Origin of the sequence: Rhizobium sp. YJ-22 (assembly GCF_029601685.1) — a bacterium.
In the GTDB taxonomy this organism is placed as follows: Bacteria; Pseudomonadota; Alphaproteobacteria; order Rhizobiales; family Rhizobiaceae; genus Metarhizobium.
In genome coordinates, this window is the sequence record NZ_JARRIR010000003.1 from 382,114 (window position 1) to 495,676 (window position 113,563).

At 64.3% G+C, this 113,563-nt stretch carries 108 protein-coding genes, 1 tRNA gene and 1 pseudogene (2 of these 110 running past the window's edge); 70 read left to right on the plus strand and 40 right to left on the minus strand.

Annotated elements, in window-relative coordinates; genetic code table 11:
- From P7F60_RS09800 to P7F60_RS09835, 8 genes are all read right to left on the minus strand, one after another.
- On the minus strand, positions 1–516 hold the 5' portion of the coding sequence (locus tag P7F60_RS09800) for an amidohydrolase family protein (RefSeq protein ID WP_277917550.1). It extends 309 nt beyond the left edge of the window; 516 of the gene's 825 nt are visible here — the first part of the coding sequence; it begins with the start codon at positions 514–516; its stop codon lies off the left edge, out of view.
- Positions 517–534: 18 nt separating this feature from the next.
- Entirely contained in the window at positions 535–957 is a 423-nt protein-coding gene (locus P7F60_RS09805) for an RbsD/FucU domain-containing protein (RefSeq protein ID WP_277917551.1), read from the minus strand.
- A gap of 27 nt (positions 958–984) precedes the next feature.
- A complete protein-coding gene (locus tag P7F60_RS09810; protein ID WP_277917552.1) occupies positions 985–2,016 on the minus strand; it encodes an aldo/keto reductase in 1,032 nt (343 codons plus the stop codon).
- Between the two features lie 10 nt (positions 2,017–2,026).
- Positions 2,027–3,031, minus strand: coding sequence for an ABC transporter permease (locus P7F60_RS09815; RefSeq protein WP_277917553.1), 1,005 nt, complete (start codon positions 3,029–3,031; stop codon positions 2,027–2,029).
- Entirely contained in the window at positions 3,028–3,999 is a 972-nt protein-coding gene (locus tag P7F60_RS09820; protein ID WP_277917554.1) for an ABC transporter permease, read from the minus strand. The genes P7F60_RS09815 and P7F60_RS09820 overlap by 4 nt, the downstream gene beginning before the upstream one ends.
- Positions 3,996–5,516: a sugar ABC transporter ATP-binding protein gene (locus P7F60_RS09825; protein WP_277917555.1), complete on the minus strand. Its 1,521-nt coding sequence runs from the start codon at positions 5,514–5,516 to the stop codon at positions 3,996–3,998. The genes P7F60_RS09820 and P7F60_RS09825 overlap by 4 nt, the downstream gene beginning before the upstream one ends.
- 174 nt (positions 5,517–5,690) lie before the next feature.
- Positions 5,691–6,734 carry a sugar ABC transporter substrate-binding protein gene (locus P7F60_RS09830; RefSeq protein WP_277917556.1) on the minus strand — a complete coding sequence of 348 codons (1,044 nt, stop codon included), beginning with the start codon at positions 6,732–6,734 and terminating at the stop codon, positions 5,691–5,693.
- 92 nt (positions 6,735–6,826) lie between these two features.
- Positions 6,827–7,939, minus strand: a complete 1,113-nt coding sequence (locus P7F60_RS09835; protein WP_277917557.1) for an iron-containing alcohol dehydrogenase — start codon at positions 7,937–7,939, stop codon at positions 6,827–6,829.
- A gap of 203 nt (positions 7,940–8,142) precedes the next feature.
- On the opposite strand from P7F60_RS09835, the gene P7F60_RS09840 reads away from it, so the two are divergent.
- The 5 genes from P7F60_RS09840 (at position 8,143) to P7F60_RS09860 (ending at position 14,084) form a co-directional block, all read left to right on the plus strand.
- Entirely contained in the window at positions 8,143–8,820 is a 678-nt protein-coding gene (locus P7F60_RS09840) for a GntR family transcriptional regulator (RefSeq protein ID WP_277917558.1), read from the plus strand.
- Positions 8,820–10,361, plus strand: a complete 1,542-nt coding sequence (locus P7F60_RS09845) for an altronate dehydratase family protein (RefSeq protein ID WP_277917559.1) — start codon at positions 8,820–8,822, stop codon at positions 10,359–10,361. Before P7F60_RS09840 ends, P7F60_RS09845 begins: the two co-directional genes overlap by 1 nt.
- Before the next feature lie 83 nt (positions 10,362–10,444).
- Positions 10,445–11,983: a GMC family oxidoreductase gene (locus P7F60_RS09850; protein ID WP_277917560.1), complete on the plus strand. Its 1,539-nt coding sequence runs from the start codon at positions 10,445–10,447 to the stop codon at positions 11,981–11,983.
- Between the two features lie 28 nt (positions 11,984–12,011).
- Positions 12,012–12,800 carry an SDR family oxidoreductase gene (locus P7F60_RS09855; RefSeq protein ID WP_277917561.1) on the plus strand — a complete coding sequence of 263 codons (789 nt, stop codon included), beginning with the start codon at positions 12,012–12,014 and terminating at the stop codon, positions 12,798–12,800.
- Positions 12,801–12,977: 177 nt separating this feature from the next.
- Complete coding sequence (locus P7F60_RS09860) at positions 12,978–14,084, plus strand: glycerol dehydrogenase (RefSeq protein ID WP_277917562.1); 1,107 nt, start codon at positions 12,978–12,980, stop codon at positions 14,082–14,084.
- A gap of 61 nt (positions 14,085–14,145) precedes the next feature.
- Here P7F60_RS09860 and P7F60_RS09865 read toward each other — a convergent pair whose 3' ends face one another.
- Entirely contained in the window at positions 14,146–14,490 is a 345-nt protein-coding gene (locus tag P7F60_RS09865; protein ID WP_277917563.1) for a hypothetical protein, read from the minus strand.
- Between the two features lie 205 nt (positions 14,491–14,695).
- Between P7F60_RS09865 and P7F60_RS09870 the strand changes: the two genes are divergently transcribed.
- On the plus strand, positions 14,696–15,304 hold the full coding sequence (locus P7F60_RS09870; RefSeq protein ID WP_277917564.1) for a hypothetical protein: 609 nt from the start codon (positions 14,696–14,698) through the stop codon (positions 15,302–15,304).
- 115 nt (positions 15,305–15,419) lie between these two features.
- Here the strand turns inward: P7F60_RS09870 and polA are convergent, their stop codons facing one another.
- Positions 15,420–18,422: a DNA polymerase I gene (gene polA, locus P7F60_RS09875; RefSeq protein WP_277917565.1), complete on the minus strand. Its 3,003-nt coding sequence runs from the start codon at positions 18,420–18,422 to the stop codon at positions 15,420–15,422.
- Between the two features lie 394 nt (positions 18,423–18,816).
- On the opposite strand from polA, the gene P7F60_RS09880 reads away from it, so the two are divergent.
- Positions 18,817–19,233 (plus strand): MarR family transcriptional regulator, encoded by a 417-nt coding sequence (locus tag P7F60_RS09880; protein ID WP_277917566.1) that lies wholly within the window; start codon positions 18,817–18,819, stop codon positions 19,231–19,233.
- A 141-nt stretch (positions 19,234–19,374) separates the two neighbouring features.
- The gene (locus tag P7F60_RS09885; protein ID WP_277917567.1) at positions 19,375–20,757 is read left to right on the plus strand and encodes a M20/M25/M40 family metallo-hydrolase; all 1,383 of its coding nucleotides are present in this window, start codon (positions 19,375–19,377) and stop codon (positions 20,755–20,757) included.
- Positions 20,758–21,126: 369 nt separating this feature from the next.
- On the opposite strand, the gene phoB is transcribed toward P7F60_RS09885, so the two are convergent.
- The 7 genes from phoB to phoR form a co-directional block, all read right to left on the minus strand.
- Positions 21,127–21,810, minus strand: a complete 684-nt coding sequence (phoB, locus tag P7F60_RS09890) for a phosphate regulon transcriptional regulator PhoB (protein ID WP_277917568.1) — start codon at positions 21,808–21,810, stop codon at positions 21,127–21,129.
- An 81-nt stretch (positions 21,811–21,891) separates the two neighbouring features.
- A complete protein-coding gene (phoU, locus tag P7F60_RS09895) occupies positions 21,892–22,605 on the minus strand; it encodes a phosphate signaling complex protein PhoU (protein WP_277917569.1) in 714 nt (237 codons plus the stop codon).
- Positions 22,606–22,637: 32 nt separating this feature from the next.
- Positions 22,638–23,453, minus strand: a complete 816-nt coding sequence (gene pstB / locus P7F60_RS09900; protein ID WP_277917570.1) for a phosphate ABC transporter ATP-binding protein PstB — start codon at positions 23,451–23,453, stop codon at positions 22,638–22,640.
- A gap of 12 nt (positions 23,454–23,465) precedes the next feature.
- The gene (pstA, locus tag P7F60_RS09905) at positions 23,466–24,788 is read right to left on the minus strand and encodes a phosphate ABC transporter permease PstA (RefSeq protein WP_277917571.1); all 1,323 of its coding nucleotides are present in this window, start codon (positions 24,786–24,788) and stop codon (positions 23,466–23,468) included.
- Positions 24,785–26,266 (minus strand): phosphate ABC transporter permease subunit PstC, encoded by a 1,482-nt coding sequence (gene pstC, locus P7F60_RS09910; RefSeq protein WP_277917572.1) that lies wholly within the window; start codon positions 26,264–26,266, stop codon positions 24,785–24,787. Before pstC ends, pstA begins: the two co-directional genes overlap by 4 nt.
- A 160-nt stretch (positions 26,267–26,426) precedes the next feature.
- Positions 26,427–27,461 carry a substrate-binding domain-containing protein gene (locus P7F60_RS09915; protein WP_277917573.1) on the minus strand — a complete coding sequence of 345 codons (1,035 nt, stop codon included), beginning with the start codon at positions 27,459–27,461 and terminating at the stop codon, positions 26,427–26,429.
- Positions 27,462–27,681: 220 nt separating this feature from the next.
- Complete coding sequence (phoR, locus tag P7F60_RS09920) at positions 27,682–28,908, minus strand: phosphate regulon sensor histidine kinase PhoR (protein WP_277917695.1); 1,227 nt, start codon at positions 28,906–28,908, stop codon at positions 27,682–27,684.
- Positions 28,909–29,112: 204 nt separating this feature from the next.
- Between phoR and ppk2 the strand changes: the two genes are divergently transcribed.
- Complete coding sequence (ppk2, locus tag P7F60_RS09925; RefSeq protein ID WP_277917574.1) at positions 29,113–29,994, plus strand: polyphosphate kinase 2; 882 nt, start codon at positions 29,113–29,115, stop codon at positions 29,992–29,994.
- A 49-nt stretch (positions 29,995–30,043) separates the two neighbouring features.
- Here ppk2 and P7F60_RS09930 read toward each other — a convergent pair whose 3' ends face one another.
- Both P7F60_RS09930 and P7F60_RS09935 read right to left on the minus strand, forming a co-directional pair.
- Positions 30,044–31,183 (minus strand): hypothetical protein, encoded by a 1,140-nt coding sequence (locus tag P7F60_RS09930; RefSeq protein ID WP_277917575.1) that lies wholly within the window; start codon positions 31,181–31,183, stop codon positions 30,044–30,046.
- A gap of 29 nt (positions 31,184–31,212) precedes the next feature.
- Positions 31,213–31,530, minus strand: coding sequence for a hypothetical protein (locus tag P7F60_RS09935; protein ID WP_277917576.1), 318 nt, complete (start codon positions 31,528–31,530; stop codon positions 31,213–31,215).
- A 177-nt stretch (positions 31,531–31,707) separates the two neighbouring features.
- Between P7F60_RS09935 and P7F60_RS09940 the strand changes: the two genes are divergently transcribed.
- A tRNA-Thr gene (locus P7F60_RS09940) sits at positions 31,708–31,783 on the plus strand.
- A gap of 222 nt (positions 31,784–32,005) precedes the next feature.
- On the opposite strand, the gene P7F60_RS09945 is transcribed toward P7F60_RS09940, so the two are convergent.
- A complete protein-coding gene (locus P7F60_RS09945; protein WP_277917701.1) occupies positions 32,006–32,506 on the minus strand; it encodes a hypothetical protein in 501 nt (166 codons plus the stop codon).
- Here P7F60_RS09945 and P7F60_RS09950 point away from each other — a divergent pair.
- From P7F60_RS09950 to P7F60_RS09965, 4 genes are all read left to right on the plus strand, one after another.
- Positions 32,390–33,430 carry a 2-oxoglutarate and iron-dependent oxygenase domain-containing protein gene (locus P7F60_RS09950; RefSeq protein ID WP_277917577.1) on the plus strand — a complete coding sequence of 347 codons (1,041 nt, stop codon included), beginning with the start codon at positions 32,390–32,392 and terminating at the stop codon, positions 33,428–33,430. The two genes, P7F60_RS09945 and P7F60_RS09950, sit on opposite strands and share 117 nt — an antisense overlap.
- Before the next feature lie 55 nt (positions 33,431–33,485).
- Positions 33,486–34,334 (plus strand): serine O-acetyltransferase, encoded by an 849-nt coding sequence (gene cysE, locus P7F60_RS09955; RefSeq protein WP_277917578.1) that lies wholly within the window; start codon positions 33,486–33,488, stop codon positions 34,332–34,334.
- Positions 34,331–35,656, plus strand: coding sequence for an LLM class flavin-dependent oxidoreductase (locus P7F60_RS09960; RefSeq protein WP_277917579.1), 1,326 nt, complete (start codon positions 34,331–34,333; stop codon positions 35,654–35,656). The genes cysE and P7F60_RS09960 overlap by 4 nt, the downstream gene beginning before the upstream one ends.
- A gap of 224 nt (positions 35,657–35,880) precedes the next feature.
- Entirely contained in the window at positions 35,881–37,176 is a 1,296-nt protein-coding gene (locus tag P7F60_RS09965) for a PLP-dependent transferase (RefSeq protein WP_277917696.1), read from the plus strand.
- 96 nt (positions 37,177–37,272) lie between these two features.
- On the opposite strand, the gene P7F60_RS09970 is transcribed toward P7F60_RS09965, so the two are convergent.
- From P7F60_RS09970 to P7F60_RS09990, 5 genes are all read right to left on the minus strand, one after another.
- A complete protein-coding gene (locus tag P7F60_RS09970; RefSeq protein ID WP_277917580.1) occupies positions 37,273–38,526 on the minus strand; it encodes a hypothetical protein in 1,254 nt (417 codons plus the stop codon).
- A 68-nt stretch (positions 38,527–38,594) separates the two neighbouring features.
- Positions 38,595–39,641, minus strand: coding sequence for a substrate-binding domain-containing protein (locus P7F60_RS09975; protein WP_277917581.1), 1,047 nt, complete (start codon positions 39,639–39,641; stop codon positions 38,595–38,597).
- Between the two features lie 56 nt (positions 39,642–39,697).
- A complete protein-coding gene (locus tag P7F60_RS09980) occupies positions 39,698–40,726 on the minus strand; it encodes an ABC transporter permease (RefSeq protein WP_277917582.1) in 1,029 nt (342 codons plus the stop codon).
- The gene (locus P7F60_RS09985; protein WP_277917583.1) at positions 40,726–42,198 is read right to left on the minus strand and encodes a sugar ABC transporter ATP-binding protein; all 1,473 of its coding nucleotides are present in this window, start codon (positions 42,196–42,198) and stop codon (positions 40,726–40,728) included. The genes P7F60_RS09980 and P7F60_RS09985 overlap by 1 nt, the downstream gene beginning before the upstream one ends.
- Before the next feature lie 124 nt (positions 42,199–42,322).
- Positions 42,323–42,883, minus strand: a complete 561-nt coding sequence (locus P7F60_RS09990; protein ID WP_277917584.1) for a cysteine hydrolase family protein — start codon at positions 42,881–42,883, stop codon at positions 42,323–42,325.
- 107 nt (positions 42,884–42,990) lie between these two features.
- On the opposite strand from P7F60_RS09990, the gene P7F60_RS09995 reads away from it, so the two are divergent.
- Together P7F60_RS09995 and P7F60_RS10000 are read left to right on the plus strand one after the other, a co-directional pair.
- Complete coding sequence (locus P7F60_RS09995; protein ID WP_277917585.1) at positions 42,991–43,434, plus strand: Lrp/AsnC family transcriptional regulator; 444 nt, start codon at positions 42,991–42,993, stop codon at positions 43,432–43,434.
- A 162-nt stretch (positions 43,435–43,596) separates the two neighbouring features.
- Positions 43,597–44,643, plus strand: a complete 1,047-nt coding sequence (locus P7F60_RS10000; protein ID WP_277917586.1) for a substrate-binding domain-containing protein — start codon at positions 43,597–43,599, stop codon at positions 44,641–44,643.
- A 212-nt stretch (positions 44,644–44,855) separates the two neighbouring features.
- On the opposite strand, the gene P7F60_RS10005 is transcribed toward P7F60_RS10000, so the two are convergent.
- From P7F60_RS10005 to P7F60_RS10050, 10 genes are all read right to left on the minus strand, one after another.
- On the minus strand, positions 44,856–45,911 hold the full coding sequence (locus P7F60_RS10005; RefSeq protein ID WP_277917587.1) for an amino acid ABC transporter permease: 1,056 nt from the start codon (positions 45,909–45,911) through the stop codon (positions 44,856–44,858).
- Entirely contained in the window at positions 45,908–47,107 is a 1,200-nt protein-coding gene (locus P7F60_RS10010) for an ABC transporter permease subunit (protein WP_277917588.1), read from the minus strand. The genes P7F60_RS10005 and P7F60_RS10010 overlap by 4 nt, the downstream gene beginning before the upstream one ends.
- A complete protein-coding gene (locus P7F60_RS10015; RefSeq protein WP_277917589.1) occupies positions 47,107–48,132 on the minus strand; it encodes an amino acid ABC transporter substrate-binding protein in 1,026 nt (341 codons plus the stop codon). Before P7F60_RS10015 ends, P7F60_RS10010 begins: the two co-directional genes overlap by 1 nt.
- 332 nt (positions 48,133–48,464) lie before the next feature.
- Positions 48,465–49,730 (minus strand): NtaA/DmoA family FMN-dependent monooxygenase, encoded by a 1,266-nt coding sequence (locus P7F60_RS10020; protein ID WP_277917590.1) that lies wholly within the window; start codon positions 49,728–49,730, stop codon positions 48,465–48,467.
- Between the two features lie 45 nt (positions 49,731–49,775).
- Positions 49,776–50,699 carry an LLM class flavin-dependent oxidoreductase gene (locus P7F60_RS10025; protein ID WP_277917591.1) on the minus strand — a complete coding sequence of 308 codons (924 nt, stop codon included), beginning with the start codon at positions 50,697–50,699 and terminating at the stop codon, positions 49,776–49,778.
- 10 nt (positions 50,700–50,709) lie between these two features.
- On the minus strand, positions 50,710–51,045 hold the full coding sequence (locus P7F60_RS10030) for a hypothetical protein (protein ID WP_277917592.1): 336 nt from the start codon (positions 51,043–51,045) through the stop codon (positions 50,710–50,712).
- Positions 50,981–51,958, minus strand: coding sequence for an acyl-CoA dehydrogenase family protein (locus tag P7F60_RS10035; RefSeq protein ID WP_277917593.1), 978 nt, complete (start codon positions 51,956–51,958; stop codon positions 50,981–50,983). The genes P7F60_RS10030 and P7F60_RS10035 overlap by 65 nt, the downstream gene beginning before the upstream one ends.
- Positions 51,959–51,992: 34 nt before the next feature.
- Positions 51,993–52,991, minus strand: coding sequence for an ABC transporter permease (locus P7F60_RS10040; protein WP_277917594.1), 999 nt, complete (start codon positions 52,989–52,991; stop codon positions 51,993–51,995).
- Positions 52,992–52,994: 3 nt separating this feature from the next.
- Positions 52,995–53,927 carry an ABC transporter permease gene (locus tag P7F60_RS10045; RefSeq protein WP_277917595.1) on the minus strand — a complete coding sequence of 311 codons (933 nt, stop codon included), beginning with the start codon at positions 53,925–53,927 and terminating at the stop codon, positions 52,995–52,997.
- On the minus strand, positions 53,917–54,762 hold the full coding sequence (locus P7F60_RS10050; protein WP_277917596.1) for an ATP-binding cassette domain-containing protein: 846 nt from the start codon (positions 54,760–54,762) through the stop codon (positions 53,917–53,919). The genes P7F60_RS10045 and P7F60_RS10050 overlap by 11 nt, the downstream gene beginning before the upstream one ends.
- A gap of 43 nt (positions 54,763–54,805) precedes the next feature.
- On the opposite strand from P7F60_RS10050, the gene P7F60_RS10055 reads away from it, so the two are divergent.
- The 17 genes and pseudogenes from P7F60_RS10055 to P7F60_RS10135 all read left to right on the plus strand — a co-directional run bounded on the left by P7F60_RS10055 (position 54,806) and on the right by P7F60_RS10135 (position 70,766).
- Positions 54,806–55,540 (plus strand): sterol carrier protein domain-containing protein, encoded by a 735-nt coding sequence (locus P7F60_RS10055; protein WP_277917597.1) that lies wholly within the window; start codon positions 54,806–54,808, stop codon positions 55,538–55,540.
- A gap of 288 nt (positions 55,541–55,828) precedes the next feature.
- Positions 55,829–56,152 carry an FCD domain-containing protein gene (locus tag P7F60_RS10060; protein WP_347276860.1) on the plus strand — a complete coding sequence of 108 codons (324 nt, stop codon included), beginning with the start codon at positions 55,829–55,831 and terminating at the stop codon, positions 56,150–56,152.
- A 105-nt stretch (positions 56,153–56,257) separates the two neighbouring features.
- Positions 56,258–57,055: an IclR family transcriptional regulator gene (locus P7F60_RS10065; RefSeq protein WP_277917598.1), complete on the plus strand. Its 798-nt coding sequence runs from the start codon at positions 56,258–56,260 to the stop codon at positions 57,053–57,055.
- Positions 57,056–57,213: 158 nt separating this feature from the next.
- Entirely contained in the window at positions 57,214–57,987 is a 774-nt protein-coding gene (locus P7F60_RS10070) for an enoyl-CoA hydratase/isomerase family protein (protein ID WP_277917599.1), read from the plus strand.
- A 33-nt stretch (positions 57,988–58,020) separates the two neighbouring features.
- Complete coding sequence (locus tag P7F60_RS10075; protein WP_277917600.1) at positions 58,021–59,580, plus strand: AMP-binding protein; 1,560 nt, start codon at positions 58,021–58,023, stop codon at positions 59,578–59,580.
- Entirely contained in the window at positions 59,577–60,680 is a 1,104-nt protein-coding gene (locus P7F60_RS10080; RefSeq protein WP_277917601.1) for a zinc-binding dehydrogenase, read from the plus strand. Before P7F60_RS10075 ends, P7F60_RS10080 begins: the two co-directional genes overlap by 4 nt.
- A 26-nt stretch (positions 60,681–60,706) precedes the next feature.
- Positions 60,707–62,140 (plus strand): annotated as a pseudogene (locus P7F60_RS10085) (NAD-dependent succinate-semialdehyde dehydrogenase).
- An 84-nt stretch (positions 62,141–62,224) separates the two neighbouring features.
- The gene (locus P7F60_RS10090; protein ID WP_277917602.1) at positions 62,225–62,920 is read left to right on the plus strand and encodes an acetoacetate decarboxylase family protein; all 696 of its coding nucleotides are present in this window, start codon (positions 62,225–62,227) and stop codon (positions 62,918–62,920) included.
- A gap of 25 nt (positions 62,921–62,945) precedes the next feature.
- On the plus strand, positions 62,946–63,734 hold the full coding sequence (locus P7F60_RS10095) for an SDR family NAD(P)-dependent oxidoreductase (RefSeq protein ID WP_277917603.1): 789 nt from the start codon (positions 62,946–62,948) through the stop codon (positions 63,732–63,734).
- 138 nt (positions 63,735–63,872) lie between these two features.
- Positions 63,873–64,991, plus strand: coding sequence for a branched-chain amino acid ABC transporter substrate-binding protein (locus tag P7F60_RS10100; protein WP_277917604.1), 1,119 nt, complete (start codon positions 63,873–63,875; stop codon positions 64,989–64,991).
- 126 nt (positions 64,992–65,117) lie between these two features.
- The gene (locus P7F60_RS10105; RefSeq protein WP_277917605.1) at positions 65,118–66,068 is read left to right on the plus strand and encodes a branched-chain amino acid ABC transporter permease; all 951 of its coding nucleotides are present in this window, start codon (positions 65,118–65,120) and stop codon (positions 66,066–66,068) included.
- Positions 66,069–66,071: 3 nt separating this feature from the next.
- On the plus strand, positions 66,072–67,067 hold the full coding sequence (locus tag P7F60_RS10110) for a branched-chain amino acid ABC transporter permease (RefSeq protein WP_277917606.1): 996 nt from the start codon (positions 66,072–66,074) through the stop codon (positions 67,065–67,067).
- Positions 67,043–67,867, plus strand: a complete 825-nt coding sequence (locus P7F60_RS10115; protein WP_277917607.1) for an ABC transporter ATP-binding protein — start codon at positions 67,043–67,045, stop codon at positions 67,865–67,867. The genes P7F60_RS10110 and P7F60_RS10115 overlap by 25 nt, the downstream gene beginning before the upstream one ends.
- Complete coding sequence (locus tag P7F60_RS10120; protein WP_277917608.1) at positions 67,806–68,507, plus strand: ABC transporter ATP-binding protein; 702 nt, start codon at positions 67,806–67,808, stop codon at positions 68,505–68,507. The genes P7F60_RS10115 and P7F60_RS10120 overlap by 62 nt, the downstream gene beginning before the upstream one ends.
- A 10-nt stretch (positions 68,508–68,517) precedes the next feature.
- Complete coding sequence (locus tag P7F60_RS10125) at positions 68,518–69,285, plus strand: SDR family oxidoreductase (protein WP_277917609.1); 768 nt, start codon at positions 68,518–68,520, stop codon at positions 69,283–69,285.
- Between the two features lie 108 nt (positions 69,286–69,393).
- A complete protein-coding gene (locus tag P7F60_RS10130) occupies positions 69,394–69,978 on the plus strand; it encodes an XRE family transcriptional regulator (RefSeq protein ID WP_277917610.1) in 585 nt (194 codons plus the stop codon).
- Between the two features lie 23 nt (positions 69,979–70,001).
- A complete protein-coding gene (locus tag P7F60_RS10135; RefSeq protein ID WP_277917611.1) occupies positions 70,002–70,766 on the plus strand; it encodes an SDR family NAD(P)-dependent oxidoreductase in 765 nt (254 codons plus the stop codon).
- A gap of 55 nt (positions 70,767–70,821) precedes the next feature.
- On the opposite strand, the gene P7F60_RS10140 is transcribed toward P7F60_RS10135, so the two are convergent.
- Positions 70,822–71,544 (minus strand): hypothetical protein, encoded by a 723-nt coding sequence (locus P7F60_RS10140; RefSeq protein ID WP_277917612.1) that lies wholly within the window; start codon positions 71,542–71,544, stop codon positions 70,822–70,824.
- A 481-nt stretch (positions 71,545–72,025) separates the two neighbouring features.
- Here P7F60_RS10140 and P7F60_RS10145 point away from each other — a divergent pair, with 481 nt between their 5' ends.
- From P7F60_RS10145 to P7F60_RS10230, 18 genes are all read left to right on the plus strand, one after another.
- Entirely contained in the window at positions 72,026–73,564 is a 1,539-nt protein-coding gene (locus P7F60_RS10145) for an ABC transporter substrate-binding protein (RefSeq protein ID WP_277917613.1), read from the plus strand.
- A 91-nt stretch (positions 73,565–73,655) separates the two neighbouring features.
- On the plus strand, positions 73,656–74,582 hold the full coding sequence (locus tag P7F60_RS10150) for an ABC transporter permease (RefSeq protein WP_277917614.1): 927 nt from the start codon (positions 73,656–73,658) through the stop codon (positions 74,580–74,582).
- On the plus strand, positions 74,579–75,298 hold the full coding sequence (locus tag P7F60_RS10155; RefSeq protein WP_277917615.1) for a PIG-L deacetylase family protein: 720 nt from the start codon (positions 74,579–74,581) through the stop codon (positions 75,296–75,298). Before P7F60_RS10150 ends, P7F60_RS10155 begins: the two co-directional genes overlap by 4 nt.
- Positions 75,299–75,300: 2 nt before the next feature.
- Positions 75,301–76,182: an ABC transporter permease gene (locus P7F60_RS10160; RefSeq protein WP_277917616.1), complete on the plus strand. Its 882-nt coding sequence runs from the start codon at positions 75,301–75,303 to the stop codon at positions 76,180–76,182.
- Positions 76,179–77,183 (plus strand): ABC transporter ATP-binding protein, encoded by a 1,005-nt coding sequence (locus P7F60_RS10165; protein ID WP_277917617.1) that lies wholly within the window; start codon positions 76,179–76,181, stop codon positions 77,181–77,183. The genes P7F60_RS10160 and P7F60_RS10165 overlap by 4 nt, the downstream gene beginning before the upstream one ends.
- Complete coding sequence (locus P7F60_RS10170; protein WP_277917618.1) at positions 77,180–77,995, plus strand: ATP-binding cassette domain-containing protein; 816 nt, start codon at positions 77,180–77,182, stop codon at positions 77,993–77,995. Before P7F60_RS10165 ends, P7F60_RS10170 begins: the two co-directional genes overlap by 4 nt.
- Positions 77,992–78,780: an SDR family oxidoreductase gene (locus tag P7F60_RS10175; protein WP_277917619.1), complete on the plus strand. Its 789-nt coding sequence runs from the start codon at positions 77,992–77,994 to the stop codon at positions 78,778–78,780. The genes P7F60_RS10170 and P7F60_RS10175 overlap by 4 nt, the downstream gene beginning before the upstream one ends.
- A gap of 36 nt (positions 78,781–78,816) precedes the next feature.
- The gene (locus P7F60_RS10180) at positions 78,817–79,968 is read left to right on the plus strand and encodes a mandelate racemase/muconate lactonizing enzyme family protein (protein ID WP_277917620.1); all 1,152 of its coding nucleotides are present in this window, start codon (positions 78,817–78,819) and stop codon (positions 79,966–79,968) included.
- Positions 79,965–80,867: an aldose 1-epimerase gene (locus P7F60_RS10185; RefSeq protein WP_277917621.1), complete on the plus strand. Its 903-nt coding sequence runs from the start codon at positions 79,965–79,967 to the stop codon at positions 80,865–80,867. The genes P7F60_RS10180 and P7F60_RS10185 overlap by 4 nt, the downstream gene beginning before the upstream one ends.
- The gene (locus tag P7F60_RS10190; RefSeq protein WP_277917622.1) at positions 80,864–82,039 is read left to right on the plus strand and encodes an enolase C-terminal domain-like protein; all 1,176 of its coding nucleotides are present in this window, start codon (positions 80,864–80,866) and stop codon (positions 82,037–82,039) included. Before P7F60_RS10185 ends, P7F60_RS10190 begins: the two co-directional genes overlap by 4 nt.
- Positions 82,040–82,056: 17 nt before the next feature.
- Entirely contained in the window at positions 82,057–82,800 is a 744-nt protein-coding gene (locus P7F60_RS10195) for an SDR family NAD(P)-dependent oxidoreductase (protein WP_277917623.1), read from the plus strand.
- Between the two features lie 23 nt (positions 82,801–82,823).
- Complete coding sequence (locus P7F60_RS10200; protein ID WP_277917624.1) at positions 82,824–83,717, plus strand: SMP-30/gluconolactonase/LRE family protein; 894 nt, start codon at positions 82,824–82,826, stop codon at positions 83,715–83,717.
- Between the two features lie 124 nt (positions 83,718–83,841).
- Positions 83,842–84,657 carry a fumarylacetoacetate hydrolase family protein gene (locus P7F60_RS10205; RefSeq protein WP_347276861.1) on the plus strand — a complete coding sequence of 272 codons (816 nt, stop codon included), beginning with the start codon at positions 83,842–83,844 and terminating at the stop codon, positions 84,655–84,657.
- Positions 84,654–85,403: an SDR family oxidoreductase gene (locus tag P7F60_RS10210; protein ID WP_347276862.1), complete on the plus strand. Its 750-nt coding sequence runs from the start codon at positions 84,654–84,656 to the stop codon at positions 85,401–85,403. Before P7F60_RS10205 ends, P7F60_RS10210 begins: the two co-directional genes overlap by 4 nt.
- A gap of 242 nt (positions 85,404–85,645) precedes the next feature.
- Positions 85,646–86,533 (plus strand): transporter substrate-binding domain-containing protein, encoded by an 888-nt coding sequence (locus tag P7F60_RS10215; RefSeq protein ID WP_277917626.1) that lies wholly within the window; start codon positions 85,646–85,648, stop codon positions 86,531–86,533.
- A gap of 65 nt (positions 86,534–86,598) precedes the next feature.
- A complete protein-coding gene (locus tag P7F60_RS10220; protein WP_277917627.1) occupies positions 86,599–87,294 on the plus strand; it encodes an amino acid ABC transporter permease in 696 nt (231 codons plus the stop codon).
- The gene (locus P7F60_RS10225) at positions 87,291–88,052 is read left to right on the plus strand and encodes an amino acid ABC transporter ATP-binding protein (protein ID WP_277917628.1); all 762 of its coding nucleotides are present in this window, start codon (positions 87,291–87,293) and stop codon (positions 88,050–88,052) included. The genes P7F60_RS10220 and P7F60_RS10225 overlap by 4 nt, the downstream gene beginning before the upstream one ends.
- 98 nt (positions 88,053–88,150) lie before the next feature.
- The gene (locus tag P7F60_RS10230; protein ID WP_277917629.1) at positions 88,151–88,900 is read left to right on the plus strand and encodes a GntR family transcriptional regulator; all 750 of its coding nucleotides are present in this window, start codon (positions 88,151–88,153) and stop codon (positions 88,898–88,900) included.
- A gap of 115 nt (positions 88,901–89,015) precedes the next feature.
- Here the strand turns inward: P7F60_RS10230 and P7F60_RS10235 are convergent, their stop codons facing one another.
- Positions 89,016–90,536 (minus strand): ABC-F family ATP-binding cassette domain-containing protein, encoded by a 1,521-nt coding sequence (locus P7F60_RS10235; RefSeq protein WP_277917630.1) that lies wholly within the window; start codon positions 90,534–90,536, stop codon positions 89,016–89,018.
- 367 nt (positions 90,537–90,903) lie between these two features.
- Between P7F60_RS10235 and P7F60_RS10240 the strand changes: the two genes are divergently transcribed.
- Both P7F60_RS10240 and P7F60_RS10245 read left to right on the plus strand, forming a co-directional pair.
- The gene (locus P7F60_RS10240) at positions 90,904–92,058 is read left to right on the plus strand and encodes an MFS transporter (RefSeq protein ID WP_277917631.1); all 1,155 of its coding nucleotides are present in this window, start codon (positions 90,904–90,906) and stop codon (positions 92,056–92,058) included.
- A 74-nt stretch (positions 92,059–92,132) separates the two neighbouring features.
- Positions 92,133–92,444: a hypothetical protein gene (locus P7F60_RS10245; protein ID WP_277917632.1), complete on the plus strand. Its 312-nt coding sequence runs from the start codon at positions 92,133–92,135 to the stop codon at positions 92,442–92,444.
- A gap of 20 nt (positions 92,445–92,464) precedes the next feature.
- Here P7F60_RS10245 and P7F60_RS10250 read toward each other — a convergent pair whose 3' ends face one another.
- Positions 92,465–93,430, minus strand: coding sequence for a helix-turn-helix domain-containing protein (locus tag P7F60_RS10250; protein WP_277917633.1), 966 nt, complete (start codon positions 93,428–93,430; stop codon positions 92,465–92,467).
- A 241-nt stretch (positions 93,431–93,671) separates the two neighbouring features.
- Here P7F60_RS10250 and P7F60_RS10255 point away from each other — a divergent pair, with 241 nt between their 5' ends.
- Both P7F60_RS10255 and P7F60_RS10260 read left to right on the plus strand, forming a co-directional pair.
- Positions 93,672–95,432, plus strand: a complete 1,761-nt coding sequence (locus P7F60_RS10255; protein WP_277917634.1) for a hydantoinase B/oxoprolinase family protein — start codon at positions 93,672–93,674, stop codon at positions 95,430–95,432.
- Positions 95,433–95,507: 75 nt separating this feature from the next.
- Positions 95,508–97,586 carry a hydantoinase/oxoprolinase family protein gene (locus P7F60_RS10260; RefSeq protein ID WP_277917635.1) on the plus strand — a complete coding sequence of 693 codons (2,079 nt, stop codon included), beginning with the start codon at positions 95,508–95,510 and terminating at the stop codon, positions 97,584–97,586.
- Positions 97,587–97,603: 17 nt separating this feature from the next.
- Here the strand turns inward: P7F60_RS10260 and P7F60_RS10265 are convergent, their stop codons facing one another.
- A complete protein-coding gene (locus tag P7F60_RS10265) occupies positions 97,604–98,506 on the minus strand; it encodes a LysR family transcriptional regulator (protein WP_277917636.1) in 903 nt (300 codons plus the stop codon).
- A gap of 253 nt (positions 98,507–98,759) precedes the next feature.
- On the opposite strand from P7F60_RS10265, the gene P7F60_RS10270 reads away from it, so the two are divergent.
- Genes P7F60_RS10270 through P7F60_RS10290 form a run of 5 tightly spaced genes read left to right on the plus strand, consistent with a single transcriptional unit; the run spans position 98,760 to position 103,021 of the window.
- Positions 98,760–99,536 (plus strand): 5-oxoprolinase subunit PxpA, encoded by a 777-nt coding sequence (locus tag P7F60_RS10270; RefSeq protein ID WP_277917637.1) that lies wholly within the window; start codon positions 98,760–98,762, stop codon positions 99,534–99,536.
- Between the two features lie 24 nt (positions 99,537–99,560).
- The gene (locus P7F60_RS10275; RefSeq protein WP_277917638.1) at positions 99,561–99,803 is read left to right on the plus strand and encodes an acetyl-CoA carboxylase; all 243 of its coding nucleotides are present in this window, start codon (positions 99,561–99,563) and stop codon (positions 99,801–99,803) included.
- A complete protein-coding gene (locus P7F60_RS10280; RefSeq protein WP_277917639.1) occupies positions 99,800–101,185 on the plus strand; it encodes an acetyl-CoA carboxylase biotin carboxylase subunit in 1,386 nt (461 codons plus the stop codon). The genes P7F60_RS10275 and P7F60_RS10280 overlap by 4 nt, the downstream gene beginning before the upstream one ends.
- Positions 101,185–102,060: an allophanate hydrolase subunit 1 gene (locus P7F60_RS10285; RefSeq protein ID WP_277917640.1), complete on the plus strand. Its 876-nt coding sequence runs from the start codon at positions 101,185–101,187 to the stop codon at positions 102,058–102,060. The genes P7F60_RS10280 and P7F60_RS10285 overlap by 1 nt, the downstream gene beginning before the upstream one ends.
- The gene (locus P7F60_RS10290) at positions 102,050–103,021 is read left to right on the plus strand and encodes a biotin-dependent carboxyltransferase family protein (protein WP_277917641.1); all 972 of its coding nucleotides are present in this window, start codon (positions 102,050–102,052) and stop codon (positions 103,019–103,021) included. The genes P7F60_RS10285 and P7F60_RS10290 overlap by 11 nt, the downstream gene beginning before the upstream one ends.
- 57 nt (positions 103,022–103,078) lie before the next feature.
- Here P7F60_RS10290 and P7F60_RS10295 read toward each other — a convergent pair whose 3' ends face one another.
- Positions 103,079–104,089 carry a GntR family transcriptional regulator gene (locus P7F60_RS10295; RefSeq protein ID WP_277917642.1) on the minus strand — a complete coding sequence of 337 codons (1,011 nt, stop codon included), beginning with the start codon at positions 104,087–104,089 and terminating at the stop codon, positions 103,079–103,081.
- Positions 104,090–104,609: 520 nt separating this feature from the next.
- Between P7F60_RS10295 and P7F60_RS10300 the strand changes: the two genes are divergently transcribed.
- From P7F60_RS10300 to P7F60_RS10345, 10 genes are all read left to right on the plus strand, one after another.
- On the plus strand, positions 104,610–105,683 hold the full coding sequence (locus P7F60_RS10300) for an ABC transporter ATP-binding protein (protein WP_277917643.1): 1,074 nt from the start codon (positions 104,610–104,612) through the stop codon (positions 105,681–105,683).
- Between the two features lie 45 nt (positions 105,684–105,728).
- Complete coding sequence (locus tag P7F60_RS10305; protein ID WP_277917644.1) at positions 105,729–106,634, plus strand: ABC transporter permease; 906 nt, start codon at positions 105,729–105,731, stop codon at positions 106,632–106,634.
- 3 nt (positions 106,635–106,637) lie between these two features.
- Positions 106,638–107,483, plus strand: a complete 846-nt coding sequence (locus tag P7F60_RS10310; protein WP_277917645.1) for an ABC transporter permease — start codon at positions 106,638–106,640, stop codon at positions 107,481–107,483.
- Entirely contained in the window at positions 107,483–108,217 is a 735-nt protein-coding gene (locus P7F60_RS10315; RefSeq protein ID WP_277917646.1) for a glucose 1-dehydrogenase, read from the plus strand. Before P7F60_RS10310 ends, P7F60_RS10315 begins: the two co-directional genes overlap by 1 nt.
- A gap of 14 nt (positions 108,218–108,231) precedes the next feature.
- Positions 108,232–108,999, plus strand: a complete 768-nt coding sequence (locus P7F60_RS10320; RefSeq protein WP_277917647.1) for an SDR family NAD(P)-dependent oxidoreductase — start codon at positions 108,232–108,234, stop codon at positions 108,997–108,999.
- Between the two features lie 74 nt (positions 109,000–109,073).
- Entirely contained in the window at positions 109,074–110,306 is a 1,233-nt protein-coding gene (locus tag P7F60_RS10325) for an extracellular solute-binding protein (protein ID WP_277917648.1), read from the plus strand.
- Positions 110,307–110,373: 67 nt separating this feature from the next.
- Complete coding sequence (locus P7F60_RS10330; RefSeq protein WP_277917649.1) at positions 110,374–111,468, plus strand: ABC transporter ATP-binding protein; 1,095 nt, start codon at positions 110,374–110,376, stop codon at positions 111,466–111,468.
- A 40-nt stretch (positions 111,469–111,508) separates the two neighbouring features.
- Positions 111,509–112,390 carry a polysaccharide deacetylase gene (locus P7F60_RS10335; protein WP_277917650.1) on the plus strand — a complete coding sequence of 294 codons (882 nt, stop codon included), beginning with the start codon at positions 111,509–111,511 and terminating at the stop codon, positions 112,388–112,390.
- Between the two features lie 51 nt (positions 112,391–112,441).
- Positions 112,442–112,771, plus strand: coding sequence for a hypothetical protein (locus P7F60_RS10340; RefSeq protein WP_277917651.1), 330 nt, complete (start codon positions 112,442–112,444; stop codon positions 112,769–112,771).
- Positions 112,764–113,563, plus strand: partial view of a GTP-binding protein gene (locus P7F60_RS10345; protein ID WP_277917652.1) — the 5' portion only. It continues 277 nt past the right edge of the window; the window shows 800 of its 1,077 coding nt (coding positions 1–800); it begins with the start codon at positions 112,764–112,766; its stop codon lies off the right edge, out of view. Before P7F60_RS10340 ends, P7F60_RS10345 begins: the two co-directional genes overlap by 8 nt.

Sequence of the window (113,563 nt, forward strand, 5' to 3'; positions counted from 1 at the left end):
CTCCATCGGCCGGGTCATGTCCGGCTTGGAGATATGGTCGAGAATGGCGTGGACGCCGGGCGTCGCCCGCAAGGCCTCGATCATCGCCGGCAGATGGCGGGGGAAGGTGAGGATGTCGAAGGGAACGCCGCGCCGGGCGACTTCGGCCAGCGAGGTGCGGAAGCGCGGATCGGCGATCAGCGCGGGATCGTGGCCCTGTAGCATCGGGCGCAGACCGATCCATTTTTCCTGCGCCGCATAGTGATCGAGCCGCGCGGCAAAATTTTCCTGGAGCATGTCCATCCAGCCGACGACGCCGGCGACGAAATCGGTCTTGCGGGCGATATCGAGCAGGTAGTCGGTCTCCGCCTCGGTCTCGGCGGCCTGCACCAGAACGGTGCGAGTGATGCCGGCCGCCTGCATCAGCGGCCGAAGATCCTCGGGTCCGAAATCGCGCAGCAGCGGTTTCAGGTCCGGCGTCATCCAGCCGTAATCGCCGCGGGCGACGGCCCAGAAATGGTGATGCGCGTCGAGCATGTCTTGTTCCCTAACCCATTACGTGCGCAGCACGCCCTTCTTCAGGATGATATTGGCATAGAGCCGGCGCTCGCCGGTGGCAATCACGGCATAGGCCTCCTTGGAGCGATCGTAGAAGGCGAAGCGGTCGATGGCCTCCAGCGGCAGCGCCTTGCCCTCGGCCTTTTCGAGCAGTGCCTCGAATTCCGGGTAGATGGCCGGGCGCTCGCCGGGCGCATCCATGGCGGCGGCGGGCTGGTCGACGAAATCGTCGAGCGGCAGCACCGACAGAACCGCCTCCAGCACATCCGTCGCGCTGATGCCCGGCAGGCGCACCAGACGCTGCGCCACCGCATCGGCCGGGAAATTGGCATCGGTGATGACGATCTCGTCGCCATGGCCCATGTCGGACAGGATGGCCAGCAGTTCGCCTGATAGCAACGGATTGATGGATTTCAGCATGGTATCCTCTTCATTCCAAAAGGGTTTTCAGCCGGCCTTGGCCAGCGCGGTATCGAGATCGGCCCAGATTGCATCGGGCAGATCGGTGTCGAACCATTCGACATTCTGTTTCAGCTGCGCCGCCGTCTTGGCGCCGATGACGACGCAGGTGGCGGCCGGATGGCGCATGGGAAAACGGATGGCGGCGGCGGCGAGCGGCACGCCGTAATCGTCGCAGACGCCGCGCAGCGCCTCGACGCGGGCGACGATTTTGGGATCGGCATCCGCATAGTTGAACTTTTTGCGCCCGCCCTTGGGCGCGGCCAGAATGCCGGAATTGTAGACGCCGGCGAGAACCAGCGCCATGCCGCGCTTTTCGGCCAGCGGCAGGAAGCTTTCGCCGGCATCGCGGTCGAGCAGCGAATAGCGACCGGCGAGCATGGAAACGTCGAGATCGGTCTCCTCCAGCGCGTCGCGGATCGCTTCCCATTCGTTGACGCCGAGGCCGAAGCCCTTGATATCGCCGGCCGCCTTCAATTCCTGCAGCGCGCGAAAACCGCCGCCCCTGGTCAGCGCGCCCCAGTGATGGTCGTGCAGATCGGCATGGGTAACGCGGCCGATATCGTGGACGTAGAGAATGTCGAGCCTGTCCATCCCAAGCCGCTGCTGGCTGTCGTCGAAGCTGCGCATGACGCCGTCATAGCTGTAGTCGAAGACCTCGCGGAAGGGCAGACCGTTCCACCAGCCGGGATCGAGCGGGTTCTTCGGCGGCGCCGGCGGCAGCTTGCGGCCGGCGCGCTCGGTGGTCATCAGCCGTCCCACCTTGGTGGAGAGCACATGGCTGCCGTCGTGTTCACGCAGCACCTGGCCGGTGAGGTGTTCGGAGCGGGTCAGGCCGTACATCGGCGCGGTGTCGAAATAGCGGATGCCGAGATCCCAGGCGGCATTCAGCATCTCCAGCGCCTGCGCGGTCGGCACGTCGGCATAGAGGCCGCCGAGCGGGGCCGAGCCGATGCCGAGTGCTGTGACTTCGAGGCCGGTCTTGGCGACCTTGCGGCGGGTGGTGGCGGTCAGGGTCATCTTGGCTCCTTCAGGTATGGGCGCGGCCACGATTGCGGCTTCTGGCGAAAACCACAAGCCCGACGCCGATCAGAAGCAGGCTGCCGCGCACGATCTGGCGCTCGCTGTCGGTCCAGCCGAGAAGGGCGGCACCGTTCAGCAGGCCGATGAGGAAGATCACCGCCGCCAGCGTGCCGAGCACATTGGGTTTGCCGAGCTTCAGCGCCATGCCGCCGAGCAGCACCGAGGTCAGCCCGTCGAGGAAATAGGAGGTGCCGAGATAGGGCTGGCCGGAGGAAAGATTGGCCGCCAGCAGCACGCCCGCCAGCGACGAGACGATGCCGGACAGCACGTAGAGCATGAACAGCATGCGGTTGACCGGCACGCCGGCTTCGACGACAGCGGCGCGGTTCTGCTCCAGCGCATAGATGTAATGACCGAAGGTCAGCTTTTCCTGCACGAACCAGGAGATGGCGTAGAGCAGGCCGACGATGACGCCGATCAGCGGCACGACGCCGAGGCGCAGGTTGAGGATCGAACCGACGAAGCCGGTATTGGACAGCGAAATCGAGGTGCCCAAGCCGATGGCCGCCGCGACAGAGGCGGCAAGCGCGCCGGTGGCGATGGTGATGACCAGCGCCGGCAGGCGAAGCCCGGCGACGAGACCGGCATTCAGCAGGCCGAAGACGAGGCCGGCGGCAAGGCCGCCCAGCGTCGCTAAGGCCCAGCCGCTGCCTGCCTGCACGAGGCCGGCGACAATCATGTTCGACAGCGCCGCCACCGACATGAAGCTGACATCGATCTCGCCGGCGGCGACGATCCAGGTCAGGCCGAGGAACATCAGCGCCGCGATCGATGCCGACATCAGCATGCCATGGATATTGCCGGGCGCGATGAAGGTCGGGCGCAGCCAGGCGAAGGCGATGAAGACGACGATGACCAGCAGGAAGAAGCCGTAGCGGGTGAAGACGCCGCCATGGCGGTGGGGTTTTGCCGGTTGGCGGGCGGGCGAGAGCGAGGCGGTGATGTCCGTCATGCCGTCTTGTCCTTCTTGGCGACCAGGGTGCGGAACAGGCCGGAGACGCGCGGATCGAACAGCGCGATGGCCGCGATCAGCACGGTGCTGACGATGGCGTCCGAATAATAATAGGGGATGGCGAGCAGAGTGAAGCCGTTGAGCATGGTCGACATCATCAGCGTGCCGGCAAGCGTGGCGCCGACCGAAGGCCGGCCGAAGAGGGCGGCGCCGAGATAGACGGCGGCGAAGGCCGGCATCAGGAGCTGGTTGCCGGCGGTGACGTTGGCGGCGCCGGAGGACGCGACCAGCAGCGTGATCGACAGACAGGCCATCATGCCGCAGATGGCGAAGGCGGCGACGATCAGCGTGCGCGTCGGAATGCCGGAAAAGCGCGCCGAGGTGCGGTTTTCACCCGTCGCATAAAAGCCGCGGCCGAAGCGCGAGGCATGCAGCACCACGAAGCCGACGATGGCGGCCGCCATCAGGATGGCGAAGGGCATGTCGAGGCCGAGGATCTTGCGGTCGTTCAGGTCGAGAATGCCCGACATGAAGAAGTTCTGCGAGATCGAGGTGCCGTTGGAATAGAAATAGGAAAAGCCGATGGCGAGGCCGCCGGTGGCGATGGTGGTGACGATATCGGGCAGGCCGAGGCGGGCAACGGCGACGCCGTTGACGAGGCCGAAGGCGATACCGACCGCAAGCCCGCCGCAGACCGCGACCGACAGCGGCATGCCTGACGCGATCAGCCAGCCGAGCGTCATGGCGCCGAGCGAGGCGACGCCGGGAAAGGACAGGTCGAACTGGCGCACGACGATGACGAAGGTCAGGCCGAGCGCGGCCAGCCCCTGCACCGACATATGCCGCATCAGCGCGCGAATATTGCCCTCGGAGAGGAAGGCGGCGTTCTGCGTCCAGAACAGGCCGGCGATGACCGCGACAAGCGCGACGAAGGCCAGCAGACGAATGATCAGGCGGCCGGAAATCATGCCGTCATCTCCCCCATGATGCCTGCGGAAAGAAGCTGGTCGCGGGTGGTCGCCCGGTCGGGCGCGCCGATGGGCGCTCCCTTGTAGAGCGCCACCGTGCGGTCGGCCACGCCATGCACCTCGTCGCAATCCGAGGAGATGACGATCACGGCCGCATCGCGCGAGATTTCCCGCATCAGGCTGTAAATCTTGGAACGGGCGCCGATATCGACGCCTACGGTCGGTTCGACGAAGATATAGACCTCCGCCTGGCGATAGAGGCCCTTGGCGATGACCACCTTCTGCTGGTTGCCGCCGGAAAAGCCGCGAAGCGCGCGGTGGAGCTTCGGTGGCTGCAGATCGACCTTGGCGGCGAGCGCCGCCGCCTGCTTGCGGTTGTCGCCGAAACGCAGGATGCCGCCGAGCGAGGCGCGGCCGAGATTGGCGAGCGTGGTGTTGAACACCACGTCCTCATCCATGGTCAGGCCTTCGCTGCGCCGGTCGCCGGGCACGAGGAAGATGCCGGCCTGCAACGCCTGCGCCGCTGAGCGGAAGCGTACGGCGCGGCCCTTGAGATGGATTTCGCCGCTATCAGGGGCGACGACGCCGAACAGCGCCTTGGAGAGTTCGTCGACGCCGGAGCCGACCAGGCCGAAAATGCCGAGGATCTCGCCCTTGCGGGCGGCGAAGGAGACGTTGCGGAACAGGCCTTCGGCCGAGAGGTTCTTCGCCTCCAGCACGATGTCGCCATCGGTCTTTTGCGAGCGCGGCGGGAAGGTCAGGCCCTTGTCGGAATCCAGCATCAGGTTGGGGATCGAGATCTTTTTCTCGCGCGCTTCCTTGACCGTATGCGTCGCGACATTGCGGCCGCCGCGAAAGACGGTGAAGGCGTCGGCGATCTCGAATACCTCTTCGAGGCGGTGGGTGATGTAGATGATGGCGATGCCGGCGGCCTTCAGCGTTTTCATCATCGAAAACAGCGAGGCCTTTTCGCGCTCGGTCAGCGTCGAGGTCGGCTCGTCGAGGATGAGGATGCGGGCGTTTTCGAGCCTCAGCGCATGCAGGATGGCGACGATTTCGCGGTCCACCGCCGGCATGTCGGCGACGCGGCGGCCGAGATCGATATCGATGGGGAAGCGCGACAGCATGGCTTGCGCGCGCGCCGCGATGCCGGAGCGGTCGATGCGCGAGAACAGGCCGGGTTTTGCGCTTTCATGGCCGAGAAAGATGTTTTCGGCGCCGGTCAGGTCGCCGACCAACTCGGGATGCTGCTGCACCACGGCCACGCCCGCCTCGATCGCCGCGCGCGGCGAGCCCAGATCGTAAGCCTTTCCGGCGATCTCGATGGTCCCGCCATCCTTGGAATAGACGCCGGAGAGGATCTTGATCAGCGTCGACTTGCCGGCGCCGTTGACGCCGAGCAGAGCATGGACCTCGCCCTCCCCAAGACAGAAGTCGACATCGTCAAGCGCGTTGACATCGCCGAAGCGTTTCTGGATCCCGCGCATCGCGAGGATCGTGCCCGTTTGACCAGCCACAGCCGGGTTCCTCCTGAAGTCTATCCGCCTCCCGGAACGGGCGGCGACGCCTGCCGCCACCCGCTGGGGGAGGAATTTTTTCCGTTTTCCCGTCTCCTCCGGGGGAGAAGGTCGAAGAGGCGGACTCTGCCTCCTGTCGAAGGGCGAGGGAATGATCGAGAGGCTTAAAAGCCCTTAGAGAACCCGCGCCCAGCCGAGCTTTGCCGCTTCGCCCGGCATGTCGTAGGTGTCGGGAATGTTCGGCAGCGGGTCGAGCGAGGCCTTGGTCACCGCGTAGGACGGGGTGATGACGAAGCGCGGGGCCTGGCGGCCGGCGGCGACTTCCTGGGCATAGAAGGCGTTCATATAGGCCATTTCGTAGAAGCTCTGCGCCATGGTCAGCTTGAACGGCGAATCCGCCTTGATGTATTCGAACGACTGCTGGCCGCCGTCGATGCCGGTGATCATCACCGGGCGACCCGAAGCGCGGATCGCGAGCGTGCCTTCGGAGGCCGCGCCATCCCAGGCGCACCAGATGGCGTCCAGTTCCGGATTGGCGGTGAGGATCTGGTCGACGACCTGACGCGGCGTGGTCGAGCCGCCGAGCGCAAAGGCGATTTCCGAGACGATCTTGATGTCGGGGTAGCGAACGAAGACCGACTTGGCGCCGAGCGTGCGCTGGTCCCAGCTCTCGTTCGACGGCAGCGACACGAGCGCCACCTTGCCTTTGCCGCCCAGCTGGTCGGCGATATATTGCGCCGGATGGGCGCCGAGGCCGAAATTGTTCGACATTGCCGTCGAGGTCACGGTGACGTTGGGCACGTAGGAGTCACCGACGAAGATCGGAATGCCGGAAGCGACGGCCTGCTGAACGGCCGGCGAGATCGCGGCGGCATCGGCGGGCGTGATGAAGATCGCGGCCGGCTTGGCCTCGACGAAGGCGAGGATCTGGTCGGCCTGCTTCTTGACGTCGTAATTGGCGTCGGCGATCGTCAGCTTGCCGCCGAGACGCTCGACGGCGTCCTTGTAGCCGTTGACGATGTGGCGGCCGGATTCCCAGACGGTCCAGCCGAGCGAGGCACAGAAGGTCTTTTCGGCATTCTGCGCCCAGGAGAATTCCGGGCGGGCCAGTGCGGCGGCGACGGTGGTCGCGGCGGCTGCCGAAAGCAGGCCGCGCCGCGTCAGGCGGAAGCCGCCGGCATTGTCGACGAATTCCGGCTGCTTGTTGTCTTCAGTCATTTCCATCCTCCCAAGATCGGGCGCTCCAGGCCCGGTTCGATATGCCTTTGCCGGACGGAACCCCCGTCCGGCCGTTCCAGACGCCAATCGCCTCAGGCGGCGTGGCGCAGAATGTCGAGATAGTCCGCCTGACTGGCGATCCGCGGATTGGTCGCGTGGCAATGGTCCTTCAGCGCGGCATGCGAGACCTGCTCCATCATCGCTTCCGTCACGCCCATCTCCTTCAGCCCCGAGGGCATGCCGAGACGGATGTTGAGGGCGGCGACGACGTCATCGGGCTGGCCGCCCATGCGGCTCGCCAGCACGTCCCATTTGCCGCCGATCACCTCGCGGTTGAAGCGCAGCACCGCCGGCATCAGCACGGCGTTCAGCGTGCCGTGATGCAGGTTGAGTTCGCGGATGGCGCCGAGCGGATGGGTCAGCGCATGCACGGCGCCCAGTCCCTTCTGGAAAGCCATGGCGCCTTCCAGCGCGCAGACCATCATGTCGCGGCGCGCCTTGCGGTCGGTGCCGTCGGCCATGGCGCGCTCGATGGCGCCGAGACCGCAATCCAGGCCATGCAGCGCAATCGCCTCGGCCGGCGGATTGAAGGCCGGCGCCATGTAGGTTTCCAGGCAATGCGAGATGGCGTCCATGCCGGTGGCGGCCGTCAGGCGCGGCGGCAGGCCATAGGTGAGTTCTGGATCGCACAGCGCAATCGAGGGCAGCATGAAGCCGGAGAGAATGCCGAGCTTGCGTCCGTCCGCCGTGATGATGACGGCGGCGCGGCCGACTTCGGAACCCGTGCCGGAGGTGGTGGGCACGGCGATCATCGGACAGATATTGCCATGGATGCGGGCGACGCCGCCGGACACGGCAGTATATTGCTCCAGCGGTCCCGCATGCCCGGTCAGCAGGCGAACGGCCTTGGCGAGATCGAGCGACGAGCCGCCGCCAAGCCCGACGATGCCGTCGCAACCGCTCTTCAGATAAAGCGCATGGGCGGCGACCACCGCCTCTTCCGTCGGGTTGGCCGGGGTCTCGTCGAAGACGACGGCGCTGTCGCCGAGAAGGGCGGCCACGCGGCCCGCAAGTCCCGAAGCGGAAAGGCCTTTATCGGTTGCGATCAGCGGCCGCTTGACGTTCAGCGCGGCGAGAAATTCCGGCAGGCGGGCGATCTCGCCTTCGCCGAATTCGATGCGCGTCAAATAGGTGATCGTGCTCACAGGCGCACCTGCGAGACCGTGGCGCCGATGCGCTTTGTCATGGTCTTCTCCCTGATGGCGCCGCGGGATCGCTTGCGGTCCCTGCGGTAGCTCATATATGAGTTATACAGGCTACAGATATATGAGTTTGTCAACCGACTCCGAAAAAATAATTGCAACACCCCATAAAATATGCGTAATTACAGGCAGGAGAGGAAACACGCATGCTCAAACAACCCACACAGAAAGCCGATCAGGTATATGAGTTGCTGCGGCACTCGATCATCATGCTGGAGATCCAGCCGGGCGCGCCGATTGTCGAAAAGGACATCTGCGCCGAGCTTTCCGTGTCGCGCACGCCTGTCCGGGAGGCGGTCCAGAAGCTGGCGGAAGAGGGGCTGGTCAATGTCATTCCCCATTCCGGCACCTATGTCAGCCACATCTCGTTTCAGGTGGCGGAGGAAGGTTTCGTCATCCGCCGGGCGCTGGAGATCGAAAGCGTGCGCCGCGCCGCCCAGCGTTTCGACGAGGCGGGCGGCCGGGAACTCGACGCGCTGGTCGGGCGCATGCGCGGCCTGATCGAAACCGGGCAGCTGGAGCGCTATCTCGACGAGGACGACGCGCTGCATGCCAAGATCGCGCAGATGAGCGGCATGCCGCGCATCTGGAAATTCATCACGCTGGCCAAGGTGCATCTCGACCGCATGCGACAGCTTTCGGCCCCGGTTCCGGGCCATCTCGCCATGGTGACGGAGCAGCATGCGGCCATCGTCGCTGCCATCCGCGCCGGCAAGCCGGACCAGGCGGAACTTGCCATGCGTATCCACCTGGAATCGTCCTTCGACGTCATGGCCAGGCTCTATCAGGAAAGAACCAGCATGTTTTCACAGGAAGCGCCCTGATGGCGGACGCAAGCAACTACATCTCGCCGCTGATCCGGCTCAATTCCGGCGACAATGTCGCCGTTGCCCGCGAGCAGATCGATCCGGCCGTCATGCCCGATATCGACGGCCTGCGGCCGCTCGCCAAAATTCCGCGCGGCCACAAGATCGCGCTGTCGCCGATTGCCCGCGGCGCCGCGGTGACCAAATACGGCCAGACCATCGGTTTCGCCAGCGAGGACATCGAGGCCGGCCAGCATGTGCACAGCCACAACCTCGCCGTCGGCGAATTCACCCGCGACTACGCCATGTGCGCCGATGCCGTGGCGCCTGAGATGGTGCCGGAGCCGGAGCGCGCCACCTTCATGGGCTATGCCCGCCCGGATGGCCGCGTCGGCACGCGCAACTACATCGCCGTCATCTCCTCGGTGAACTGTTCCGCCACCGTCTCCAAGGCGGTCGCGGCGCATTTTTCGGCGCCCGGCGTCATGGAGCGTTATCCCGGCGTCGACGGGGTGATCGCGCTGACCCATGGCGGCGGCTGCGCCTTCAACACGAAAGCGGAGGGTTACGATTACCTGACCCGCACCATCGCCGGTTACGCCACCCATCCCAATGTCGGCGGCGTGCTGATGATCGGGCTTGGCTGCGAGACCAACCAGATCCCGGCGCTGCTCAAGCGCGAGGGTCTTGGCGAAAACGACCGGCTGCGCACCATGACCATCCAGCAGGTGGGCGGCACGCGCCGCACCATCGAGGCCGGCATTCGCGCCGCCGAGGACATGATGCCGCTCACCGGCGCCATCGAACGCACGCCGCAGCCGGTCAGCGGCCTGTCGCTGGCGCTGGAATGCGGCGGTTCGGACGGTTATTCCGGCATTTCCGCCAATCCCGGCCTCGGCTATGCCGCCGATCTGCTGGTCCGCCATGGCGGCACGGTCATCCTCGCCGAAACTCCCGAGATCTATGGGGCCGAACATCTGCTGACCCGGCGCGCCGTCAGCCCCGCCGTCGCCGAAAAGCTGTTGCAGCGCATCGAATGGTGGCGCGACTATACCAGCCGCAACAATGCCGAGATGGACAACAACCCCTCGCATGGCAACAAGCAGGGCGGCCTGACCACCATTCTCGAGAAATCGCTGGGCGCGGTCGCCAAGGGTGGCATGTCGCGGCTGAACGCCGTCTATGAATATGCCGAAAAGGTCACCGAGCCCGGCCTCGTCTTCATGGATACGCCGGGCTACGATCCCGTCGCCGTCACCGGACAGGTGGCGGGTGGGGCGAACCTGATCGCGTTCACCACCGGGCGCGGCTCCGTCTCCGGCTTCAAGCCGGCGCCGACGCTGAAGCTCGCCACCAATTCCGACATGTATCGCCACATGGTCGAGGACATGGATATCGATTGCGGCACGGTGGTAACAGGCGTCGAGACCATCGAGGCGCTGGGACGGCGCATCTTCGAGCTGATGATCGATACGGCGTCCGGCAAGGAGACCTGCAGCGAGGCCTTCGGCTACGGCGACAATGAATTCGTGCCCTGGCAGGTCGGCGCCGTCATGTGACGGCCGATCACCGGGCAGTTTGAGCCCATGAACGAGACGTTTTTCCCTGCCTGGACCTCCAGGCGGGCAGGAGGAGATTTGCGATGAACACGATCGACACCCACTATGACGTGGTGATCGTCGGCGCCGGCGTCGGCGGCGGCGCCATGGCCAATCGGCTGTCTGCGACCGGCGCGCGCGTGCTGATGATCGAGCGCGGCAACTACCTGCCGCGCGAGGCCGACAACTGGTCGGTGAAGGCGGTTTTCCACGACCGCAAATATACCGCCAACGAGACCTGGCGCGACAAGGACGGCAAACCCTTCCACCCTTCGACCTTCTATTATGTCGGCGGCAATTCGAAATTCTTCGGCGCCGCCACCGTGCGTTTCCGCGTCGAGGATTTCGAGGACCTGCAGCATGAGGGCGGCGTCGCGCCGGCCTGGCCGGTGCGTTACGCCGATTTCGCCCCCTATTACGACGAGGCCGAGCGGCTGATGGGCACGCATGGCACGGCCGGCGCCGATCCGATCGAACCGCCGCGCTCCGGCCCGATGCCCTATCCGACCATCGGCCACGAGCCGGAAATCGAGGCCATCGCCGAAAAGCTGCGCGCCAAGGGTCTGCGGCCCTTCCCGCTGCCGATCGCCATCGACCGCCACAAGGGCGGGGCCTGCATTCGCTGTTCCACCTGCGATGGTTTCGCCTGCAAGCTGGGCGCCAAGAACGATGCCGAAGTGCGCCTCGTCGCGCCCGCGCTTGCCAGTGGTCGCGTCGATCTGGTGCTCGACACCAAGGTGCGCCGCATGCTGACCGATGCATCGGGAAAACGCGTCACCGGCATCGAGGTGGAGCAGGACGGTCAGGTCAAGGTGATCTCGGGCGACCTGTTCATCTCCTCGGCCGGCGCGATCAATTCGACGGCGCTGTTGCTGCGCTCGGCCAATGACAAGCATCCGCGCGGGCTCGGCAACAACACCTCCGATCAGCTCGGCCGCAATTACATGGCCCATAACAATACGGCGATGATGGCGATCCACCCCTTCCGCAAGAACCGGGTGACCTTCCAGAAATCCATGGCGATCAACGATTTCTATCTCGCCAATGCCCACCGCCCCTGGCCGATGGGCAATGTGCAGGGCTTGGGCAAGCTGCAGGGCGGCATGCTGACCGCCAATGTCAGATGGCTGCCGGAATGGCTGATGGACCGCTTCGCCGAGCGCTCGGTCGACTGGTGGATCATGTCGGAAGACCTGCCCGATCCGAACAACCGCGTAACGCTCGACAGCGACGGCACCATCCGCGTTGCCTATACGCCCAACAACCTGACCTCGCATAACGAGCTGGTGCGCCACTGGACCCGCATCATGCGCTCCATCGGCTATCCGATCATCATCACCCAGCGCATGGATATCACCGTGTCCATGCATCAATGCGGCACCGCCCGTTTCGGCAACGATCCGGCGACGTCGGTGCTCGATCCCACCTGCAAGGTCTGGGACGTCGACAATCTCTATGTCGTCGACGCGTCCTTCCTGCCCTCGTCCACCGGCTTCAACCCGTCGCTGACCATCGTCGCCCAGGCGGTGCGCACGGCTGAGCACATCACATCCAACGTTTTCAAGGCAAGCACGGCGGCCTGAACCGCCGCACCGTTTCGGGAGGATACCCATGAATGCTGTCAACGGAGGTCTGTTCGACCTCACAGGCAAAATCGCCATCGTCACCGGCGCGTCGCGCGGCATCGGCGAGGCGCTGGCCAAGGGGCTGGCGGCGCAGGGCGCAAGCGTCGTCGTCAACTACCAGTCGGCGGCCGGGCGGGCCGATGCCGTCGTCGCGGCCATCGAGGCGGCCCGCGGCAAGGCGAAGGCCATCCAGGCCGATATATCGGTGGAGGCCGATGCCGACCGGCTGATCGCCGAGACCGTCGCCGCCTTCGGGCGTGTCGATATCCTCGTCAACAATGTCGGCATCGTCTTGCCGGCGGCGGCTGAGGATTGCTCGCTGGACACCTGGCGGCGCACCATGTCGGTCAATCTCGACGGCGTCTTCCTCGTCTCGCGCGCCGCCGGCCGGCAGATGATCGCCCAGAAATCCGGCTCGATCATCTCCATTGGCTCGATGTCGGGCCGCATCGTCAACTGGCCATTCCGCCATGCCGCCTACAATGTCTCCAAGGCCGGCGTGCATATGCTGACCAAGGCGCTGGCGACCGAATGGGCCGAGCACAACATCCGCGTCAACGCCATTGCGCCGGGCTATATCCGCACCGAGCTGACCGACGAGGTCATCAAGGAACATCCCGACGTGGTGCGCGACCATTGGGAAAAGGGCGCGGTGCAGAACCGCATCGGCCGCGTCGAGGAACTGGTCGGCGCCGCCGTCTACCTCGCCTCCGATGCCGCCAGCTTCACCACCGGCGAAATCATCACCATCGATGGCGGCCTGACGCTGCGTTAAAGCATAATCCGACCGGAGTGAAACGAGGATCGAGAAGATTATGCTTAAAACAAAAGAGCTTAGAGTGCCGATCTGATCCCATCAGATCGAAAGGCGCTCTAACGGCCAAGCAATTCCAGGAAAAATGTGAAGCGGTTTTCCGTCCGGAATTGCGTTGAAAGGATAAGGGATAAAATCATGCTGACTCGCGGATATGGCGGCCCGTTGCGCTATGTGCAGGGGCCGGGGGTTCTGGCCGATCTCGGAACCTATGCGGCAGGCCTTGGAAAGAAGGCGCTGCTGCTGTCGGACGCCTTCGTCGACAAGACCTATGGCGAGGCGCTGCGCGCTTCGCTCCTCAAGGCCGGCGTCGAGACCGTCTCGACCGTCTTCGGCGGTGAATCCACCGATGCGGAAGTGAAGCGCTGCGCCGAACTCGGGCGCGGCGTCGATGTCGTCATTGGTGTGGGCGGCGGCAAGACGCTGGATACCGGCAAGATCGCCGCCCGCGACGTCGGCGCGCGCATCATCACCGTGCCGACGATTGCCTCCACCGACAGCCCGACCAGCTCGATCGGCGTGATCTACACGGCCGAAGGCGTCTACGACCGGGTGGAGCGCTGCTATCGCAACCCGGATGTCGTGCTGGTGGATTCGCAGGTCATCCTGCGCGCGCCGGTGCGCTTCCTTGCCGCCGGCATGGGCGATGCGCTGTCCACCTGGTTCGAGGCGCGCTCGAATTTTGAAAGCCGCTCCAACAACTACATTGCCGATGGCTACGCCCCGACGATTGCCGGCGCACAGGTTGCGCGCGCCTGCCATGAAACCCTGATGCGCGACGGCCGCGCCGCCTATCTGGCGGCCAAGGCCGGCTGCCTGACGGAAGCGGTGGAAAACATCATCGAAGCCAATACGCTGCTTTCCGGCCTCGGCTTCGAGAACTGCGGCGTCTCGGCCGCCCATGGCATCCATGACGCGCTGACCGTGCTGGAACCGACGCACCACTTCTTCCACGGCGAAAAGGTGGCTTTCGGCATCATCGGCCTGCTGGTTCTGGAAAACCGCGACCCGCAGGAGATTGCCGAGGCGATCCGCTTCTGCGCCGATATCGGCCTGCCCGTGCGGCTTGCCGATCTCGGTCTCGGCGATGTCTCGGATGCCGACCTGCTGCGCGTCGGTGAAACCGCGATGAACCCGGCGAGCGTCATCCATTCCGTGCCGCGCACGCTGACCGCCCGCATCGTCGCCGACGCCATCCGCACCGCCGATGCGCTGGCGACCGATCTGCTGGCGCGCCAGCGCTGACGGACCGGAGACAAGGCAACGCCCCTCTTCGCCGAAGAGGGGCGTTTCGTTTGTTCGGTGGCTAGATCGTTTTTGGCGGGGTGCGCGGCTTGTGGGGGTGGCGCGTGCCGGGTTCGAGCGTCGGGAGCTCTTCCTCGTCCGACGGCTCGAAGCCTTCGGGGTATTGCGGCTCCAGCGGCGGGGCGACCTCGGGGCCGCGCAATTGCCGGCGCACCTCCGGAAAAGACATGCCGGTGCGGCCGGCAATGATGCAGGCATCGTAATTCTGCTTGGTCGACAGGCCGCGGCATTGCGCCGATTCCGCATCGATGAAGCCATGCGGCGGCACGTAATAGCTGGTTCGGGTGCAGCCGGACGCCAGCATCGCCACTCCGGCCAGGGCCGCAATCGCACAATTCCGTCTCATCTCGTCTCCATTGGCCCCGGTGTCGCCGGCCGGCGTTTCGCCGGCGACGATTCGGCGGACTATCGCACTGCAAGACTGCGCGAGGCATGCGTGCGGGAGCGATCGGATATCTGCACAGAAATGGCTATTCGCAATTGCGATGGGTGTTGCGACAATGCCGCCAAGTGATTCAAACAGAGTTTTGGCCCGTTGCAAGGAACTGTCGATGACTGAGCTGGCGATGCGATATTTTCGGGGTTGCACAGACACGCGGATACGCAGAAAGAATTTCTTCGATTTCGCATGCAAGACCTATAACGGCTCGAATGCAGTCGCGTTTCTGCTGATCGAGGCATATCGGAAATCGGGAAAGAAGCGCCACGCCAATTTCATCAATGACAATTACATCAAATTCCAGAAAGTCTCGGAATATGCGAAAGACTTTCCGAAATACTCCCTTTTTATGGGTGACATCAACGTCAAGGATTCGAAGAGAACAAGCATCGGCGATGAGACGAGCCGTCAGATCGGCAGTGTCGGATTGACCTGGAAGGACAAGATAAAAAAGCAGAATAATGCGCTGGATATTTTTCGGTCCGTTACAAAGATGTCGGGAACGACACAAATTCACCCGGACATCTTCGAGCCTGCGCAGGTGGATATTTCATCCGATCTCTGGTCGGTCATGGCTCCCGAGCTTCAGGAAAACAATTACGGCATTTTCAATCCCGACTCTTCCTATCAACCCAATTCCGACATTTCGGCAAACTTGCCGAAATTCCGGAAAATCCTGAAAGAAAACGGCTTCGACGGCGACGAAATCGGAATTTATTGATATCGAAGCCTGAGGGCCATGGAACCAGGGCGCAGAATAGGCGCTTTAAGAATGTTCCCTCAACCGATGCGATCGGTATTCGCCCCGCTCGAACTTTGAGGCGGGGCTTTTCTTTTCAATGGGCCTCGTCCCAATTGCCGGCGGCGCGCGCATCCACCTTCAGCGGCACGCGCATGTCGACGGCGGGCAGCGTGGCGTTTTCCATCACCGAGATCACCAGCGGGATAGTCTTTTCGACTTCCGCTTCCTCGACCTCGAAGATCAGTTCGTCATGCACCTGCAGCAGCATGCGGGCTGCGAGCTTGCTTTCGGCCAGCGCCGGTTCCATGCGGATCATCGCCCGGCGGATGACGTCGGCGGCCGAGCCCTGGATCGGCGCGTTGATTGCCGCGCGCTCGTTGAAGGCGCGCACCGAAGGGTTTGAGGAACGGATATCCGGGTAGTGGATGCGCCGGCCGAAAATGGTCTCGACGTACCCCTTGTCGCGCGCTTCCGCCTTCGTCCGGTCCATATAGTCGCGGATGCCGGGGAAACGCTCGAAATAACGCTTGATGTAATCGCCGGCCTCGGAACGCTCGATGGAAAGCTGGTTGGCGAGGCCGAAGGCGGAAATGCCGTAGATGATGCCGAAATTGATCGCCTTGGCGCGGCGCCGCACCTCGCCCGGCATGCCTTCCACCGGCACGCCGAACATTTCCGAAGCGGTCATCGCATGGATGTCGATGCCGTCCGCAAAGGCCTGGCGCAATTGCGGGATCTCGGCGACATGGGCGAGTACGCGCAGCTCGATCTGGCTGTAGTCGGCCGAGACCAGCCGATGACCGGGGGTCGAGATGAAGGCGGTGCGGATTTTTCGCCCTTCGGCATTGCGCACCGGAATGTTCTGCAAGTTCGGCTCGGAGGAGGAAAGCCGCCCGGTCGTGGTCGAGGCCAGCGAATAGGAGGTGTGGACGCGCTTGGTCTCGGGATGGACATAGCCGGGCAGGGCGTCCGTATAGGTGGATTTCAGCTTGGTGAGCTGGCGCCAGTCGACGATGCGACGCGGCAGGTCGTGGCCGGCGGCGGCCAGATCTTCCAGCACCTGCGCCGACGTCGACCATTGCCCGGTCTTGGTCTTCGCCCCGCCCGGCAGCCCCATCTTGCCGAACAGGATGTCGCCGAGCTGTTTCGGCGAGCCGATGGTGAATTTTTCCCCCGCCAGCTGGTAGATATCGTCCTCCAGCGCCGCGGCCCCTTGCGCCAACTCGCCTGAGAGCCGCGAGAGGATCTGCCGGTCGATGGTGATGCCGCGCTCTTCCATGCGCGCCAGCACGGGCAGCAACGGCCGCTCCAGCCGCTCGTAGACGGTGGCGAGTTTCTGCGCCGCCAGACGCGGCTTGAGCACGAACCACAGCCGCAATGTCACGTCGGCATCCTCCGCGGCGTAGGCCGTGGCGCGGTCGATCGGCACCATGTCGAAGGTGACGCCGCTCTTGCCGGAGCCGGCGACATCCTTGAAGGCGATCGGCTTGTGGTTCAGCCAGCGCTCGGACAGGCTGTCCATGCCATGGGCGCCGTTGCCGCTATCCAGCACGTAGGACATCAGCATCGTGTCGTCGAGGCTCTGGATATCGATGCCGTAGCGCCGCATCAGCAGGTAGTCGTATTTGAGGTTCTGGCCGACCTTGAGGATCGAGGGGTCTTCGAGCAGGGTCTTGATGCGGGCGAGCGCCGCATCGAGCGGGATCTGGTTTTCCACCAGCCCGCCGCCGAGCAGGTCGCCGGTGCCGCTCTTGTGGGCGAGCGGCACATAGGCCGCGCGGATGCGCCCGCCGGTCGGATCGTCGCTGTTGTCGGCGATCGCCAGCGAGAAGCCGACGATATCGGCCTGCATCGCATCCAGCGAGGTGGTTTCGGTATCGAAGGAAACGAGGCCGGTGTCGCGCGCCGCCGCGATCCACAGATCCAGCGTGGCGAGATCGCGGATGGTCTCGTAGCCGGCATCATCGACCGGGGTCCTGGCGAAGAATTCGGCGCGGGCGGCGGCGAGATCGGCGGGCGTCGTGCCGGCAATGCCGGGGCGGTCGGCGGGCAGGGCATCCGGGGCGGCTTCGGTCGCACCGGTCACGGCATCGCCAAGCACCGTGATGCCTTCGGGCGTGACGGCCTCGCCGACATCCAGATCCGGCCCATGGGCGCTTTCGCCCCATTCGACCTTGACCGAGGCCGGCTCGATAGCCCCGGCATCGCAATCGCAGGCCTCGGCGACGCGCCGCGTCAGCGTGCCGAATTCCATGGCCTTGAGGAAGGCGATCAGCTTCGGGCCGTCCTGCGGCTCGAGCACCAGCGCATCGAGGGGCAGATCCAGCGGCGTGTCGGTGCGCAGCGTCACCAGCGTGCGCGAAAGGCGCGCCAGCTCGGCATTGGCGACGATGCTTTCGCGGCGCTTCTGCTGCTTGATTTCGGAGGCGCGGGCCAGCAGCGTGTCGAGATCGCCGTATTCGGCCAGCAATTGCGCGGCCGTCTTCGGGCCGATGCCGGGAATGCCGGGAATATTGTCGGTGGAATCGCCGGTCAGCGCCTGCAGGTCGATCATCTGCTGCGGCGGCACGCCCCATTTCTCGATGACGTCGGCAATGCCGATCTGCTTGTCCTTCATGCTGTCATACATGTGGACATTGTCGGTGACGAGCTGCATCAGGTCTTTATCGGAAGAGACGATGGTGACGTCGCCGCCAGCCGCTTCCGCCTGGCGGGCATAGGTGGCGATGATGTCGTCGGCCTCGAAACCCTCGACTTCGATGCAGGGCAGGTTGAAGGCGCGGGTGGCGGCGCGGATCAGGCCGAATTGCGGCACCAGATCCTCCGGCGGGGCCGAGCGGTTCGCCTTGTAGGCCTCGTAGAGCGTCTTGCGGAAGGTCTGCGACGAATAGTCGAAGATGACGGCGAGATGGGTGGGCGTGACGCCGACCGAGGTGTCGCGGGCGTTGGTCAACAGCTTCCACAGCATGTTGCAGAAGCCGGAGACCGCGCCGACCGGCAGGCCGTCGGATTTGCGCGTCAGCGCCGGAAGCGCGTGGAAGGCGCGGAATATGAAGCCCGAGCCGTCGATGAGGAAAAGGTGATCGCCGTTTTTCATGGGCTTATGGATAGCGCGGGCTGCGTGCAAGATCCATCGTCGGCGCCCCAGTTTTCTGTGCGGAAGGCGGCTCACCGAAACGTTACCGATTTGTAACGTTCGCGCCGGGCCGTTTCCCTTGAAAAACCACAATCTGACCCCCAAATCCAGATCACCGGCGATTGATCACGCCGAGGCCTGATAGCCGGCTCGTCCCCCGCCGCGTCAGGTCTGGACAAAGGCCTCATCCCCTCTCCGGGCCTTTGTCCCCCCATTCGAGCCGCCATGGCGCACCTCCAGGCCATGGCGGCTTTTCTCTGCCGGAAATTTGAATATCGCGCGATGCATCGTCTTCGATTTATCGATTGTCTCCGGCTGCAAACGGGCTATCAATGTCCCCATGGGATATGAGCGCATGGATTCGGCAGCCTATCTTGCCAGCCAGCTGGCCAAGGGTTTTTCCCGCTCGCTGCACAAGCGCGCGGCGGCACTCGGCTTTTCGCCCGGCCAGTTTCCGGTGCTGATCGAATTATGGGGCGAGGACGGCCTGACCCAGACCCAGCTCCTGCAGCGCGTCGACATCGAGCAGGCGACCATGGCCAATACGCTCTCGCGCATGACCCGCGACGGCCTCGTCGAACGCCGCCAGCACCCCTCTGACAAGCGCGCCCAACTCATCTTCCTCACTGAAAAGGGCAAGAGCCTTCAAACCGAAGCCATCATCGCCGCAAAAGAAGCCGACGACGCCCTGTTCCAGGGTTTTCGGCGTTTCGAGCGCGAGCTGATGCTGGAATACATCCGCTGGGCCATCGAGAACGCCCGGAAATTGTGAGGATTTTCCGCCCTCGAAACTTGGTCTTCTTTGCTCTATCGTCCGCCCACGACTCGCCCAGTGCTTTGTCTTTTCGCATTTCCGAACGGAAAACCGGTCCTCCCTTTTCCTGGAAATGCATTATTGCGAAAGGAAGACGACATGACCGATGTGAACCCGGTGCTCGACCGCGCCGATGCCAATCTCGATGCCAGCCTGACGCGGCTGTTCGACCTGATCCGCATCAAGTCGATCTCCACCGATCCGGCCTACAAAGCCGAATGCCGCAAGGCGGCGGAGTGGCTGGTCGGGGAACTCTCCGCCATCGGTTTTACCGCCTCGGTGCGCGATACGCCCGGCCATCCGATGGTCGTCGCCCATCATGAAGGCGCGAGCGCGGATGCGCCGCATGTGCTGTTCTACGGCCATTACGACGTGCAGCCGGTCGATCCGATCGAGCTTTGGGAAAGCGATCCCTTCGAGCCGTCGCTGAAGGACGAAGAGGGCCGCAAGGTCATCACCGGCCGCGGCACCTCCGACGACAAGGGCCAGCTCCTGACCTTCGTCGAGGCCTGCCGCGCCTACAAGGACGTGCATGGGGCACTGCCCTGCCGCGTCACCATCCTGTTCGAGGGCGAGGAGGAATCCGGTTCGCCGTCGCTGAAACCCTTCCTCGAAGCCAATGCCGAGGAACTGAAGGCCGATTACGCGCTGGTCTGCGACACCGGCATGTGGGACCGCGAGACGCCGGCGATTTCCGCCAGCCTGCGCGGCCTCGTCGGCGAGGAAGTCGTGGTTCTCGCGGCCAAGCGCGACCTGCATTCGGGCATGTACGGGGGCGTCGCCGCCAACCCGATCCGCATCCTCGCAAACATCCTCGCCGGCCTGCATGACGAGACCGGCCGCGTGACGCTGCCCGGCTTCTACGACGGCGTCGCGGAGACCCCCGACGACGTCAAGGCGACCTGGCAGAAGCTTGCCGGCAACGACACCGATTTCCTCGGTGATGTCGGCCTGTCGCTGCCGTCCGGCGAGCGCGGCCGCTCGATCCTCGAACTGATCTGGGCGCGCCCGACCGCCGAGTTCAACGGCATCACCGGCGGCTATACCGGCGAAGGTTTTAAGACTGTGATTGCGGCCAAGGCCTCGGCCAAGGTATCCTTCCGCCTCGTCGGCCAGCAGGATCCGGAGGCGATCCGCGAGGCGTTCCGCGCCTATGTGCGCTCGAAAATCCCCGCCGATTGCAGCGTCGAGTTCCATCCCCATGGCGGCTCGCCGGCCATCCACTTGCCCTACGATTCCGCCGTGCTGGCCAAGGCCAAGGCGGCGCTGTCGAAGGAATGGCCGAAGCCGGCCGTCATCATCGGCATGGGCGGCTCGATCCCGATCGTCGGCGATTTCCAGACCATGCTCGGCATGGATTCGCTGCTGGTCGGCTTCGCCCAGAACGACGACCGCATTCATTCGCCCAACGAGAAATACGACCTGACGTCCTACCACAAGGGCATCCGCTCCTGGGTGCGGATTCTGGACGGGCTGAAGTAAGCATCGTCGCAAGGATTGCCGGCATGGCTTTCGGGCCTGCCGGCAATCCTGCTCCTTTCGGAAAAGTCCTTTAAAAACAAAAAGGCCGGGCAAGCCCGACCTTTCGCTCTCGTTTCGACGCCGTGCCAGTACATCCGTGGTCAGGGCGGAAACGATGATGTCTTCCACGCCGTTCTTCGCTCCAGGGCCCTTGCAAGCCCGCCTCCGAGCGGCTGTGTTAGGAGGATGGGCCTGAAAGGTTAGTTTCGGGTTAACCATCCTTCTCTGTATCCATAAGATGGCGCATTTTGCCGCGATTGCAAGGGTTTTCGCATTTATTGTGGAAAAAGCCCGAAATGCCGCAGAAAACGCTTGGGTTGAGTGGTTGATTCAACTCTCCATCGAATAGCCGGCGCCGCGAACGGTGCGAATCACGTCCTGCATGTTGGAGAAATTCAGCGCCTTGCGCAGGCGTCCGACATGCACGTCGACAGTGCGCTCGTCGACATAGATGTCATGGCCCCAGACGCCGTCGAGCAATTGCGAGCGCGAAAAGACGCGGCCGGGGGACTGCATCAGGAATTCCAGCAGGCGGAATTCGGTCGGACCAAGGCGCACTTCGCGGCTCTTGCGATGGACGCGGTGCGTTTCGCGGTCGAGTTCGATATCGCCGCAGCGCAGCACCGAGGAGAGCACTTCGGGCCGGGCGCGGCGCAGCATGGCTTTTACACGGGCGATCAGCTCGGGCGTGGAGAAGGGCTTGACGACGTAATCGTCGGCGCCGGTGGAAAGGCCGCGCACGCGTTCGCTTTCCTCGCCGCGCGCGGTCAGCATGATGATCGGCAGGCGCTCGGTCTCGGGGCGCATGCGCAGGCGGCGGCACAATTCGATGCCGGAAACGCCGGGCAGCATCCAGTCGAGGATGAGGAGATCGGGCGTGCGCTCCTGCAGGCGGATTTCGGCCTCGTCGCCGCGCAGGATGGTGTCGACCTCGAAGCCCTCGGCTTCGAGATTGTAGCGCAGCAGGATGCTGAGGGCTTCTTCGTCTTCGACGACGGCAATCTTGGGTAACATCGTTCGTCCGGCTTCTTTGCTGGATCAGGGGCAGGAACCGGCCGGGGCCGGCTCCTGCGTCCAGGACAAAAGGGGAGGCGCTTATTCGGTGACAGCGCCGACCGTGTTGGCGGTGTCGTCCTTCGGGCGCTCGCCCTCGGGCTGGGCGCCGGTCGTCATGTAATAGATGGTTTCGGCGATGTTGGTGGCGTGGTCGCCGATGCGCTCGATGTTCTTGGCGCAGAACAAGAGATGCGTGCAGCTGGTGATGTTGCGCGGGTCTTCCATCATGTAGGTCAGGAGCTCGCGGAACAGCGAGGTATACATCGCGTCGATTTCCTCGTCGCGCTCGCGGATCGACTGGGCCTTCTCGGCCGAGCGGTTGACATAGACGTCGAGCACTTCCTTGAGCTGCATCAGCGCCAGCTCGGAAAAATGTTCGAGGCCGCGCGCCAGCTTGCGGGTGACGCCCGAGCCCTGCACGGCGATGACCCGCTTGGCAGTGTTCTTGCCGAGATCGCCGACGCGTTCGAGATCGGCGGCGATGCGGATGGACCCCATGATTTCACGCAGGTCGCCGGCCATCGGCTGGCGGCGGGCGATCATGACGATGGCCTTGTCGCCGATCTCACGCTCGGCAGCGTCGAGGATGGCGTCCTCGGAGATGACCCGCTGGGCCAGCGCCGAGTCGGAATGCACCAGCGCGCGCACCGCGTCGCTGACCATCTGCTCGGCAAGGCCGCCCATTTCGGAGATGCGCCGCGCCAAAAACTTCAGTTCGGAGTCGTAGGCGGAATGGATATGGTTCGATGCCATGGAAATATCCTTTGAAAACCTTTGCGCGGCGATCAGCCGAAGCGGCCCATGATGTAATCCTGGGTGCGCTGGTCGTCAGGATTGGTGAACATCTTGTCGGTGTCGTTCTCTTCGACCAGATGGCCGAGATGGAACATCGCGGTGCGCTGCGAGACGCGGGCGGCCTGCTGCATCGAGTGGGTGACGATGACGATGGTGTAGTTGGCGCGCAGCTCGTGGATCAGCTCCTCGACCTTTGCCGTGGCGATCGGGTCGAGGGCCGAGCAGGGCTCGTCCATCAGGATGACCTCGGGGCTGACGGCGATGGCGCGGGCGATGCAGAGACGCTGCTGCTGGCCGCCGGAAAGGCCGGTGCCGCCTTCATGCAGGCGGTCCTTGACCTCGTTCCACAGGCCCGCGCGCTGCAGGCTCGCCTCGACGATCTGGTCGAAATCCGCCTTGGAGCGGGCGAGGCCGTGGATCTTCGGGCCGTAGGCGATGTTTTCGTAGATCGACTTCGGGAAAGGGTTCGGCTTCTGGAACACCATGCCGACGCGGGCGCGAAGCTCGACGACGTCGATGGAGGCGTCGTAGATATCGTCGCCGTCAAGGGCAATGCGGCCGGTGACCTTGCAGCCCTCGATCGTGTCGTTCATGCGGTTGAGCGAACGCAGGAAGGTGGACTTGCCGCAGCCCGAAGGGCCGATCAGCGCCGTCACCGTGTTTTCGCGCACGTCGAGATTGACGTCGTAAAGGGCGCGCTTGTCGCCGTAGTAGACGGAGACGTCCTTGCCGACCATTTTCAGGGGAACGATGTTCATCGGCTTTTCCAATACCTTCTCGACTGCGACTTCAGACAACATATTCATGGCGGTGGCTCCTTACCAGCGGCGCTCGAAGCGGCGGCGCAAGAGAATGGCGCCGAGATTCATGACGATGAGGAACAAGAGAAGCACGATGATCGCTCCCGAGGTACGTTCCACGAAGGCGCGCTCGGCCTCGTTCGCCCACATGTAGATCTGCACGGGCAGCGCCGTCGACGGCTCCATCGGCGAGCCGGGAATGTCGGCGACGAAGGCGACCATGCCGATGAGCAGTAGCGGCGCGGTTTCGCCGAGCGCATGCGCCAGGCCGATGATGGTGCCCGTGAGGATGCCGGGCATGGCGAGCGGCAGCACATGGTGGAACACCATCTGCATCTTCGAGGCGCCGAGGCCGAGGGCTGCGGCGCGGATCGACGGCGGCACGGCGCGAAGAGCGGCGCGTGTGGCGATGATGATCGTCGGCAGCGTCATCAGCGTCAGCACCAGGCCGCCGACCAGCGGCGCCGAACGCGGCAGGCCGGCGAAGTTGATGAAGACGGCAAGGCCGAGCAGGCCGTAGACGATGGAGGGAACGGCCGCGAGATTGTTGATGTTGACCTCGATCAGGTCCGTCAACCGGTTCTTCGGCGCGAATTCCTCCAGATAGATGGAAGCGGCGACGCCGATGGGCAGGGCCAGCACCAGCACGATCAGCATCAGGTAGAGCGAGCCGACGAGGGCGACGCCGAGGCCTGCGGCTTCGGGGCGCGAGGAATTGCCCGACGTGAACAGGCCGGTGTTGAACTGCTTGGCCATGGCGCCGGAGGCGGAGAGCTGCTGCATCCAGCCGATCTGGCGGTCGGAGACCTTGCGGTTGGATTCCGGCACGGTCAGGTCGACCTGGCCCTTGTTGGCGGAGTCGATCTGGGCGTCGGCGAGGAAGCTGACGGTGACCGTCTTGCCGATCAGGCTGGGGTCGGCGACGACCATGTCGCGCAGCTGGATCGGCGCGCTCTTGGAGAGCATGGCGTTGGCCGCGCGCACATCCGCCTTGTTCTGGGCATCGACGCCGAGCGCCTTGACGATGGCGTCGCGGGCGACCGCCGTATAATTGGCGGCGATCAGCACCGACGGGTCGGTGGCGCGTTTGTTGTCCGGATCGATCAGCTTCTCGGTGAACTCGACCGGCAGGGCGATCGCGGTCTGCTGGAAGGCGGTGTAGCCGTTGCGCACCACGGTGGAGAGCAGCAGGAACAGGAAGATGATGCCGAAGGCGAGCGCCGCGATGCCATAGGCGCGGAAGCGGCGTTCGGCGGCGTAGCGGCGCTTGATGCCGATGTCGCGGCGGGCGGGTGCCCGCGAGATGACGGCGGCGTCTGCGGGAGAGAGGGCGTTGGTCATTCGTACTGCTCCCGGTATTTGCGGACGATGTAGAGCGCGTAGATGTTGAGGCAGAGCGTGATCGCAAACAGCGTGATGCCGAGCGCGAAGGCCACCAGCGTCTGCGGCGAGGTGAATTCCAGGTCGCCGGTGAGCTGGGCGACGATCTTGACCGTCACCGTGGTCATCGGCTCGAAGGGATTGATCTGCATGCGGGCGGCGACGCCTGCGGCAAGAACCACGATCATGGTCTCGCCGATGGCGCGCGAGGCGGTCATCAGCAGCGCGCCGACGATGCCGGGGAGGGCTGCCGGCAGCACCACCTTCTTGATGGTTTCGGAGCGCGTCGCGCCAAGCCCGAGCGAACCGTCACGCAGCGCCTTCGGCACGGCGGTGATGATGTCGTCCGACAAGGAGGAGACGTAGGGGATCAGCATGATGCCCATGACGATGCCGGCGGTGAGCACGCTCTGCGCCTGGATGAAGTTGACATAATTGCCGGTCAGCAGGCCGTTCACCTGCATCGACAGGTCGCGCAGGAACGGGCCGACGGTGATCAGCGCGAAGAAGCCGTAGACGATGGTAGGGATGCCGGCGAGCACCTCCAGCAGCGGCTTGGCCAGCGAGCGCACCTTGGGGCTGGCATATTCGGCCATGTAGATGGCGGCGAACAGGCCAACGGGAACGGCGACCAGCATGGCGACGAAGCCGATATACAGCGTGCCGGCCAGCAGTGGGATCAGGCCGAACTGGCCGGCCGATGTCGAGCCGGCGCCGGCGAAGCGCGGATCCCAGACCGTGCCGAAGAAGAATTCCAGCGGCGGGATTTCCCTGAAGAAATGCGCGGCCTCCGTCAGCATCGACAGCACGATGCCGACGGTGGTGAGGATGGCGATGGAGGACGCCGCCACCAGCGCCCAGAGGATGACGCGCTCGACACGGTTGCGGGCGCGGAAACGCGGAGCGACCGAGCGCAGGGCGATGGCCGCCCCGCCCAGCGCCAGCAGCGCCACGGCGGCGGTCATCGCCAGGCGGCTGTTGCCGGTCTCGGCGTTCAGCGTCCTGGCGGCCTCGAGCATGTAGGGCTGGACGTCGCCAGCGAGCGGAACGCCCTTTTCGGCGAGCTTGGCGCGCACGTCGACGGAGCCCGACGACAGAGCCGCGGTATCTTCCGCCGACAGCATCGGCAGGCCGCGGGCGATGGCGTTGATCATGCCGTAGGCGAGGTTCTGCTCGGCCACCGGCATGCTCTTCACGTCATCGGGAAAGCCGCCGCGCACCGTGCGCTCGACGATCATCGGGCTGGCGACCAGCCAGACGGCGAGGACGAGAGCTGCCGGCAGGATGGCCCAGATGGCGGCATAGGCGCCGTAATAGCCCGGGCGCGAATGCAAGGCGGACAGCTTGCCGCCGGACATCCGGACGGCGCGCGACGCGGCCAGGCCATAGGCCCCGGCGCCGACGATCAGCAGAATTATCAGGATCAGAGACGTGCTCATGCGCTTCCCCTGGCGGCATCCGCGCCCCGAACCGGAGGGCAAACGGCGCCGCGACACAATGAATTCACTGCAGAATTCCTTAGATCACCCCGGTCTGAGGAATTGTGCAGCCGGCGGCAAGACCGGCGCGGGTTTTCGCCCGCGCCGGTTCCTGGGAGGATCAGATGGTCTTGCCGTCTTCGATCGACTTGCGGATTTCCTCGCGCTCGGCGTCGGGAGCGGCGACGAGACCGTATTCGACGAGCGGGCTGTCGGGGCCGATCATCTGGTCGGAAACGAAGAAGTTGACGTATTCCTTCAGGCCGGCGATGACGCCGAGATGGGCCTTCTTCACGTAGAAGAACAGCGGACGCGAGACCGGATAGCTGCCGTCGGCAATGGTTGCGGCCGAGGGAACGATGCCGCTGACGGTGGCGACCTTCAGCTTGTCGGCGTTGTTTTCATAGAAGGACAGGCCGAAGACGCCGATGCCGTTCTTGTTGGCGCCGATGCGGGCCAGCGTTTCCGAATAGTCGCCATCGATGTCGACGGCGAGACCGTCCTTGCGGACGCCCACGCAAGCCTTGGTCTGGTCGGCCTTTTCCTTGACGGCGGCCTTGATGACGTCGAGAGCGCCGGTTTCCTTGCAGCCGGCTTCCAGAACCTTCTGTTCGAAGACTTCGCGGGTGCCGTGCTTTTCGCCGGGGATGTAGGCGGCGATTTCGACGGCTGGCAGCGACGGGTTGACGTCCGACCACTTCTTGTTCGGATTGTCGACCAGCTTGCCGTCGACGACGACCTTGGCGGCCAGCGCCTTGTAGATGTCGGACGGGGCAAGCTTCAGTTCGCCGAGCGAATTGTCGTTGGCGAAGACGATGCCGTCATAGCCGATCTTGACTTCCTGGATTTCGGTCACGCCGGCTGCCTTGCAGGCTTCCAGTTCCTTTTCGTTGATCTTGCGCGAGGCATTGGCGACGTCGATGGTTTCCGGGCCGACGCCCTTGCAGAATTCCTTGAGGCCGGCGCCCGTGCCGCCCGACTCGACGACCGGGGTCTTGAACTGGCTGAAGGTTTCGCCGAAGCTTTCGGCGACGATCTTGGCATAGGGCAGAACCGTCGAGGAACCGGCGACCTGAACCTGGTCGCGGGCGCTGGCGGCGCCGGCAAAAGCCACGGAGGCAACCAGGGCCGCGGCGGAAAGCTTGAGAACGTTCATAAAAATTCTCCCGTCATGGGCGTGAGTTTGGGGCGTGGGTGTCTGGCGAATGAAGGAACTCGCTGTCACGAGGCCGGCGGTTGCCCGCCTTCGCTGGCCTTTCTTTAGACCCCGTATGCCCGCTGTTTTATGTCAGTTCGGTGAAACATTTATGACAGGGCAACTACGTGAAATATCAACGTAATTTGGCGATTGTCCTTCCGCCGCGCGTCCTTTCATGTCAAAAGCGGACGGTAAACGCCGTGCCCTTGCCGAGCTGGGAGCGCACGACGAGGCGGGCGCGGTGGCGCGTCAGGATATGCTTGACGATGGCAAGGCCGAGGCCGGTGCCCTTCTTCGAGCGGCTGGCCTCGACATTGACGCGGTAGAAACGCTCCGTCAGGCGCGGCACATGCTCGGCGGCGATTCCGGGGCCATGGTCGCTGACCGTCACCTCGACGGGCACGCCGTCTCCACCGGTCAGCGTCACGTCGACCGCCTTGCCTTCCTGGCCGTATTTGCAGGCATTCTCGATCAGGTTTTCGAAGACCTGCACCAGCTCGTCGCGATCGCCCTCGACTTCCGCCTTGCCGTCCGGCAGGTGCAGGGCGATGGTGACGTCGAGTTCCTCGGCCAGCGGCAGCAGCGCGTCGCGCACATGGCCGATGAGCGGCACGAGATCGACCTTCTGCGCCGGCGGCTGATGCGCCTTCAGTTCCAGCCGCGACAAGGACAAGAGGTCGTCCACCAGCCGGCTCATGCGGGTGGCCTGCTCCAGCATGATGGCGAGGAAACGCTCGCGCGCCTTCTCGTCGTTGCGGGCCGGGCCCTGCATGGTCTCGATGAAGCCGCGCAGCGAGGCGAGCGGCGTGCGCAGCTCGTGGCTGGCATTGGCGACGAAATCGGTGCGCATCCGGTCGATGCGGCGCGATTCCGAGAGGTCGCGGAAGGAGAGGATATAGACCGTCTCGCGGCCGCCATCGCCATAGGGCATCTCCACGGGGGCGACCAGCACGCCATAGACCCGCTCCGAGGGCAGGCGCTCCGACAGCTCGAAACGGTTTTCGTGGCCGGAGGCGATGGTGTCGCCGACCTTTTCCAGGAGCGCGGGGGCGCGCAGCCTCGCGCTGATATGGGCGCCTTCCGGCACGCAGCCGAAGGCCTGTTGCGCCGCGCCGTTCTGGAACAGGATCTGTTCCTCGCGATTGAGCACGAAGACCGGCGCATCCAGCCCGCCAAGGGCTGCCGACACTGCCCTCAGCGAGGCCTGCGGCGAGGGCTGCACCGACAAGGGCATGGAGACCTGCCGCTCGATGACGATGCGCGCCGGCCGGCGCAGCAGCGTCACCAGCGCCAGGAAGACCCACAGGCCGATCACCGCCAGCCGGTCGATACCAGCCGAAAGCGCCAGCATGGCGATGACGGCGGATGCCGCCAGCACCGGCCATTCCTGCCCCAGTCGCGCCAGGAGACGCCGGACGGGATGTGCCTGTAATGCCGAATGGTCCATTGCCGTCATGATCTGCCTGCCCGCGGTGGAAATCGTTGCTTACCCGGATTCGATGACAGAAAGATGCAACCTGCGACATGGCACGGGGTGCTTGAATTCATCGTCCGGATATGGCCTCTTCCACCAGTAGCGACAGGATTGCAAACAGTTCAGGAGATGTCCATGGCGGACGAAAAGCAGGATCGCACGGTCGAGTTGAATTTCGGGGGAGAGACGCGGGCGTTCAACGTCGATGATCCCGTGCTGCCCGGGTGGATCGACGATGCGGCCCTGCAATCCGGCGGCTATCCCTACAAGAAGAAGCTCGATCAGGCCGAATACGATTCGGATCTGAAGAAGCTGCAGATCGAGCTGGTCAAGGTGCAGCTCTGGCAGCAGGCGACCGGCAAGCGGATCATGGCCGTGTTCGAGGGCCGCGACGCCGCAGGCAAGGGTGGGGCGATCTTGGCCGCCAGCGCCTATATGAATCCGCGCTCCGCCCGTGTCGTGGCGCTGACCAAGCCGACCGAGACCGAGCGCGGCCAATGGTATTTCCAGCGCTACGTCTCTCATTTTCCCACCGCGGGCGAATTCGTGCTCTTCGACCGCTCCTGGTACAACCGCGCCGGCGTCGAGCCGGTCATGGGCTTCTGCACCAAGGACGAATACGAGCTGTTCATGAAGCAGGTGCCGCGCTTCGAGAAGATGATCGTCCAGGACGACATCCATTTCTTCAAGTTCTGGCTCAATATCGGCCGCGAGATGCAGCTCAAGCGTTTCCATGATCGCCGCCACGATCCGCTCAAGGTCTGGAAGCTCTCGCCGATGGATATCGCCGCCCTCAAGAAATGGGACGATTATACCGACAAGCGCGACCGGATGCTGAAGGAAACCCACACCGATGCCGCGCCCTGGACGGTGGTGCTGGCCAACGACAAGCGCCGCGCCCGCATCAACCTGCTGCGCCATATCCTCAGGACGCTCGACTATGACGGCAAGGACAAGGACGCCATCGGCGAGCTCGACGACAAGATCATCGGTCAGGGGCCGAAGATCCTGAAATAGGAGAGGCTGCGGTTCTGCCGGGCTTCGAGCGTCCGGACATGCGAAAGGGCTATTGCCCCGGCAGGATGCGCACCGCGAACAGGTCGACGCCGCCGCCTTTGGCCGAGAGATCGGGATCGATCAGCAGCCGGCCGGGGGCATCCGGCGTCGCATTGCGGTCGAAGACCACATGCAGCAGGATGTCCATCTTGTCATGGGTGACGTCGAAGCGATGCCGGCCGCAGCCGCCCAGCGTGCCGAAGCCGCATTCGAGCGCGATCTGCACCGGCGTGTTGCCGCTGGCCTGCAGGGTGAGGGCGATGGTCGAGGCCTTGCCCGCCATCTGCTGCAGCGCCGAGACCGGGATTTCGATCGCCGCATCCCCGCCGCCGCCGGCCAGCACGCGGATCGCCGGGCCTTCGCTGGTCGAGACCGCCTCCGCTCGGCCGCCCTTGATGCGGTCGACTTCCGTCGGGGTCAGCACTTCCAGCCAGTCGTCGCCGAAACCGTTGCGCGGATCGAGGGTGCGCAAGCCGCGGAATTGCGAACCGTCGGATGGCGGGGCGGTGGTGCGCGGCGCCGCGGCGGTGCCATCCATCAGCGCCTTCACCTGGTCGATCAGGCCGGACTGGCTGAGCCACCAGCCGCCGCCGACCAGCGCCGCCAGCAGCATTCCATAGATCAGCAGCGAGGCGACGATGCCGGCGCCGCGGCGCTTGCGCTTCTTCTCCGGCTTGATCTTTCCCGGCTTTTCGCGCGGCTGCGGCGGCAGCGAGGCTTCGGCCTCCAGCACCGGCGCGGCCGGAGAAGCATCGACGCGCGGCTCGATGCGGCCGCGATTGGGAGCGGATCTGCGGGCTCCCAAGCGCTCGGCGCCGAGGCTGCCCAGGTCGCCGGCGGCGGAAGCGGCGCGCGGCGGATCGGCCGGCATGTCCAACGACGGCGCCGGGGCGCCGGCGGGCGCGGACGGGGTCGCACCGGGTGCGAGATCGAGCCGGCCGGCATCGGCGGGCGCGATCGCCTCGACGACGGCGGCATTGCGCTCGCCGGCCTCGATCGTATCGATCAGCTTTTCCAGATAATCGTATTGGGCGGCGATGACCTGGGGATCGGTGATGCCCTGCTTGCGCAGGCCGACATCGACGGCATTGCGGGCCGACCGATAGATGCGGGCGCGCGCATCGGGGTCGCCGCGGTCGCTCTTATCCAAGGCGTTTCTGATTGCCGTTTCGATTCCGTTCACACCCGGTCCTTCATGGCCTGCGCCGTTCCTGCCGTCAGGGACGCCGCGCCAGCCCGTTCTTGCTCCAGCAATGCTGGATCCATCCATTCCATCTGCGCAATTCCCCGAATCGACGGGGCATTGCGTTTTTCCCGGCGCGGCCCGCGCCCGACCGGGCTTAACCCGAGGGTTTGGCGCAATTCCGGACGCAAGCCGGTTTTTTCGACAACCCGCCGCCGCCGCTTGGCGCCGCCCTTCAGGATTCGGTAACGATAAGCAAAGGAATTCGCAAGCCCGCCTGATCGTCCGGCGCGCCGCCGGTCTCCACGGCCCACAGCATATCGCCTCCGCCCGGGCCCTCCTTCCCGGATCGAAACATCGGCCTGGCTCCCGCGCCCATCCGCACGCTTCGTCTATCGGCCGGACATTTTTCCAAAAACCGTCTTGCATTCCCCCCCCAATCCCTGTATCAGCCCGCTTGCAAACGGGAACGGCGTTCCGCCGCCCGAAGGGCCGCTTTAGCTCAGTCGGTAGAGCACATCATTCGTAATGATGGGGTCACGTGTTCGAGTCACGTAAGCGGCACCATTTTTCCAAAGACAACTCGTCTCAATCGGCGGCCTACAGAATAATTCCGGTATTTCCGTAAGTTAACCGAGATCTAGCGTGCAATTTTAGCCATCCGGCCTCCGGAAATCGCCAGGATATCCGCTGGCCGAGGCTTCGTCCAAACGGCGCTTCCCACCAGCCTCAACTTTTTAATTGCTGGCCGCCAGTTTTCGAGACTTTTCGTATTGACCAACAGCTTGGTCAGGTCGCCGCTTTCATCTTCCAAAGTCCACAGAATGAAAACGGCCGCCTTCTGGTGGTGTGAGTATGGCCTGGGGTTCTAAAAGCGTGTGCTGCTTTGCCATATGTCAGGAAGTTCAAGCATCGGGATTGGTTCTTAGTGGCAATCACCACCAGTTGGACCTTCTTCGTTACGCCGCCTCCGGCATCAAATTCGTGGTCGCTGGCCAGCGGGAAGATGTTGCAATTGCGCTCCAGATAGGTTTCCAAATTTAAATACAGCATCTGCTTGGTTTGAATGTGAAGGCGGTTTTTCCTTCGCGGCTGCGTTTTGCGGTATAAAATTCTTTGCCGACAAAAATAGTAGAGAATACCCTCGCTCCGGTACGAGAGGAGCATACGTTCATGACCATCCACACCAAGCCGGCCCATCTCCCGACGATCGATTTTTCGAAGTTCCACGGCAGCGCGATCGAGCGCGACGCGTTCATCGCGGGCCTGACGCGCGTCCTTCACGATCATGGTTTCTTTTACCTGACGGGACATGGTGTGCCGCAGGACCTGATCGACGACGTGCTGGCGGTCTCGAAGCGCTTTTTCGCGTTGCCCGAGGCCGACAAGCTTTCGACCGAAATGGTGAAGTCGCCGCATTTTCGTGGCTACAATCGTGCCGGATATGAACGGACGCGCGGCGAGCAGGACTGGCGCGAGCAGTTCGATGTGAATACCGAGGGCGATGCGGTGGAGGCCGACGCCGATGCCCCCTGGAACCGGCTTCACGGCCCGAACCAGTGGCCGGCGGCCCTGCCTGAACTGAAGCCGTTGCTGCTTCGCTACCAAAGCGAGGTGACCCGGATCGGGATCGACGTGCTCAAAGCCATCGCGCTGGCGCTCGGCCAGCCGGAGAACGCGTTCGCCGATATTTACGAGCCTTCGCCATCGCAGCTTTTGAAGATCATCCGGTATCCCGGCCGCGATGCCGCCGGCAGCGACCAGGGGGTCGGTGCCCACAAGGACGGCGGGTTCGTCACGGTGCTTTTGCAGGATACGACGCCCGGCCTTCGCATCCGCACGGAAGAGGGAGAGTGGATCGAGGCGCCTCCGGTTCCCGGCACCTTCGTCATCAACAGCGGCGAGTTGCTCGAACTGGCAACCAACGGTTTCGTCAAGGCCGATGTGCACGATGTCGTGACGCCGCCAAGCGGCACGGAACGCTTCTCGGTCGCCTTCTTTCTCGGCGCCCGTTATGATGCGACGATCCCGGTCATTGCGCTGGCCGATGAACTGAAGCGCGGCGAGCGCGGCGTGACCGTCGATCCGCTCAACCCGATTTTCAGGAAAGTCGGTATCAATCATCTCAAGAGTCGCCTGCGCTCCCATCCGGATGTCGCGGCCGCCCATCACGCGGATCTGCTGCATCTGCTCGAACAGCCGGCAGACGCGTAAAACCTGTTGGCGCCTCCGCGTGGGTGGCGATTTTCGTTCGGCATGGAGAGGTGACATGTCTCTACAGGAAAGCAACGTCGTCACGCTTCCGCTGGACGCCGCCGCCCGCCAGGAGGTTGCCGCGCTCTGGAGTGTCTTGCGGGAAGAGGCGGAACGTGCCGTCCGCCGCGATCACGCTCTTTTGCGGGCGATGAATTCCGCGGTATCGATGCATGCGAGCTTCGGCCATGCCCTGTCGCATCGCCTGACGATCAAGCTTGCCGATCACGATATCGACCGGGACGAACTGCTCGCCCTGATTTACGGCGCCTATACCGACAAGCCCGGCCTGCTGGGCGCGGCCGTGGCCGATCTGGAGGCGGTCAAGGATCGCGATCCCAGCAACACGGAAGTGCTGACGCCATTCCTCTATTTCAAGGGATTTTACGCGTTGCAGGGATACCGCATCGCCCACTGGCTCTGGGCGATGGGCCGCCGGCATCTGGCGCGCCATATCCAGAGCCGCATTTCCGAGGTGTTCGCCATCGACATCCATCCGGCGGCCGTGATGGGGCGCGGCATCATGCTCGATCACGGCAGCGGTCTCGTCATCGGCGAGACGGCGGTCGTGGAAGACGAGGTGTCCATCCTGCAAAATGTCACGCTCGGCGGAACCGGCAAGGAAACCGGCGATCGGCATCCCAAGATCCGGCGCGGCGTCCTCATCGGCGCCGGTGCGAAAATTCTCGGCAATATCGAGGTTGGGATGGGCGCGAAAGTCGGTGCAGGCAGCGTGGTCCTGACCTCCGTCGCACCCTACATGTCGGTTGTCGGCGTCCCGGCGCGGCCTGTGGGGCGTCCCCACACGGCCTTTCCAGGCGTGACGATGGATCAGGCCTTGTCGGAGCCGGAGTATATCATATGACCGTCGCCAGAAAACTGCATCTCGGTGCCTTCATGCGTCCCGTCAGTCTCCACACCGGCGCCTGGCGCTATCCCGGCGCCTATCCCGATGCCAACTTCAACTTCGCCCATCTCAAATCCTTCGCGCGAAAGCTGGAAGCGGCAAAGTTCGATGCATTCTTCATGGCGGACCACCTGGCGGTGTTGAACATGCCTGTCGAAGCCCTGCGGCGCAGCCACACGGTCACCTCTTTCGAGCCGTTCACGCTGCTGTCGGCGCTGGCCGCCGTGACGGACAGGATCGGTCTGGTGGCGACCGCATCCACCACCTTCGAGCAGCCCTATCATATCGCGCGCCGTTTCGCGTCCCTCGATCATATCAGTGGTGGACGCGCGGGCTGGAATATCGTCACCACGGCAAATCCCGACGCCGCCCTGAATTTCGGGCTGGACGACATGGTGGAGCACGATGAGCGCTATCTGCGTGCGCGCGAGTTCTTCGATGTCGTGACAGGCCTCTGGGACAGTTTCGCGGACGATGCGTTCATCCGCGATGTCGACAGCGGCATCTTTTTCGATCCCGACAGGATGCATGTGCTGGAGCACAGGGGACCGGAACTGAAGGTGCGTGGGCCGCTCAACATCGCACGGCCGCCGCAGGGATGGCCGGTGATCGTGCAGGCGGGCCAGTCGGAGCCGGGCCGGCAACTGGCGGCGGAAACCGCGGAGGTCGTCTTTTGCTCGCCCCGCGATCTCGCTGCGGGACAGGCGCTTTACGCCAATATCAAGGCGCGCCTGTCCGCTCTCGGGCGTGCGCGCGATAGTCTGAAGATCATGCCGGCAGCCTTTGTCGTCGTCGCGGATACCGTGGAGGAGGCGCGGCAAAAGCGCCTGACGCTCGACAGCCTCGTGCATTACGATAGCGCGATCGCATCGCTTTCCATCGCGCTGGGGCACGATGCGTCCGGCTTCGATCCCGACGCGCCCCTTCCTCCCGTTCCCGAGACCAATGCCAGCAAGACGGGCCGCGCGCAGGTTCTCAAGCTTGCGGAAGAAGAGGGGCTAACCGTGCGGCAACTGGCACAACGGTATGGCGGCTATTCCGGCCTCGCCTTCGTCGGAACGGCTGAAACCATCGCCGACGAGATGCAGGCCTGGCTGGACGGCGAGGGTTCCGACGGTTTCAATGTGGTTTTTCCCTATCTGCCGCAAGGGCTCGACGACGTGGTCGAACGGCTTGTCCCGGCGCTTCAGCGTCGCGGTCTGTTCAGAACGGAGTACGAGGGCGAGACCCTGCGCGACCACCTCGGGCTCCCCCGTCCCGACAACAGGTTCTTCCCCTAGCGGTTTCGCAACCCCTAGCGTCGACGCGCTGGCGCAGAACAATATTCCAGGAATGCGCCGTTTAATAATCTATAAAATCTATATACTAATTTTTCCGTTGATATTCTGAGCTCCTCATCAGGTGAGACATTGCATCATTTCGCCAAAAGGAGAAGTCCATGACCATTCATCAGTCTCCCGAGATCGTTCCGCAAGCGGCGCCGGTTGCGCCGAACGGCGCGCCATTGTTCAAGAGCCGGCATCCGGAAACCATTGCCCTGCATGGCGGCAATTTCCGCTTCGATCCCACCACCGGCGCCGTGTCGGTGCCGATCTATCAGACCTCGTCCTTCCAGCTTCCGGGAACGGAGGGTGCAGACAAGCTCTTCGCGCTGGAGGCGGCGGGTCACCTGTACACCCGCGTCTCCAACCCGACGCAGGACGCTTTCGAGCAGCGGCTGGCCGAGCTGGAAGGCGGCGCGGCCGCGCTTGCGCTCGCCTCTGGCCAGGCCGCATCCGCCTTCGCCATTCTCAATCTTGCCCGCAGCGGCGACAATATCGTCAGCGCCGCCGGACTTTACGGCGGCACATGGGCGCTGTTTGCCGCAACGCTCAAGAGCTTCGGCATCGAGACCCGCTTCGTCGATGCCGACGACCCGGAAGCGTTCGCGCGCGCGACCGACGAGCGCACCCGCGCCTACTATGCGGAGTCGCTTCCCAATCCCAAGCTCGAGGTCTTCCCGATCGCCGAAGTCGCCGAGATCGGCCGCCGTCACGGCATTCCGCTGATCGTCGACAATACCGCGGCGCCTCTGATCATTCGCCCGCTGGATCACGGAGCCGCGGTCGTGGTGTATTCGACGACCAAATATATCGGCGGGCATGGAACGTCGATCGGCGGCGCCATCGTCGACAGCGGCACGTTCCCCTGGGCCGAGCATGCCGCCCGCCAGCCCAATCTGAACGAGCCCGATCCGAGCTACCAGAACAAGACGTGGATCGAGAAAGCCGCAGCCATCGCCTTTCATCCCTACATCCTGCGCGCCCGCGCCGTCCTTCTGCGCGATCTCGGCGCGGCGATCAGCCCGCAAAACGCCTTTCAGTTCATCCAGGGACTGGAAACGCTTCCCCTACGACTGCGTGCGCATAACGAGAATGCCATCAAGGTCGCTGATTATCTCAAGGGCAACGCCAAGATCGAGCGCGTCATCTTTCCGAAATTCCAGGACGGGCAGGCCAGGGCGCGGGCGGACAAGTACTTCAAGCCCGGCCATTTCGGCGCGCTTGTCGGGTTCGAACTCACCGGCGGACGCGAAGCCGGCCGTCGGTTCATCGACAATCTCCAGCTCTTCTATCACCTCGCCAATATCGGCGATGCCCGTTCGCTGGCGATTCATCCCTCGACCACGACCCATTCGCAGCTCTCGCTCGACGATCAACGCGCCACCGGGGTAACGCCGGGCTATGTCCGCCTGTCGATCGGCCTGGAACATCCCGACGACTTGATCGCCGATCTCGACCGCGCCATCGCCTTGGCATAAGGCGAGGCGCTTGTGCCGTCCCGCGCGGTATGGGACGGCACAGCTAAGACATTCGCGCCCGACCGAGTTTCAATTTCGGGCGCCTGCAAACGGCGATCAACCGCCGTATTCGATGATTTCCAGCCCGGCATTGTAGTCCGTGGCATAGATCAGCCCCTGCGCATCGACGAAGACGTCGGCCGACTGGATGACTTGCGGACGACCCTGGCGCCGGTCGATCATTGTCTTTGGCGCTGCCGGCACGAGAGCGCCGGTTTCGACAGGGCGATAGGGATCGGTGATATCGAAGGCGCGAATGCCGGCATTCTGCCAGGTGGCGAAAATCAGCGTTTCCGAGACGAAGGAGCCAGGCCGGTTTTCATGCAGGTTGTGCGGTCCGAAATGGCCGCCTTTCCTGCCATAGTCGGCTTCGCCCGGAATAGGGAAAGTCGAAATGCTGATCGGGTTCTCCGGCACGCGAATGTCGAACAACCATGTGTGTTTGCGGCCGTCTTCCTCGTTGTCCGCCACCGCCTCGTCGGCGACCACGAGCAGGTCGCGGCTTGGCAGTGGTAGCGCGGAATGCGTGCCGCCGCCATAAGGTGGGCACCAGTTATGATGCTTGATGAGTTTTGGCGCGGCGTGATCCTTGACGTCGAGCAGCGTCAGTCCGCCGTCGCGCCAGCAGGCATAGGCTGTATTGCCATGCACGACGGCGTGATGCAAGGCATAGCGGCGGCCTTCCTCCCAAGTCGGCGTTTCTCCGCCGGCGAGATTCATGCCCGGCAGCCACCAGCGGCCGACCAGTTCCGGGCGCGTGGGATCGGCCATGTCGATCGTCACGAAGACATAGTCCGAAAAGCCGTCGAGCAAGGCCGACGCATAGGCGTAACGCCCGCCCACATACCACAGGCGATGAAAGCCGACGCCTTCCACTTCGAGGGAGCCGATCTTGCGTGGCGCACCGGGCGTCGAAATATCGTAGACCGTCATGCCTGCCGTCCAGGCGCGATCGCGCTTTTCGGCGCGAACCGTATCGCCGGCCGAACGGGTGTAGTAGGCCTTTTCGTCGGTAAAGCTCTCGACATCGGCGAACAGATCCAGTGCATCGATGACCAGCAGCAGATCGTCATGCGTCTGCAGGTGAATGTTCCAGGTGTTGGCCGGCGCCTTGATGTAATCGATCGTCCTGGGATGGCGCGCATCGCGAACATCGACGATGGAAAAACCCTGCGACCACGGATGGGCGATGTAGGCGTGGCCCCGATGGACCATGAGTTGCAGTCCGTCGCCACGGCCGCCTATGTCGCTATGGCCGATCAGCGTCATGTTGCGTGAAAAGTCGGGCTGTGGAAGATCGTTCGAAGCCATGGTCATCTCAGTTTGCACGAGGAAACGGCGCCGCCATCGGCGACGCCTGTCTGGAAGCGGACAGCGGCTTACTGCTTGGGTGCCGGAATCCAGCCGGCGGTTGCCGCATCGCTTTTCAGGAAGGCCGGGAACTTCTGCTGCAACTCTTCGATCGTGCCGATATTGTTGTTCACGAGGTCGTCCCGCGTGATCAGGGTCGGCTGCAGCAGAACGGACTGGCCCGGGAACTGGCCGGCGATATCGAGCGACAGGGCGCGCACCGAAACCTCGCCGACGACGGCGGCGTTGGTTGCGGCGGTGGCGGCCCAGGCGCTGCCCGGCTCGATCATCAGCTGGATGTCCGCGGTCGAGATGTCCACGCCGTAGATCTTGACCTTGTCCGAAACGCCGAGTTCATCGGTTGCCAGCTTGACGCCCTTGGCAAACTCGTCCCAAGGCGTGAAAACGACGGAAATATCGGGATTGGCGCGCAGCACGGCCTTGGTCTGGTCCGCGACGGAGGCGGGCACGGTGTCGTTGACGACGCCCCAGACCGCCTTTTCCGTCAGATTGTGCTTGGCGACGAAGTCTTTCCAGACCGCATAGCGGCGGTCGAGCGGTGCAAATCCTGCGACATAGACGGCGCCGCCGACAAAGCCGTCGCCCTTGTCCTTCACCGCCTGGTCGAGAACCAGACGCGCCATGTCGGCATCGCTCTGTTCGATCTGCGGTATCTTCGGATTGTCGAGGTTGACGTCGTAAGCAACGACCTTGATGCCCTTGGCCAGCGCTTTCTCCGCGACATCCTTCAACGTTTCCGGCCGGCCATTGTTGATGATGATGCCGTCGACACCGAGATTGATCGCTTGCTCGATGAGGTTTCTCTGCGTGTCGTTGTCGTTGCGCGCCTGCGACACGTTCAGCTTGATGCCAAGCGCATCGGCCTGGCGCTTCACGCCGGCTTCGAAGGATTGCAGCCAGTCGCCGCTGCCGAGGAAGCTGACGACGGCAATGTTGACGGTCTTCTTGTCGAAGGGCGCCGGCGCGCCGGGCAGGCCTTGCGCCGATGCGCCTCCGGCAATCAGGGATGCCGCGATGGCGGCGGTTGCCACAATGGTCTTCAATGTCGTGATCATATGCGATCTCTTGGATTGGGGTTGCAAGTTTGACGTCAAGACAAAGCCGGCCGAAATCAGCTTCGGCGGGCAATGCCGTAGGTGAGAGCCAGCGCGCCGACCAGAACGGCGCCCTTGATGAAATCCTGGGTGTAATAGGGCGCGTTGAGCATGGTCAGGCCGTTCAGGAGAATGCCGACGAACACCGCGCCGACAATCGTGCCGAGGACATTGGGGCGGCGCAGCCCGAGGACCGCCAGACCGATCAGCGAGGCGGCGACGGAATCCATCAGCAGCGAGGCGCCCGACGAAACATCGCCGCGGCCGACACGCGCGGCAACGATAATGCCGCCAAGCGAGGCGAGCATGCCGGAGAGCACATAGGCATAGGTCTTCAGGCGCGCGATATTCGCCCCGGCCAGACGCGTGGCCGTTTCGTTCCCTCCGGTGGCATAGAACAGCCGGCCGAGCCGGGTATGTTCGGTGAGCACATGCAGCGCGAGCGCCGTCAGCGCCATGAAGACGACCGGCAGCGGCACGACGCCGAAAAGCGAGGAGCGACCGATCGACAGGAACTGCGGGTCTATCTTGCCCGTCGCCGTCGTGCCGTCCGCGAGAATGAGGCCGACGGAGATCGAACGGCCGGCTGTCGGGATCAACTGCAATCCTGTCAGCAGAAACATCGTGGAAAGCGTGGCGAGCAGGTCCGGCACCTTGAGGCGCACGATCAGCAGTGCGTTGACCAATCCGACGAGCCCACCCAGCGCAAGCGCGAGCGGAACCGTCTCGTAGACGTTGAGACCGAGCACGATCATCGCATAGCACGCCGCCATGACCGTGGACGCGGCGACCGCGCCCACCGACAGGTCGAAGCCGCCGATCGCCAGGGTAATCGTGACGCCCGCGCCGATGATGGCGACGACCGACACGGATTGCAGAATGCTCATCAGGTTGCTGGGGTTGATGAAGGCCGGCTGTGCGATGGAGAACACCACGACCATGCCGATCAGCAAGAAGAACACGGCGCCGCGCCGCACGATTTCCCGCACGGTGGGTCGCACCTGCGGCGCAGGTTTGCTTGGTAATTCGACAGCATTTTCGCTCATCAGGCGGTTTTCTCCGATTGCGGATGGGACAGGGAAAAACGCCGCAGGCTGTGATTTTCCATGACGAGGACGCGATCCGCGACCTCCAGTGCTTCTTCAGGGTCGGATGTCGCGATCAGCGTGGCGCGGTCGCCATGGGCGCGGATCACCGAGATGATCTCCTGACGGGCGCCGACATCGACGCCCTGGAACGGTTCGTCCAGCAACAGCACGCGACTGGGTTCGACCTCCCAGCGCGCAATGACGACCTTCTGCTGATTGCCGCCCGAAAGCGACCAGACGGACGCATCGGCGCCGGCCGCCTTGATGCCGAGGCGGGCAATGGCATTGCGTCCTTCCCTGATTTCGCGGCCGGAAAACAGAAAGCCGGAGGGATACCAGGTTTTCAGATGCGGCAGACCGATGGTCGCCGCGATGCTTTCGCCCGGCCAGTCGGGCGGCATCAGCGCCGATGCGTGGCGGTCGGCCGCCGCCATCACCACGCCGCTGTCAAGCGCCTGCCGCGCGGAACGCGGCTGGAAGGGAAGCCCGTCGAGACGAGCGCTTCCGCTTGCGAACCAGCCATTGCCATAGAGCGCCGATAGCAGCCTCGTCTTGCCCGCACCCAATACGCCGGTGACCGCGACCACCTCGCCTGCATGCAGGGTCAAGTCGAAAGGCTGGCTGTCGGCCAGAAGACGAACGTCGCGCAAGGCGAGAACCTCACGCTCGAAGTTCTGGCGACGGTCGGGACGAACCGCGGTGAGTGGCCGGCCGATCATGGTTTCGATTGCGGCATCGAAATCGACGGGCCGGGAAAATGCCCCGACATTGCGCCCGCCACGCAGCACCACGACGCGGTCGGCAATCGCCTGGAGATCGGCGGTGCGATGCGAAATATAAAGAACGGCCATGCCGCGCGCCTTCAACTGGGCGACGATGCCGTAGAGACGTTCGGACTCGCGGGCCGAAAGGCTGGCGGTCGGTTCGTCGAGGATAAGCAGCCGGGCATTGTTGGAAATCGCCCGGGTGATGGCGACGATCTGCCGGTCGGCCGAACCGAGGTCCGCGAAATCGCGATCGAGCGGCAGCTCGAACCCGGCATGCGCGACGATTGCGGCCGCACGCCGGCGGATCGTTCGCCGTGACAGGAAAAAGGGCTGATGGCCGTCGGCAAACCGGTTGAGGAGCAGCGCATCCGCAACGCTCAGGCCGGGGACGCCGACGACATCGGTGGATTGATGGACGGTCGCGATACCGCTGGCGGCGGCGTCCCAGGGGCTTTCCGGATGGTAGTTCTGCCCGTCCCAGACGATGCGTCCCGCATCGGGCCGGTGGATGCCGGCGAGAATCTTGACCAGCGTCGACTTGCCGGCGCCATTGGCGCCCATCAGCGCCACCACTTCGCCGCCGTCGATCGACAGCGACAGGTCACTCAGGGCTTGCGTCGAGCCGAAGGCGCGCGACAGATTTTCGACAGTCAGGAGAGTCATGCAGGCCGTGTTCGTTGGTTGCCATATTCCTAGGCGACCGGCGGCCATTCTCAAGGATGAGCCTTCCTTTAATAGGGTTCGACGTGAAAATCTATTCCAGGAGGCTTCTCCGCTTCACGACGATCTACAACGCCGCGATGACTTCCTCTGTGGAAGACACCCTTGCGAATTCGTGCCGGAGGGTGGCGACATGGGCGCGATGGATGTCGGCGGCGGTTATCACGCCGCCCTTGGCGTCGGGGAGGTCGAAGCAGTCGCAGGCATCCTCCACCAGGATGACCTGGTAACCGAGGTTTGCGCCGACACGCACGCTGGTCGAAACACACATGTCCGTCGATATGCCGAAGAGGACTATGGTGCCAGTTGCCAGACGACGCAGGCGCTGATCCAGATCGGTGCCGATGAACGCCGCATTGACGCTTTTCGTCACCAACGGTTCGTCGGCGGCCTGTTCGAAGCCGGGGCGAAACGCATTGCCCGGCGTTTCGGGGCGCAAGGTCGAGTTCGGCTCGACGCTGTCGTGACGAACATGAATGACACGTCGTCCCGAGGTTCGCCAGGCCGCGAGCAGTGCAAGCGCATTGTCGTCGAGCCTGTCGTTCCACCGCCTCGGCCAGGGAGGGGCGTCGAACGCCCTTTGCATGTCGATGGGAATGAGTATGGCGTTTTCGGGAATTCTCAGCATTGGCACCTCCGGAAGATGACTGATAAATATCCTGGTCTTCGTCCGGAATCGCCCGGTATGATGTCGGTGCTCCGGACGATTGTCCGGCTTTGCCGGGAGATATCCGAATGAAAGACCTGGATGCAAAAGACAGATTGCTGCTCGCCGCTTTGAGGGCGGACGCCCGCCGCAGCCTCGTCGAGCTTGCCCGACACGCCGGTCTCTCTCGCAGCGCGGTGCACGAGCGCATCCGCCGGCTGGAGGACGCCAAGGTGATCGCCGGTTATACGGTCAGGCTCAGTGGCGATATCGCGCGCCATGAGGTCGAGGCACTGATCGCGGTCAGTCTTCAGCAGGGCCGCAATTGCGACCATGTCGTGCCGTATCTGACCGGGATTCCGCAGGTCGTCACCTGCTGGTCGGTCGCCGGCCCGACCGATCTCATGCTGCTGGTGGCGTGCGCGACCAACGGCGAGCTCGACACGGTGCGTCGTCAGATCGCATCGACGCCCGGCATCGCTACGGTTCAGACGAACGTTTCGCTGCGCATGCATTTCGACCGCCGGGCGTGACGAAAGGGTCGAGGCATGCCTTGGCGGTTTTTAAGTCGGGCGCGAAAACAAATTCTACCGGTCGATGTCATTAGAATATTAAAAACATAGATTTTATATACTAAAATCGTACTCTGTTCCCGGGATGCGGTAAGGGACCGCGCAATCCAGGGGAAAGTCTTAATGTCCATCAAATTTCGCCTTATTGTGTCCGCCGTCGCCATAACGGCTGCGTCTTCCGGCGTGGCCGGTGCGCAGGGGATCGCCGGCGCGCCTGCCCCGTTCGACAAGGGCGGCGTCAAACTTGCCCTGATCAGCTACCTCTCGGCGGGGGATTTCTTCCAGTCCTACCAAGCTGGCGCCGTCGCTCAGGCAAAGGCTCTCGGGATCGATCTGAGGGTTTTCCCCGGACGACAGAATGCCGCCGAGCAGCGTGAGCAGGTTCTGCAGGCGATCAATCTCGGTGTGCACGCCATCGTGCTCGACCACGGCCTGCCCGAATCGCTGGGCGACGTGGCACAGCAGGCGCTCGACAAGGGCATCAAGGTCGTGGCCTTCGACGTCAATCTCGCCAACGATAAGATCCCGCAGGTCGAGCAGTCCGATCATCGCCTGGCTGAACTGGCGCTCGACCAGGCGATCAAGGATAACGGCGCAAGCTTCAAGGCCGGCTATGCCTATGTCGCGGGTTTCGCCCCGCTCGATCGCCGCAACGAGGTCTGGGAGACGGTGAAGGGCGCCAATCCCGGCATTGTCGAAAAAGCCCGTTTCGGCACCGTCAACGATACGACCGCGACCTCGACGGCCGATCAGGCCAAGGCGGTGCTGCGCGCCAATCCGGATATTACCGTGATTTTCGCGCCCTATGACGAATTTGCACGCGGGGTGAAGCTGGCGGCGACCGATCTTGGCATCGGCGATAAGCTCAGGATCTACTCGGCCGACATTTCGACAGCCGATATTCAGGAGATTGCCGAGCCCGGCAGTCCGTGGGTCGCGACCGCAGCCACGAACCCGGCGGTTGTCGGGGCGGTTTCCATCCGCGCGGCCGCGTTGCAGGTCGCCGGCCAGCCGGTCCCGCATCAGATCGTCGTCGATCCCGTGCTCGTCACCCAGCAGGAGTTGCGCGACGCCAAGGTGAACCGCATCGAAGACCTTGCCACGAAGGTGCCGGCATTTTCCACCAGCGGCGCGGCGACCGCGAACTGGATACCGGCGGTCGCGTTCTAGCCATCCGGTCGTTTTCATATCCTCCCAGGGATCCCGGTGCGGCAAGGAACGGCCGCGCCGGGTTTTTTTGAAGTGGCGTCCTACATCAAGGTTGCCGGAGTTAGAGCTGCTGTGGCGTTATCAGGCCACAATCGTATCGTCGTTCGGACATCCGGAAAAGCACCATTCCGACCTGCCGCTTGGCTTTGAAAATCAAGCCTTGAGCTCAGCCGTCAGGAATGAAACTGCCCTCCCGCGAGTCGCTTTTCCAGCCAGCGGCTGTAGCGGGAGGCGCCAGAGCAGATGACGAAATAGACCAGCGCGACCACGACATAGGCTTCGTTGTAGAAACCGAGCCATTTCGGATCGGCCGCCGCCGCGCGCGCGGCGTTCAACAGGTCGAAGATGCCGATCACCGCCAGAAGCGAGGTTGCCAGCAGGAAGCCGATCGCCAGATTGACCATGCCGGGAATGACGATGCGCAGCGCCTGCGGCAGGATGACGAGCCGCTGCATGCGCCAGTAGCCGAGACCGAGCGCCGTCGCCGCCTCGTTCTGGCCGGTGGGTATGGCCTGAAGGCCGGCGCGAATGACCTCCGCGATATAGGCCGCCCAGAACAGCGTTATCATCACCATGGCGCGCAGCATCTTGTCGAGCGACAGCGCTTCCGGCAATGCCATGGGCAGGATCAGCATGGCGACATAGAGAATAGCGACCATCGGCGTGCCGCGCATCAGTTCGATATAGGCGATGGCAAAGGTCCTGAGCCCGCCGAGTTTCGAGCGGCGGGCCAGCGCCAGAAGCACGGCGATGGGCGTTGCCGCGGCAAAGCAGCCGGCCCAGACGAACAGGGTGACGGGCAGGCCGCCCCACTGGTTCGACGGGATCGGGGTTGCGGTGAAGGCGCCCTGCATCAGCAGCCAGCAGGCCAGAACGGTCACGGGCCAGGCGAGTAGCAGGCCGCGGCCCCAGAAGCGGGGCAGGGCGCTGGCGGCAAGGATCGCGGCCAGGAGCGTGACGACCAGCATCGGACGCCATTGCAGCTCCGGCGGATAGAAGGCGAAGAGCATGAAGCGCAGCTTGGCGGCAACAAAGGCCCAGCAGGCGCTTTCGCGCGTGCAGGCATCGGCATTGCCGGTGAAAGTGGCGTCGAACACCGCCCAGCGCAGCAGCGGCGGCAGCACCTGCCACAGCACCAGCAATGTCGCCACGGTGATCGACGTGTTGGCGCGCGTGCCGAACAGCCCGGTCTGCAGCGTTGCGAGATGGCGAGGAAGAGCGATCTTCATCGGGCGGAACCCCGCAGAGCGACGCGGCTGTTGTAGATGTTCATCAGCGCCGACAGCGTCAGATTGATGGTGAGGAAAGCCCCGATCAGGATCATCAGCGCTTCCATGGACTGGCCCGTCGTGTTTGCGGTCGTGTTGACGATGCTGACGAGATCGGGAAAGCCGATGGCGACGGCGAGGCTGGAATCCTTGGTCAGGTCGAGATAGCTGGAGGTTGTCAGCGGCGTGATAACCCGCAGCGCCTGCGGCAGCACGACGAGCCGGATAATCTGCCCGTCATGCAGCCCGAGGGCGCGCGCCGCTTCCCATTGGCCCTTGCCGACCGACTGGATGCCAGCGCGGACGATCTCGGCGATCACGGCCGAAAACTTCACGACGAGGCCGATCAGAAGGGCCGCGAATTCCGGCGAGAGCGTGTGCCCGCCACGGATGTTGAAGCCCGAAAGCACCGGTACGTCCGCGACCAGCCGCGCGCCCGAAAATGCGAGCGCAAGCGCGGTGATGCCGACCGCGAAGGCGACGGCGGCAATGGCGGTGCGCAACCTTGCCCGGTCCGATATGGCAAGCGCGGCGAGCAGGATGCCACAGAGCGCGACGGCAACCGCGATTGCCGCGGGCAGCCCGAGCGGTCCGCCCTCCAGCGATAGCGCGGGAATGTAGATACCCCGGTTGGTGAGGAAGGCGGCATCGAACAGGGCAGGGGCCTGGCGCGGGGCCGGCAACGCCTTGGCGAGCGCCATCCAGAAGAACAATTGCAGGAGCAGCGGCGTATTGCGCGTGATCTCGATAAACCAGCGCACCAGCGTGGCGAGAAGCAGGTTTCGCGAGAGGCCGGCCACACCGATGACGACGCCGAGAACGGTGGCGAGCGCGCAGCCGAGCAGAGAGACCTTCAAGGTGTTGAGAAGACCGACGGCGATGGCTCTGAGATAGCTGTCGCCGGCGCGGAAGGCGATATCGCCCTCGCCGATTTCGAAATTGGCCGAACTGAGGAGGAAGCCGAAGCCGGGGCGAATGCCGACGCGCGCCATGGCCTCCAGCACGTTAGAGACGAGCAGCCAACCGAGAAGCGCGAGCGCACACAGGATGGCAAGCTGCCAGACGGGCCAGCCGCCCCACCAGATACGCAGCTTGGCTCTCATGCCGGGACGCGGAGCGCCCGGCATGAGGATGCGGAACAGACGTCTGTCGGACATCAACGGAAGGGCGGCGAATAGAGGAGGCCGCCATGGGTCCACAGGCTGTTATAGCCGCGTTCCCAGCCGAGCGGCTTCAGGTTGCGGTCGAAAATCTCGCCGTAATTGCCGACGGTCTTGATGATCGTGTAGGCCCATTTCGGATCGAGGCCGAGATCCTTTGCAAAGGACGGATCGACGCCGAGGAAGCGCTGGATCGCCGGATCCTCCGACTTCAGGAATTCATCGACATTGGCCGAGGTGATGCCCCATTCCTCGGCCTGGATGGTGGCGTTCACGGTCCAATTGACGAGTTCCAGCCAGCGGTCGTCGCCGCCGGCGATGGCGGGTGCCAGCGGCTCCTTGGACAGCCGCTCGGGCAGCAGGATGTAATCGTCCGGCTTCTTCAACTGGGTGCGTTTGCCGACGAGGTCGGAGGAATCCTGCGTGATCGCGTCGACCCGGCCCGATTCCAGCGCATCGATGAACTGGCCCGTATCCTCGATGGTCACCGGCTTGAAGGATTTGCCGGTCTTGCGGAAGAAATCGGCGACGTTGAGTTCGCCCGTGGTGCCGCTTTGCGCGCCGATGGTGGCGCCGTCGAGATCGGCCGCCTTGGTCACGCCGAGATCCTTTCGCACCAGAATGCCCTGACCGTCGTAAAAGACGGTCGGCCCGAAATGGAAGCCGAGCTTGAAGGCGCGGGTGGCGGTGACCGTCACGCCCGAAAGCAGGATATCGAATTCGCCGCTCTGAAGCGCGGGCAGGCGCTGTTGCGGCGAGGAGGATGTGAACTCCACCTTGTCCGGCGTGCCGAAGACGGCGATGGACAGCGCCTTGCCGAAATCGATGAAGAAGCCCTGCCACTTGCCATCGCTGTCAGGCGCAAAGAAGCCGGGCGTCGTGCCGACACCGACCTTGATGGCGCCGCGCTGGTTGATCTTGTCGAGCGTCGGACCGGCATGGGCAAGGCCGGACATCATCGTGGTCGCGAGAAAGGCGACAGCCGCCGCGTGAATCGCATGGCGGAAAGACTTGTACACCATATGGAAACATCCCCATTTGCAAGAAAGCTACGCCTCCGCTGCCGCAAGCGATTTGCTTAGGGGCGGGAGGATAATTCTATATTATCTATAAAATTAGTAGACTTAAGAATGTATCATTCCAAATTTTGAGGTCGATGCGGAAATTACTTCCGCGGCGTTGCCGTCGACGGGGGCGATTCGGATGGTGTACAGGCCGCCATCGAACCGGCAGCCTTGAGCTTTTCCATCGTCTCATAAGCTCGGCGACACGCGCTCTTTTCCGGTCCGTTGCGTCGGCGAACAACCCGTTCGCAGCTTCGCCGCAGGATCGACTTGCCACCGTCGTACCCCGCCTAGAATGGCGGCGTCGGCGATGCTGCCCGAAAATGATCGCGCAGCGTATCGGTCTCGTACGCATGGCGGTACAGCCCTCGCCGGCGTAATATAGGCACGAGTTCATCGACGATGACGGCGAGGCCATCGATCAGACGATCCGGCTGGAGGTTGAAGCCGTCGATCGCGCCTGCGTGGAACCAGTCCTCTATATGATCGGCAAGCTGTTCGGGCGTGCCGACGAAGCCCGCGTGGCCGGATCCGGTATAGCGGGTCTGCCTGAGATAGTCCCTGACCGTCGGATTGGTCTTGCGGATTTGCGTCACGATGGATTCGCGGAAACCGATGCTTCCATTGAACGTCTTGGTATCCGTTATGGGCGCGAGGATCTCTTCCGGGAAATGTTCGTCGAGCGGAAGTTTGGACGTATCGTATCCGATCGCCTGCGACAACCAGCTGGTGGAGTACGATGCCGGGCTCGCCTCGTGCAATTCATCGCTCCTGCGGCGCGCCTCTTCTTCCGTACTGCCAAGGCTTAGCAGGAGGCCCGGAAGGATCTTGATGTCATCAGGCGAGCGACCGTTGCCGCGGGCGTAGGTCTTGACGAGCCGGTAATGCTCGATGGCCTGGCTTTTGGTGAGCTCGGCGGCGAACACCCCTTCTGCGACCCGTCCCGCCAGTTCGCGTCCCTGCGGCGATCCGCCGGCCTGAAAGATGATTGGCTGGCCCTGTCTGGAGGGGGGAACGCGCAGCCGGCCTTCGAGATCGAAAAATTCGCCGTGATGGCGGATGTCCTTGCCAGTGGCGGCCGAGTTCCAGAGCGCTCGTACGACATCGACGAATTCACTCGCCCGTCCGTAGCGGTCGTCGCGGTCGGGAATATCGGGCAGACCGAAATTCCGTGCGGCGGGCACGTTGCGGGTCGTGACGATATTCCAGGCCGCGCGCCCGCCCGTCTGGTGATCCCAGGACAGGAAGCGTTCGGCAAGTTCGAAGGGGTCGTTGAAGGTGGACGACGCCGTTGCGACCAAACCGACATGCGAGGTGGCCGCGGCGACATGTCCCCAATTGACGGACGGTTCGAGGCGGATCGGATTGGCGTCGTAAGCGGGATCGCCAAGCAGAGGTCCGTCGGCAAGAAACAGCGCGTCGAGCGTACCGCGTTCCGCGGTGCGACCGATATTCTCCCAGTAGACCGGGTCGATAAAAGCATCCTTGTTCAGGAGCGGCGTCTTCCAGGACGACGGCAAATAGCCGAGGACCAGAACGTTGATGCCGAGGAGCACATGCCCGGATCGTTTGGTTGTCATCTGTCGTCTCTTCGTTAGGCTTCAAGGCGCGATGTGCGGTTTCGGCGTGGGAAAGGCCGGCCGCGCGGTTCTGGGCAGCGGCTTTGGCTGCGAAAGCCCAAGTGCTGTGCGTAATGGTCGGCCCGGTTCGGTCGCCGTGTAGCCATCGGCCAACAGGCGCTCGGCGGCTTCGAAAAGCTCCATGATCGGCTGATCCGGCTCCGCGCGAAGCAGGACCCCTGAAACGCCGTCGACGGGCGGCGTCTCGTCAGGCCGAATGATGGCGACGGATCCCGATCCCCCCAGAACCAGATCGACCGGATCGTCGTCGCCCCTTGCCGGAATCGCGTCTCCCGCCTCATCGTACCAGGCGATGACGGAGGCGCCGGCGGCGGGCTCCGGCGCGTTCAGCGGCCCCGCAATCGAGAAGCTGGCATCGATGTCCACATGCACGATGCGGTTCGACTGGACAAGAATGCCGCTTTCCCTGTCCGCGATGATCGTATCATGTGGCCAGCTCTGCTCCAGCGCTCTGACCGCCCGGGCTGTGTCGTAGGCCGTCTGCGCATTCAGCGCCGCCCCGCCGCCAAGTCCTGCGCCGCCCCATGCCGGGGCATCTTCCGGCCCGGCCGGCGCATAGCCGTCGCGAATGCCGATCAGAACGCCGCTGCGCCCACCGGAGAGATGGGCAAGCGAGGCGACACGCCGGGCAATATTATAGGGGTGGTCGCGCTGCGGCGTGGCAACGATCAGGAAGCGACCGTTTTTGGTGGCGCCCGCCAGCGTCGCGCCCACCGCCGAACTGTTCAATGTCACCGACGCCGGAGCGCTTCCGTCGATGCGGTCGATACCGAGCACCGTAAAAGCGACCGGCAGTGCGTCCCACCGTGCCAGAAGCGCCGGGCTCGCCGTGAGCTCCACCAGATGCGGGCCTGCGAGGGCGAGGGCGATGTAAGGTTTCGACATCCTGTCGCTCCTAGTTTCCCTGGCCGCCGCGGCCGAGCCGGGCGATGCTCGACGAGGGCGATTTTCCGTTGACGAGGTAGTCGCCGAGAATGCGCGCCTTGTAGGCGACGGGATTGTGCGAGGCGAGCGTGCGGGCATTGCGCCAGTGACGATCCAGCGCCGTGTCCTCCGATGTCGCCGATGCGCCAAGGGCATTGAAGACATGCGTTGCGGCGTGGAGAACCCCGTCGACGATCGCGATCTGCGCCTGCGCCACGGCGACTTCGCCCGCGGTCGCCCGTTCATCGCGCAGGGCGTCGTCGCCGGCCGCATGTGCGGCTGCGATGAGGTCGCGAGGCGGCGGCACGGCGCAAGGCCGCTTCGGCCGAAAAGGCCCGGACCGAAACTTCGCCGATCACCTGCAGCAATTGCGCATCCAGCGCAGGCACCGGATCGAGACCCTGCGGATAATTGCGTCCGCGGGATTTCAGCGCCGCGATGCCGTCGCGCAGCACCGCGCGACCGATGCCGGTCAGCACGGCAAGGAGCGCGGTCTGATAGAAGTGCCCTTGATAGACGACGCGCTCGCTGGCTGGAAATACGTCGCCGTCGTAAGCGATGGCGTCCTTGTAAAGGGCGCTGCCGCTTGCCGTGGTTCGCTGCCCGAAGCCCGGCCAGTCGTCGGTCAGCTCGACGCCCGGTTGGTGACGATTTACCAGTGTCGTGATCAGCGTCCCGTCCGCGTCCTTTCCGATCACGTCGAGCCAGTCCGCATAGAGGCTGCCGGTCGCATAGAATTTGGCGCCGGTGATCTTGTAATGGTCGTCTTCCCGGGTAACGACGGTCTTGATCGTCGCATAGGTTCCGTTATTCGCCTCGGTCCAGCCGCCGCCCACGAATTCGCGGTCCCTGAAGCGTTGGAACCAACGTTCATTGCCCGGGGACGGGCGTGCATTCAGGCGATCCTCGACGAAGGCGAGATGGTTCCGCCAGATATGGGCGACGTTCGCATCCGCTTCCGCAAGCAGCGCCAGCAGGTAGAAGGTCTGTTCGAGCGAGGCGCCGAAACCGCCAAGCTCCTCCGGCACGCGAATGAGTGCGAAGTCGGCATCTTTGAGCCATTGCACCTGCTCGAAGGGAAATGTCCGGTTGCGTTCGCGCGCCACATTTCCTTCGGCGATGCGATCGAACACCGGCTGGAAGCGCGCGACCAGCAACTGCTCGACGGCGGTCGCGGGGCGAAGATAGGTCAGCGAAAGCGGGGTACTCACGGCAGTCATGCTTGTCTCCATTCCAGAAATGATAGTTGCGCGCTCAGCGCGATGAGGATCGCGAAGGGTCGCGCCACTGGGTGACGAGGTCGACGATCAGGGTGCAGACGACGAAGACCGACGCGGCGAAGATCGTCGTTCCGATCACCAGCGGAAAATCGCCATCCAGCGCGGCGGCGATTGCCATGCGCCCGACGCCATCGAGCCCGAAGATGGTTTCCGTGACGATCGCCCCGCCCATGATGACCGCCAGTTCCAGGCCGCCCAGCGTGACGATCGGGTTCAGAGCCGACGTCAAAGCGTGCGAAAGATAGATCCTGCCTTCGCCAAGGCCCTTGGCGCGCGCCGTCCGGATGTAGTCCTGCCCCAGGACATCCAGCATTCCGGCGCGGACGATGCGTTGAAATATGCCGATCTCGGCAATCGCCAGCGTTGCCCAGGGCAGAATCAGATGCCTTGCCCATTCCAGCGGATTTTCGAAGAGAGGGACGTAGCCGCTGCTGGGGAACCAGGCGTAACCGGCGTTCGTCAGCTGGAAAAAGAAGACATAGGAGATCAGGATGCCGCTGAGGAACGTCGGCACGGACAGGCCGACATAGGCGAAGAAGGCGAGGACATGGTCGATCGTCCGCCCCTGCCAGCGCGCGCCCGCAACTCCCGCGACGATCGATATCGTCATCCAGATCACCAGCGCGCCGAGGGCCAGCGACATCGTCACCGGCGCCTTGGAAAGGATGAGGTCGGTCACCGGCGCCTGCTTGCGAAAGGAATAGCCGAGCGCCGGCGGCCAGTGCATCAGCCCCATCGGAGCGCCTTGGATGTCCGGCCCACGGAAGAGATAATACCAGAGCTGACGATACCACGGCTCGTCGAGACGCAGGGCACGCGCCACGCCGTCTATGGTCTCCTGTGTCGCGTTGCGGGGCGCGAGCATCGCTGCCGGGTTGCGATAGGCGATTCTCGTGATGAAGAACGAGAGGATGAGCACGATGACGAGGGTCGAAGCCGACCTGAAGAGGGTTGAGACGACGTTGCGTGTCATGGCTTAAGCACGCCTCCGATGCGGATCGAGGACAGACCGCAAGCCCGAACTCAACGTGTTGAAACCGACCACCGTGAGAAACAGCGCCAAGGCCGGTCCGGCCAGAAACCACGGCTGATCCTGATAAAGCGAGGTCCGCTGCGCCTCTGCGATCATGTTGCCCCAGCTCGGCACGGGGGCTTGGATGCCGACGCCCAAAAAGGAAAGCGTCGCCTCGGCCACGATGTTGGCCGGAAGCTGCACCGCCCAATAGACCAGCAGCGTCGGTAGGATGTTTGGCAAAATATCGATGAAGACGATGCGCGCTTTCGAGGCGCCGATGATCAGGGAGGCCTCGACCATGGGACCGGCGCGCATGTCCAGCACCATCGTGCGCGTCAGCCGGGCGAAATAGGTCCAGGAAAACAGCGCGATCACCAAAACGACCACGAGAGTCGGGGAGATCAGCGGCATCCCCCCGTCGCCTCGGTTCAGCGACAGGAGGCTGAGCGCCGTGACCACGAAGGGGAAGGACATGGCGACATCGATCGCCTGGCTGATGACGCGATCGACGCGCCCGGCAAGGAAGCCGCTGACCATGCCGATCAGCGTTCCGATCACCATTGCCGCGGTCGTCGCTGGAATTCCGACCAGAAGCGAGATTTGCGCGCCATAGAGCGTTCGCACGAAAACGTCGCGGGCGTTGCCATCGGCTCCCATGGGAAATGCCAGGGAAGGTCCGACCGGGATGCCCATGTCGTCGAGCGCAATGTCCGGGAACTGGTCGGTCGGTCCGTGTCCGAGCAAAAATGCGGCAAGGGGTGCCAGCATGGCGGCAGCCAGCACCGACCCGACGATCAGCACACCGACACGCACGCTCCGCTCCCGCCACAAGGATGCGGCAAAATCGGGCAGGATGCGACGCGGCACCGTTTCGCCGAGAACATCAGCCGACATGCGCCGCCGCCTTTGCACTGTCGTTGCTCGAACGGCGCTTGCCGCCGGGCATGGATGCGAGAAGACGCCGGGTATAGTTGTGCTCGGCGCGCTCGAAGATGCGTCTTGTCGGACCCGCCTCGACGATGTGGCCGTTGTCCAGCACCACCACCCGGTCGCAGAGTTCGCCGACGATTCCCAGATCGTGGGAAATGAACAGGATCGAAACGCCGAGACGATCGCGCAGGCGGCGAAGCAGATCGACGATCTTGGCTTGCGTGGTGATGTCGAGCGCCGAAACGGGTTCGTCGGCGACGATCAGCGAGGGTTTCAGCGCGATCGCCCTGGCGATGGAGACCCGCTGCCGCTGGCCTCCCGAAAGCTGCGAAGGCAATCGGGAAAGCACCGCCTCGGGAAGCTCGACCTCCGCCAGCAACGCGCGAACCAAACCCTTGACTTGCGCCCGGTTCCGTTCGCCGGTGATCACGAACGGATCGGCAAGAATGGCTTCGACGGTTCGCCTTGGGTTCAGGCTGGCATAGGGGTCCTGGAAGACCACCTGAATGTCCCGGCGCAGGGTGCCGTGAAGATTGGCCGCGCGCCGCGGCGTCGCATACACGGCGCCGTTCAGGGCGATCGTGCCGCGGTCCGGGCGATCGAGCCCCGAGATCAGCCGCCCGATGGTCGATTTTCCGGAACCGGATTCGCCGACAAGCCCAAGGATTTCCCCTTTGCCGACCGAAAACGACACGTTGTCCAGGACGGTGCGATGGGGAGCGAAGGAGCGGCCCAACCCATCGACTTCCAGCAGGCGATCGCCGGAGCCGAGCGCGACCGACGGAGTCGATCTCGTCAACGGCGGCCGCCTGAAGCCCCGACATCGCGATGACATCCGACAGGTGGATGCGCTGAGCTTCGAACTCTTCAAGCGCATCGCTAACGCATCGCCCGCGCTGCGCGCCGCGACGCTCATGCGTTGGGACGCCTGGTGGGAAATCCAGAGATTTCGCGCTGCCCATGCATCGACACCTGTCCACGCTGTCGTCATCGGCCCGGAAGGCGTGGAGCGCGGCTATCTGCGTTTCCATGTCCAGCCGTCGGAAAACTGGTTTACGTCCGGGCAGCGAACCATCATCGTCGACGATATCGTCGCCCATGATGACGACGCCTGGAGGGGCCTGATGGGGCATATCCTGTCCCAGGATATTCTCCACAAGGTCGTCCTGCCGTCTCGCCCTGTCGACGATCCGTTGCCGCTTCTCGTCGAAAATCCACGCGCCGTCCAGATCTCGGACCTGCGCGACGAAAGCTGGATCAGGCCGTTAGACCTGAAGGAGTTTCTCAACGGCCGGAAATACGGACGCGATAGCCGCGTTGTCTTCAAGGTATCGGACCCGATCCTTCCTGAAAATACCGGGGTCTGGTCGCTGTCGGCCAAGGGTGCCGAGCGGATCCGGGAAAGCGCGGCTTTCGAGTTGTCGCTGCAGAGTGTCACGGAGCTCGTCTTCGGCACGCAGTCCGCTATCACCTTGGCGGCCGCAGGACGGATAGACGCCGGCAACGACGACATCGCCGCCCTGGACGACGCTTTCGCGGCCGGTGGTACCAAACCTCATTCGGGCATTTCGTTTTAGCACTGCGCGGAAGCTGCGCATCTGCGAAAGGCCTGCTCTCACAGCCCGTGTTTTTCAATCGCCGACACAGCGATCAACTCACCAGGCTTTCAGGTCCGACCTTCTCACCGGATCCGCAGGTCGTGATGATGTTCCCAGAAATATCGGCCTCCGCTTCCGCGAAGATTGCTTGAGCCTTCTCGGGTGATACGAACTTGAAATTCTGTCCGGATCGAAGAACCAGGCGCAGGGCGTATGATGGCGGTAGGCATATAGCCGGACGCCGCGCCGCAGGAGCGACAGGCGCTGATGCGGTTGGCCGACCGGCTGGCAATGGAGCGCGATATTTCCGCGCAGATTGCCGGCGACGCCGAACTGCACCGGCAGATCTATCGCATGGCGCGCAACGATTACCTGCTCGCCATGCTGACCCAGAATTTCAATCTCGCCCTGCGGCTCTGGTATTTCTGCAACCAGAGCGCCCCGTCGCCGACGCCGGAGGCGGTGGACCATCGCCCGCTGGCGCTGGCGATCCTCGGCGGCGACAGCGAGGCGGCGCGGGCGCTGATGCGCGAGCATGTCGCCCATGATTCCGACCGGGTGCGCGACCTGCTGTTCAAGAGCTCTGTCTGATCCTGCCGACCGGCGGGCTTGCCGGCGCGCGGGGCGCAGGTTACAGGAGAGGCGTTCCATATGCCGCCCCCGGGCGCGCCGCAGCGATAGCTAGGGGTAACGCGCGTGTCCTTAGATGAAACCAGGAAGGATGAGGATGCCGATCCGCTGATGGTGCGGTCGGTGGAAAAGGCGTTTCGCGTGCTCGAAGCCTTCGACGGGGCAAACCGCAGCCTCAGCCTGGCGCAGATCTGCGCCAATGTCGGCCTCGACAAAAGCGCGGCCCAGCGCTTCACCCATACGCTGAACCGGCTCGGCTACCTGCAGAAGGACCCGGTCACCAAGCGCTTCGAGCTCAGCCTGCGCAGCCTTGAAATGGCTCGCCATTTCATCACCGCCAATCCGCTGGTCAACCGGGCGATGCCCTATCTGCTGCATCTCAGCCGCGAGACGGAAGAGACGGTCAACCTGACGCTGCCGGATGGGCCGGACATCGTTTTCGCCGCCCGCTTCATGAGCCGTCATATGCTGAACACCGACGTCGTCGTCGGCACCCGCATGCCCGCCTTCTGCACGGCGCCGGGGCGGGCGATCCTCTCGCGCCTGCCGCCGGAGGAGGCGCGGTCGCTGCTCGAACGCTCGCGCCTGCAGGCCTTCACGCCGCAGACGGTCCATACCGTCGATGCGCTCGCCGCACAGCTCGAAACGGCCCGCAGGCTTGGCTATGCCACCGCCTGGGAAGAGTTTTTCCCCGGCGATCTCTCGGTCGCCGCCGCCGTCCTCGACCAGACCGGGCGTCCCGTCGCCGCCGTCAATATCGGCGTGTCCAGCGCGCGCTATACGGCGGAAAGGGCCGAAGAGGTGCTGGCGCCGCTCGTCGTCGCCGCCGCGCGCTCGATCTCGCAGGCATCTTCCCCTTTCTAAGCCGGCTCGTCTGACGCCCGCATCGCCAAACCTTCGCCCGGAAAGGCGTGGCCGAAGACGCCATCGGCCGTAAATTTTTCATGTCGTGAAAAATCCCGTTGACATTTTCATTCATCGAAATACGATACTTCGTATCACAATATAATACGATGGATCACATGACGACCTTCATTCTGACCGAGCAGCGGGCCTCCTGCCGCGTGATTACCCTCAATCGCCCGGAGGTCCTGAACGCCTGGCATGCGCAGATGCGCGCCGATCTCGTCTGCGCCCTCGATGCCGCCGAAGAAGACGACGCGGTCGGCGCCATCATCGTGACGGGGGCGGGAGAGCGTGCCTTCGGCGCGGGCCAGGATCTCAACGAAACCAAGACCTTCGATCCCGATCGCGCCGAACTCTGGATCGGCGAATGGGAGCGCCTGTACGATCGCATCCGCAGCCTCTCCAAGCCGCTGATCATGGCGCTGAACGGCCTTGCCGCCGGCTCTGCCTTCCAGGTGGCGCTGCTCGGCGATTTCCGCATCGGCCATGACGGGGTGAAGATGGGCCAGCCGGAGATCAATTCCGGCATCGCCAGCACCACCGGCCCGTGGATCATGATGGAGATGATCGGGCTGGCGCGCACGACCGACCTGACGCTCAGCGGCCGCATGATGCCGGCCTCGGAATGCGTCGCCATCGGCCTCATCAACCGCATCGTGCCGCAGGAAGAGGTTCTGGCCGCCGCGTTGGCGCTGGGCGAGGAACTCGCCGCCAAGCCGCGCCTGGCCATGAAGCTCAACAAGCAGCGGTTCCGCGAGGTCACGGAGGCCCGCTTCCGCGACGCGCTGGCCTCCGGCGTGCGCAATCAGCGCATCGCCTATGCCGATGGCGAGCCCAACCGCATGATGGAGCGCTTCCTCGCCGCCCGCGCGGCCAGGTCCGCCGGCTAAGCCGTTCGACAGCGACGAATTCGGGATTTTGACGTGGAAGACAAAGGTTTCATCTCCCTGCTGGCGGTCCGGGCCAGGATCTCGCCGGATGCCGTTTACGCCACCTTCGATGGTGAGCCGATCACATTCTCGGATCTGCATCGCACCTCGGACAGCGTGGCGGCGGAGCTACGCCGTCTCGGCGTCGTCAAGGGCGATCGCGTGGCGCTGATGCTGCGCAACAGCCCCGACAGCCTGGCTGTGCTGTTCGCCATCGCCAAATGCGGCGCGGTCTGGGTGCCGGTGAATGTGCAGTTGCGCGGCGACGGCCTGAAATACATCCTCGAACATTGCGATCCGCGCGTCGTCTTCGCCGATCGCGACCTGTTCGCCAATATTCTCGATTGCGGGGTGGATACCGGTGCCTTCCGACTCGTCGCCGAAACCGGGGAGGCGGGCTCGCTCGACCGGCTGGTTGCCGGCGGCCACGTCTTTTCGGAGGCCTTGCCGGAGGCGGACGATCTGTTCGCGCTGAATTACACCTCCGGCACCACGGGCCGTCCCAAAGGTGTGTGCGTCACCCATCGCATGCTGCGCTATGCGTCGGAGGGGGCGATGCTCTGCGCGGATGCGCGCGATGGCGATGTCTTTTTCGTCTGGGAGCCGCTTTATCACATTGGCGGCGCCCAGCTCGTTCCCATCCCGCTGCTGCGCGATGTGCGGCTCGCCATGGTGCAGCGGTTCAGCGCCAGCCGTTTCTGGGATCAGGTGCGCGACTGCGGCGCGACGCAGATCCACTATCTCGGCGGCGTCCTGCAAATCCTGCTGAAGCAGCCGGAAGAGGCCGGCGACCGGAACCATGGGGTCCGGGTCGCCTGGGGCGGCGGCTGCCCGCGCGACCTCTGGCGGGCGTTCGAGGAGCGCTTCGGCATGCCGCTGCGCGAATGCTACGGCATGACCGAATCCTCCAGCATCACCACCTTCAACGAAAGCGGCCTGCTTGGTTCAGTCGGCAAGCCGGTGCCATGGCTGCGGGTTGAGATTCTCGACGACGAGGGCAGGCCGGTGCCGGCCGGCACCGCCGGCGAGATCGTCGTCCATCCGCGCCGGGAAGGCGCGGTTTTCGCCGGCTATTTCCGCAACGAGGAGGCGACCGCCAAGGCCCTGCGTCCCGACGGCTTCCATACCGGCGATCTCGGCATGATCGATGCCGAGGGCAATCTCTATTTCCTCGGCCGCCTGACCGACAGCGTGCGCGTGCGCGGCGAGAACGTCTCCGCTTTCGAGGTCGAGCATGTCGCCGGCAGCCATCCGCTGGTCGAGGAGTGCGCCCTGATCGGCGTCAGGGCCGAGGTCGGCGAGCAGGAGATCAAGCTGTTCCTCAAGCCCAAGCAGGGCGCGGAAATCGATCTGTCTTCCTTCTCCGATTGGCTTGGAGAAAGGCTGGCGCCGTTCCAGAACCCGCGATACCTCGTCGTGATCGAGGATTTCGAGCGCACGCCGAGCCAGCGCATCATGAAGCACCGGCTTCCCGCCGCACTCGATGGCAGCTGGGACAGATTGTCGGGCACGAGACAGACGAACGCATATCCCACGGGGAGACAACCGCAATGAAGGCCGCCGTTCTCTACAATTACAATGAAGACCTCGTCATCGAGGACGTGCCGCTCGGCGATCCCGGCGACCGCGAGGTGCTGGTGCGCATCGTCGCCACCGGTGTGTGCCACAGCGATCTCAGCGCCGCCAAGGGCAAGTCGCTTCCGCCGCTGCCCATCATCCTCGGCCACGAGGCGGCCGGCATCGTCGAGCGCACCGGCTCGGCCGTCTCCAAGGTGCGCAAGGGCGATCATGTCATCCTCTCCTGGGCACCGAATTGCGGCGAATGCTTCTATTGCCACAAGCGCCTGCCGACCATGTGCGACACCTATGGCGCCGCCGCCGGCGGCGGCACGCTCTGGAACGGCGCGCGCCGACTGGGCACGCGGGAACGGCCGATCCATCACTTCACCTGCCTGTCGAGCTTTGCCGAACTGGCGGTGGTGCCGGAATCCGCCTGCTCGAAAATCGCGGAGGATGTTCCCTTCGAGGTCGCGGCACTGGTCGGCTGCGCGGTGACCACCGGCTTCGGCGCCGTCGTCAACGATGCCCGCGTCGAGCCCGGCGAAGTGGTCGGCGTGATCGGCGTGGGCGGTGTCGGCATCAATGCCATCCAGGCCGCCGCGCTTGCCGGCGCGGAGGCCATCGCCGCCATCGACATCAACCCGGAGAAGGAAGCCGTTGCCCGTGCCTTCGGCGCGACGCATTTCGTCAACTCCGCCACGCAGGATGTCGTTGCCGAGTTGAAGGTGCTCAGCCGTGGGCGCGGCGCCGACAGCATCGTCGATTGCACCGGGCGGCCGGCGGCGATCGCGCTGGCCTATGACGGCGTGCGGCTGGGCGGCTCGGTGGTCTCGGTCGGCATCGCCGCCAGGGGCGAGATGGTCTGCCTGCCGGCCTCGACCCTGCCCAACACCCAGAAACGCATTATCGGCAGCAATTACGGCGGCGGCGTGCCGGAGCGGGATTTCGAGCGCATCCTCGCCCTCTACCGCGCCGGCCGCTTCGAGCTGGATCGCCAGGTCGGCAAGCGCGTGGCCCTGGAGGCGATCAACGATGCTTTCCGCTGGCTGGAACAGGGTGTGCTCGCCCGCACCCTCATATGCTTCGACCATTGATTCTTCGACATCAGGACCAGACGACCATGTATCCCGATACCCGACTTTTCATCGCCGGCGAATGGACCGACAGCATAACCGGCGACACGCTGCCGGTGCTCAATCCGGCGACCGGCAGCGAGATCGGCCGCGTCGCCAAGGCGGGGTAGACCGAGATGGACCGCGCGCTTGCCGCCGCCGAGCACGCCTTCCGCCAATGGCGCAAGACGCCGGCCCGCGAGCGCGCCAGGCTGCTGCATGCCGCCGCCGACAATCTGAAGGCGCGCATCGAGGAGATCGCGCCGATCCTGACCCTGGAACAGGGCAAGCCACTGGCCGAGGCCCGCTCGGAACTGCGCAATGCCGACGACGTGATCCGCTGGTTCGCCGAAGAGGGCATCCGCTCCTATGGACGCCTCATCCCCGCCCGGCGGGGCGGGATGCAGCAGATGGTGATGAAGGAGCCGCTCGGCGTCGTCGCCGCGTTCACGCCCTGGAACTATCCGGTGGCGCAGGCGATCCGCAAGATCTCGGCCGCCCTTGCCGCCGGCTGTACCGTCATCCTCAAGGCGGCCGAGGAGGCGCCGGCCTCCTGCGCCGCGATGATCCGCGCCTTTGCCGATGCCGGCTTCCCCGACGGCGCGATCAATCTGCTCTACGGCGTTCCCGCCGAGATCTCGGAATATCTCATTCCGCATCCGGTGATCGCCAAGGTATCCTTCACCGGCTCGACGCCGGTCGGCAAACACCTGACATCGCTTGCCGGCGCGCATATGAAACGGGTGACGATGGAGCTTGGCGGCCATGCGCCCTACATCGTCTGCGCCGATGCCGATCTCGGATCCGCCGTCTCGATGCTCGCCGGCCACAAGTTCCACAATGCCGGCCAGGTCTGCATCGCCCCGACGCGGGTGCTGGTCGAGGAGTCGGTCTACGACCGGGTGCTCTCGGATTTCGTCACGGCGGCGAAGGCGGTGCGGGTCGGCGACGGCCTCAAGGACGAGGTCGACATGGGGCCGATGGCCAATGCCCGCCGGCTGGATGCCATGGACCGGCTGATCGGCGATGCCGTCGCCAGGGGCGGGCGCCTGCTCGCCGGCGGCAACCGCATCGGCAATGCCGGCTTCTTCTTCGAGCCGACGGTGCTCGCCGACGTGCCGAAGGAAGCGGCGATCATGAACGAGGAGCCCTTCGGCCCGGTCGCCGTCGTCAACCGTTTCTCGCAGGTCGACGACGCCATCGAGGAAGCCAACCGCCTGCCCTTCGGCCTCGCCGCCTACGCCTTCACCCGCTCGCAGAAAAACGCCCAGCGCTTTGCCGAGGACATTCAGACCGGAATGCTGTCGGTCAACGATTACGGGCTTGCCTATGCGGAAGTGCCCTTCAACGGCGTCAAGGATTCCGGCTATGGCTCCGAGGGCGGGCCGGAGGCGCTGGAAACGTTCCAGACGATCAAGTTCGTTTCGCAGACGAATTTATAAAAATCACTCAAATGAAATATTGACTTCATTTTTTCATTGGTGTGAAATCATTTCGATCAGAACAGACAGGAAAGACCAGCCCCAATGTCCCAGCAGGCCTACACCCTCCCGCAGCGCGCGCCGCTCTACCAAGCGCCCCCGTTCGACTACAAGGCGTTCAGCAAGGTCAGCGTCTTCTGCCGTGTCGACGAGGCGGCGATCCGCGCCGCGCTTCCGGCGCAGTTCGATATCCGGGGAGATGTGATCGAGTTCTTCATCATGGACGTGCCGGCCGGCGGCTCGCTCGGCTCCTATGCCGAGGGCGGCATCGTCGTGCCGATGAGCTACCAGGGCCGTCCCGGCGGCCATGTGCTCTACGAAATCGTCACCAACGACGATTCCATGGCAGTCGGCCGTGAGGTCTGGGGCTATCCGAAAAAGATGGGTGAAGTCGCCTGGAACGCCACCGACACCGCGATCTCGGCAAAACTCTCGCGCCGCGGCACTTCGCTGATCGAGATCGACTTCAAGGCCGACGGACCGGCCTTCGACAAGCCGGCGCTGCATCCGCGCTTCCAGACGCGCATCATTCCCTCGCCGGAAGGCGCTGCCGTCGAAACCCAGATCATCGAGAACTCGCTCGGCCAGTCCGAGACGTTGCGCCATGCCTTCGGCACTGCCGCGATCAAGGTCGGCGGCAATGCCAGCGATCCCTTCTCGGATTTCCAAATCCGCGAAATCGTCGGGGCGGAAATGATCGTCGCCAACTTCGTCCTCGCCTTCGGCAAGATCGTCGGCTGAGGGCGCCTTTCCCGGGGAGGGTGACATGCCGCATGCAAAAACCCCCGAAGCGATGTTCAGGCTCGATGAAAAGCGGGTCTTCATCACCGGTGGCGGTGGCGGCATCGGCCGCGCGGCGGCCCTGATGTTCGCCGCCTTCGGGGCGCATGTGGTGGTCCTCGACCGCGACGCGGCGGCGGCCGAAGCCGTCTGCCGCGAGGTGGCGAATGCCGGCGGCGCGGCCAGCGCCTTCGCGCTCGACGTCACCGACGAGGCCGCGGTCCTTGCCGCCTTTTCGCAGGCCGAGCGCGTGGCGGGCGGGCTGGACGTGCTGATCAACAATGCCGGCATTTCCATCCGCCGTCCCTCGACGGAACTGGCGCTGGAGGACTGGAACCGGGTCGTCTCGGTCAACCTGACCGGCCTGTTCCTCTGCTCGCGCACTGCCGCCCGATCCTGGATCGGCCGCGGCGCGCCGGGCGCGGTGATCAACACCGCCTCGATCATGAGTTATTCGGGCGGCGGCTTGCACCCGAACATTTCCTACCAGACGACCAAGGCGGGCGTCGTGAACCTGACGCGCACGCTGGCCGTCGAATGGGCCGGAAACGGCATCCGCGTCAATGCGGTGGCGCCGACCTGGGTGAGAACGCCGCTGATCGAGCCGCTGATGGCCGATGCCGGACAGATGAACACGATCCGCAGCCTGACGCCGTTGGGGCGTCTGGCCGAGCCGGAGGAGGTGGCGTCCGCCATGATCTTCCTCGCCGGTCCGGCCTCTGCCATGACCACCGGCCATGTGCTGGCGGTCGATGGCGGCTATCTCGCGAGATGAGGAGGGTGGAGCCGTAAACTCAGGGTAGTCGCATGCTCAATCACTGTCGTGAAGAATGTGTCATGTAATTTCACAGATGCGTTGCCCGCATGGGAGTTCCGTGCAAGCAATCTCAGCAAGACCAAAAAGGGGAACCACATGAACAGAACCCGTATCCTTCTTTCCGCCGCTGCGCTGCTCTTGGCATCCAGCGCCCTGCCGGCACTCGCCGCCGACATCGTGCTTGGCGGCAGCGCCCCCATGTCCGGCGCCCAGGCCGAATTCGGCCAGTCGCAGATCGACGGCGCCCAGCTCTATTTCGACCAGCTCAACGAAAAGGGCGGCATCAAGGGCAACAAGGTCGTCTTCCGGCCGCTCGACGACCGCGCCGATCCGCGCCAGGGCACGCTCGTCGCCCAGCAATTCTGCGACGACAGCGCCGTGATCGGCGTCATCGGCCACATGAACAGCGGCGTCACCATGCCGGCCCTCGACATCTATTCCGAATGCGGCATGCCGCAGGTCGTGCCGGCCACCAATCCGGAACTGATGCGCATGGGCTTCAAGACCGTCGTGCGCCCGGTCGCCAACGATTTCGTGCAAGGCGCTCTGCCGGCCAAATACGTCACCGAAAAGCTCGGCCTGAAGAAGGCGGTGCTGGTGCATGACAAGACCGTCTTCGGCCAAGGCATCGCCGGCGTGTTCAAGGACAATTTCGAAAAAGGCGGCGGCACCGTCGCCGGCACCTTTGGCGCCAATCCCGAGGACGTCGATTTCTCAGCCCTGATCGCTTCGATCAAGCTCGAAAATCCCGATGTCGTCTATATGGGCGCCGGCATGCCGCAGCTTGCTTTGTTCCTCAAGCAGATGCGCGAGCAGGGGTTGAAAGCGCAGTTCATCGGCCCGGATATCGGCTTCACCGTCGATTTCATCACCCAGGTGGGCGCGGCGTCTGCCGAAGGCGCGCTGATGACCTTCCAGCTTCCGCCTTACGACTCCTCGCCGGAGCTGAAGGATTTTACCCAGCGCCACCAGGCCCGCTTCGGCCGCGCTCCCGGCCCCTATGCCTCGCTCGGCTTCGCCAATGCGCAGGTGATGGCCGCCGCCGTCGAGAAGGCGGCATCGCTGGACCGCGAAGGCGTGCTCGCCCAGCTTCACGACGTGAAGATCGAGACGCTGCTCGGCCCGGTCGCCTTCGACGAGAACGGCGAGAACACCACCGCGCCGATGTATCTCTACGTCGTCAAGAACGGCAAGTTCGAGCTGATCAAGCAGTAACAGCCGGACGCATGTTCAATGGGGCCGGCGCGGGCAGCGCCGGCTCTCCCTCTTCGTTTTCCGCAATGCCGGCCGAGGGCCGCGGGTCGCCGCGCCTTCGCCGGAATTGCTCCAGAGGCGATCCCCGTGTTCGACTATTTCCTCCAGCAATTGATCTTCGCGCTCGCCATCGGCGCCATCTATGGCCTCATCGCGCTCGGCTACACCATGGTCTATGGCGTGATGCGGCTGATCAACTTCGCCCATGGCGAGTTCTTCATGCTCGGCCCTTACGTCTATGCCTTCGTGTTCAGCGGGCTGGTCGGCATCGGCGGGCTGATGCCGGTTCTCGATTCCGCCGTCGCCATCGTCGCGAGCTTCGTGATCGTCGGCCTGCTCGGCGTCGCCATCGAGCGCTTCGCCTATCGTCCCTTGCGCGCCTATGGGCGGCTGGCGCCGATGCTGAGCGCGCTCGGCATGTCCATCGTGCTGCAAAGCGCGGTGCGCGTCACCGTCGGCCCGCAGCCGGAGCATTTTCCGGCCATCGTTGCGAGCGAACCGATCGCAGCCCTCGGCGGCATGATGACGACGGTGCAGGTCGGCATTCTCGTCGCCGCCATCGTGCTGATGGTCGGGCTGACGCTGTTCGTCAACGGCACGCGGCTCGGCATCTGGATCCGCGCGGCCTCCGAGAGCTGGACGACGTCGAGCCTGCTCGGCATCCGCGTCAACCGCGCCGTCAGCCTGGTCTTCTTCATCGGCCCCGGCCTCGGCGCGATGGCCGGCATCATGTATGCCTCCTATTACGGCATCATGCAGCCGACCATGGGCTCGGTCATCGGCCTCAAGGCGTTCACGGCGGCGATCCTCGGCGGCATCGGCTCCATTCCCGGCGCCATGCTCGGCGGTTTCCTGCTCGGCGCCATCGAGACGTTTGGCACGGCCTTCCTGCCGATCCTCTCCGGCGGTCTCATCGGAACCGAATATCGCGATGTCTTCGCCTTCGCCGTTCTCATCCTCGTTCTTCTGTTCAAGCCCGCCGGCCTGCTCGGCGAGACCGTCTCGGAAGAAACGACCGTTGCCAAGAAGGATTACTGAGCCATGGGGAATTCGGTGATCGCAAGGCGGCTCGGGCTACTGGCGGCGCTGGCGCTCTGCGCGGTGCTGCTGGCGGTGGTGCCGCAGATGTCGCCCTATTATGTCCGCGTCGTCGACAGCATCCTGATCTATATCATCCTCGCCGTCGGCCTCAATCTGGTGGTCGGCTATGCCGGCCTGCTCGATCTCGGCTTCATCGCCTTCTATGCGGTGGGCGCCTACGCTTATGCGCTGCTGGCGAGCAACCAGTTCGGTATCCACTTGCCGTTCATCGTCATCCTGTTCATCGGAGCGGGTGTCGGGGCGCTGGCCGGCGTGCTGCTCGGCTTTCCGGTGCTGAAGCTTCGCGGCGATTACCTCGCCATCGTGACGCTCAGCTTCGGCGAAATCATCCGCATCGCCATCAACAATGCCGATGCGCTGACCAACGGGCCGCAGGGGATCGCAGCCCTCGACCGGGCCAAATTGTTCGGTCTGCCGCTGACCAGCCCGGTGCATTTCTACTGGCTGCTGCTGGCGCTGGCCTTCCTCGTCTGCGCCGGCGTCTACTTCATGGAGCGCTCGATCCTCGGCAAGGCCTGGCGGGCGCTGCGCGAAGACCAGGACGTGGTGCGCGGCCTCGGCATCAACACCACGACGCTGAAGTTGCTCGCCTTTGCGCTGAGTGCTTCCATCGGTGGGGCAGGGGGCGTGATCTTCGGCTCGTTCCAGCGCTTCGTCAGCCCGGAAAGCTTCACCTTCCAGGAATCGCTGCTGGTGGTGCTGATCATCATCATCGGCGGGGTCGGCAATATCGTCGGCGTCATCGCCGGCGCGGTGGTGCTGGTCATCCTGCCGGAAGTCCTGCATTTCGCCGCGCAATATCGCCTGCTGATCTACGGCGTCGTGCTGGTTACCGTCATCGTGCTGAGGCCCGGCGGGCTTGTCTCGCCGCGCTTCAACCTCGGCTTCATCCTTCGAAAGGTCCGGACCCTATGGCTCTCGCCCTCGAAAACGTAAGCAAGCATTTCGGCTCGCTGGTGGCGATCAAAAATCTGTCGCTTTCCTTCGACGTCGGCTCGATCTATTCGATCATCGGACCGAACGGGGCTGGAAAATCGACCGTCGTCAACATGATCGCCGGCTCCTACAGCGTCACCTCCGGCACGATCCGGCTGGGCAATACGGCATTGAACAAGCTGCCGAAGCACCGCATCGCCCGGCTCGGCGTGGCGCGCACCTACCAGAACCTGCGGCTGTTCGACGCCATGACGGTGCTGGAAAACCTGGAGGTCTGCTTCTTCCCGCAGGCCTGGCCGGGCCTGCTGACCGGCGCGAAGCGGATGGGCAAGGCGGAGCGGCTGGCGATCTGCCGCGCCTGCCTGGAGCGCTTCCACCTGTCGGACGTGGCGGAGTCCTTGGCAGGAGATCTGCCCTATGGTCGCCAGAAGATGCTGGAACTGGCGCGCGCTTTCGTCACCGAAGCGCCGATCGTGCTGCTCGACGAGCCGGCCGCCGGCCTCAACCACACCGAAACCAAGGATATGGCGGCGATGATCGCCAGCCTGAAACGCGCCGACCGCGCGATCATCCTCGTCGAGCACGACATGGACATGGTCATGTCGATCTCCGACCGCATCGACGTCTTGAACTATGGCGAGCTGCTGTGCTCCGGCACGCCGGAGCTGGTGCGCACCAATGAAAAAGTGCAGGAGGCCTATCTTGGAACCACGGAAGAACTCGACGACATCCGCAAGCTTGCTCAAAGTCGCCGGGCTCAAGGCGGGTTACGGACGAACGCAGGTCTTGTTCGGCATTGACCTCGAAGTCCGCGCCGGCGAGATCGTCACGATCATCGGGGCGAACGGGGCGGGCAAGACCTCGACCCTGCGCTCGATTTCCGGCCTGACGCAGATCTATGCCGGCGAGATCGAATTCAAGGGACGGCCGATCAAGGGGCTGCCGCCGGAGGAGATCACCCGGCTTGGCCTCGCCCATTGCCCGGAGGGTCGCCAGATCCTGCAGCGCCTCACCGTCGAGGAAAACCTGCTCGCCGGCTATATTCCCGGCCGCGGGCGCAGCTTCGACGAGATCCGCACCCAGGTCTACGACCTGTTCCCGATCCTGAAGGAGCGCCGCCATTCGCTGGCCAGCCGCATGAGCGGCGGCCAGCAGCAGATGCTGGCCATCGGCCGCTCGCTGATGGCGACGCCCGACTTGCTGATGCTCGACGAACCCTCGCTCGGGCTGGCGCCAAAGATCATCAACCAGATTTTCGAGATCATCATCATGCTCTCGAAATCCGGCATCAGCCTCGTCGTCGTCGAGCAGAATGCGGCGGTAGCGCTGGAAATCGCCGATTATGCCTATGTGATCGATGCCGGGCGCTGCTCGGTGGAGGGGGGCGCGCATAACGTGCTCAACGATCCCGATCTCAAGGCCGCCTATCTCGGCGCCTGAGGGAGGGATCATGCCGCAGTTCGAGACTTCTATCCTCATCTCCGGAGCGGCCTCCGGGATCGGGCGCGCGACCGCGCTTGCGCTGGCGAAGAACGGCGTCGCGCTGACGCTGTTCGATCGCGATGCGCCGGCCTTGTCCGCCGTTGCCGATACCTGCCGGGAACAGGGCGCGGCCGTGCTCGCCACCGTCGGCGATGCCGCGTCGGATCCGGATGTGGCCGCAGCGGTGAGCCGCGCCGTCAAGACCCATGGCTTTCTCGGCGGCGTGGTCGCCGCCGCCGGCATCGCCCGCAAGGGCGACGTCACCACGCTGTCCGACGAGACATGGCAGGCGACGCTTGCCGTCAATCTCACCGGCCCTTTCCTGCTGGCGCGGCACGCGGTGCCGCATCTGCTGCGCAACCCGGCTTCCGCCTTCGTCGCCATCAGCTCGGATTCCGGCGTGCGCGGCTCGCGCGGTTATGCCGCCTATTGCGCCTCCAAGCATGGTGTCATCGGCCTGATCCGCTGCATGGCGCTCGATCACGGGCCGCAAGGGCTGCGCAGCAATGTCGTCTGCCCCTCCTTCGTCGATACGCCGATGGCGGAAGCGCTGTTGAAGGAAGGCGGCGGCCTCTATGATCGCGCTTTCTACGAGCGGCGGGTGCCGCTCGGCCGTTTCGCCCGGCCGCAGGAGGTGGCCGATGCCGTGGCGCATCTGCTGTCGCCGCAGGCCAGCTATGCCAACGGCATGGTTTACGTGCTCGACGGCGGCACGACGGCGGGAACCTTCGGATGACAGGTGGGGACGACTGGCGCGGGATCGACGGTAAATTGCTGACGGCATTGACTTCATGAAGTATTTGCTCGATTCCATCATGAAAGTGAACTTGTCAGGTTATCTTCGATGTCCAAATCCCTTGCCGAGGCCAAGACGCCGGATCATGTCGGGAAGACGCTGCGTGAATTGCGCCGCTCCCGCCGCATCACCATCCAGCAGCTTGCCGATGGTCTGAACCGCTCGACCGGCTATGTCAGCCAGCTCGAACGCGGCCTCTCCCAGCCGACGCTGAAAGACCTCTACGCAGCCTGTACGATCTTCGGCGTGCCGATGAGCTGGTTCGTCGACCTCGAGGAAAAGCAGCCGGATGCCGAGCGGGAGAAGGATTTCATCGTGCGCGGCAGCCAGCGCCGTTTCATGCTGCATCGTGGCGCGCGCACCGAGCTTCTGACGCCGCAGCTCGATTCCGACGTCGAATTCATGATGTCGACCTTTGAGCCCGGGCTTGAGACCGAACCCAAGAACGTGCCGACCGCCGGCGCCGAATACGGCTATATCCTCAAGGGGCGGCTGGAGCTGTGGGTGGACGAGGAGAAATTCGACCTCGCCGAGGGCGACAGCTATCGCTTCAACCGCTCTTCCACCTACCGCTCCCGCAATCCGTCGAAAACCGAACCGACGATCATCATCTGGGTCGGCGTCTATAAATAGACAGGCCCAAGGCAGGCAGGACCATGACCCCATCCCTCTTCGATCCCGCGGCCTTCGCGGGCAAGGTCGCTTTCGTCTCCGGCGCCGCCTCCGGCATCGGCGCGGCGACCGCCCGGCGCCTGGCCGATCTCGGCGCAAGCCTCATCCTCGCCGACCGCGACCGGCCGCGGCTCGACAAGTTTGCCGCGACGCTCGGCAAGGCAGAGGTGCTGGCGCTGGAAACCGACGTCACCGCTTTTTCCAGCGTCGCAGAGACGATCGCGCGAGGTGTCGACCATTTCGGCGGGCTCGATCTCGCGGTGAATTCCGCCGGCATCGACTTGCCGCGCTGCCAGACCGGGGACTATCCGGCCGAACAGTGGGACAGGGTCATCGCCGTCAACCTGACCGGCGTCTTCCATGCCATGCGCCATCAGATCCCCGCCATGCTGGCGCAGGGCGGTGGCGCGATCGTCAACGTCGCCTCGATCATGGGTTTTCGCGCCTTTGCAGGCCAGCCAGCCTATACGGCGGCAAAGCACGGCGTCATCGGCCTGACGAAAGCGGCAGCACTCGATCATGCAACCCAGGGCGTGCGCGTCAACGCCGTCGCGCCGGGCTTCGTCGAAACCCCGCTGCTCAGCCATCTGAGCGACGAGAAGAAGAAGGCCGCCGCCGCGCTGCATCCGATGGACCGCCTGGGGCAGCCGGACGAAGTGACCAGCGTCATCCTCTTCCTGCTCTCGGACGCAGCGTCCTTCGTCACCGGCGCCTGCTACGAGGCGGATGGCGGCTATCTGGCAAAGTAGAGGTTTTCGCTGGCATCCGAGGCATTGCCATCCCAAAGCTGATCGGGCTGATGCGTTATGAGCCCGCGCTTGGCGGCGCGGACGCCTTGAAGCTCTTGTCCAGCAAGCTCCGACCATCGAAAGACCTGAGCGTCAATGCCCAGGAGGTGATGTCCCTGTTGTAGACGAACAACCACCGAGCATTCCTCTGCTTCAGGCCGCGGAAGAACTCCACGAATGTCGCCTCGTCCATGTCCGTTCGGTTCCATGATGGCGGAAACAAGCCTTTTCCTGCATTCAGGTGCTGCGCCAGGCTGAAATTCTCTCGATGGCCTTCGCCGGTATTGTTGGCCTGATAGAAGCCCCATCGCATGCCGGTCTTGGCGAAAACGCATTCATGGGCGCTGCCGCTACGGGCGCACAGATAGCCGTAATAGGGGCCTTTCGCCTTCAGCAAGACCTTCAGGATGGTCTCGGACGTGTCCGGGCTAAGCTCCTTCTGCTCCTGATACGGCAGATAGCCGGGATCTTTGCGGATCAGGTATTGCACCACCATATAGGCCGCACCTGAGCAGTAATCCATGTCATGCGCGGTATTGTAGCCGCTTTCCTTGCCCGGCATCGTTGCATGATAAAGCCGGCGCAGATCGGCGAGAGTCTTGCAATTGGCAAGCGCCTTGTCGAGTTGGTCGAGAGAGCGGTAGCGCCGGTCCAGCACGGCAGAAAATATCGACATAGAAGCGCGCCTCATGGGGTTGCCCAAGAGATAGGCGGACCAGGTTCCCCAAGGCAACGTCAACGAGAGAAGCCACCAAAATTGGCCGATTTATCAAATCGCAATTTCCGGCGCCAGATACCGGCGCACAACTCCGAGCTCACCTGGCCCGACAATGCCCCGTGGCTGAGCGTCGAGGCGTGAGAGGCGCGGTCCCCGGCGGTCATTCCCCTGCAAAAAACATCTGCCGCCACCGTCAGCGGCCGGGCAGCCGTGGAAAAGCGCGACAAAAGGCGAATTTTCGGGCCTGAAACGGCTCTATGTCTTTGTTTTCGAACCATTTTTAAGCGCCTGATCGTGATCGCTCCGGCGTCGTCGCCTGCGCTTCAAAGCCACTCCGACCGCCAACCATGGCGGCGCCGCCCGCCATGGATTGAGCTTTGCCATGCGTCCTTTGGCGCCGCCGGCCAAGATTATCGGCTCTAGCGCGTTGACATACGGTATACGGTATGGTTTCTTGCCCCTGCAATATTCGCCACTGACGGCAGCGACAAAGGGGGGAGAAATGTCAGAATTCGAAACGGCGCACGCGGTGGCGCAGGGTTTTGTAACCGGGCGGCGGGCGTTCCTGCGCGGCGCTCTGGCAATCGGGGCCGCATCGGTGATGCCCCTGCGGCTGGGAGCGCAGACGGTTTCCGAGGGCGTGCTGATTTTCGGCAATGCCGAACCGCCGACCTCGAATTACTGGGATCCGGCGGCCGGTTTCGGCCTGGTCGACGAGCAGGTCGCATCGCTCGTGCACGACTCGCTTCTTTCTTTCGATGCCGAAGGCAAGATCGGACCGGGCCTCGCCACGGCCTGGACGGTCAAGGATGACCGCACCGTCGCCCTGACGCTGCGCGAAGGCGTTGCCTTCCACGATGGCGCGCCTGTCACGGCCGAGGACGTCAAGGCGACCATCGACAAGCTGGGCGAAGGACAGCTTGCGCAATCCATGGTGGTCGTGCCGGGCATCACCGTAAAGATCACATCGCCGACCGAGGTGGAGGTCGTCTCGCCGGTCGCCTTCGGCGTGGTGCTGAACGCGCTCGCATTCATCAAGATTCTGCCGAAGAAGAACATCGACAATCCGGACAATTTCAAGATCGGAGCGCTTGGCTCCGGACCGTATCGCTTCGTTTCCTACAGCGGCAACGACGTGACCCTGGAAGCGAACGACTCCTGGTGGGGTGGAGCGCCGAAAATCAAGACGGTGATCTTCCGCTACATCGAGGATGCCGAAGCCCGGATCAACGCGCTTTTGACCGGCCAGGTCGACATCCTGACCCGGGTCAATGCGGAGTTTCTCTCGCGGGTCGAGGGCAATGCGGATTTCCACGTCAACAACCAGTCGCCGCCCTCTCAGATCGTCGGCCTCATGCAACACAATGGCCCGCTGGGGGATGTGAAGCTGCGCCAGGCGGTGGCCCATGCGATCGACCGCGAAGGGATCGCGGCATCGGTGATGCGCGGCCTCAATCCGGTCAACTACTCGGCGCTCCCGACCACGTCGTCCTTCTATGAGCCGCTTGAGCCGAAATTCGAGTACAATCCGGAGCGCGCACGAGAGCTTATCGCGCAATCCTCTCACGCGGACGGCGTGACGCTGCGACTGGCAACGACGACACTGGTGCCGAACCAGCTCGAAATCGACCAGATCATCGCCGCGTCACTGAAGCAGGTCGGCATTTCCGTAGAGGTGGAGCGGCTCGAGGTCGGCGCATACCGTTCCTCCTACAACACCTATGACATGACGCTCGACACGCTGGCGATCTTCAACCACGACCCCGATTTCGTGCTCGGCACCTATATCGGCGCAGCCGCTGAGCAGGTGTTTCATCTCAAGGACGAAAAATTCGAGGCGCTTCACGCCGCGCAGCGCGCCGCGACGGTGGAAGACCGCCCCGCAGCGGTAAGGGCCGCCGCCCAGTATCTTTGGGAGAACCAGATCACCTTCTTCCTGACCGACGAGATCTGGTACTCGATCGTCAACAACCGGGTGAAGGATTACACCCGCGCGCCGCTGGTCGGCGAAAACCTGGTGCCGCGCGCCTCTCGCGCCTGATGCCCATGCCGGTGGCGCGACACCGCGCTGCCGGCCGTCCACCTTATCCCGGCCGCGGGTCTTGCCGCGTTGCCCTTCAGGCGGAACTGCCATGAAATCCTATATCCTGCGGCAGGTGATCCAGGCCGCAATCGTCGTCGCGGCCATCACGGTCGCCGTCTTCGTTGTCCTGCGCCTCTCGGCCGGCGACCCGGCGCGCATTCGGGCGCCGGTATTTGCCAGGCCCGATGTCATCGAGCAATATCGCCGTGATTTCGGCATCGACCGGCCGATCATCGAGCAGCTCGGATCGTTCGTCTCCAGAGCCGTACAGGGCGATCTGGGCATGTCGTTCCGCTTTCAGGCGCCGGTGAGCGACCTGATCCTCGTGGCCTTGCCAAAAACGCTGGCGCTGGCGGGCGTCGCCCTCGTCCTGTCGATGGTGCTGGCGGTCTTGCTGGGCGCCATGGCCGCGTCCCGGCCGCGCTCGGCCTGGGCGGCGATCAGCACCGCACTTGCGACCCTTGGCCAGTCCGCGCCGGTCTTCTGGACCGGGGCGCTTCTGGTGATGCTGTTTGCGGTGAACCTGGGCTTGCTGCCTGCCGGCGGATATAATGGCTTTTCCAGCCTGGTCCTCCCGGCAATTGCGGTGGCGCTGTCGATTGTTCCCACCCAATTGCGGGTTCTGCGCAGCTCGATGCGCGGCGTGCTCGGCGAGGAATATATCCGCACGGCCCATGCATTCGGGCTGGCCCCGGCCCGCATCACCTTCGTCTACGCGCTGAAGAACGCCTTGCTGCCCCTGCTGACCGTGATCGGCGTCGATGTCGGCTACCTGCTGGGCGGCGTGATCGTCGCCGAAGTGATCTTTGCGTTTCCCGGTATCGGAGAACTGGCGCTCGTTGCGATGAAAGCGCGCGACTATCCCTTGATCCAGGGCATCACCATCGTGACGGCGAGCCTCTTCGTCCTCGTGAACCTGGTGGTGGACCTGACCTATGCCGCGATCGACCCCCGTATTCGAATGGAGCAGCCATGAACATTCTCGCCATCGGCGCACACCCCGACGATATCGAATGCAGCAGCGCCGGCACGCTCGCGCTCTATGCGCAGGCTGGACACACGATCTTCATGGCAATCGCCACGAACGGCAATGTCGGCTCGGCGACGCTCTCGCGCGAGGAAATCGCGGCTGTGCGCAAGAAGGAGCAGAAGGCGTCCTGCGACCTGATCGGCGCGGAGATGATCTGGATGGACTTCGACGACGAATGGTTGATGAACGACCGGCCGACCCGGACGCGGTTCATCGATGCCATCCGCCAGGCCGATCCGGATGTCATGTTCATCCACGCCCCGAACGACTATCATCCCGATCATCGCATCGCGGGCCAGCTTGCCGAGGACGCACGCATTCCGGCATCTGTCCGGCTGGTGGAGACGGCGCTGCCGGCGATAGGCAGGATCCCGCACATCTTCTATGTCGACAACGTCGGCGGAGTGGATTTCCAGCCGGAAGCCTATGTCGACATCTCCTCGGTCATCGAGCTGAAGAAGCAGATGCTGCTCTGCCATCAGAGCCAGGATAGCTGGATGCGGGCGGTCTATGGCGAGGATACGTCCATCACCGACCTGATGATGGCGAATGGCAGGGCGCGCGGGCTTGCCGCCGGAGCAGCCTTTGCAGAGGGATTCCGCGAGGTCCGCACCTATCCGCGCACCGGATCCTTCAACCTGTTGCCGGGGTTTGGAAAATGACCATGGCAGCCCATTCTCCCGACCTGGACGAACGCGAAGCGCGCGCCGGTTTTCTGGCGCGTCACGAGCTGCCGGTTTCGCTGGTGGCGGGCGGCATTCTGCTGGCGCTCATCCTTGCCGCGGTCGTCCTGGCCCCCGCCCTTGCGCCGGCCGACCCCAATGCGGTCGATCTGAAGGTCATTCGCAGGCCGCCATCGGCCGAGCATCTTTTCGGCACCGACGCCATCGGCAGGGATCTGTTCTCGCGCGTGCTTTACGGTGGCCAGGTGTCCCTGCTGGTCGCCGGCGCGGGCATGATCGGCTCGCTGACCTTCGGCGCCGTGATGGGAATGCTGCGCGCTTTCGGACCATGGTTCCTGCGCCCGGTGGTGGACCGGATGATCGATATCCAGCTCGCCTTTCCCTATGTGCTGCTCGCGATCGCGATCACCAGCGCGGTGAAGCCCTCGGTGCCGGTGCTCATCCTGCTGATGGTGCTGGCCGGCTGGGCGGGCGTGGCGCGGGTGGTGCGCGCCATCGCCTTGCAGGAGCGCGCCAAGGACTATGTGAAGGCCGCCGAGATCCTCGGGGCGTCGGGGCTGAGGATCTCGCTGTTTCATGTTTTTCCCGGTGTCCTTCCTGGGTTGATGGTGCTGGCCGCCATGCAGACCGCCGCGATGATCGTCTTCGAGGCGACGCTGTCCTTCCTCGGCATGGGCATCCAGCCGCCGACCGCAAGCTGGGGCGGCATCATGCTGGAGGGCAAGGATTACATCACCTCCTCATGGTGGCTCACGACCTTTCCCGGCCTGGCGATCCTGATGACCTCGCTCAGCCTCGTGCTGATCGGCGACGGAATGGAGGCGCGCAGCGAGCGCCTGCGCGCGAAGGAGACGGAGGCATGACGGCCATGCGACAGGCACTTCTCGATGTGGCGGCGCTTTCCGTCGCCTTTCCCGGCCGCAACGGCCCGATCCGGGCGGTGGACGGCGTCAGCTTCCGGCTCGAACCCGGTGAAAGTCTGGTCATCGCCGGAGAATCCGGCTCCGGAAAATCCATGCTGTGCCGCGCGCTGATGAATATCCAGCCGGGCGCGGCCAGCGTGACCGCGACGCGGATGGACTGGCAGGGGCGGGCGCTCGGCGCTCTCTCGCCACGCGACTGGCGTGCACTGCGCGGCGGACAGATGGCGATGATCTTCCAGGATCCGGCCGCCGCCCTCAATCCGCTGCTTTCGGTCGGTCGCCAGATCATGGATGTGGTGATCGCCCATCGGGCCTGTTCACGCGCTCAGGCCCGGTCGCGGGCCATCGAAGTGCTGGGCCTTGCCGGCCTGCCGGAGCCCGAGGCGCGGCTGGCGAGCTATCCGTCGCAACTTTCGGGCGGCATGCGCCAGCGGGTGGCGATCGCGCTGGCGCTGGCCGCAGCCCCGAAGCTGATCATAGCCGATGAGGCGACGACCAATCTCGACGTGTCCATTCAGGCGCAGATCGTGGCCCTCCTGAAGCGTCTCCAGCGCGAGCTTGGTCTGGGGCTTATCTTTGTGACCCACGATCTCGATCTTGCCGCGGAAGTCGGCGGCCGGCTGATGGTGATGTATGCCGGCCAGCCGGTGGAAACGGGGCCGGTGCAGACGGTCCTGAAGGATCCGTGCCATCCTTACACGCGCGGACTCCTGCGCTCGGCGCCAACTTTGCATTCAAGCCGCGAGACGCCGTTGCAGCCCATTCCGGGCCAGACGCCGAAACCCGGCGCCGTAGGCGCGGGGGCGCCGTTCCGGTCACGCTGTCCGGTTTCGGTCGAAGGCGTCTGCGATGTCAGGCGCGCGCCATGGAGCGAGGCAGGGCCGGGCCACAGGGTGGCGTGCAACCGATTTGCCCTGGATGGAAGAGGAGGCCTGCCGTGAGCAAACCCATGATTGAAGCTTGCGGGATCGACAAGACCTTCACCCTGCGCCGCGATGGCCGCCTTGTCGAGCACCGCGCGCTGAAGACGGTGAGCGCCGATCTGCACGAGGGCGAAATCCTCGGAATCGTCGGCGAGAGCGGATCAGGCAAGACCACGCTTTCCCGGATCATGATCGGCATCGATACCGCCAGCAAAGGTGAGATCCTCTTCCATGGCGACAGGGTTGCCACGCGGCGCGAATGGCGCGATCTGCGCCGTCATGTGCAATACGTGTTCCAGGATCCCTTCACCGCGCTTTGCCCGACCATGCGCATCGGCAAGGCGCTTGCCGAGCCGCTGGCGATCCACGGGATAGGCAGCCGTGAGGAACGGCCCGCAAGAGTGGCGCGGATGCTGGAGATGGTGGGGCTGCATCCCGACATGGCTGGACGGTTGCCCTCGCAGCTTTCCGGCGGCCAGAGGCAGCGCGTGAACCTGGCGCGCGCATTGATGTCCGAGCCGAAGGTGCTGATCTGCGACGAGATCGTCTCGGGGCTGGATGTCTCGGTTCAGGCGCAGGTTCTGGCCTTGCTGCTGGATCTGCAGAAGCGGCTCGGTCTTTCGCTGATCTTCATATCCCACGATCTGCGGGTGATCCGTTATCTCTGCGATCGTGTGCTGGTGATGTATCTCGGCGAAATCGTCGAGCAGGGGCGGACCGATGAGGTCTTCGCCGCGCCGAAACACGATTATACCCGCCGCCTGCTGGCTGCGATCCCCGATCGCGACCGCCCGGCGCATCATTCTCCCATCGACGAGGCTCTGAAATGAAGGATCAGCTTCACCCCCTTGGCGGGCGCCGTGCGCTCGTGACAGGCGCGGCGCGCGGGATCGGCGCTGCGATCGGCGCCGAGCTGGCGAGGCGGGGCGCCTCGCTCCTGCTGGCCGATATCGATGGCGCGCAACTGGAGGAAACGGCGGCCGCCCTGCGCGCCGGCGGAGCCGAGGTCGGCACGCTCGCCTGCGACCTGACCGCGCCCGACGTGCCGGCGCAGCTTGCCGGGATCGCTTCGGAGGCCGGCGGGCTGGATATCCTGGTGAACAATGCCGCGATCCTCGACGCCACGCCGCTCAGGGAACTGGGCCGTGCGCGCTATGCGCAGGTCCAGGAGATAAACCAGAACGCCGCGCTGTGGATGGTTCAGGCATGCGCGCCGCTTCTGGCCCGGTCCGGAAGAGGCAGGGTGGTGAACATCGCCTCGATCATGGGCATCCGCGGGGCGGCCGACAGCCTGCCCTATGCGGTCGCAAAGGGCGGCGTGGTCAACATGACCCGCGCGCTTTCGGTCGATCTGGCGGCCGACGGCATCCTCGTCAACTGCATCTGCCCGGGCTTCGTCGATACGCGCATGGCGTTGTTGCCGGATGGCAGCGGCCACGAACACGACACGGAATGGTTCCGCGACGTCTATATCCGCCACGGACGCATCCCCTTGCGCCGCCCCGCGCCGCCTGAGGAGATCGCGCGGGCCGCGATGTTCTTCTGCGGCGACGACTGCAGCTACGTGACCGGTCAGATCCTGCTGGTCGATGGCGGCATCTCGGCAACTTTTTGACCCTTCCTTCTCCTTATCTGACCTTTTGAGGCAAGCATGAAGATCGTGAAAGTCGAGGCACTGGGCCTCTTCGGAAAATCCCCCAAAGGCGGCTGGTCGAACGAGATCCGGCCCGAAGATTCAATCCATGCGCTGGTGCTCGTGCGGACTGAAAGCGGCAAGACGGGGGTCGGTTCCGTTTTCACGGATGCCCGGCTGGTCAAGGACGGGCTGGATGTGCTACGTCCGCTTCTCATCGGCGAAAGCGCGGTCGAGCCGATGCGCGTCAGCGAGAAACTGCATCAGAACACGTTCTGGATGGGGCGCGGCGGCACGCTGACGCATGTGATCTCCGGCATCGACATCGCGCTCTGGGATCTGTTCGGCAAAGCTTGCGGGCAGCCGCTGCACAGGCTGCTGGGCGGCAGCCACCGCGACAAGGTTCGGGCCTATGCCTCGATCCTGATGGAAGAGCCGGACCTGATGCGCGAGCGCACCGCCCATTTCCGCGCCCAGGGTTTCCGCGCGATCAAGATCGGTTGGGGCCCGTTCGGACGGCGCGACGACCCCAGGCTCGATGAGGCCATCGTGCGCGCCGCCCGGGAAGGCGCCGGCGAGGATTGCCGGCTGATGGTCGATGCCGGCGCATCCGATGCCTGGTGGCCGAACGGGCTGAAATGGGCGCTGAATACCGCGCGGATGCTGAAGGATTACGACATCGCGTGGTTCGAGGAAGCGTTGCATCCGGATGCGCTGGATGATTTCCGGCAATTGCGGTTGCAAAGCCCGGTGCCGATTGCCGGCGGCGAATGCCTGACGCGGCGGCAGTCGTTCCTGCCCTGGTTCGAGGCCCGCGCGCTCGATATCGTTCAGCCCGACGTGACCAAGGTCGGCGGTATAACCGAGCAATTGCGCATCGCGCGCATGGCGGAGGATTTTGGCATCCGCTATATCGGTCACGGCTGGAATACCGCCGTCGGGCTTGCTGCCGATCTGCATCTGTCCGCCGCGTTTCCCCACACCGATATGGTCGAGTTCATCGGCGGGTCGCCCTATATCGACGACATCGTCGAGACGCCGTGGACGCTGGATGCCGAAGGAATGCTTGAAATTCCGCAGGCGCCCGGCCTCGGTCTCCGGCTGAAGGCGCAGGGTCTGGCCGAGCTTTCCGCCGATCCCGAAACCGTCGCCCTTCTGAGCGAGGCATGAGCGGCCTTGCGCTGACATCGGGAGGGCTGCGGCTTGCGCTTGCGCCGGAAAGCGGTGGCGCGGTCGCAGGCTTCTGGCTGCATGAGAAGGACGCATGTTTCGCGCTCATGCGCCCCCTGCCCGAAGCCGCGAACGATGCGCTTCACGCCGCCTGCTTTCCGATGCTGCCATTCGCGAACTGCCTGCGGGACAACAGCTTCCGCTTTGGCGGGCAGACGTACAGCGTGGCGCCGAACATGCCGCCGGCGCGGTTGAATTTCCATGGATCCGGCTGGCGCATGCCCTGGCGGGTCGCCGCGCAATCCGCCGACACCGCGCTTCTGCGGCTGGATGCGGAGGATGGCGTCTGGCGTTACCGGGCGGAGCAAAGGTTCACGCTAACGGCGACGGCGCTTTCCATCACGCTCTGCGTGACGAACGACGCCGCTTCGCCGATGCCCTACAGCATGGGTCTGCATCCGTGGTTTCCTCGCCATGGCGCGTCGCAGGTCCGGTTCCGCGCGGGCGGACTATGGCGTCTGACCCCGGAAGGCGAGGCAATGGGGCAGGCGTGCCAGCCGCCTGAGCTCGATTTCAGCGGCCCGCGTCCTGTTCCGCGCCGTGGGCTCAACGAATGCTATGAGGGCTGGGAGGGTGAGGCGCGGATCGACTGGCCGGCCATCGGTCTCAGCCTCGTGCTTTCCGCCGATCCGATTTTTTCGCGGCTGATGCTCTACAGCCCCCAAACGGATCCCGAAACCTTCTGTCTGGAGCCCCAGACATGTCCGCCCTGCGGTTTCGACGGGCTCGAAACCGATCCCGGCGCCCTTGGCGCCCATATCCTCGCGCCCGGTGACTGCCTGTCCGGCACGATCACCCTGCGCCTTGTCCCCTATTCCCCGGAGAATACTGAATCATGAAAATCGAAGGCGTGGATTTCTTCTATCTGTCGATGCCGGAGGTCACCACCGCAGCGGACGGCAGCCAGGATGCGCTTGTCGTCCGGGTCTCGGCCGGAGGATTGATCGGCTGGGGCGAATGCGAGGCCTCGCCGCTGGTATCCATTGCCGCATTCGTGACGCCCATGTCTCATGGCGCCTGCCGGCCCGTCTCGGCGTCGGTCCTCGGGCGCGATCTGAACGCGCCCGAGGATATCCACGCCATCGCTGCCGATGTGGCCTATTATTCGATGGATCTGCTGCAGGCCGCGCACACCTGGTCCGGGATCGAGATGGCGCTCTGGGATCTGCTGGGAAAGGCGCGGGGCGAACCGGCCTGGAAACTTCTCGGCTATTCCCGCGCCTGGCCGAAGCTGCCCTATGCCTCGGTCCTTTTCGGCGCCACCCCGGCGGAGACCTTCGCGCGGGCGCGTGACATCCGCGAGCAGGGTTTTCAGGCTGCAAAATTCGGCTGGGCGCCGTTCGGGGAGTCGCCCGAGAGTGACGCACTTCAGCTCGATGCTGCCCGCGAGGGGCTGGGCGCCGACGGCATTCTCCTGGTCGATGCGGGGCAGGTGTTCGTCGAGGACGTGGAAGCGGCTTCCGCCCGGCTCAAGGCCATGGAACGCAACCGGGTCACCTTCTTCGAGGAGCCCTTCGGCGGGCAGTCGCTGTCGGCCTATCACGCGCTCTCGCAGCGTGCCGCGGCGGCAGGGGTCGGGATCGCAGGCGGCGAGGCTGCCCATAACCGGCAGATGGCCGAACATCTGATCGATTTTGGCGGCGTGCGCTACATCCAGATCGACTGCGGCAGGATCGGCGGCCTTGGCCCGGCCAAGGCGGTCGCCGATCATGCCGCCGCGAAAGGGGTGACCTATGTGAACCACACCTTCACCTCGAACCTTGCGCTCTCGGCTTCTCTGCAACCCTTTGCCGGGCTTAGGGATCATCGGATCTGCGAGTACCCGACCGGACTTCAGCCGCTTGCCCGGGAACTGACGCTGACCCGCATCATGCCCGACGCCGAAGGCCTCATCCATGTGCCGGACGCACCCGGCCTCGGAATCGAGATCGATCCCGCCGCCATCGCCAGATACCGGGTGGATGTCGAAATCCGCGTGGCGGGCAAAAGCCTTTTCAAGAGCGCAATGTGAGCCGGGGAGACAGTGAGATGAACAGGATAGATCTTGAGGGCCGCACGGCGGTCGTGACCGGAGGCGGCCAGGGCATCGGCCTTGCGGTCGCAAAACGCCTGGTTGCCTCCGGCGCGAAAGTGGCGATCTGGGATGTCAATGCGCAAGCCGCCGAGGCGGCGGCCGCGCAATTGCCGGGGGTGTCGGCGATCTGCGTGGACATCGCCGACGTGTCCTCGGTTGCGGCCGCGCTGGAAGCGACGGGGGCAAGGCTCGGCCACATCGACATCCTGGTGAACTCGGCCGGCATAGCCGGACCAAACCATCGGCTTGCCGATTACCCGGATGAGGACTGGCGCCGGGTCGTGGAAATCAACCTGATCGGGACGTTCAATGTGAACAAGGCGCTCGTTCCGGGCATGGAGGCGCGCGGTTATGGCCGTATCGTCAATATCGCCTCGATCGCCGGAAAAGAGGGCAATCCCAACGCATCGGCCTATTCCGCCGCGAAAGCGGGCGTGATCGCGCTGACGAAATCTCTGGGCAAGGAACTGGCCGGCAGGAACATTGCCGTCAACTGCATCACGCCCGCGGCCGCACGCACCCCGATCTTCGATCAGATGAAGCAGGAGCATATAGACTATATGCTGTCGAAGATTCCGCGTGGCCGTTTCCTGGAGGTGGACGAGGTCGCCAGCATGGTGGCCTGGCTGGTCTCGGAGGAAAACTCCTTCACCACCGGCGCTGTCTTCGACCTTTCCGGTGGGCGGGCGACCTATTGACCTCAGGGGCGGGGGAGCGGGCGATGGAAAGCGCTGTATTCGACCAGCGCAGTTGCGAGCTGGGCGAGGGTGCCTTGTGGCACCCGGCGCGGGCCGAGCTGTTCTGGTTCGACATACCCGCGCGGCGCCTGCTGTCGCGCGGGGCCGCAGGAGCGCGCGAGCGCACCTTGCCGGTTCGCGCCTCCGCGGCGGCGATCCTCGGTACGAACCGGCTTCTCCTGGGCGCCACCGGCGGGCTGCTTTGGCTGGACCTCGAAAGCGGGTCGACAGGTATGGTGGCGGGATTTCCTGATGAAGAAGGGCTGGTGACGAATGACGGGCGGGCCGATCCATGGGGCGGCTTCTGGATCAGCCGCATGGCGCCCGACGAAACGCGGGGTGCGGGGGAAATCTGGCGATGGCGCCAGGGACGTTTTCGCCGCGTCGCCGCCGGGCTGACCATTCCCAATGCGATCTGCTTCGATCGTCCACGCGGCCGCGCCTATTTCGCCGACACCACGCGCCATACCGTCATGGTCCAGGAAGTCGATGCCGAAGGCTGGCCCAAGGGAGAGGCGAGCGTCTTTCTCGATCTTTCCGCCAGCGGCGCATGGCCGGATGGGGCGGTGACCGACGCTTCGTGCAATCTCTGGATTGCGCTCTGGGGCGCAGGCACGGTCGCCTGCAATGATCCGGATGGCCGCCTGATCCGCACGGAGCATTTTTCGGCACGCCAGGTTTCCTGCCCGGCGTTCGGCGGCGCGGATTTCGATACGCTTTTCGTCACCTCCGCTTTCGAGGGCTTGACGAACGAGGAGCGTGCCCGCGATCCATTTGCCGGCATGACGTTCGCCCGACGCTTGAACAAAGCGAACCGGACGGCGCAGGGACGGGCGGAACCCGTCCTGCGCCTGGACGGCTCCGGCCATTCAGGCTGAGTTTTTCCCAATTTGGGAGCGGCGATGCGCGAAGGCGCATCCCGCCCCATGACACCGATCCTTTCAGAAAGGCAGGACCATGAAACTTCTTCGACTCGAAAGCGCAGGCCGCGTCATTCCATGTTTGCTCGACCGCGAGGAGCGGGCCCGTGATGTTTCCAAACGGATTGCGGATTTTACCGCTGATACAGCCGCCGCGCTGAAGGATCTGCTGGCCGATGCTGATCCCGCGACTTTCCCCGAGGTCGACCGGCGTCACGCGCGTCTCTTGCCCCCCATCGCCAGCCCGCGCAACATCTGGTGCATCGGCCTGAACTACTCCGATCATGCCGAGGAATCAGGAATGCCGATACCGGAGGAACCGATCCTGTTCTCGAAGGGCTCCTCCACCTATTGCGGGGCGGAAGACCCGATCCTGTGGAGCGACAGCATGACGAAGCTCGACTGGGAGGTCGAACTGGGCGTGGTGATCGGCAAGGGCGGGCTTGGCATCGCGAAGGAGGCCGCGCTCGACCATGTGCTGGGCTATACCGTGGTCAATGACGTTTCGGAACGGGCGTGGCAGACCGAGCGCGGCGGCCAATGGATCAAGGGCAAGAGCTTCCCGAATTTTTGCCCGACCGGTCCGTTCATCGCCAGCCCGGATGAGCTGGGCGATGCCGGGCAGCTCGACATGTGGCTTGAGGTAAATGGCGTTCGCATGCAGACCGGCACCACCGCAAAAATGATCTTCGATGTGGCGACGATCATCTCCTATATGAGTGAATTCTGCGAATTGTTGCCCGGCGATCTCATTTGCACCGGCACGCCGCCGGGCGTGGGACTTGGCATGAAACCGCAGCGCTGGCTGGCGCCGGGCGATGAGGTTCGGCTGGGAATTGCCGGGCTCGGTCAACAGCGGCAGATCGTGACGCCGATTAGCGCCGGGAGGCCGCAATGAGCGGGGTGGCGCAGCGGCTGCGCGGCCGCGTCGCGGTGGTCACCGCGGCGGGACAGGGCATCGGCCGCGCCGTCGCCGAGCGTCTTTCGGCGGAAGGGGCCGATGTGTTCGCCAGCGATCTGAATGCGGCGACCGTCTCCAGCCTTTCCGGCATGCGCACCGCCGTTCTGGACGCCACCGACATGGCGGCCGTCGACGCCTATTTCGCGCAATTCGAGCGGATCGACATTCTCGTTCACGCCGTCGGCTACGTCCATCAGGGCACGATCGAGGAATGCTCGCCGCAGGCATGGCGCCGCTCGATCGATATCACCCTCGACAGCGCCTATCACGTGATGCGCGCCGCGGTGCCGGGCATGAAGGCCAATGGCGGTTCGATCATCACCATCGGCTCCGTGGCCTCTTCGATCAAGGGCTTTCCGCGCCGGGCCGCCTACGGGGCGGCGAAGGGCGGGGTGATCGCGCTCACCAAGGCCGTGGCGGCGGATTATGTCGGTTGCAGGATCCGCGCCAACGCCGTCTGCCCGGGAACCGTGGCTTCGCCATCGCTCGACGAGAGGATAACCGAACTGGGCAAGACGATGGGCTCGCGCGACGCCGCGCTGCAATCCTTCATCGACCGTCAGCCCTCGGGCAGACTGGGAACGGCGGAAGAAATCGCGGCGGTCTGCGCCTTTCTGGCGTCGGACGAGGGCGCCTTCATCACCGGCCAGGCAATCAATGTCGATGGTGGCATCACGATCTGACCGGGAAGCCGGGCGTGATCCGCAGCGCGACGCCGGTTGGTCCGGCCCGGTCACGACTATCCTGTAACAATGCCGGATATCGAAATAACAAGGACTTATGGCTTGCAGATGGGCTTCTCCCTGCGGTTGTAACTCGATAAAGGGGAACGAAACGGCTTGGCATCGTCTTTGCAATACGGAATACCGTATGGTAAAACCTGTTCCATAGAGGAACGCAAAATCAAAACTGGGAAGGAAAACTGATGAGACTCACCACTTCACTGGCAGCCATGACACTGGCCCTTTCGGGGCTTCTTGCGGCGCCGGCACGGGCCGAGGACGCTGCCTCGTCCTTTCGCTTCGAGTTCAGCCCGAATTTCGAGGCTTGCGCCGGCGACAGCTCGCTCGCCAATGCCTTGGCAAATGGCATAACCCTAGGGATCAGCCCTAGTCCGCCCTACACGTCGCTGGATCCGGCCACCGGCAAGGCCGCGGGTCTGGATGTCGAGATCGTCGAGGCAGCGCTCGACTGGCTGGGTGTCAAGAAGATCACCTATGAGGTGGCGCCTTTCAGCTCGCTGACGCCGTCGCTCCTGTCCAAGCGCATCGACATGGTTGCCGCAAACATCCATGTCACTCCCGACCGGCTGAAGGTCATCAGCTTCACGGGCCCCGGCTGGTGGTACGGTCCGGCGATCACCGTGCAGAGCGGCAATCCTGCCGGAATCCATAGCTTCGACGATCTCAAGAAGCACAAGGTCGGCGCCATCGCCGGTTCGGCCGCCGATGAATATCTGCGCTCCATGGCTGTGGAAGTCGTGCCCTTCCAGACCGATTCCGACCAGTTCCTCAGCCTTGCGCAGGGCCGGGTCGACGTCATTCTCGAAGATGACGTGAAGGTTGCGACCTATATCGCCGAGAACAAGGGTACCGGGATCGAAATGGTGTCGGGCGTGCAGATCCCCGAGGATCTGATCTTCACCTATGGCTATGGTTATGCCCGCTATGGCGTGCGTCAGGAAGATTGCATGCTGCGCACCGCCATGTCCCAGGCGCTTGCGGAGGTGCGCGGCAACGGCAAGGTTTCCGCCGTCTTGCACAAATATGGCCTGACGGGTCGAAACCTGTTCTTTTTCCCTGTTTCGAACTGAAACCTTCCTTCGGGGCGGGGCCGGCCTTGAGCCGCTGCCCCGCCTTGCCTCAAGCGGGGAATATGATGGACCTTCTAAACCTGTCGGTTGTTGCGGAATACTATCCCGTGCTGCTGCGCGGCTTCGGCATGACTATCCTGATGACGCTGATCGTCATCACGTTGAGCTTGACCCTGGCAATCCCGGTGGCGCTGAGCAGAATGTCGGGGAATTTCCTGGTCAGGCTGGTCGGCGGAACTTATGTCGAGCTGCTGCGCGGCACCCCCCTCGTCCTGCAGCTCGTCTACATTTATTTCGTGCTGCCGGGTGTCGGAATCAGGCTCGACGGCTTCGTCGCCGCGCTGGTGGCGTTGACGCTGCATTACACCGCCTATCTGAGCGAGGTCTACCGTGCGGGAATTCAATCGGTTCCCAAGGGGCAGACGCAGGCGGCTTCGGCGCTGGGCATGTCCCGCAGCCAGACATTCATACGCATTGTCCTGCCGCAGGCCGTACGTACCGTGACTCCTGCGCTTGGCAACTATTTCATCTCGCTCTTCAAGGATACGGCTCTCGCGTCGGTCGTCACCGTGCAGGAACTTCTCTTTTCGGGGCAGATCATCGCGGCGCGAACCTATCAGTACTTCACCATCTACACCGTGTGCATGATCATGTATTTCAGTGTGGGTTACCCGGCCGCCCTTTTTGTGCGCTGGCTGGAAAAACGGACCAGCGGCGGCTATGCCCGCAGGCGGCGGCGCCAGAAGGGCGGACAGGCATGATCGAGTTGAACGGCATCGAGAAATCCTATGGCGAGCTGAAGGTTCTCAAGGGCGTCTCGCTCAGCGTGGCGAAGGGCGATGTCATCTGCATCATCGGCCCTTCCGGCAGCGGCAAGTCGACGCTGTTGCGTTGCATCAACTATCTGGAGGAACCGGAAGCGGGCGAGATCAGGCTGGACGGCAAGATCGCCTATCGCGATATCGTGCGCGGACGTATCGTGGCGCGCCCGCGTGCCGAGATCGACGCGACGCGGCGCGAGTTCGGCATGGTCTTTCAGGATTTCAATCTCTTCCCGCATATGAACGTGCTCGGGAATGTGGCGGAGGCGCCTGTACGGGTTCGTGGCCTGACGCGCGCCGAGGCCGAGCGCCGCGGCGTGGCGTTGCTTGACCGCGTCGGGCTGGCGAATAAAGTCGATTCCTGGCCGGAGGAGCTTTCGGGAGGGCAGAAACAGCGCGTCGCGATTGCCCGCGCGCTGGCTATGGAGCCCAAGGCGATGCTGTTCGATGAGCCGACCAGCGCCCTTGATCCCGAGCTGGTGGGAGAGGTATTGGAAGTGATGCGGTTTCTTGCGGCCGAAGGAATGACGATGATCGTGGTCACCCATGAAATGGGATTCGCACGACAGGTTGCGGATCGCGTGATCTTCATGGATCAGGGGCAGATCGTCGAGGAGGCCCCGCCGGAGCAGTTTTTCGCCGCGCCGCGCATGCCGCGCACCAAGGCGTTCCTGCGCATGGCGCAGCAGGAAAGCTGACTATTCAGGCGCTCCTTGCCGTTCCTCTTCGGTGGAGCAGATAATCACTCTGATCGCCGGTTTGGGCCGGCAAGAGACCGGACATAAAGGATAATTGATTGGCGACGGAGAAACAGCAAAATCACGGCTTGCCCGCGCCCGGAGCGCGGGCTTCCGCACTTTCGGCGATCCCGCGCTCGAAGACCACCGCCGATGAAGTCGAGGAACGCATCGTTCTTGCCATCGCGATGGGTGAGAAGAGCCCGGGAGAGCGCATCACCGAGGCCGAACTGGCCACCATGCTGAATGTCAGCCGAATGCCTGCCCGCGAGGCGATCCAGAAACTGCACCTGCGCGGCATTCTCGTCGAAGGCGATCAGCGCGGGATGCGGGTCGCCGATTACAGCGCGGAGCGTGTCGCGGAATTGTTCGAGCTTCGACACGCGATCGAGCGCGTCGTCCTGCGGCGGATCATGAGCGAGGGGTTCGACCGCGGCCCTCTTCTCGAGGAACTGGAAGAGATCATCGCGCGTATGCGCAGTCTGGTCGGATCGGGAGACCCGCTGGCGCTCGGTTCGATCGACATGGAGCTTCATCGCGCCATCGTGCGCCATTCCGGCAATCAACTCGCAGCCAAGATCTGGGAAGGTCTCGCCCAGCACACGATCATCGTTTTCCTGCGTGACTGGGCCAGCGTCGCAGACCGCACCGGCGAGGTCGAGCTGCATGAGCGGCTGGTGGATTTCGTGCGGAACGGCTCGATCGACGACATCGACCAGAAGCTTTACGAGCATTATACGCCCGCCGATGCCCGGCCGAAACGGGACAAAGCGGGGCCCTTGCCGGACGTCGCGCCCAACGGGACGTGAGATTTTCAACAGGTCTGGACGCGGGGCCGATCCCGTCGCCCCCACCGGGGGATGAGGGCGGCGTGGCATTCCCGCCTTGCCGGTGCTCAGCGGCGCCCCGGCAAGGCGCATCGCTTCACGCGGACAGGGCTGCCTGCGCAAAGAATTCCTCCGGCCCGTCGACCTCGATCAGCCGTCGCTTCTCGATCAGCCAGAAGCGGTTGGCCACCGCCCGCACGAAAGCGCGGTCATGCGAGACGAAGAGGCAGCTCGCCTGCTGGGCGGTCAACTCCCGCTCCAGCGCCTCCTGCCCCTCGATGTCGAGATGGTTGGTCGGCTCGTCGAGCAGATAGAAGTTCGGCGTCATGAGGCGCAGCACCAGCATGCCGAGCCGCGCCTTCTGCCCGCCCGAGAGTTGGCCGACCGGCCGCCCCTGCATCTCCACGGAAAAGCCAGCGCCCGCCAGCAGGCTGCGCGCCCTCTGGTCGCCCACGTCGAAGCGGTGGATGATCGTGTCATGCGGTGTGCGCGTGTCGCTAAGCTCGGACAGCGCCTGGTCGCCATAGCCGAGCACCAGCGAGGGCGTCGGCTTGATGCCCACGTGCGCAATGCCTTCTATCGCCGACTTCAGCCGCCGCACCAGCCGTGTCTTGCCGGTGCCGTTCAGGCCGAGCAGCGCGATCCGGTCTCCCTGGCAGATGAATTTCTGGCCTGTGCGGAAGAGCAGGACGCCATCCGGCGTCTCCACGGGACCATCCTCCAGCGTCACCAGAACCCTGGCATGGGTGCCGCGATTGGCGAGCCGGATGGCGCCGGCGGAATTCTCCTGATGGGCGGGCCGCGCCGCATCCTCGATCCGCTCGGCGCGAGCCTTCAATTGCCTGGTCTTCACGACCAGCAGGTCACTGCCGGAATTGATGCCGATATTGTTGAGCTTCGCCGCCTGCTGGCGCAGTTGCGCGGCCGCCTTCATGTCCTTCTCGAAGCGCCGCTCCTCGGCCGCATCCGCTTCGTCAAGCGCGGTGCGGGCCCGAGAATAGGGCAGGGCGAAAAGCTGCGAGCGCTCGGGCCTGAGGAAGAGCGTCCGGTTGGTCACCGCATCGAGGAAGGCGCGGTCGTGGCTGGAGATGATGACCGGCATGTCGCGCGGCAGCGTGCCAAGCCAGCTTTCCAGCCGAGCGATCTTTTCGAGGTCCAGATGGTTGGTCGGCTCGTCGAGCAGCAGCACATCCGGTTCGCTGACGCGCACGCGGGCAATCAGTGCGATGCGCTGCCAGCCGCCGCTCAGCGCGGCAAGCGGACGTTCGCGCAGGGCTTCGGGCACGTCGAGCTCCTCGAGCGTCACATCCGCCCGCCAGCTTTCGCCGTCCCGCTGCTCGGGCTGCAGCGCATCGAGCACCGCTTCGCGGAAGGTCAGTCTTTCCAGACTAGGAGCGAGGTTCTGCTCCATATGCCCGACGGTGAGGCCTCGGGCGCGGGTGATCTCACCGCCGGTGGGCTCGAAATCGCCGGTGATGCAGCGCAGAAGCGTGGATTTGCCGCGCCCGTTGGCGGCGACGAGGCCGATGCGGTCCCCGGCGGCAACCGCGAGGTTGAGATTGGCAAACAGCGGAGTGGAGAGCGTGACGCCGAGCGCACGGATATTGATGAGCGACATGAGAAATCTCTGGTCTTCAAGGCCTCGCGGCGCGGCATCGGCCGTCGATCACGCGAAAGGGCACATGGATATTCGATGCGGAGAAAGCCGCATCGCCGGACAGGCGGACCAGAAGAGTGTTCGTTCCGATCAGCCCTGCAAACGCATCTGCAGGGCAGGATTGGGACCATGCGTGCGGTGTGGCAGAAATTCGTGTTTCACGCGCAGCCCCCTCTTACGTGTTGCGAACGGACAAGCGATACCATCGGCGGGCGCGCTTGGCAACCGGCGCGGGCGCGCATACCCACGGCCGGGCGAGGCCGGCTTTCCAAAACGGCGCGGGAGATGTATGGATGTCGCGCCGCCCGCATGCGGCAGGGAGCCCCTCATGCAGTCCTCGTCTTCATCGGTCCTGTCGCCGGACTGGTCGGCCATCATCGCCGTCGTGCTGGGCGTGACTGCGTTTTCCGTGGCGCAGGGGCTCACCTATCCGCTGGTCTCGCTGACGCTGGAGGCGCAGGGCTATTCGTCGTCGCTGATCGGCGTCAACGCCATCGCCTATGCCGCCGGCATGGGGGCCTCGACGCTGCTCGTCGGCAGCCTTACCGCGCGCTGGCGACCCGACCGGCTGATCATCTTCAGCCTCGTGGTCTGCTCGCTGTGCCTGGCCACCTTCGCGGCCTCGTCGTCCTTCGTCGTCTGGGGCGTCGCGCGTTTCCTGCTCGGCTTCTTCACCAGCATGATCTTCATGCTGGGTGAGGCCTGGCTGAACGCCGCCTGTCCGGACCGCCTGCGCGGTCGGGTATCCGGCCTTTACGGCATGGGCATCTGTGGCGGCTTTGCCGCGGGGCCGCTGGCCATTCCGCTGTTCGGCAGCGCCGGCGGGCTCGGTTTTGCACTGACCGCCGTCTATCTCGCGATCGTCGCTTTCGCCACCGCGATGCTGATGTTTTCAACCAGGACGGTGCCGGAACCGTCCTCGACGGCCGATGTCTTCCGCTTCTTCAAGGCCGCTCCCGTTCTCGTCGGCATGGTCTTCATCTTCGGCTTTGCCGATATCGCTGCGATTTCCGCCATGCCGGTCTATTTCGTGAAGATGGGCTACAGCGAATCCTTCGCCGCACTCAGCGTCACGGTGCTGGCATTGCCGACCGCGCTTGCCCAGCCCTTTATCGGCGTGCTGCTCGACAAGCTGCCGCGCGAACGCGTGGCGCTCGCCGCCGTCGGCACCGCCGCTTTCAGCTATCTCATGCTGCCGTCGATGACGTCGCAAATCGCGATCCTCGGCATTTTCGCCCTGATGGGCGTGGCGGTGTTCTCGCTTTACACCTGCGCGCTCACCATCCTCGGCGAGCGCTACAGCGGGGCCATGCTGGTCGCTGGTGCGGCCGCCTTCGCGCTCGTCTATGCGGCAGGCAGCGCCGCCGGCTCGGGCCTGACCGGCGCCATCATGGAAGCCGCCGGCCCGCAAGCCGGCCCGCTCTCCGTCGGCCTCGGCCTCGCCGCCTTCACCGTCTTGCTGGTGTTTGCGCGGCGGCGGTAGAAAACACCGGGGAATCCGGGAACAAATCGATCCCTGTCCCGTTACCCGCGACATCGACTGGCGGGAGAAAACGGATGAAATTGACGCTGACATTGGGCGTGGTGCTGGGCCTGATCGGCACGGCGGAGATGGCGCAGGCGCGGTCCCTGTATCTTTACGGCGCGGTCCCCGTGGCCGCCGACCCGCGGCTCGTGATCGCTTACGACAATGCGCGCGCCTGGTGCAGTCTGTACGCCAACGGATCGATCGGCGCCGTTCGCGTTCATGCCGGCGCCTATGGCTCACCTGCAATGCGCGCCTGCCTGTCCCGAAAGGGCTTCGTCTACCAGAGCGGTGAAGCTTACGCCTATCCCGTGCGCAAGATCGCATTCGTCACGAAGGGGTAGAGGGCGATGAAGCCATACGGTTATGCGCAGGCTGCGTCGGCGCGTGCTCTTTCGCGGAACTCTCCCGGCGGGACGCCGAAATGTGCCTTGAAGGCGCGGGAGAACTGGGTCTGGTCGCTGAAGCCCCAGTGATAGGCGATTTCGGCGGCCGTCTGGATGTTGTTCGGGTCGGCAAGCGCTTCGCGGCAGGCTGAAAGCCGCTGGTCGCGGATCCAGTTGCGAACGGTGTCGCCGGTATCCCTGAAGAGCTCATGCAGGTAGCGCGTGGAGATGCCACAGGCACGGGCGATGCGCTCGGGGTCGAGGCGGAAGTCCTGGAGATGGGCGCGCGCATAGGTCTCGATGCGGGCCAGGTGGGCGCTGCGCACGGTGGAGTTGCCGGACGTCAGCACGCGGTCGTCGGCCTTGATCGCCAGAACCAGCAGGTCGACAAGCTGGCGGCCCACCGTCGTTCTCGCTTCCTGCGTCATGCCGTCGAAGCGGCCGGGCAGGAGATGCAGCATGTCGGTGAACAGGCCGCCGGCGCCGTTGTTGGCCTCGAATTGCAAGGTGCAGAAGCGATCCGGGGCGCGCATGCGCCCGCCCAGCGCATCCGCTTCCACCTTCAAAACCCACATGTCCGCCGCCTCGGCATGGCTGAACCGGTACGGCTCGCTGCTGCGCTCGAGGAAGAACCCACCCGGTCGGCAATTCACTTCCCGCCCGCACTGCGAAAAGAAAACCTCTGCTTTGGCCGGTACGGTTACCAGGAATTCCTCTTCGCGCGCGCCGCGAAAATGGTGCGGCAGGCGTAGATACTGCAAGGCGTCGCAGGTCAGACGCGAGATCGAGACGCCGCCGAATTGCCAGGTCGTCAGGTCGCCGGAAAACTGGTCTGCATCGCGGAAACGAAGGTCGAGCGGAAAATAGGCCGAGGCGATGGCCTCGTGCCAGTGGCGGCTGCGGTCCGGGGCGCGTGTCGCGCTCGTGGTGATGCTCGTCTTCATGCGGCTTCCCCTCTTCAGGCAAAGGTACGCACAGGAAATCTGCCAGGCAACGAAAATGGCAGCTTGTGCGCGCTTGCGCAATTCATTGTTCCCCGGCTGCAAAGACCGCCACGAAAAACTCTGCCTAGATTGATCCCGGCTTCAACGGCGCGACAGATGCCGGCGGCCCAGGGAACAGATATTTCAGCGATACGACCGGTTTCCAGGCCGTCGGTTCTCGCCCTCAACCAGCGTGAACACGATGCTTCATACCCAGACTTCCAAGGTCGATCCGATCACCCTTTCGGTGGTGCGCGGCATGCTCGAGACCACCCAGCGCGAAATGACGCTCGCGCTCGAAAAGACGGCGCGCTCGTCGGTCTTCAACCTGGCGCACGACTATTCGACGGCGCTTTTCAACGGGCGGCCGGAGATGATCCTGCAGGGCCAGGACATCCCCATCCATCTCGGTTCGCTCATTCCCGCCATGAAGGCGGTGGCGGCCTTCTTCGGCGACGACATCCACGAAGGCGACCTGATCCTTCACAACGACCCGGCCTTCGGCGGCAGCCATGCCATCGATACCTGCATGTACAAGCCGGTCTTCTACAAGGGGGAACTGGTCTACTGGACGGTCTGCAAGGGACACCTTACCGATATCGGCGGCCCGGTGCCGGCGGGCTACAACCCCAACGCCACCGAAATCTATGCCGAATGCCTGCGCATTCCGCCGGTGAAGATCTGGGATCGCGGCAAGCCGCGCCATGACGTGCTCAACATGATCCTCACCAACATGCGCGCCCGCCGCGACCAGGAAGGCGATTTCCGCGCCCTGATCGGCGCCTGCCAGGTGGGGGAGCGCAACCTCCTCGCCATGCTCGACAAATACGGCAAGGAGCAGGTGGATGCCTGCGTCGACACGCTGCTCGACATGGCGGACAGGCATATGCGGGCGCTGATCTCCACCGTGCCCGACGGCACCTATGAGGGCGCCGCCATCCTGGAGGACGCCGGCCACGGTTTCGGCGATTTCGAGATCAGGGCGACGGTGACGATCACCGGCGACGCCTGCCATATCGCCATCGCCAGCCCGCCGCAGATCCCCTATTTCATCAATTCCTATGAGGGCAATTCCCATTCCGGCGTCTATCTCGGCCTGATGATGTTCGCCGCCTTGCCGCCGCCCTACAATGAAGGGCTCTATCGCTGCGTCAGCGTCGATTTCGGGCCGAAGGGCACGCTCTGCAACGCGCAGGAGCCGGCCCCGCACATGAACTGCACGACAACGCCGATGGAGACGCTGACGGATGCCGTGCGTCTGGCCTTCGAGAAGGCGGTGCCCTCCAAGGTCTCGGCCTCCTGGGGCCATGCCAACGGCCTCAATATCGCCGGCCGCGATTCCCGCACCAGCGAGGAATTCGTCACCATGGTTCTCGCCACCATTATCTCCGGCGGCGGCGCGACGCCAAAGCAGGACGGCTGGCACGCCGTCGGCCCGGAATGCTGCTTCGGGGCGCTGACCTCCGGCGACGTGGAGCTTCTGGAATATTCCTATCCCATCGTCATCCATCGCTATTCGCTGATGACCGATTCCGGCGGCGCGGGGAAATTCCGCGGCGGCTCGGGCACGGCCTGGGAGGTCGAGCCGCTTAACGGCGACATGCTGTGCATCGGCTTCGGCGAGGGTCGCCGCATTCCGGCGATGGGCGCGGCCGGCGCGACATCCGCCATGGTCGATACCAAGGTGGGGCGCGTCGAGTTGCGCCGTGGCGGCAAGGTCGAGGTCGAGCGCAAGAACATCATCGAGACCATCCGGCCAGGCGAGACGATCACCAACCTCAATCCCGGCGGCGGCGGCTTCGGCAATCCCTTCGAGCGGCCGGTGGAAAAGGTCGTGACGGACGTGCGAAACGGCCTCGTCTCCATTGAGGGCGCCCGGCGCGATTACGGCGTCGCCATCGCCGATCCCGAGACGCTTGCGGTCGATGCCGCCGAGACAGAACGGCTCCGCGCCACCTGCTAACTCTTTGTTCTACCGCATTTCCGGACGCAAGTGCGCTGCGCATTCCCGCTGGAAATGCTTCAAGGAAGACCAGACATGACCATGCATTCCTATCGCCTCGGCATCGATGCCGGCGGCACCTTCACCGATTTCGTCATCGCCGACCGGGCGACCGGTGAGGTCAAGCTGTTCAAGGCGCTGTCCACCCCCTCCGACCCGACCCGGGCGATCGAGAACGGCCTCGGGCTGATCGCCGCCGATCTCGCAAAGCCGATCGAAGACATCATCGCCAATTGCGACCTCTGCATCAACGGCACCACGGTCGGCCTCAATGCGCTCATCACCCATCGCGGAGGGCGGACGGGGCTGATCTGCACGGCGGGCCACGAGGATTCCATCGAGATCCGCAACGGCCACAAGGAAGACGGCTTTCGCTACGATCCGGATTATCCGGCCGCGACCATGCTCGTGCCGCGCTACCTGCGGCGCGGCGTGCGCGAGCGGGTGCTGTCCGATGGCTCGGTGCGCACGCCGCTCGACGAGGACGATGTCCGTGAAGCCTGCCGGCTGTTCCTGAAGGAGGGCGTCGAGACGGTCGCAATTTCCTTCGTCTGGTCGGTGCTCGACCCCAGCCATGAGCGGCGCGCGGCCGAAATCGTGCGCGAGATGATGCCGGAGACGATCCTGACCGTCGGCAGCGAGCTCTATCCGCAGGTGCGCGAATATACCCGCACCTCGACGGCGGTGACGAATGCCTATCTGGCGCCGGTCATGCGCCGCTATATCGCGGCGGTGGATGCCTATTTCCGCGCGCTCGGCGCCAGGCAGCCGGTGCGCTATTTCCAGTCCAACGGCGGGCTTGCCATCGGCCAGGTGATGAGCGACCGCTCAGTCTACGCCATCAATTCCGGGCCGGCCTCCGCGCCGCAGGCCGGGCTTTATGCCGGTGCGCCCTTCGGTCACCGGAATGTCATCACCGTCGACATGGGCGGCACGTCCTTCGACATCACCCTGACCCGCGAGGGCCAGACCAACCTCAACAAGAACATCGACTTCCTGCGCTACCGCATCGGCGTTCCGATGATCCAGGTCGAGACGCTGGGCGCCGGCGGCGGCTCGATCGGCTGGGTGGATCCGCTTGGCCTGCTGCAGGTCGGCCCGCAATCGGCCGGCTCGGAGCCGGGCCCGGCCTGCTACGGCCGGGGCGGTGTCGAGCCCACCACCTCCGACGCCAATCTCGTGCTCGGCTATCTCAACCCGGAAGGGCTGCTCGGCGGCAAGCTGCCGCTCGATGTCGCCAAGGCGCGGGCCGCGGCGGCGCGCGTCGCCGAGCCGCTCGGCATTTCCGTCGAACAGGCAGCCTACGGCATGTTCGCCATCGTCAACAACAACATGGTCAACGGCATTCGCCGCGTCTCCGTCGAGCGCGGTTACGATCCGCGCGATTTCGTGCTGGTCGGGGCCGGCGGCGCCACGGCGGCGCATATCACGGCGCTCGCACGCGACATGGGCATCGATACGATCATCCTGCCCAAGCTGGCCTCCGGTCTCTGCGCCTTCGGCCAGATCATCTCCGACGTGAAGTATAATTACATGGCCCCGGCGCCCGTGCGTCTCGACAATGCGGCGGCCTATGCGCGCATCGACGGCCTCTTCCAGGAGATCGAGGCGAAGGGCGTGGCGCATCTGGAAGCGGACGGTTTCGCGCCCGGGGATATCGACATCAGGCGCTCGATCGACATGCGTTATGTCGGCCAGGTGCATGAATGCACCGTCGATATCGGCACATTCCCCATCGACGAGACCACCATCGAGCAGGTCAAGGACGCGTTCCACGCCCGGCACGAAGAGCTCTACACCTATGCGGAGCGTCACAGCACGGTCGAGGTGGTGAACCTCGAATCGACGCTCTACGGCCGCATCGAGAAGGTGCGCCCGCCGACGCTTGCCGCCGGCGGCACGGCCGAACAGGCGCTGAAGGGGCATCGCAACGCGATCTTCGATCAGTCCGGCAAGGCGACGTCCACACCCGTCTATGACGGCGCGAAGTTCGGCGCGGGCGCCATCGTCCACGGTCCGGCGATCATCGAGGAGGTGACGACCACCATCGTCATCGAGCCCGGTTGGACGAGCGTGCTGCACGAGAGCGGCAGCTACCTGCTGACACGGCAATAGGGATGGGACACGGCCGGTCAGCGTTCCGGCAGGTGGAAGGCCTGCTGGAAATAGGAGCGGAAGGCGAGCATGGGCGGCGTCAGATCCATGCTCCGCCGCCAGGCGAGGCCGACGTCCATGGCGGGTACGGGATCGCTGATATTGACGGTCTCGATGCGCCGGCCCTCCAGCGACCAGGGCCGGTGCACCATGTCGGAGAGGATGGCGACGCCCTGGCCGTTGGCGACCAGCGAGCGCACCGCCTCCACCGACGAGGTGCGCAGGATGACGCGCGGCTGGTAGGGCGTCGCGCTCCAGTACTTCAGGGCGGAATGGGCGGCCTCGTCGACGGTCAGCATGATGTAGGGCTCGTCGGCGATCTCCTTCAGGCCCACCGTTTCGGCCTGCAGCAGCGGATGCTGCGCCGGCAGCCAGAGCCGGCGGGTCGAGCTCAGCACCTTCTCGGTCACCAGCGCCGGGTTGAGGATGTTGGAGGTCAGCAGCACCGACATGTCGTAGCGGTTGCTCAGAAGCCCTTCCTCGATGGATTCGCGGTTGAGTTCGAAGAGCTGGATTTCGAGCCGGGGAAACAGCCGGCGCAGCCGCTCGATATGCAGCGGCAGGAAATAGCCGATCACGGTGTAGGTCGCGGCCACCGTCAGCGTGCCCTCGATCTCGCTGCTGACGACATTGAGATGCGTCGCCTCGTCCACCTTCTTGAGGATCTCGTAGGCGTGCGAGAGGAACTGCCGCCCGGCGGGCGTCAGGTCCATGCCGTGCGAGGTGCGCAGGAAGAGGCTGGCGCCGACGATCCGCTCCAGATCCTTGATGGCCGTCGTGATCGCCGACTGGGAGATGGAGAGGTCGATGGCCGCCTGCGATATCTGGCCGAGTTCGGCGGTGGCGACGAAGTAGCGGATCTGTCGGAAGCTGAGCGTCACGGCTGTCCAGGGCCTTCTGTTTTGTTGCGGCCGGGTATCGAAAAATCAGAACGCCTGATCACGAAACCGGCAGAAAGCTGCCCCGTTTCAGGCAGCTCAAGCTATGCTTTTGTTTCCTATCGGGTTTGTCGCGCGATAAAAACAGGCGTTCATTCTGAATTTCAGAATTCGTCTATATGAAAATAGAATTTTTCAAAAGGCGGTAAACGGCCTAGCGTGGCCTTCATCAGGAAAAGCATGTGGGGAAGAGGCAGTGCGTGAGGTCGTCGACATCAATTGCGACATGGGCGAGGCTTTCGGCCGCTGGCGCGTCGGCGATACCGACGACATCAGCCTGATGCCGCTGATCAGTTCCGCCAACATCGCCGCCGGCTTTCATGCCGGCGACCCGAACCTGATGGACGAGACGGTGCGGCTGGCGGCCGAGCACGGCGTCGGCATCGGCGCCCATCCCGGCTATAACGACCTTCAGGGCTTCGGCCGCCGCAAGATCGCCGGCACCGCCCGCGAACTCGTCAACGACGTGATCTATCAGGTCGGCGCCATCAGGGAATTCGCCCACCGCCATGGCGTGCGCCTGCAGCATGTGAAGCCGCATGGCGCGCTCTACATGGAAATGGCGGTCAATCCGGAGCTGTCGCAGATCTTCGTGCAGTACATGCGCACGGTCGAGCCGAATGCGGCGATTTTCTGCATGGGCGGCTCGGCGACCTACCAGGCGGCCCGGGAGGCGGGACAGCCGGTCGTGCGCGAATTCTATGCCGACCGCGATTACGACGACAGCGGTTCGATCGTCTTCACCCGCGATGCCGGGCGGCCCGATCCGGCCGCCATTGCCCGCAAGGTCCTGCGCGCCTGCCGGGATGGCAAGGTGCGGACCGTCAAGGGCCATGACATCGACATCGCCTTTGAATCCATCTGCTTCCATTCCGATACGCTCGGCGCCTTCGAGATCGTGCGCCAGATGCGCGAGGCTCTGGTGGGGGCAGGCATTCGCATTGCGCCGGTCCAGGCGGCGGCCGCGCGCTGACTTTATACAGTGGAGAGAGACAATATGAGCAAGATCGAGATCAGATCGCCCCTGCCGGGCACATTCTACCGGGCGTCCTCGCCGGATGCGCCACCGTTCAAGGCCAACGGCGACAGTGTCGCGAGCGGCGATGCGATCGGGCTCATCGAGGTGATGAAGACGTTCCAGGAAGTGCCGGCAGGCGTCGAAGGCAGAAACATCGCCTTCCTCGTCGATGACGAGGAGCCCGTCATGGCCGGCCAGGTGATCGCCGAGGTCGAGGCATGACGATCCGCTCGATCCTCGTTGCCAACCGCGGGGAGATCGCGGTGCGCATCATCAGGGCGGCGCGCGCGCTCGGCATTCGCACCGTGCAGGTGTACAGCGCCGCCGATGCCGACATGCTGGCGGTGAAGATGGCGGACGAGGCGATCGATATCGGCTCGCCGGCTCCGAAGAAATCCTATCTCAACATCGAGGCCGTGGTGAATGCGGCGAAGGCAGCCGGCGTCGACGCCGTGCATCCGGGCTACGGCTTCCTGTCGGAAAACGCCGATTTCGCCGATGCGGTGGAAGCGGCAGGCCTGATCTTCATCGGCCCCAAGGGCGACGCCATCCGCCTGCTCGGCGACAAGGTGGCGGCGCGCGAGGTGGCTGCGAGGGCCGGCGTGCCGACGGTTCCCGGCAGCGCGGGACGGCTGGCGACGATCGAGGAAGCCCGGACCGTCGCCGACAGAACCGGCTTTCCGATCATGATCAAGGCTGCGGCCGGCGGCGGCGGGCGCGGCATCCGCATCGCCGGCGACCTCGCCGATCTCGAACGCCATTTCCCGCAGGCCTCGGCCGAAGCGCTCGCCGCCTTCGGCGACGGCGGGCTTTATCTGGAAAAGGTCATCACCAAAGCACGCCATGTCGAGGTGCAGATCCTCGGCGACGGCAAGAATTTCATCCATTGCTTCGAGCGGGAATGCTCGCTGCAGCGCCGCCGCCAGAAGGTCTGGGAAGAGGCGCCCTCCATCCTGTTACCGGCAGAGGTGCGCGCCCGACTCTGCGACAGCGCCGTCGCGCTTGCCCGCGAGGTCGGCTATCGCGGCGCCGGCACGGTGGAATATCTCTATGACGAGACGACGCGAGAATTCTATTTCATCGAGGTGAACACCCGTATCCAGGTGGAGCATCCGGTGACGGAAATGATCACCGGCATCGACCTCGTCGAGGAAATGATCCGCATCGCCGCCGGCGCGCCGCTGTCGATCCGCCAGGAGGATGTCGTCGCAAGAGGACATGCCATCGAATGCCGCATCAATGCCGAAGATCCGGCGAAAGGCTTCATGCCCGCGCCGGGCACGATCACGAAACTCGGCGTGCCGGACGGCGAGGGCGTGCGTTTCGATACGATGCTTTACGAGGGATACACGATCCCGCCCTTCTACGATTCGCTGGTCGGCAAGCTGATCGTCTGGGCCGAGACCCGCGAGGCCTGCCTCACGCGGCTGAAGGGCGCGCTCGAAGGCCTCGTGATCGAGGGGATCCCGACGACCATTCCCCTGCATCTGGCGCTTGCGGCGGATGACAGCGTGCGGCGCGCGTCCTTCGACACCCGCTTCCTCGAACACTGGCTTGAGACCGAATTCGCCGCAAAAGCCGGCGCGACTGCGGAGGTTGCCTGATGAACACCAGATATTCTTTCGGGGGCGACGAGCATCTCTTCGTCGAATGCAGCGAGGAGATGTCGCTGGAGGCCTTTTTCAAGAGCCTCTCCATGGCCAGGGGCGTCAAGGAAAGCGCCATCCGGGGCGTCACCGAGATCTGCCCGGCCAATGCCTCCTTCCAGATCAAATTCGATCCCGATGTCATCCATCCCGATGACGTGCTGAAGGAGGTGAAGGCGATCGAGGGCGCGGCGGAACGGGCCGAGCCGGTGCTGAAGACGCGCATCGTCGAGATCCCCGTCTTCTACAACGATCCCTGGACGAACGAGACCCTGATGCGTTTTCGCGAGCGCCATCAAGAGCCCGGCGGCACCGATCTCGACTATGCCGCGCGCATTAACGGTTACGGTTCGGTCGACGATTTCGTCGCCGCGCATTCCGGCTCGCCCTGGTTCGTGTCCATGGTCGGCTTCGTCGCCGGCCTGCCCTTCATGTACCAGATGGTCGAGCGCCAGCGGCAGATCCAGGTGCCGAAATACCTGCGGCCGCGCACCGATACGCCGCGCCTGACGGTCGGCCATGGCGGCTGCTTCGGTTGCATCTATTCGGTGCGCGGCGCCGGTGGCTACCAGATGTTCGGCATCACGCCCATGCCGATCTTCGATCCGACGCAGACCACCAGCTATCTGCGGGATTTCATGGTGTTCTTCCGTCCGGGCGATATCGTCAAGTTCAAGCCGATCGACCGCGACGCCTACGACCAGGCCGTCGAGGATGTCGACAAGGGACGCTTTGCCCCGCCGATCCGCGAGGTGAGCTTCGACCTGCGCGCATTCCAGAACGACATCGACGGCACCAACGCCAGGCTGGAGGGGATGCTCAATGGCCATTAAGGTTCTCCATCACGGTCTTGCGACCACCGTCCAGGATCTCGGCCGTCCCGGCTATTTCCATCTCGGCATCCCCGTCGGCGGGGCGATGGACCGCCTTGCCATGCGCGCGGCGAACCTGCTCGTCGGCAATGACGAGGGGGCGGCGGGGTTGGAGGCCGTCTTCATCGGCCCGAAGCTGGAATTCACCGAGGATGCGCTGGTCGCCGTCACCGGTGCGGACATGCCGGCCAAGGTCGATGGCGTCGCCCAGCCCGGCTGGACCGCCTTCAAGATCAGGGCCGGCCAGACGCTGACCTTCGACTTCCTGAAATCCGGGGCGCGGATCTGCATCGCCGTTTCCGGCGGCATCGACGTGCCGGAAGCGCTGGGCAGCCGCTCGACCTATCCGATCGGCGCGCTCGGCGGCTACAAGGGCCGGCAGCTGGCGGCCGGTGACGAACTGCCGGTCGGCAAGGGCAGCCTTGCCGGCGAGGGCCGGAGCGTGCCCGAGGCGCTGCGCCGCAAGCCGGGAATGCCGGCGGAGCTGCGCGTGCTTCCGGGCCTCTACTGGCACCGGGTCACCGAGGAGTCGCAACAGAACTTCTTCGCCGACGAGTGGAAAGTGGCAAACGAGGCCGACCGCATGGGTTATCGTTTCAAGGGCGGCCGCAAGCTCGATTTCGTGGAGCGCGAGCAGCCTTTCGGGGCCGGATCCGATCCCTCGAACATCGTCGACAGCTGCTATCCCTACGGCTCGATCCAGGTGCCGGGCGGTACGGAACCGATCATCCTGCATCGGGACGCCGTTTCCGGCGGCGGCTATTTCATGGTCGGCACGGTGATTTCGGCCGACATGGATCTGATCGGCCAGTTGCAGCCGCATACGCCCACCCGTTTCGTCAAGGTGACGATGGAGGAGGCGCTTTCGGCGCGCAAGGAGCGCCAGGTCGGGCTCGAACGGCTGCGCGCGGCGCTGGCCTAGAAAGGGGAAAACCGTGTTCGCGCGACACGCATGGAGGCTTCGGGCGCATCCTTCCCGTCAATCGAGAACGGGGGTGAGGTACGCCGCCGTCACCCCTGGTCCTGGAATGATCGCGACTATCTTCATCTGGGCGATGGTGCGGTTCAGCGAGGCTTCGAGATGGGTTTCCATCATCGAAACCGCCGCTTCCGTTGCCCCGCGCAGCAGAAGCTCGGCCACGAGGCGCAATTCCGTGATGTTGGCGGGATCGCCCGGCAGGCCGAGTCGGCGCAGCAGCCGGTCGGTCGCGGTCACCGGCAGGAGGTTGTTGCGCACCAGATCCTTCAGCCGGTCGTTCGGCGCGGCGAGCACGCAGCACTCGATGAATTCGGTCTGGATCGCTTCGCTTTCGCGCAAAGAGCCGGTGGCGCTCGCTTCCTCGGCGGCGCGCAGGCGCTTCAGCAGCGCCTCCAGCCGCGACTGGCTGACAGCGCGCGCGCCCAGGCGGATCGCCGGCGGCTCCAGCATCGTGCGCAGCACGAAATGATCCTTCACCGTCTGCGCGGTGAGGGGGCCGGCGATCCAGTGCGAACTCTGGTTCTTGCGCACCAGGCCGCGTTCGCGCAGGCGCGTCAGCACATCGCGCACGACCGTGCGGCTGACGTTGAAATGGTTGGCGATCTCCATTTCGACGATGCGGTAGCGGCCGAAGACGACGCAGCCGGCGACATCGGCCTCGACCTGGTTGTAGATGCGTTCCCAGGACGAGCGGCTTTGCAGGGCCTCGTCCGCATGGCGCGGCACGATCAGGCCGAGCGCCTTGATGTCGGTGCGGTTCGGCTCGATTGCCGCTCCGGGCGGGCCGACGAGGAAGCCGCGGCCGGAGAAGCGGTGGACGAGCCCCTCGGCCTCCAGCGTCTGCAGCGCCCTCTGAACCGGCGCGCGGGATGTCTGCAGGATGTCGGCGATCGGGCCTTCGAGCAGCACGAGACCGGGCGGCAGCGTGCCCGTTTCGATGTTGCTGCGCAGCACGTCTTCGGCGATCGCGTAGCGCCGCTGGGTGCTGGTGGCTGCCTGCTCGTCCTTCATGGATCTCCGTATCCGTCTGAATCTTGGAGAGCTGCACTTTGACGCATTCTCCGTCGCAAGGAAAGGAAGGAATAAATGATTATTGAATACAAAGATTGAATAGAATCGACCTGAAAGGGTGAGGTGGACAGACTGCGGTCTGCTGCAATCGCGATAGCCTTGCAGTGCTGATTTTTGTGCGTAATGCGCGTAAAATGAACAAATGAAGGCGTGAAAGTGATCATGATTGTCGCGTGGTCACCGCTGAAATGTTCCGGCTGGCTGGGGAGTTTCTCCATAAGAGAGAAATTTCTAAAAAGGCTATTGAATACAAAAATCATTCATGTCATGGTTTTGACAACAAGACGCCCGGAACAAACGGCGCAGGTGGAACCGAACGAAATGCCCAGGATCGACGCTATGCCGGACCTCTGACAGAGGTGCGGACAGGAATATTTTGCCGTCTTCGGCCGCCTTCGCGCGCCCGGTGGATGGCGGAGCCTTGCGCGAAAAGTCCGGGCCTGAACTGGTGGGAAAAGACGTGTCATCCGTCCTTCAACTGAAGAATGTGCACAAGGCCTTCTCCGGCGTGCCGGCGCTGGCCGGCGTCGATGCGGCGCTGTCGGAAAACTCCTATGTCTCGCTGCTGGGGCCGAGCGGATCGGGCAAGACGACGCTGCTGCGCGTCATCGCCGGTTTCGAGCAGCCGGATGGCGGCGAGATCCTGTTTGGCGGCAGGCGCATCGACGGCGTTGCCCCGCATGCGCGTGGTATCGGCTTCGTCTTCCAGAATTTCGCCCTCTTCCCGCATCTCAGCGTCGCGCAGAACATTGCCTTCGGCCTCGAAAACCGCGCCGTCGATCCGGTGACGGATACCAGGGCCGTGGCCGCGAAGGTGCGCGACATGGTCGGTCTCGTCGGTCTTTCCGGGCTGGAGGACCGGGCGGTCACGCAGATCTCCGGCGGCCAGAAGCAGCGCGTGGCGCTTGCCCGCACGCTGGTGACGGAGCCGAGCATGGTGCTGCTCGACGAGCCGCTCGGCGCGCTCGACGCCAATCTGCGCGCCCGCATGCGCGGCGAACTGCGCACCATCCGCGAGCGCTGCGGCGTCACCTTCCTGCATGTCACCGGCTCGGAGACCGAGGCGCTGGCCATGGGCGATACCGTGCTGGTGCTCGATCGCGGCCGCATCGCCCAATCCGCCGATGCCGGCACGCTCTATAGCCGCCCGGCCTCGGCCGATGTCGCGCGGTTTCTCAATTGCTACAACATCTTCCCTGGTACGGTTTCAGGCGATGCCTTCGAAAGCTCCGTCGGACGGCTGGCGCTGGGCGGCGCGCGGCAGACCTCGGGCACGCCGGCCTATGCCATCCGCTACGACCGTGTTGCAATCCGTCCCCGGGACGCGGCGGCGGCTGGCGACGAAGTGCGCATCGAGGCGAGCTTCGTCGCCAGCGAGTACTCCGGGGCGGCGATCAATTCCTTCTTCACGCTTGACGACGGCCGTGTCTTCGAGGTGGAGACCCATCTCAGCCATTCCGCGCCCGAGGCCTTCGAGGAGAAGGCCCGCTATGCCCTCGTCTGGAAGCGGGAGGACGCCCTTGTCTTCGATTGAGCCCCCCGTCGCCGGTCCAGCCCCTTTCCACCCGGAGAATGAGAGATGACGATGGCCGCCACCAGCCATGACAAGCCCGTCGAAACGGCGGCGCCTTCCACCCCAAGGCAGCCGAACCGCACGGCGCTGCTGCTCGCCCCCGGTGTCCTCTGGATGCTGCTCTTCCTCGTCGCGCCCATCCTGATGATGGTCTACGTCTCCTTCTGGACGCAGACCACCTTCAAGATCGAGCCGACGCTGACGCTGAGCAACTGGATCACCTTCTTTTCCTCCGATACCTATCTCGGCGCGCTGTGGACGACGATCCGGATCTGGCTGATCGTGCTGGTGTCGACGCTGCTGGTCGGCTATCCGGCCGCGCTCTTCGTCGGGCTCTTCGTCAAGAACAAGACGCTTTCGACGGCGCTTCTGGTGCTCTGCGTCATTCCGTTCTGGACCTCCTTCCTCATCCGCGTGCTCGCCTGGCGGCCGATGCTCGGCAAGGAGGGCGCCATCAACATGATCCTGATGAAGATCGGGCTCATCACGCAGCCGATCGAGGTGCTGCTGTTTTCGGAACTCTCGGTCATCATCGGCATGACGCAGATCTATTGCGTCTTCATGGTCGGGCCGATCGCCTTCATGCTTGGCCGCATCGACGGTTCGGTCATCGAGGCGGCGCAGGATCTGGGCGCCGGTTTCTGGCGCATCTTCCGCACCATCATCCTGCCGCTCTCCATGCCGGGCGTGGTGGTCGGCGCGATCTTCGTCTCTGTCATGGTGCTCGGCGAATTCGCAACCTCCGCCGCGCTGTCCGGCCGAAAGGTGAACCTTCTCGGCAACATCATCGTCACGCAGGTCGGCTCGCTGAAATGGGCTTTCGCCGCCGTCGCCGGCGTGGTGCTGACCATCCTGATGGGCGCGGTCGTGGCAGCCATGCTCCGGGTCGTCGATCTCAGGAAGGAACTCTGAACCATGAACGCATCCGGCATCAAGCTCGGCCTCGGTTTCTATACGGCGCTGTTCATCGTCTTCCTGTATGGCCCGCTCGTGGTCCTCGCCATCCTCTCCTTCCAGACCGGGCCGGAGGGCGGGCCGCAGTTTCCGATCATCGAATGGTCGACCTACTGGTACAAGCATCTGTTCGGGCTGACCCCGCCGTCGCGCATCGCCCCGTTGCCGATCGAACAGGCGCTGGTGCGCTCCCTGGCGCTCGCCGTGATGACGATGATCGTCTCGACCGTGCTCGGGGTCACCGCCGCCCAGGCCTTCCGCCGGAAATTCCGCGGCTCGGGCGTCGTCTTCTATCTCATCGTGCTCGGCATGATGGTTCCGGGCGTGCTCGTCGGCCTCGGAATGGCGCTGGTCGCCAACACGCTCGGCATCGACCGGCACTGGTGGGGCACGGCTTTCGTGCTGCATGTCGTCTACACCTTTCCCTTCGCCTTCCTTGTCATGCTGGCGATCTTCAATCGCTTCGATCCGAGCGTGGAGGAGGCGGCCTGGTCGCTCGGCGTCACCCCGGCGCGCACTTTCCGCAAGATCACCTTCCCGCTGATCTTCCCCGGCGTGCTCTCGGCCATGCTGTTCGCCTTCACGCTGTCCTATGACGAGTTTTCACGCACGCTCTTCGCCTCGGGCCGCGACCTGACGCTGCCGCTCGCCATCTACGGCACCTTCTCGGTGGAAGTGCATCCCAACGTCTTCGCCTTCGGCGTGCTCACGACGCTGTTCTCCTTCGCGCTGCTGGGAACCTATGCCGTGCTGATGGGCCTCTCGGTGCGCCGCGCCAAGCGCGTGGCGATCCAGGAGGAAGCGTGATGGCGGGCGCTGCTCTGGTCACCGGCGCAGGCTCCGGCATCGGCCGTGCCATCGCCCTGAAACTGGCCGTCGGCGGCGATACGGTCACGGTCAACGATCTGTCGGCGGAGCGGGCCGAGGCGGTGGCGGACGAAATCCGCGCCGCCGGCGGCCGGGCCGTCGCCGTGGCGGGCGATGTTTCCAGCGAGGCGGATGCCGCCGCCATTCACCGCGCCGCCGTGACGGCGCATGGCGAGGTCACGCTGCTCGTCAACAATGCCGGCATCGCCCACCAGGCGCTGTTCGAGAACCTCGAGGTCGGCGATTTCGACCGCATGTTCGCCGTCCATGTGCGCGGCACCTTCCTGATGACCAAGGCGGTATTGCCGGCGATGCTGGAAGCCGGGGCAGGCGTCATCGTCAACGTCGCCTCGCAGCTCGGCCAGATCGGCGGCGTCGAACTCGTGCATTATTCCGGGGCCAAGGCCGCCATCATCGGCATGACCAAGGCGCTTGCCCGCGAGGTTTCGGCGCGCGGGGTGCGGGTCAATGCCGTCGCGCCCGGCCCGATCAACACGCCGCTTGTCATGCAGCTTTCGGAAGAATGGCGCGCCGCCAAGCGGGCCGGCCTTCCGCTCGGCCGCTTCGGAGAGCCGGAGGAGGTGGCCGAAACCGTCGCCTTCCTCGCGTCCCCCGCCGCCAGCCTCTTCGTCGGACAAACGCTCGGACCCAATTCCGGCGACGTCATGCTTTGAACCCGGAGATTACAATGACCGCAGACAGGAAACGCATCGTCATCGTCACCGGCGCCGGCATCGGGATCGGCGCCGCCACCGCGAAGGCGTTTGGCGCACTCGGCGACCATGTGGTCGTCACCGATATTCTGGAGAGGGAAGGCCGCGAGACGGTGGCCGCGATTGCCGATGCCGGCGGTTCGGCCGAGTTCCATCTCTACGATGTCCGCTCGACGGCGGCGACCGACGCGCTGGTCGCGGATGTCGCGGCGCGCCACGGCCGGATCGACGTCATCGTTGCCAATGCCGGCATCGCGCACCGCACGCCGCTGGCCGATCTCACCGACGACAAGTGGGATCTGACCTTCGACATCGACCTCAAGGGCATCTTCCGCCTCGTGCGCGCCGCCGCTCCGGGCATGCGCGCCCGCAAATCCGGCGCCGTCGTCGCGCTCTCATCGATCATGGGCGTCGCCTATGGCTGGGACGAGCATGTTCATTATTCGGCCGCCAAGTCCGGTGTCGTCGGCCTGGTGCGCGGGCTGGCCGTCGAGATGGCGCGCGACGGCGTGCGCGTCAACGGCATCGCGCCCGGTTACATCCGCACTGCCCAGCTTCTGTCGGAAGAAAACTCTCTCGGTCCCGCCGGGGCCGAGAAGGCGGCGGAATTCATCCCGATGGGACGGTTGGGAACGGGGGAGGACATCGCCGATGTCGCCACCTTCCTCGCCTCCGACAGCGCAAGATACATGACCGGCCAGGTGCTGGTCGTGGATGGCGGCCTTCTGGTGGGCCGATACTGACCGCCTCGAAAAGGCGGGGGAAAAAGGAGCCGCAAGGCGGCTTCGGGGAACGACAAGCAAACTGGAGAAGAGACATGTTCAAGTCGGAAATCAATCGCCGCTCGCTCCTCAAGCGCTCGGCCGGGGCCATGGCGCTGGCGATGGGTGGCGGCACGCCCTTCCTGTCCTCGCGCAATGCCTTCGCGCAGGCCGCCGATCTGGCCGGCCAGCAACTGCGCACCATCGGCCTTTCGGTGACGGTGCAGGAGCGCATCCTGGAAGAATTCAAGAAGGCCTCCGGCGTCGGCAGCACTTCGGGCACGGCCGCGACCTTCCCCGATGCCCAGACGAAAATCCTCTCCGGCTCGAAGGATTACGACTGCTGGGAAATCATCGCCGAGCGCCTGCCGTCCATCGTCATGACCAACAATGTCGAGACGATCCCGGCTGCCTCACTGAAGAACTGGGCCAATATCCGAGAAACCTTCACCAAGCCCGGCGACAAATGGGACCGCTCCGCGCAGATCGTCGGCCAGATCTGGGCCGACGAGGCGCAGACGGTGCTCAACATGGTGCCCGCCGTCTACAATTACGATTCCATCGGCTATAACCCGAACGTGCTGTCCGAGGAGGAAGCCAATACCTGGACGGCGATCTTCGATCCCAAGTGGAAGGGCAAGTCCGGCCTCAACACCGATCCGCTCATCGCTTTCGGCCAGGCGATCATGGCGATGAACACGCTCGGCCTTTCCGACGTGAAGAACCCCGGAAACCCGAGCACCACCGAAATCGACGCCGCCGCCGCCTTCCTCGTTTCCAAGAAGAAGGAAGGCCAGTTCCGCGCGCTCTGGGGCGATTTCGGCGAGCTGGTCAATCTGATGGCCTCGGGCGAGATGGTGGTCTGCGACGCCTGGCAGCCGGCGGTGATGGCCGTCAAGGCGCAGGGCAAGCCCTGCCGCTATGCGGTGCCGAAGGAAGGCTATCGCGGCTGGGCCATCGGCCCCTCGATGATCGCAGGCACCACCAATCGCGACGCCGTCATCGCCTATGCCGACTACTGGCTGTCGGGCGAGCCGGGCATCACCGTTTCCGAGCAGGGCTACTATTCGCCCTCGACCAACATCAAGGACGTCATGGCGCCGGAGAAATACGCCTTCTGGTACGAGGGCAAGCCCTGGGTCGGCGCGGAAGAGCGCGGCATCAAGGAAGGCGACCTGCGCGACGGCGGCTCGCTGGAAGAACGCGCCAAGAACGTCGCCTACTGGCACCAGTGGCCGTCGGAATACGACCACCTCATTCAGAAGTGGGACGAGTTCCTCAACGCCTGATCAAAGGACGAGCGGGCCGGGGCAGCCATTGCCCCGGTCCTTGACCGGCAATTCGGGAGATTTCCCCATGATTTTCGACCTGGAGCTCAACTCCGTCGGCAAGGTCTACGACAACGGCACGCCCGCCGTCATCGATTTCAACCTTTCCGTCAGAAAGGGCGAGTTCATCGCCTTTCTCGGCCCTTCGGGCTGCGGCAAGACGACGACGCTGCGCATGATCGCCGGCTTCGAGGGCATTTCCTCCGGCGACATGCTGATCCGTGGCGAGCGCATGAACGACGTGCCGCCGCAGCGCCGGCCGACCTCGATGATCTTCCAGAACTATGCGCTCTTCCCGCATATGAGCGTGCGCCGCAATGTCGGCTATGGGCTGGAGGTCAAGGGCATCGCCCGCGCCGAGCGCGAGGCGAAGGTGGACCGCATCCTGGCCACGCTCGGCCTCGAGGACATTGCCGAGCGCAAGCCGGAAAAGCTGTCCGGCGGCCAGCGCCAGCGCATCGCGCTCGCCCGCGGCCTCGTCGTCGAGCCGGATATCCTGCTGCTCGACGAGCCGCTCGGCGCGCTCGACGCCAACCTGCGCAAGGCGATCCAGAACGAGCTGAAGCTCCTGCAGAAGAGCCTCGGCGTCACCTTCATTTTCGTCACCCACGCCCAGTCGGAAGCCCTGGCGCTGTCCGACCGCATCGTGGTGATGAACCAGGGCCGCGTCGAGCAGGTGAGCCCGCCGCACCAGCTCTATACCCGCCCGAACACGCCGTTCGTGGCGCAGTTCATCGGCCGCAACACGGTGCTGTCGGGCGAAGTTGCCGGCAGCGAGGGCGAGGACGTGGTGGTGACCACCGGGATCGGCACGCTTTCCGGCCGCGCCAACGGCGCGCTCGCCAGCAAAGGCCGCGTCAATCTCGTCGTGCCGGCAGAGGCCATCGAGGTGCATGCGGCGGGCGAAGGGGTGCTTGCCGGCGCGAAGAACCGCATCGACGCCCTCATCGAGCGCTCGGACGTCGTCGGCCATATCGCGCATCTGACGGCGCGGCTTCACGACGGTCGGGCGGTATCGCTGGAGGCCCATGTCGACAAATACCGCCCGGGCGCATTCCCGGCCGGCACGCCCGTGCTGCTGAGCTGGAACCCCGCCGAGGCGACGGTCATTCCGGCCGGTTGATCATCGATAAAAATACGTAACGAAACGAAGGAGATACCCAATGGCGAAAGAGATTTTGTGTGGTTTCGGCATCGACGTCGATGCCGTTGCCGGCTGGCTCGGCTCCTACGGCGGCGAGGATTCGCCCGACGACATCTCGCGCGGCCTGTTTGCCGGCGAAGTCGGCAGCCTGCGGCTTCTCAAGCTGTTCGAACGCTTCGGAATCAAGACGACCTGGTTCATCCCCGGCCACTCGATCGAGACCTTCCCGGAGCAGATGCAGGCGGTTGCCGATGCCGGCCACGAGATCGGCATTCACGGCTATACCCATGAAAACCCGATCGCCATGACGCGCGAGCAGGAAACCGAAGTGCTCGACAAGTGCATCGATCTGGTGACCAAGCTCTCTGGCAAGCGCCCGACTGGCTATGTCGCGCCCTGGTGGGAATTCTCCACCGTCACCAACGAGTTGCTGCTCGAACGCGGCATCAAGTACGATCATTCGCTGATGCACAACGACTTCACGCCCTATTACGTGCGTGTCGGCGATAGCTGGACCAAGATCGATTACGCCGGCAAACCGTCCGACTGGATGGTGCCGCTGAAGCGCGGGCAGGAAACCGATCTGATCGAGATCCCGGCTTCCTGGTATCTCGACGACCTGCCGCCGATGATGTTCATCAAGAAGTCGCCCAACAGCCACGGCTTCGTCAATCCGCACGATATCGAGCAGATGTGGCGCGACCAGTTCGACTGGGTCTATCGCGAGATGGATTACGCGGTCTTCCCGATCACCATCCACCCGGATGTCGCCGGCCGGCCGCAGGTGCTGATGATGCTCGAACGCCTCTATGCCCATATGATCAAGCATCCGGGCGTGAAGTTCGTCACCATGAACGAAATGGCCGACGACTTCGCCAAGCGTTTTCCGCGCAAGAAATGAACCCGGACGGGGGCGGCGCGTCCGCTCCCTTTCAACGAAAGGAAAAGCGCGATGTGTTCGCTATGCGGCGTTCTCGGCGGAAACGAGCACTGGACGGATGCGGCGGCCCGGCCCGGCGTCTTCACCCGCAATGTCGAGCGCATCGACCGGCGCCGCGAGCGCGCCCGGCGCGTCTGTGCCGCCAACCGGGTGCTCGCCGCCTTCGGCATGAGCCTGTCCGACTGGCAAGGCTCGTCCTTCGTGCTCTCCACCCGCACCGGCAAGAGCGAGATGGTCGAGGATCTCGGCCATCTTTGGCCGGCGGCGGAAAAGCTCTCGGGGCGGGCCTGCGATCCGCTCGATCCCGATGTGATCGCGCGCATGGAGGCGGACAATGGTTGAAACGCCGGTCTTCACGCCGGTGCATCTGCTGACCGGCTTTCTCGGTTCCGGCAAGACGACGTTGCTGAAGCGCCTGCTCGCCGATCCGGCGCTGTCCGATTGCGCCGTGCTGATCAACGAGTTCGGCGATGTCGGCCTCGACCACCACCTCGTCGAGCGCATCGACGAGACCATGGTCCTGCTGCAATCGGGCTGCGTGTGCTGCACGGTGCGCGGCGAGCTGGCCGATGCGCTGCGCGATCTGCATTCCAGGCGGGAGCGAGGCCTCATCCCGGCCTTTGCCCGTGTTGTCATCGAAAGCACCGGACTTGCCGATCCGTTCCCCGTGCTCTCGACGCTGAAATCCGATCCCGTGCTGCGCCACCACTTTCGCGCCGGCAGCGTCGTGACCACCGTCGATGCCGTCAACGGGTTTTCGCAGCTCGCCACTTATGTGGAATCCACCCGCCAGGCCGCCATCGCCGACCGGCTGGTCATCACGAAAACGGATCTGCGCCAAGGCGATGCGGAGCTTTCTGCGCTCCTGTCGCGCCTTGGCGAACTCAACCCGGACGCTCCGCGCCTGATCGCCGGCGAAGACGGCCCCGACGCGGAAACGCTCTTTGGCGACGACGACGCGCAACGGGCGGCCGGGCTCCACTCGCCGAGCGGCTTTTATTGCGATGCCCCGGCCTTGCAGGTGACGGCGGACGGCGTGACGCGGCACACCGCCATTTCCTCCTTCGTCATCGCCGTCGACGAACCCGTCGATTGGACCGGTTTCGGCGTCTGGCTGACCATGCTTCTCAACCG

What these genes read in the sequence shown, in the direction of transcription:
- P7F60_RS10245 (WP_277917632.1), top strand. Translation starts at nt 92,133, where the DNA reads ATGAAATTGACGCTGACATTGGGCGTGGTGCTGGGCCTGATCGGCACG.
- P7F60_RS09850 (WP_277917560.1), top strand. Translation starts at nt 10,445, where the DNA reads ATGAACACGATCGACACCCACTATGACGTGGTGATCGTCGGCGCCGGC.
- P7F60_RS09945 (WP_277917701.1), bottom strand. Translation starts at nt 32,506, where the DNA reads ATGATCGTGAAGGACGCGCGTCAGGCCCGCGATGAACGCGTCGCGCTC.
- P7F60_RS09995 (WP_277917585.1), top strand. Translation starts at nt 42,991, where the DNA reads ATGAAAGACCTGGATGCAAAAGACAGATTGCTGCTCGCCGCTTTGAGG.
- P7F60_RS10090 (WP_277917602.1), top strand. Translation starts at nt 62,225, where the DNA reads ATGTCCCAGCAGGCCTACACCCTCCCGCAGCGCGCGCCGCTCTACCAA.
- P7F60_RS10330 (WP_277917649.1), top strand. Translation starts at nt 110,374, where the DNA reads ATGATTTTCGACCTGGAGCTCAACTCCGTCGGCAAGGTCTACGACAAC.
- P7F60_RS10285 (WP_277917640.1), top strand. Translation starts at nt 101,185, where the DNA reads ATGAACACCAGATATTCTTTCGGGGGCGACGAGCATCTCTTCGTCGAA.
- P7F60_RS10155 (WP_277917615.1), top strand. Translation starts at nt 74,579, where the DNA reads ATGAACATTCTCGCCATCGGCGCACACCCCGACGATATCGAATGCAGC.
- P7F60_RS10280 (WP_277917639.1), top strand. Translation starts at nt 99,800, where the DNA reads ATGACGATCCGCTCGATCCTCGTTGCCAACCGCGGGGAGATCGCGGTG.
- P7F60_RS10335 (WP_277917650.1), top strand. Translation starts at nt 111,509, where the DNA reads ATGGCGAAAGAGATTTTGTGTGGTTTCGGCATCGACGTCGATGCCGTT.
- P7F60_RS09840 (WP_277917558.1), top strand. Translation starts at nt 8,143, where the DNA reads ATGCTCAAACAACCCACACAGAAAGCCGATCAGGTATATGAGTTGCTG.
- P7F60_RS10225 (WP_277917628.1), top strand. Translation starts at nt 87,291, where the DNA reads ATGATCGAGTTGAACGGCATCGAGAAATCCTATGGCGAGCTGAAGGTT.
- P7F60_RS10165 (WP_277917617.1), top strand. Translation starts at nt 76,179, where the DNA reads ATGACGGCCATGCGACAGGCACTTCTCGATGTGGCGGCGCTTTCCGTC.
- P7F60_RS10000 (WP_277917586.1), top strand. Translation starts at nt 43,597, where the DNA reads ATGTCCATCAAATTTCGCCTTATTGTGTCCGCCGTCGCCATAACGGCT.
- P7F60_RS09820 (WP_277917554.1), bottom strand. Translation starts at nt 3,999, where the DNA reads ATGATTTCCGGCCGCCTGATCATTCGTCTGCTGGCCTTCGTCGCGCTT.
- P7F60_RS10220 (WP_277917627.1), top strand. Translation starts at nt 86,599, where the DNA reads ATGGACCTTCTAAACCTGTCGGTTGTTGCGGAATACTATCCCGTGCTG.
- P7F60_RS09855 (WP_277917561.1), top strand. Translation starts at nt 12,012, where the DNA reads ATGAATGCTGTCAACGGAGGTCTGTTCGACCTCACAGGCAAAATCGCC.
- P7F60_RS10305 (WP_277917644.1), top strand. Translation starts at nt 105,729, where the DNA reads ATGACGATGGCCGCCACCAGCCATGACAAGCCCGTCGAAACGGCGGCG.
- P7F60_RS10110 (WP_277917606.1), top strand. Translation starts at nt 66,072, where the DNA reads ATGGGGAATTCGGTGATCGCAAGGCGGCTCGGGCTACTGGCGGCGCTG.
- P7F60_RS09980 (WP_277917582.1), bottom strand. Translation starts at nt 40,726, where the DNA reads ATGAGCGAAAATGCTGTCGAATTACCAAGCAAACCTGCGCCGCAGGTG.
- P7F60_RS10100 (WP_277917604.1), top strand. Translation starts at nt 63,873, where the DNA reads ATGAACAGAACCCGTATCCTTCTTTCCGCCGCTGCGCTGCTCTTGGCA.
- P7F60_RS10315 (WP_277917646.1), top strand. Translation starts at nt 107,483, where the DNA reads ATGGCGGGCGCTGCTCTGGTCACCGGCGCAGGCTCCGGCATCGGCCGT.
- P7F60_RS09845 (WP_277917559.1), top strand. Translation starts at nt 8,820, where the DNA reads ATGGCGGACGCAAGCAACTACATCTCGCCGCTGATCCGGCTCAATTCC.
- cysE (WP_277917578.1), top strand. Translation starts at nt 33,486, where the DNA reads ATGTCTCTACAGGAAAGCAACGTCGTCACGCTTCCGCTGGACGCCGCC.
- P7F60_RS10190 (WP_277917622.1), top strand. Translation starts at nt 80,864, where the DNA reads ATGAAAATCGAAGGCGTGGATTTCTTCTATCTGTCGATGCCGGAGGTC.
- P7F60_RS10250 (WP_277917633.1), bottom strand. Translation starts at nt 93,430, where the DNA reads ATGAAGACGAGCATCACCACGAGCGCGACACGCGCCCCGGACCGCAGC.
- polA (WP_277917565.1), bottom strand. Translation starts at nt 18,422, where the DNA reads ATGAAAAACGGCGATCACCTTTTCCTCATCGACGGCTCGGGCTTCATA.
- P7F60_RS10145 (WP_277917613.1), top strand. Translation starts at nt 72,026, where the DNA reads ATGTCAGAATTCGAAACGGCGCACGCGGTGGCGCAGGGTTTTGTAACC.
- P7F60_RS10095 (WP_277917603.1), top strand. Translation starts at nt 62,946, where the DNA reads ATGCCGCATGCAAAAACCCCCGAAGCGATGTTCAGGCTCGATGAAAAG.
- P7F60_RS10040 (WP_277917594.1), bottom strand. Translation starts at nt 52,991, where the DNA reads ATGACACGCAACGTCGTCTCAACCCTCTTCAGGTCGGCTTCGACCCTC.
- ppk2 (WP_277917574.1), top strand. Translation starts at nt 29,113, where the DNA reads ATGGCGGACGAAAAGCAGGATCGCACGGTCGAGTTGAATTTCGGGGGA.
- P7F60_RS10295 (WP_277917642.1), bottom strand. Translation starts at nt 104,089, where the DNA reads ATGAAGGACGAGCAGGCAGCCACCAGCACCCAGCGGCGCTACGCGATC.
- P7F60_RS10160 (WP_277917616.1), top strand. Translation starts at nt 75,301, where the DNA reads ATGGCAGCCCATTCTCCCGACCTGGACGAACGCGAAGCGCGCGCCGGT.
- pstA (WP_277917571.1), bottom strand. Translation starts at nt 24,788, where the DNA reads ATGACCAACGCCCTCTCTCCCGCAGACGCCGCCGTCATCTCGCGGGCA.
- P7F60_RS10290 (WP_277917641.1), top strand. Translation starts at nt 102,050, where the DNA reads ATGGCCATTAAGGTTCTCCATCACGGTCTTGCGACCACCGTCCAGGAT.
- P7F60_RS10185 (WP_277917621.1), top strand. Translation starts at nt 79,965, where the DNA reads ATGAGCGGCCTTGCGCTGACATCGGGAGGGCTGCGGCTTGCGCTTGCG.
- P7F60_RS10060 (WP_347276860.1), top strand. Translation starts at nt 55,829, where the DNA reads ATGCGGTTGGCCGACCGGCTGGCAATGGAGCGCGATATTTCCGCGCAG.
- P7F60_RS10035 (WP_277917593.1), bottom strand. Translation starts at nt 51,958, where the DNA reads ATGACTGCCGTGAGTACCCCGCTTTCGCTGACCTATCTTCGCCCCGCG.
- P7F60_RS09885 (WP_277917567.1), top strand. Translation starts at nt 19,375, where the DNA reads ATGACCGATGTGAACCCGGTGCTCGACCGCGCCGATGCCAATCTCGAT.
- P7F60_RS09805 (WP_277917551.1), bottom strand. Translation starts at nt 957, where the DNA reads ATGCTGAAATCCATCAATCCGTTGCTATCAGGCGAACTGCTGGCCATC.
- P7F60_RS10135 (WP_277917611.1), top strand. Translation starts at nt 70,002, where the DNA reads ATGACCCCATCCCTCTTCGATCCCGCGGCCTTCGCGGGCAAGGTCGCT.
- P7F60_RS09865 (WP_277917563.1), bottom strand. Translation starts at nt 14,490, where the DNA reads ATGAGACGGAATTGTGCGATTGCGGCCCTGGCCGGAGTGGCGATGCTG.
- P7F60_RS10260 (WP_277917635.1), top strand. Translation starts at nt 95,508, where the DNA reads ATGACCATGCATTCCTATCGCCTCGGCATCGATGCCGGCGGCACCTTC.
- P7F60_RS10180 (WP_277917620.1), top strand. Translation starts at nt 78,817, where the DNA reads ATGAAGATCGTGAAAGTCGAGGCACTGGGCCTCTTCGGAAAATCCCCC.
- P7F60_RS10025 (WP_277917591.1), bottom strand. Translation starts at nt 50,699, where the DNA reads ATGTCGAAACCTTACATCGCCCTCGCCCTCGCAGGCCCGCATCTGGTG.
- P7F60_RS10005 (WP_277917587.1), bottom strand. Translation starts at nt 45,911, where the DNA reads ATGAAGATCGCTCTTCCTCGCCATCTCGCAACGCTGCAGACCGGGCTG.
- P7F60_RS10255 (WP_277917634.1), top strand. Translation starts at nt 93,672, where the DNA reads ATGCTTCATACCCAGACTTCCAAGGTCGATCCGATCACCCTTTCGGTG.
- P7F60_RS09960 (WP_277917579.1), top strand. Translation starts at nt 34,331, where the DNA reads ATGACCGTCGCCAGAAAACTGCATCTCGGTGCCTTCATGCGTCCCGTC.
- P7F60_RS10310 (WP_277917645.1), top strand. Translation starts at nt 106,638, where the DNA reads ATGAACGCATCCGGCATCAAGCTCGGCCTCGGTTTCTATACGGCGCTG.
- P7F60_RS10175 (WP_277917619.1), top strand. Translation starts at nt 77,992, where the DNA reads ATGAAGGATCAGCTTCACCCCCTTGGCGGGCGCCGTGCGCTCGTGACA.
- P7F60_RS10200 (WP_277917624.1), top strand. Translation starts at nt 82,824, where the DNA reads ATGGAAAGCGCTGTATTCGACCAGCGCAGTTGCGAGCTGGGCGAGGGT.
- phoU (WP_277917569.1), bottom strand. Translation starts at nt 22,605, where the DNA reads ATGGCATCGAACCATATCCATTCCGCCTACGACTCCGAACTGAAGTTT.
- P7F60_RS10045 (WP_277917595.1), bottom strand. Translation starts at nt 53,927, where the DNA reads ATGTCGGCTGATGTTCTCGGCGAAACGGTGCCGCGTCGCATCCTGCCC.
- P7F60_RS10235 (WP_277917630.1), bottom strand. Translation starts at nt 90,536, where the DNA reads ATGTCGCTCATCAATATCCGTGCGCTCGGCGTCACGCTCTCCACTCCG.
- P7F60_RS10340 (WP_277917651.1), top strand. Translation starts at nt 112,442, where the DNA reads ATGTGTTCGCTATGCGGCGTTCTCGGCGGAAACGAGCACTGGACGGAT.
- P7F60_RS09950 (WP_277917577.1), top strand. Translation starts at nt 32,390, where the DNA reads ATGACCATCCACACCAAGCCGGCCCATCTCCCGACGATCGATTTTTCG.
- P7F60_RS10015 (WP_277917589.1), bottom strand. Translation starts at nt 48,132, where the DNA reads ATGGTGTACAAGTCTTTCCGCCATGCGATTCACGCGGCGGCTGTCGCC.
- phoB (WP_277917568.1), bottom strand. Translation starts at nt 21,810, where the DNA reads ATGTTACCCAAGATTGCCGTCGTCGAAGACGAAGAAGCCCTCAGCATC.
- P7F60_RS09880 (WP_277917566.1), top strand. Translation starts at nt 18,817, where the DNA reads ATGGATTCGGCAGCCTATCTTGCCAGCCAGCTGGCCAAGGGTTTTTCC.
- P7F60_RS10010 (WP_277917588.1), bottom strand. Translation starts at nt 47,107, where the DNA reads ATGTCCGACAGACGTCTGTTCCGCATCCTCATGCCGGGCGCTCCGCGT.
- pstB (WP_277917570.1), bottom strand. Translation starts at nt 23,453, where the DNA reads ATGAATATGTTGTCTGAAGTCGCAGTCGAGAAGGTATTGGAAAAGCCG.
- pstC (WP_277917572.1), bottom strand. Translation starts at nt 26,266, where the DNA reads ATGAGCACGTCTCTGATCCTGATAATTCTGCTGATCGTCGGCGCCGGG.
- P7F60_RS10240 (WP_277917631.1), top strand. Translation starts at nt 90,904, where the DNA reads ATGCAGTCCTCGTCTTCATCGGTCCTGTCGCCGGACTGGTCGGCCATC.
- P7F60_RS09975 (WP_277917581.1), bottom strand. Translation starts at nt 39,641, where the DNA reads ATGATCACGACATTGAAGACCATTGTGGCAACCGCCGCCATCGCGGCA.
- P7F60_RS10115 (WP_277917607.1), top strand. Translation starts at nt 67,043, where the DNA reads ATGGCTCTCGCCCTCGAAAACGTAAGCAAGCATTTCGGCTCGCTGGTG.
- P7F60_RS10125 (WP_277917609.1), top strand. Translation starts at nt 68,518, where the DNA reads ATGCCGCAGTTCGAGACTTCTATCCTCATCTCCGGAGCGGCCTCCGGG.
- P7F60_RS09990 (WP_277917584.1), bottom strand. Translation starts at nt 42,883, where the DNA reads ATGCTGAGAATTCCCGAAAACGCCATACTCATTCCCATCGACATGCAA.
- P7F60_RS09870 (WP_277917564.1), top strand. Translation starts at nt 14,696, where the DNA reads ATGACTGAGCTGGCGATGCGATATTTTCGGGGTTGCACAGACACGCGG.
- P7F60_RS10195 (WP_277917623.1), top strand. Translation starts at nt 82,057, where the DNA reads ATGAACAGGATAGATCTTGAGGGCCGCACGGCGGTCGTGACCGGAGGC.
- P7F60_RS10070 (WP_277917599.1), top strand. Translation starts at nt 57,214, where the DNA reads ATGACGACCTTCATTCTGACCGAGCAGCGGGCCTCCTGCCGCGTGATT.
- P7F60_RS10150 (WP_277917614.1), top strand. Translation starts at nt 73,656, where the DNA reads ATGAAATCCTATATCCTGCGGCAGGTGATCCAGGCCGCAATCGTCGTC.
- P7F60_RS10275 (WP_277917638.1), top strand. Translation starts at nt 99,561, where the DNA reads ATGAGCAAGATCGAGATCAGATCGCCCCTGCCGGGCACATTCTACCGG.
- P7F60_RS10210 (WP_347276862.1), top strand. Translation starts at nt 84,654, where the DNA reads ATGAGCGGGGTGGCGCAGCGGCTGCGCGGCCGCGTCGCGGTGGTCACC.
- P7F60_RS09985 (WP_277917583.1), bottom strand. Translation starts at nt 42,198, where the DNA reads ATGACTCTCCTGACTGTCGAAAATCTGTCGCGCGCCTTCGGCTCGACG.
- P7F60_RS09860 (WP_277917562.1), top strand. Translation starts at nt 12,978, where the DNA reads ATGCTGACTCGCGGATATGGCGGCCCGTTGCGCTATGTGCAGGGGCCG.
- P7F60_RS10325 (WP_277917648.1), top strand. Translation starts at nt 109,074, where the DNA reads ATGTTCAAGTCGGAAATCAATCGCCGCTCGCTCCTCAAGCGCTCGGCC.
- P7F60_RS09815 (WP_277917553.1), bottom strand. Translation starts at nt 3,031, where the DNA reads ATGACGGACATCACCGCCTCGCTCTCGCCCGCCCGCCAACCGGCAAAA.
- P7F60_RS10080 (WP_277917601.1), top strand. Translation starts at nt 59,577, where the DNA reads ATGAAGGCCGCCGTTCTCTACAATTACAATGAAGACCTCGTCATCGAG.
- P7F60_RS09810 (WP_277917552.1), bottom strand. Translation starts at nt 2,016, where the DNA reads ATGACCCTGACCGCCACCACCCGCCGCAAGGTCGCCAAGACCGGCCTC.
- P7F60_RS10215 (WP_277917626.1), top strand. Translation starts at nt 85,646, where the DNA reads ATGAGACTCACCACTTCACTGGCAGCCATGACACTGGCCCTTTCGGGG.
- P7F60_RS09830 (WP_277917556.1), bottom strand. Translation starts at nt 6,734, where the DNA reads ATGACTGAAGACAACAAGCAGCCGGAATTCGTCGACAATGCCGGCGGC.
- P7F60_RS10130 (WP_277917610.1), top strand. Translation starts at nt 69,394, where the DNA reads ATGTCCAAATCCCTTGCCGAGGCCAAGACGCCGGATCATGTCGGGAAG.
- P7F60_RS09970 (WP_277917580.1), bottom strand. Translation starts at nt 38,526, where the DNA reads ATGGCTTCGAACGATCTTCCACAGCCCGACTTTTCACGCAACATGACG.
- P7F60_RS09915 (WP_277917573.1), bottom strand. Translation starts at nt 27,461, where the DNA reads ATGAACGTTCTCAAGCTTTCCGCCGCGGCCCTGGTTGCCTCCGTGGCT.
- P7F60_RS10320 (WP_277917647.1), top strand. Translation starts at nt 108,232, where the DNA reads ATGACCGCAGACAGGAAACGCATCGTCATCGTCACCGGCGCCGGCATC.